At 71.2% G+C, this 115343-nt stretch carries 98 protein-coding genes, 2 pseudogenes and 1 riboswitch (1 of these 101 only partly in view); of the genes and pseudogenes, 70 read left to right on the top strand and 30 right to left on the bottom strand.

Going from position 1 to position 115343, the window contains the following annotated elements:
- From rimM to ACIPSA_RS33880, 16 genes are all read left to right on the top strand, one after another.
- Positions 1 to 458 carry the 3' portion of a ribosome maturation factor RimM gene (gene rimM, locus ACIPSA_RS33955; protein ID WP_402641609.1) on the top strand. The gene continues 103 nt to the left of window position 1, outside the view, so only the last 458 of its 561 coding nucleotides appear in the window; its start codon lies beyond the left edge, outside the window; its stop codon occupies positions 456 to 458.
- Positions 458 to 1291 (top strand): tRNA (guanosine(37)-N1)-methyltransferase TrmD, encoded by an 834-nt coding sequence (gene trmD / locus ACIPSA_RS33950; RefSeq protein ID WP_402641607.1) that lies wholly within the window; start codon positions 458 to 460, stop codon positions 1289 to 1291. The genes rimM and trmD overlap by 1 nt, the downstream gene beginning before the upstream one ends.
- A gap of 135 nt (positions 1292 to 1426) precedes the next feature.
- Complete coding sequence (gene rplS, locus ACIPSA_RS33945; RefSeq protein WP_318201156.1) at positions 1427 to 1777, top strand: 50S ribosomal protein L19; 351 nt, start codon at positions 1427 to 1429, stop codon at positions 1775 to 1777.
- 45 nt (positions 1778 to 1822) lie between these two features.
- Complete coding sequence (gene lepB / locus ACIPSA_RS33940; protein ID WP_402641604.1) at positions 1823 to 2563, top strand: signal peptidase I; 741 nt, start codon at positions 1823 to 1825, stop codon at positions 2561 to 2563.
- Positions 2556 to 3650, top strand: coding sequence for a signal peptidase I (gene lepB / locus ACIPSA_RS33935; RefSeq protein WP_402641603.1), 1095 nt, complete (start codon positions 2556 to 2558; stop codon positions 3648 to 3650). The genes lepB (ACIPSA_RS33940) and lepB (ACIPSA_RS33935) overlap by 8 nt, the downstream gene beginning before the upstream one ends.
- Positions 3541 to 4410, top strand: coding sequence for a signal peptidase I (gene lepB / locus ACIPSA_RS33930; protein ID WP_402641600.1), 870 nt, complete (start codon positions 3541 to 3543; stop codon positions 4408 to 4410). The genes lepB (ACIPSA_RS33935) and lepB (ACIPSA_RS33930) overlap by 110 nt, the downstream gene beginning before the upstream one ends.
- A gap of 239 nt (positions 4411 to 4649) precedes the next feature.
- The gene (locus ACIPSA_RS33925) at positions 4650 to 5057 is read left to right on the top strand and encodes a hypothetical protein (protein WP_402641597.1); all 408 of its coding nucleotides are present in this window, start codon (positions 4650 to 4652) and stop codon (positions 5055 to 5057) included.
- A 173-nt stretch (positions 5058 to 5230) separates the two neighbouring features.
- Positions 5231 to 5638, top strand: a complete 408-nt coding sequence (locus ACIPSA_RS33920; protein ID WP_402641595.1) for a hypothetical protein — start codon at positions 5231 to 5233, stop codon at positions 5636 to 5638.
- Positions 5639 to 5814: 176 nt separating this feature from the next.
- Complete coding sequence (lepB, locus tag ACIPSA_RS33915) at positions 5815 to 6594, top strand: signal peptidase I (RefSeq protein WP_402641593.1); 780 nt, start codon at positions 5815 to 5817, stop codon at positions 6592 to 6594.
- Positions 6584 to 7141, top strand: a complete 558-nt coding sequence (locus ACIPSA_RS33910) for an NUDIX hydrolase (RefSeq protein ID WP_402641590.1) — start codon at positions 6584 to 6586, stop codon at positions 7139 to 7141. Before lepB (ACIPSA_RS33915) ends, ACIPSA_RS33910 begins: the two co-directional genes overlap by 11 nt.
- Before the next feature lie 56 nt (positions 7142 to 7197).
- Positions 7198 to 7506: a DUF2469 domain-containing protein gene (locus ACIPSA_RS33905; protein ID WP_008745401.1), complete on the top strand. Its 309-nt coding sequence runs from the start codon at positions 7198 to 7200 to the stop codon at positions 7504 to 7506.
- A gap of 58 nt (positions 7507 to 7564) precedes the next feature.
- Positions 7565 to 7966, top strand: coding sequence for a YraN family protein (locus ACIPSA_RS33900; protein ID WP_402641587.1), 402 nt, complete (start codon positions 7565 to 7567; stop codon positions 7964 to 7966).
- Positions 7966 to 9591, top strand: coding sequence for a YifB family Mg chelatase-like AAA ATPase (locus ACIPSA_RS33895; RefSeq protein WP_402641584.1), 1626 nt, complete (start codon positions 7966 to 7968; stop codon positions 9589 to 9591). The genes ACIPSA_RS33900 and ACIPSA_RS33895 overlap by 1 nt, the downstream gene beginning before the upstream one ends.
- The gene (gene dprA, locus ACIPSA_RS33890) at positions 9588 to 10748 is read left to right on the top strand and encodes a DNA-processing protein DprA (protein ID WP_402641582.1); all 1161 of its coding nucleotides are present in this window, start codon (positions 9588 to 9590) and stop codon (positions 10746 to 10748) included. The genes ACIPSA_RS33895 and dprA overlap by 4 nt, the downstream gene beginning before the upstream one ends.
- A gap of 255 nt (positions 10749 to 11003) precedes the next feature.
- A complete protein-coding gene (whiG, locus tag ACIPSA_RS33885) occupies positions 11004 to 11846 on the top strand; it encodes an RNA polymerase sigma factor WhiG (protein ID WP_402641581.1) in 843 nt (280 codons plus the stop codon).
- Positions 11847 to 11940: 94 nt separating this feature from the next.
- Positions 11941 to 12498 carry a TetR/AcrR family transcriptional regulator gene (locus ACIPSA_RS33880; protein ID WP_402642053.1) on the top strand — a complete coding sequence of 186 codons (558 nt, stop codon included), beginning with the start codon at positions 11941 to 11943 and terminating at the stop codon, positions 12496 to 12498.
- Positions 12499 to 12504: 6 nt separating this feature from the next.
- Here ACIPSA_RS33880 and ACIPSA_RS33875 read toward each other — a convergent pair whose 3' ends face one another.
- A complete protein-coding gene (locus ACIPSA_RS33875; protein WP_402641578.1) occupies positions 12505 to 13077 on the bottom strand; it encodes a murein hydrolase activator EnvC family protein in 573 nt (190 codons plus the stop codon).
- A gap of 270 nt (positions 13078 to 13347) precedes the next feature.
- Here ACIPSA_RS33875 and rpsB point away from each other — a divergent pair, with 270 nt between their 5' ends.
- From rpsB to ACIPSA_RS33825, 10 genes are all read left to right on the top strand, one after another.
- Complete coding sequence (rpsB, locus tag ACIPSA_RS33870) at positions 13348 to 14283, top strand: 30S ribosomal protein S2 (protein ID WP_402641576.1); 936 nt, start codon at positions 13348 to 13350, stop codon at positions 14281 to 14283.
- A gap of 150 nt (positions 14284 to 14433) precedes the next feature.
- The gene (tsf, locus tag ACIPSA_RS33865; RefSeq protein WP_402641573.1) at positions 14434 to 15270 is read left to right on the top strand and encodes a translation elongation factor Ts; all 837 of its coding nucleotides are present in this window, start codon (positions 14434 to 14436) and stop codon (positions 15268 to 15270) included.
- A 200-nt stretch (positions 15271 to 15470) separates the two neighbouring features.
- On the top strand, positions 15471 to 16229 hold the full coding sequence (gene pyrH / locus ACIPSA_RS33860) for a UMP kinase (RefSeq protein ID WP_402641571.1): 759 nt from the start codon (positions 15471 to 15473) through the stop codon (positions 16227 to 16229).
- 184 nt (positions 16230 to 16413) lie between these two features.
- The gene (gene frr / locus ACIPSA_RS33855; protein WP_067041614.1) at positions 16414 to 16971 is read left to right on the top strand and encodes a ribosome recycling factor; all 558 of its coding nucleotides are present in this window, start codon (positions 16414 to 16416) and stop codon (positions 16969 to 16971) included.
- Positions 16971 to 18134 (top strand): phosphatidate cytidylyltransferase, encoded by a 1164-nt coding sequence (locus ACIPSA_RS33850; protein WP_402641567.1) that lies wholly within the window; start codon positions 16971 to 16973, stop codon positions 18132 to 18134. Before frr ends, ACIPSA_RS33850 begins: the two co-directional genes overlap by 1 nt.
- Before the next feature lie 123 nt (positions 18135 to 18257).
- A complete protein-coding gene (gene rlmN / locus ACIPSA_RS33845) occupies positions 18258 to 19364 on the top strand; it encodes a 23S rRNA (adenine(2503)-C(2))-methyltransferase RlmN (RefSeq protein ID WP_402641565.1) in 1107 nt (368 codons plus the stop codon).
- Between the two features lie 23 nt (positions 19365 to 19387).
- Positions 19388 to 19495: riboswitch (TPP riboswitch) on the top strand.
- Positions 19496 to 19585: 90 nt separating this feature from the next.
- The gene (locus ACIPSA_RS33840) at positions 19586 to 20668 is read left to right on the top strand and encodes a thiamine ABC transporter substrate binding subunit (protein ID WP_402641562.1); all 1083 of its coding nucleotides are present in this window, start codon (positions 19586 to 19588) and stop codon (positions 20666 to 20668) included.
- A 68-nt stretch (positions 20669 to 20736) separates the two neighbouring features.
- Positions 20737 to 22374, top strand: a complete 1638-nt coding sequence (locus tag ACIPSA_RS33835) for an ABC transporter permease (protein WP_402642050.1) — start codon at positions 20737 to 20739, stop codon at positions 22372 to 22374.
- Positions 22374 to 23396 (top strand): ABC transporter ATP-binding protein, encoded by a 1023-nt coding sequence (locus tag ACIPSA_RS33830; RefSeq protein ID WP_402641561.1) that lies wholly within the window; start codon positions 22374 to 22376, stop codon positions 23394 to 23396. Before ACIPSA_RS33835 ends, ACIPSA_RS33830 begins: the two co-directional genes overlap by 1 nt.
- A 25-nt stretch (positions 23397 to 23421) precedes the next feature.
- Entirely contained in the window at positions 23422 to 24213 is a 792-nt protein-coding gene (locus ACIPSA_RS33825; RefSeq protein WP_402641559.1) for a maleylpyruvate isomerase family mycothiol-dependent enzyme, read from the top strand.
- A 63-nt stretch (positions 24214 to 24276) separates the two neighbouring features.
- Here the strand turns inward: ACIPSA_RS33825 and ACIPSA_RS33820 are convergent, their stop codons facing one another.
- The 7 genes from ACIPSA_RS33820 to ACIPSA_RS33790 form a co-directional block, all read right to left on the bottom strand.
- A complete protein-coding gene (locus ACIPSA_RS33820; protein ID WP_402641556.1) occupies positions 24277 to 24975 on the bottom strand; it encodes an LAETG motif-containing sortase-dependent surface protein in 699 nt (232 codons plus the stop codon).
- 161 nt (positions 24976 to 25136) lie between these two features.
- Positions 25137 to 26261, bottom strand: coding sequence for an LOG family protein (locus ACIPSA_RS33815; RefSeq protein WP_402641553.1), 1125 nt, complete (start codon positions 26259 to 26261; stop codon positions 25137 to 25139).
- Positions 26262 to 26307: 46 nt separating this feature from the next.
- Complete coding sequence (locus tag ACIPSA_RS33810; protein WP_402641551.1) at positions 26308 to 26715, bottom strand: VOC family protein; 408 nt, start codon at positions 26713 to 26715, stop codon at positions 26308 to 26310.
- Between the two features lie 98 nt (positions 26716 to 26813).
- Positions 26814 to 28211, bottom strand: a complete 1398-nt coding sequence (locus ACIPSA_RS33805) for a hypothetical protein (protein ID WP_402641549.1) — start codon at positions 28209 to 28211, stop codon at positions 26814 to 26816.
- Positions 28193 to 28933, bottom strand: coding sequence for an ABC transporter ATP-binding protein (locus ACIPSA_RS33800; protein WP_402641547.1), 741 nt, complete (start codon positions 28931 to 28933; stop codon positions 28193 to 28195). The genes ACIPSA_RS33805 and ACIPSA_RS33800 overlap by 19 nt, the downstream gene beginning before the upstream one ends.
- 398 nt (positions 28934 to 29331) lie before the next feature.
- On the bottom strand, positions 29332 to 30696 hold the full coding sequence (locus ACIPSA_RS33795) for an aspartate aminotransferase family protein (protein ID WP_402641544.1): 1365 nt from the start codon (positions 30694 to 30696) through the stop codon (positions 29332 to 29334).
- A gap of 2 nt (positions 30697 to 30698) precedes the next feature.
- Positions 30699 to 31220, bottom strand: a complete 522-nt coding sequence (locus ACIPSA_RS33790; protein ID WP_402641542.1) for an Lrp/AsnC family transcriptional regulator — start codon at positions 31218 to 31220, stop codon at positions 30699 to 30701.
- 169 nt (positions 31221 to 31389) lie between these two features.
- On the opposite strand from ACIPSA_RS33790, the gene ACIPSA_RS33785 reads away from it, so the two are divergent.
- Both ACIPSA_RS33785 and ACIPSA_RS33780 read left to right on the top strand, forming a co-directional pair.
- On the top strand, positions 31390 to 32838 hold the full coding sequence (locus tag ACIPSA_RS33785; protein ID WP_402641539.1) for a gamma-aminobutyraldehyde dehydrogenase: 1449 nt from the start codon (positions 31390 to 31392) through the stop codon (positions 32836 to 32838).
- Positions 32839 to 33057: 219 nt separating this feature from the next.
- Positions 33058 to 34206, top strand: a complete 1149-nt coding sequence (locus ACIPSA_RS33780) for a spermidine/putrescine ABC transporter substrate-binding protein (RefSeq protein WP_402642048.1) — start codon at positions 33058 to 33060, stop codon at positions 34204 to 34206.
- A 35-nt stretch (positions 34207 to 34241) separates the two neighbouring features.
- Here ACIPSA_RS33780 and ACIPSA_RS33775 read toward each other — a convergent pair whose 3' ends face one another.
- Genes ACIPSA_RS33775 through ACIPSA_RS33755 form a run of 5 tightly spaced genes read right to left on the bottom strand, consistent with a single transcriptional unit; the run spans position 34242 to position 39570 of the window.
- Positions 34242 to 35111, bottom strand: coding sequence for a carbohydrate ABC transporter permease (locus tag ACIPSA_RS33775; protein ID WP_402641537.1), 870 nt, complete (start codon positions 35109 to 35111; stop codon positions 34242 to 34244).
- A complete protein-coding gene (locus tag ACIPSA_RS33770) occupies positions 35108 to 36067 on the bottom strand; it encodes a carbohydrate ABC transporter permease (protein ID WP_402641535.1) in 960 nt (319 codons plus the stop codon). Before ACIPSA_RS33770 ends, ACIPSA_RS33775 begins: the two co-directional genes overlap by 4 nt.
- A complete protein-coding gene (locus ACIPSA_RS33765; protein WP_402641532.1) occupies positions 36061 to 37362 on the bottom strand; it encodes an ABC transporter substrate-binding protein in 1302 nt (433 codons plus the stop codon). The genes ACIPSA_RS33770 and ACIPSA_RS33765 overlap by 7 nt, the downstream gene beginning before the upstream one ends.
- Entirely contained in the window at positions 37359 to 38339 is a 981-nt protein-coding gene (locus ACIPSA_RS33760) for a GNAT family N-acetyltransferase (protein ID WP_402641529.1), read from the bottom strand. The genes ACIPSA_RS33765 and ACIPSA_RS33760 overlap by 4 nt, the downstream gene beginning before the upstream one ends.
- Positions 38340 to 38373: 34 nt before the next feature.
- Positions 38374 to 39570, bottom strand: coding sequence for an exo-beta-N-acetylmuramidase NamZ domain-containing protein (locus ACIPSA_RS33755; protein WP_402641527.1), 1197 nt, complete (start codon positions 39568 to 39570; stop codon positions 38374 to 38376).
- Positions 39571 to 39757: 187 nt separating this feature from the next.
- On the opposite strand from ACIPSA_RS33755, the gene ACIPSA_RS33750 reads away from it, so the two are divergent.
- Positions 39758 to 40270, top strand: a complete 513-nt coding sequence (locus ACIPSA_RS33750) for a hypothetical protein (protein WP_402641524.1) — start codon at positions 39758 to 39760, stop codon at positions 40268 to 40270.
- Here the strand turns inward: ACIPSA_RS33750 and ACIPSA_RS33745 are convergent.
- Complete coding sequence (locus ACIPSA_RS33745) at positions 40260 to 41393, bottom strand: serine hydrolase domain-containing protein (RefSeq protein WP_402641521.1); 1134 nt, start codon at positions 41391 to 41393, stop codon at positions 40260 to 40262. The two genes, ACIPSA_RS33750 and ACIPSA_RS33745, sit on opposite strands and share 11 nt — an antisense overlap.
- Positions 41394 to 41666: 273 nt before the next feature.
- Here ACIPSA_RS33745 and ACIPSA_RS33740 point away from each other — a divergent pair, with 273 nt between their 5' ends.
- Entirely contained in the window at positions 41667 to 43337 is a 1671-nt protein-coding gene (locus tag ACIPSA_RS33740) for an RNA polymerase sigma factor (RefSeq protein ID WP_402641519.1), read from the top strand.
- Here the strand turns inward: ACIPSA_RS33740 and ACIPSA_RS33735 are convergent.
- Both ACIPSA_RS33735 and ACIPSA_RS33730 read right to left on the bottom strand, forming a co-directional pair.
- Entirely contained in the window at positions 43282 to 44004 is a 723-nt protein-coding gene (locus ACIPSA_RS33735; protein WP_402641516.1) for a glycerophosphodiester phosphodiesterase, read from the bottom strand. The genes ACIPSA_RS33740 and ACIPSA_RS33735 overlap by 56 nt on opposite strands.
- Positions 44005 to 44047: 43 nt before the next feature.
- Positions 44048 to 45187 (bottom strand): annotated as a pseudogene (locus ACIPSA_RS33730) (adenosine deaminase).
- 57 nt (positions 45188 to 45244) lie between these two features.
- Here ACIPSA_RS33730 and ACIPSA_RS33725 point away from each other — a divergent pair.
- A complete protein-coding gene (locus tag ACIPSA_RS33725) occupies positions 45245 to 46345 on the top strand; it encodes a hypothetical protein (protein ID WP_402641515.1) in 1101 nt (366 codons plus the stop codon).
- A gap of 52 nt (positions 46346 to 46397) precedes the next feature.
- Here ACIPSA_RS33725 and ACIPSA_RS33720 read toward each other — a convergent pair whose 3' ends face one another.
- Positions 46398 to 46958, bottom strand: a complete 561-nt coding sequence (locus tag ACIPSA_RS33720) for an NADAR family protein (protein WP_402641512.1) — start codon at positions 46956 to 46958, stop codon at positions 46398 to 46400.
- Between the two features lie 208 nt (positions 46959 to 47166).
- Here ACIPSA_RS33720 and ACIPSA_RS33715 point away from each other — a divergent pair, with 208 nt between their 5' ends.
- The 7 genes from ACIPSA_RS33715 (at position 47167) to ACIPSA_RS33685 (ending at position 54946) form a co-directional block, all read left to right on the top strand.
- Positions 47167 to 48705, top strand: a complete 1539-nt coding sequence (locus ACIPSA_RS33715) for a gamma-aminobutyraldehyde dehydrogenase (RefSeq protein ID WP_402641510.1) — start codon at positions 47167 to 47169, stop codon at positions 48703 to 48705.
- 80 nt (positions 48706 to 48785) lie between these two features.
- A complete protein-coding gene (locus ACIPSA_RS33710) occupies positions 48786 to 50033 on the top strand; it encodes a spermidine/putrescine ABC transporter substrate-binding protein (RefSeq protein WP_402641508.1) in 1248 nt (415 codons plus the stop codon).
- 5 nt (positions 50034 to 50038) lie between these two features.
- Positions 50039 to 51190 carry an ABC transporter ATP-binding protein gene (locus ACIPSA_RS33705; RefSeq protein ID WP_402642045.1) on the top strand — a complete coding sequence of 384 codons (1152 nt, stop codon included), beginning with the start codon at positions 50039 to 50041 and terminating at the stop codon, positions 51188 to 51190.
- Positions 51191 to 51192: 2 nt separating this feature from the next.
- Positions 51193 to 52122: an ABC transporter permease gene (locus ACIPSA_RS33700; RefSeq protein ID WP_402641505.1), complete on the top strand. Its 930-nt coding sequence runs from the start codon at positions 51193 to 51195 to the stop codon at positions 52120 to 52122.
- Positions 52123 to 52923 (top strand): ABC transporter permease, encoded by an 801-nt coding sequence (locus ACIPSA_RS33695; RefSeq protein ID WP_402641502.1) that lies wholly within the window; start codon positions 52123 to 52125, stop codon positions 52921 to 52923.
- Positions 52924 to 52952: 29 nt separating this feature from the next.
- Complete coding sequence (locus ACIPSA_RS33690) at positions 52953 to 54371, top strand: NAD(P)/FAD-dependent oxidoreductase (protein ID WP_402641500.1); 1419 nt, start codon at positions 52953 to 52955, stop codon at positions 54369 to 54371.
- A 122-nt stretch (positions 54372 to 54493) separates the two neighbouring features.
- The gene (locus ACIPSA_RS33685) at positions 54494 to 54946 is read left to right on the top strand and encodes a hypothetical protein (protein ID WP_402641497.1); all 453 of its coding nucleotides are present in this window, start codon (positions 54494 to 54496) and stop codon (positions 54944 to 54946) included.
- 465 nt (positions 54947 to 55411) lie between these two features.
- On the opposite strand, the gene ACIPSA_RS33680 is transcribed toward ACIPSA_RS33685, so the two are convergent.
- The 4 genes and pseudogenes from ACIPSA_RS33680 to gabT form a co-directional block, all read right to left on the bottom strand.
- On the bottom strand, positions 55412 to 56071 hold the full coding sequence (locus ACIPSA_RS33680; RefSeq protein ID WP_402641496.1) for a phosphatase PAP2 family protein: 660 nt from the start codon (positions 56069 to 56071) through the stop codon (positions 55412 to 55414).
- Positions 56068 to 56901, bottom strand: coding sequence for a serine hydrolase domain-containing protein (locus ACIPSA_RS33675; RefSeq protein ID WP_402641493.1), 834 nt, complete (start codon positions 56899 to 56901; stop codon positions 56068 to 56070). The genes ACIPSA_RS33680 and ACIPSA_RS33675 overlap by 4 nt, the downstream gene beginning before the upstream one ends.
- Positions 56902 to 57057: 156 nt before the next feature.
- Positions 57058 to 57286, bottom strand: a pseudogene (locus ACIPSA_RS33670) (phosphoesterase); the annotation flags it as partial.
- A gap of 192 nt (positions 57287 to 57478) precedes the next feature.
- Positions 57479 to 58813 (bottom strand): 4-aminobutyrate--2-oxoglutarate transaminase, encoded by a 1335-nt coding sequence (gene gabT, locus ACIPSA_RS33665; protein ID WP_402641490.1) that lies wholly within the window; start codon positions 58811 to 58813, stop codon positions 57479 to 57481.
- Positions 58814 to 59063: 250 nt separating this feature from the next.
- Here gabT and ACIPSA_RS33660 point away from each other — a divergent pair, with 250 nt between their 5' ends.
- The 3 genes from ACIPSA_RS33660 (at position 59064) to ACIPSA_RS33650 (ending at position 64953) form a co-directional block, all read left to right on the top strand.
- Positions 59064 to 61442: an ATP/GTP-binding protein gene (locus ACIPSA_RS33660; RefSeq protein ID WP_402641487.1), complete on the top strand. Its 2379-nt coding sequence runs from the start codon at positions 59064 to 59066 to the stop codon at positions 61440 to 61442.
- A gap of 118 nt (positions 61443 to 61560) precedes the next feature.
- Entirely contained in the window at positions 61561 to 63240 is a 1680-nt protein-coding gene (locus tag ACIPSA_RS33655) for a PucR family transcriptional regulator (RefSeq protein ID WP_402641484.1), read from the top strand.
- A 267-nt stretch (positions 63241 to 63507) separates the two neighbouring features.
- A complete protein-coding gene (locus ACIPSA_RS33650) occupies positions 63508 to 64953 on the top strand; it encodes an aldehyde dehydrogenase family protein (RefSeq protein ID WP_402641482.1) in 1446 nt (481 codons plus the stop codon).
- A 163-nt stretch (positions 64954 to 65116) separates the two neighbouring features.
- On the opposite strand, the gene ACIPSA_RS33645 is transcribed toward ACIPSA_RS33650, so the two are convergent.
- Entirely contained in the window at positions 65117 to 67948 is a 2832-nt protein-coding gene (locus tag ACIPSA_RS33645) for a glycoside hydrolase family 3 C-terminal domain-containing protein (protein ID WP_402641479.1), read from the bottom strand.
- Positions 67949 to 68294: 346 nt separating this feature from the next.
- Between ACIPSA_RS33645 and ACIPSA_RS33640 the strand changes: the two genes are divergently transcribed.
- The 7 genes from ACIPSA_RS33640 (at position 68295) to ACIPSA_RS33610 (ending at position 79386) form a co-directional block, all read left to right on the top strand.
- The gene (locus tag ACIPSA_RS33640) at positions 68295 to 69986 is read left to right on the top strand and encodes an extracellular solute-binding protein (RefSeq protein WP_402641476.1); all 1692 of its coding nucleotides are present in this window, start codon (positions 68295 to 68297) and stop codon (positions 69984 to 69986) included.
- Between the two features lie 27 nt (positions 69987 to 70013).
- A complete protein-coding gene (locus ACIPSA_RS33635; RefSeq protein WP_402641473.1) occupies positions 70014 to 71051 on the top strand; it encodes an ABC transporter permease in 1038 nt (345 codons plus the stop codon).
- Entirely contained in the window at positions 71048 to 71986 is a 939-nt protein-coding gene (locus ACIPSA_RS33630; RefSeq protein ID WP_402641472.1) for a carbohydrate ABC transporter permease, read from the top strand. The genes ACIPSA_RS33635 and ACIPSA_RS33630 overlap by 4 nt, the downstream gene beginning before the upstream one ends.
- 287 nt (positions 71987 to 72273) lie before the next feature.
- Positions 72274 to 74466, top strand: coding sequence for a 1,4-beta-glucanase (locus tag ACIPSA_RS33625; protein WP_402641470.1), 2193 nt, complete (start codon positions 72274 to 72276; stop codon positions 74464 to 74466).
- Entirely contained in the window at positions 74463 to 76445 is a 1983-nt protein-coding gene (locus tag ACIPSA_RS33620) for a beta-galactosidase (RefSeq protein WP_402641467.1), read from the top strand. The genes ACIPSA_RS33625 and ACIPSA_RS33620 overlap by 4 nt, the downstream gene beginning before the upstream one ends.
- Positions 76442 to 78637 (top strand): glycosyl hydrolase family 95 catalytic domain-containing protein, encoded by a 2196-nt coding sequence (locus tag ACIPSA_RS33615; RefSeq protein WP_402641464.1) that lies wholly within the window; start codon positions 76442 to 76444, stop codon positions 78635 to 78637. Before ACIPSA_RS33620 ends, ACIPSA_RS33615 begins: the two co-directional genes overlap by 4 nt.
- 35 nt (positions 78638 to 78672) lie before the next feature.
- A complete protein-coding gene (locus tag ACIPSA_RS33610; RefSeq protein ID WP_402641461.1) occupies positions 78673 to 79386 on the top strand; it encodes a hypothetical protein in 714 nt (237 codons plus the stop codon).
- 83 nt (positions 79387 to 79469) lie between these two features.
- Here ACIPSA_RS33610 and ACIPSA_RS33605 read toward each other — a convergent pair whose 3' ends face one another.
- The 3 genes from ACIPSA_RS33605 to ACIPSA_RS33595 all read right to left on the bottom strand — a co-directional run bounded on the left by ACIPSA_RS33605 (position 79470) and on the right by ACIPSA_RS33595 (position 83969).
- The gene (locus ACIPSA_RS33605; protein ID WP_402641458.1) at positions 79470 to 80657 is read right to left on the bottom strand and encodes a sulfotransferase family protein; all 1188 of its coding nucleotides are present in this window, start codon (positions 80655 to 80657) and stop codon (positions 79470 to 79472) included.
- A 133-nt stretch (positions 80658 to 80790) separates the two neighbouring features.
- The gene (locus ACIPSA_RS33600) at positions 80791 to 82842 is read right to left on the bottom strand and encodes a TIM-barrel domain-containing protein (protein WP_402641456.1); all 2052 of its coding nucleotides are present in this window, start codon (positions 82840 to 82842) and stop codon (positions 80791 to 80793) included.
- A 113-nt stretch (positions 82843 to 82955) separates the two neighbouring features.
- A complete protein-coding gene (locus ACIPSA_RS33595) occupies positions 82956 to 83969 on the bottom strand; it encodes a LacI family DNA-binding transcriptional regulator (protein ID WP_402641454.1) in 1014 nt (337 codons plus the stop codon).
- 235 nt (positions 83970 to 84204) lie between these two features.
- Between ACIPSA_RS33595 and ACIPSA_RS33590 the strand changes: the two genes are divergently transcribed.
- Entirely contained in the window at positions 84205 to 85014 is an 810-nt protein-coding gene (locus ACIPSA_RS33590; protein WP_402641451.1) for an endo-1,4-beta-glucanase, read from the top strand.
- Between the two features lie 123 nt (positions 85015 to 85137).
- Positions 85138 to 87069 (top strand): acyl-CoA dehydrogenase family protein, encoded by a 1932-nt coding sequence (locus tag ACIPSA_RS33585; protein ID WP_402641449.1) that lies wholly within the window; start codon positions 85138 to 85140, stop codon positions 87067 to 87069.
- Positions 87070 to 87072: 3 nt separating this feature from the next.
- Here ACIPSA_RS33585 and ACIPSA_RS33580 read toward each other — a convergent pair whose 3' ends face one another.
- A complete protein-coding gene (locus ACIPSA_RS33580; protein ID WP_402641447.1) occupies positions 87073 to 87531 on the bottom strand; it encodes a lamin tail domain-containing protein in 459 nt (152 codons plus the stop codon).
- A gap of 187 nt (positions 87532 to 87718) precedes the next feature.
- On the opposite strand from ACIPSA_RS33580, the gene dxr reads away from it, so the two are divergent.
- The 11 genes from dxr to ACIPSA_RS33525 all read left to right on the top strand — a co-directional run bounded on the left by dxr (position 87719) and on the right by ACIPSA_RS33525 (position 98561).
- Positions 87719 to 88990, top strand: a complete 1272-nt coding sequence (gene dxr, locus ACIPSA_RS33575; RefSeq protein ID WP_402641444.1) for a 1-deoxy-D-xylulose-5-phosphate reductoisomerase — start codon at positions 87719 to 87721, stop codon at positions 88988 to 88990.
- 8 nt (positions 88991 to 88998) lie between these two features.
- Positions 88999 to 90291, top strand: coding sequence for a M50 family metallopeptidase (locus tag ACIPSA_RS33570; RefSeq protein WP_402642042.1), 1293 nt, complete (start codon positions 88999 to 89001; stop codon positions 90289 to 90291).
- Positions 90292 to 90460: 169 nt separating this feature from the next.
- A complete protein-coding gene (gene ispG, locus ACIPSA_RS33565) occupies positions 90461 to 91618 on the top strand; it encodes a flavodoxin-dependent (E)-4-hydroxy-3-methylbut-2-enyl-diphosphate synthase (protein ID WP_402641441.1) in 1158 nt (385 codons plus the stop codon).
- 187 nt (positions 91619 to 91805) lie between these two features.
- The gene (locus ACIPSA_RS33560; RefSeq protein WP_402641438.1) at positions 91806 to 92654 is read left to right on the top strand and encodes a GNAT family N-acetyltransferase; all 849 of its coding nucleotides are present in this window, start codon (positions 91806 to 91808) and stop codon (positions 92652 to 92654) included.
- 73 nt (positions 92655 to 92727) lie between these two features.
- A complete protein-coding gene (locus ACIPSA_RS33555) occupies positions 92728 to 93309 on the top strand; it encodes a GNAT family N-acetyltransferase (protein WP_402641436.1) in 582 nt (193 codons plus the stop codon).
- A gap of 73 nt (positions 93310 to 93382) precedes the next feature.
- On the top strand, positions 93383 to 95086 hold the full coding sequence (locus tag ACIPSA_RS33550; protein ID WP_402641433.1) for a proline--tRNA ligase: 1704 nt from the start codon (positions 93383 to 93385) through the stop codon (positions 95084 to 95086).
- Between the two features lie 124 nt (positions 95087 to 95210).
- Positions 95211 to 95528, top strand: coding sequence for a hypothetical protein (locus ACIPSA_RS33545; protein WP_402641430.1), 318 nt, complete (start codon positions 95211 to 95213; stop codon positions 95526 to 95528).
- Positions 95525 to 96499, top strand: coding sequence for an FAD:protein FMN transferase (locus ACIPSA_RS33540; protein WP_402641427.1), 975 nt, complete (start codon positions 95525 to 95527; stop codon positions 96497 to 96499). Before ACIPSA_RS33545 ends, ACIPSA_RS33540 begins: the two co-directional genes overlap by 4 nt.
- The gene (locus tag ACIPSA_RS33535) at positions 96496 to 97101 is read left to right on the top strand and encodes a ferric reductase-like transmembrane domain-containing protein (RefSeq protein ID WP_402641424.1); all 606 of its coding nucleotides are present in this window, start codon (positions 96496 to 96498) and stop codon (positions 97099 to 97101) included. Before ACIPSA_RS33540 ends, ACIPSA_RS33535 begins: the two co-directional genes overlap by 4 nt.
- Positions 97098 to 98339: an NADH-ubiquinone oxidoreductase-F iron-sulfur binding region domain-containing protein gene (locus ACIPSA_RS33530; protein ID WP_402641422.1), complete on the top strand. Its 1242-nt coding sequence runs from the start codon at positions 97098 to 97100 to the stop codon at positions 98337 to 98339. The genes ACIPSA_RS33535 and ACIPSA_RS33530 overlap by 4 nt, the downstream gene beginning before the upstream one ends.
- Positions 98340 to 98345: 6 nt before the next feature.
- A complete protein-coding gene (locus ACIPSA_RS33525; RefSeq protein WP_402641421.1) occupies positions 98346 to 98561 on the top strand; it encodes a ferredoxin in 216 nt (71 codons plus the stop codon).
- 126 nt (positions 98562 to 98687) lie between these two features.
- On the opposite strand, the gene ACIPSA_RS33520 is transcribed toward ACIPSA_RS33525, so the two are convergent.
- From ACIPSA_RS33520 to ACIPSA_RS33510, 3 genes are read right to left on the bottom strand one after another with little or no spacing between them, the layout of a single operon-like run.
- The gene (locus ACIPSA_RS33520; protein ID WP_402641418.1) at positions 98688 to 99620 is read right to left on the bottom strand and encodes an aminoglycoside phosphotransferase family protein; all 933 of its coding nucleotides are present in this window, start codon (positions 99618 to 99620) and stop codon (positions 98688 to 98690) included.
- A 42-nt stretch (positions 99621 to 99662) separates the two neighbouring features.
- Entirely contained in the window at positions 99663 to 100172 is a 510-nt protein-coding gene (locus ACIPSA_RS33515; protein ID WP_402641416.1) for a ferritin-like domain-containing protein, read from the bottom strand.
- Positions 100169 to 100702, bottom strand: a complete 534-nt coding sequence (locus ACIPSA_RS33510) for a hypothetical protein (protein ID WP_402641414.1) — start codon at positions 100700 to 100702, stop codon at positions 100169 to 100171. The genes ACIPSA_RS33515 and ACIPSA_RS33510 overlap by 4 nt, the downstream gene beginning before the upstream one ends.
- Before the next feature lie 223 nt (positions 100703 to 100925).
- On the opposite strand from ACIPSA_RS33510, the gene rimP reads away from it, so the two are divergent.
- The 9 genes from rimP (at position 100926) to ACIPSA_RS33465 (ending at position 113005) form a co-directional block, all read left to right on the top strand.
- Entirely contained in the window at positions 100926 to 101429 is a 504-nt protein-coding gene (rimP, locus tag ACIPSA_RS33505; protein WP_402641411.1) for a ribosome maturation factor RimP, read from the top strand.
- Positions 101430 to 101431: 2 nt separating this feature from the next.
- The gene (gene nusA / locus ACIPSA_RS33500; protein ID WP_402641408.1) at positions 101432 to 102418 is read left to right on the top strand and encodes a transcription termination factor NusA; all 987 of its coding nucleotides are present in this window, start codon (positions 101432 to 101434) and stop codon (positions 102416 to 102418) included.
- A 101-nt stretch (positions 102419 to 102519) separates the two neighbouring features.
- Positions 102520 to 102816 (top strand): YlxR family protein, encoded by a 297-nt coding sequence (locus tag ACIPSA_RS33495; protein WP_402641406.1) that lies wholly within the window; start codon positions 102520 to 102522, stop codon positions 102814 to 102816.
- A 146-nt stretch (positions 102817 to 102962) separates the two neighbouring features.
- Positions 102963 to 106100: a translation initiation factor IF-2 gene (gene infB, locus ACIPSA_RS33490; protein ID WP_402641403.1), complete on the top strand. Its 3138-nt coding sequence runs from the start codon at positions 102963 to 102965 to the stop codon at positions 106098 to 106100.
- 229 nt (positions 106101 to 106329) lie between these two features.
- The gene (locus ACIPSA_RS33485; protein ID WP_402641400.1) at positions 106330 to 106623 is read left to right on the top strand and encodes a DUF503 domain-containing protein; all 294 of its coding nucleotides are present in this window, start codon (positions 106330 to 106332) and stop codon (positions 106621 to 106623) included.
- Between the two features lie 50 nt (positions 106624 to 106673).
- Positions 106674 to 107135: a 30S ribosome-binding factor RbfA gene (rbfA, locus tag ACIPSA_RS33480; protein WP_402641398.1), complete on the top strand. Its 462-nt coding sequence runs from the start codon at positions 106674 to 106676 to the stop codon at positions 107133 to 107135.
- Positions 107132 to 108037, top strand: coding sequence for a tRNA pseudouridine(55) synthase TruB (gene truB, locus ACIPSA_RS33475; protein WP_402641396.1), 906 nt, complete (start codon positions 107132 to 107134; stop codon positions 108035 to 108037). The genes rbfA and truB overlap by 4 nt, the downstream gene beginning before the upstream one ends.
- Before the next feature lie 266 nt (positions 108038 to 108303).
- The gene (locus ACIPSA_RS33470; protein WP_402641393.1) at positions 108304 to 111930 is read left to right on the top strand and encodes a trypsin-like peptidase domain-containing protein; all 3627 of its coding nucleotides are present in this window, start codon (positions 108304 to 108306) and stop codon (positions 111928 to 111930) included.
- A gap of 127 nt (positions 111931 to 112057) precedes the next feature.
- Complete coding sequence (locus ACIPSA_RS33465; RefSeq protein WP_402641390.1) at positions 112058 to 113005, top strand: bifunctional riboflavin kinase/FAD synthetase; 948 nt, start codon at positions 112058 to 112060, stop codon at positions 113003 to 113005.
- A 75-nt stretch (positions 113006 to 113080) separates the two neighbouring features.
- Here the strand turns inward: ACIPSA_RS33465 and ACIPSA_RS33460 are convergent.
- Positions 113081 to 115343, bottom strand: a 2263-nt coding sequence (locus ACIPSA_RS33460; RefSeq protein ID WP_402641387.1) for an AAA family ATPase, incomplete at its 5' end; no start/stop codon positions are given.

Here is a 115343-nt window from a genome sequence, read left to right as displayed (position 1 = left end):
CCGTACTCACCACCGATCCCGCCTCCACGGGTCCGCTCACCATCGCCACCGGCCGGGTGCACAGCGGCCGGCTGCTCCTGCGCTTCGAGGGCGTCGGCGACCGCACCGGCGCCGAAGCCCTCCGCAACACCCTCCTGATCGCAGAGATCGACCCGGAGGAGCTCCCCGAGGGCGAGGACGAGTACTACGACCACCAGCTCATCGACCTCGACGTGGTGACCGAGGACGGCACGGAGGTCGGCCGGATCACGGAGATCTCGCACCTGCCCTCGCAGGACCTGTTCATCGTGGAGCGCCCGGACGGCACCGAGGTGATGATCCCCTTCGTGGAGGAGATCGTCACGGAGATCGACCTGGAGGAGCAGAAGGCCGTCATCGCGCCTCCGCCGGGCCTGATCGACGACCGGGCCGAGACCGCGTCCTCCCGGGACACGGACACGGCGGGGGAAGAGTCCTGATGCGCCTGGACGTCGTCACGATCTTCCCCGAGTACCTGGAACCGCTGAACGTCTCCCTCGTCGGCAAGGCACGCGCGCGTGGGCAGCTCAACGTGCACCTGCACGACCTGCGCTCGTGGACGTACGACCGTCACCACACGGTCGACGACACGCCGTACGGCGGCGGTCCGGGCATGGTCATGAAGACCGACCCCTGGGGCGACGCCCTGGACTCCGTGCTGGCCGACGGCTACGAGACGGGCTCCCACGCGCCCGCGCTGATCGTCCCGACCCCCAGCGGCCGTCCCTTCACCCAGGAACTCGCCGTCGAGCTCTCCGAGCGCCCCTGGCTGATCTTCACGCCGGCCCGCTACGAGGGCATCGACCGGCGTGTCATGGACGAGTACGCCACCCGGATACCGGTGTACGAGGTGTCCATCGGCGACTATGTCCTCGCCGGAGGCGAGGCGGCCGTTCTGGTGATCACGGAAGCGGTGGCCAGGCTGTTGCCCGGCGTCCTCGGCAACGCCGAGTCGCACCGGGACGACTCCTTCGCCCCCGGCTCGATGGCCAACCTCCTGGAGGGCCCCGTCTACACCAAGCCGCCCGTCTGGCGCGGCCGGGACATCCCGGACGTGCTGCTCAGCGGCCACCACGGGAAGATCTCCCGCTGGCGCCGGGACGAGGCCCTGCGGCGTACGACGGCCAACCGGCCCGACCTCATCGAGCGCTGCGACCCCAAGGCCTTCGACAAGAAGGACCGCGAGATGCTCTCCATCCTGGGCTGGGCCCCGGACCCGGAGGGCACGCCGTACGGCCGATTTTGGCGCAGGCCAGAGGGCGTGGAAGAATAGACCGCTGTTGTGCGTCCGTCCGGTGTGCGCCCCTGCCACAGGGGGAGACGACGTCCGCCCCGACCCGCACGGCAGACCTCATGGAAACCTAGTTCCCGTTGATGACCTGTGGCATCAGCGAAGAAAGCAGACGAAATGTCTCACCTGCTCGACACCGTCGACTCCGCGTCGCTGCGCAGCGACATCCCGGCCTTCCGTCCGGGTGACACCGTCAACGTCCACGTCCGCGTCATCGAGGGCAACCGCTCCCGTGTGCAGCAGTTCAAGGGCGTTGTGATCCGCCGCCAGGGCTCCGGTGTCCGTGAGACCTTCACGGTCCGCAAGGTCTCGTTCTCCGTCGGCGTCGAGCGCACCTTCCCGGTGCACACCCCGATCGTCGAGAAGATCGAGCTCGTCACCCGCGGTGACGTGCGTCGCGCCAAGCTGTACTACCTGCGCGAGCTGCGTGGCAAGGCCGCGAAGATCAAGGAGAAGCGCGACAGCTGAGCGCTTCCCGGAAGTCACAGCAGGGCCGGATAACATCTGGCTCCGATGGACACCGAAGCACAGCCGACGGAACGCGACCGCTCCTCCCGCCCTGGTACGCCGGGTACGGAGGAACGGTCGCGTTTTGCGTTGGTGTCGCGGATCACCGAGTGGCTGCCGGGCAGGTGGATCACCCTCACCCTCTTCGTCTGCCTGCTGTTTTTGCTGCTCCTCAACACATTCGTGGCCCAACCATTCCAGATTCCCAGCGGATCCATGGAACAGGGATTGAGGATCGGAGACCGCGTCCTCGTAAATAAGTTCGCGTACCGTTTCGGTGCCGAGCCGCGGCGCGGCGACGTCGTCGTGTTCGACGGCACCGGGTACTTCGGGGACGCCGACTACATCAAGCGCGTTGTGGGTGTGGGGGGAGACCACGTGGTGTGCTGTGACAAGAAGGGGAGGATCGAAGTGAACGGCCGGTCGGTCGACGAGACGGCGTTCCTCTATCCGGGGGACAGCCCGTCCACCGTCCCCTTCGACATCGTCGTGCCCGACGGCAGACTGTTCGTCCTCGGCGATCACCGCAGCGACTCCAGTGACTCCCGCGACCACCTGGGCTCGCCCGGCGGCGGCATGATCCCCGTCGGGGACGTGATCGGCCGCGCCGACTGGATCGTCTGGCCGGCCGCCCACTGGACGCACCTGCACCGCCCCGCCGCCTACGCGCGCGTGCCGGCCGGCGCAGCCGCAGGGGCGCTGGCCCCGCAGGAGAAGCAGTCGAACGGGGCGGGCGCTCATGGGTAACCGTGGAAAACCGCGGGGTGTGCCCAGCGCCGCCGCGGACGATCTGCTGCCCACCGGGGCCCGGCGTACCTCCAGCCCAGCAGCCGGCGGCCGCTCCCGCGCGGAGCGGCGCAAACTCCAGCGCAAGGTCAAGCGCAAGCGTAGGCGCAGCGCCGTCCGGGAGATACCGCTGCTCATCGGTGTGGCCGTCCTGATAGCCCTCGTACTGAAGACGTTCCTCGTCCAGGCGTTCGTCATTCCGTCGGGCTCCATGGAGCAGACGATCCGGATCGGTGACCGCGTCCTGGTCGACAAGTTCACCCCGTGGTTCGGCTCCGAGCCGCAGCGCGGGGACGTCGTCGTGTTCCACGACCCGGGCGGCTGGCTCAAGGACGAGCAGACCACCACGACCAAGGACGACCCGGTCGTCGTCAAGCAGGTCAAAGAGGGGCTCACGTTCATCGGCCTGCTTCCCTCCGCCAACGAGAAAGACCTCATCAAGAGGGTCATCGGCGTCGGTGGGGACCACGTCAAGTGCTGTGACGCCCAAGGCCGGATGACCGTCAACGGCGTACCCCTGACCGAGGGCGACTACCTGTACCCCGGAAACGCCCCCTCCACCACCTCGTTCGACATCACCGTCCCGAAGGGAAGGCTGTGGGTGATGGGCGACCACAGGGGCAACTCCGCGGACTCCCGTGCCCACCAGAACACCTCGTACGGCGGCACGGTCTCCCTGGACTCGGTGGTGGGCCGGGCCATGGTGATCGGCTGGCCCGTCGGCCATTGGACCAGGCTGGAGGAACCTAAAACCTTTGCAAGCGTGTCGAACTCCGTGTCGGGGTCGACCGCGACTCCCCGGCTGTCGCATAGGGTTGCCTCCGACGATCCGAACGGAACGATCCAACTCCCGACCCCTGCGGAACTCCCGCTCGTTATGGGAGTGGTGGGCCTGCGTCGTGGATGGAGCAGGCGGTGGCACGGAATAAGGAGTTGGCGTGGGGGATGTGGCGGTTGGCGCACGTTCGGGACACGACGGCGAGGAGCACGAGCGCCCCGCGGAAGACAGTGTCCCCACGACGGACGGCGCCATGAGCTCCGCGAATGACCCCGGGGCGGCCGGGGACGGCACGTCCGACGGCGAGCACCGGGCGCGGAACGAGGACGGCGGACAAGGTGGCTCGACCCCCGGCCCCAAGAAGCCCCGCTCCTTCTGGAAGGAGCTGCCGATCCTCATCGGCATCGCGCTGGTGCTGGCGCTGCTGATCAAGACGTTCCTGGTGCAGGCGTTCTCGATCCCGTCCGACTCGATGCAGAACACCCTCCAGCAGGGTGACCGTGTCCTGGTCGACAAGCTGACCCCGTGGTTCGGCTCCGAGCCCGAGCGCGGCGAGGTCGTCGTCTTCCACGACCCCGGCAACTGGCTGAGGGGTGAGCCGACGCCCGAACCGAACGTCGTGCAGAAAGCGCTCAGCTGGATCGGCCTGATGCCGTCGGCGGAGGAGAAGGACCTGATCAAGCGCGTGATCGGGGTCGGTGGAGACACGGTCGAGTGCAAGGGGACCGGCCCGCTGAAGGTCAACGGCAAGGCACTGAACGAGCAGGATTACGTGTACGCCGGCAACACTCCGTGCTCCGACGACGAAGGCGGCGGTCAGTTCAAGGTCAAGGTTCCCAAGGGCTACATCTGGGTCATGGGCGACCACCGACAGGACTCGCGCGACTCGCGCTACAACCAGGACCAGAAGTACCACGGCATGGTTCCGGTCAAGGACGTCATCGGACGCGCCATCGTGAAGGCCTGGCCGATCAACCGCTGGGGCACGCTGCCCGTGCCCGACACCTTCGACCAGGGGCTGAACCCGTAGGGCGCGGCCCGCAGCAGCACGATGGGGCCCTGGAGGCGGACGTGAAGTCCCGCTTCCAGGGCCCCGTTCTGTCTTGACTCAGCCGGCGTCCCCGTGGGCTTCCGGCGTGTGCCCCCACGAAGATGATCAAGGAATCACAGCTTGATCACGTTCGGAATATCGCTTGCCGCGCAAGGTGCGCCCCCCTAGTGTCTGATCTTGTTCAAGCCTTGAACATTTGATTGATTCTTGGGGGCACTATGAGGAAGTTCCGGTTCGCGGGGGCACTGGTCGGTGCGGTCGCCTTGGTGGGGCTCGCCAACTCGCCGGCCCTGGCGGGGACGGACGTGACCGTGTACGGGCCGAGCCTCAAGTCGGGGTGCTCGCACGCTTCGGCCGGGCACTTCGCGTCCTACGGTGAGGTGTTCACCGTGTACGACGAGTGCGCCGATGGCTGGTCCGCGGTCGTGAAGGTGGATGTCGCGCCCTACCAGTCGGGCGGCGGCTACGACTTCGCCATCTGGAACCCCAACGGGCACGACGGCTCCCCGGTGACCAGCAACAGGAGCTACGCCGAAGGCACGGGAGTCTGCCTCCAGGCGGGCTCGGGCGAGTACTCCAGCGGAGAGTGGGGCACCTGGGGCTCCTGGAGCTGCGGCACGGCCTGATCTTCCCCGAGGGGAAGTCGGGCGCCGACGATCGACGCAGGTGGCCGCGTCCAGGGCGGATGACGGCGGCCTGTAGCTGAACGATGGGGTCCCGGGGGCGGACGTGAGGTCTCGCCGCTCCTGGGGCCCCATTGCGTTCGAATGGTGATATTCAGTTGAAGCTTGGGGGCACTGTGAAGAAGTTTCGGTTCGCGGGGGCACTGGTCGGTGCGGTTGCCTTGGTCGGGCTCGCCAACTCGCCGGCCCTGGCGGGGACGGACGTGACCGTGTACGGGCAGACCATCAAGACCGGGTGCGCGCACTCCTCCGCCGGGCACTTCGCGTCCTACGGTGAGGTGTTCACCGTGTACGACGAGTGCACGGACGGCATGGACGCGGTCGTGAAGGTGGATGTCGCGCCGTACCAGTCGGGCGGCGGCTACGACTTCGCCATCTGGAACCCCAACGGGCACGACGGCTCCCCGGTGACCAGCAACAGGAGCTATGCCGAAGGCACGGGAGTCTGCCTCCAGGCGGGCGTGGGTGAGTACCGTAGCGGGGAGTGGGGCAACTGGGGCTCCTGGAGCTGCGGCACGGCCTGAGCTTCCCCTGCGACGCGTACCGTGACCGCGGTGGTCTTCCCGAGATCGAACAGCCCGGGAAGACCACCGCGGTTCTTTCGTGGCGCGAACCGTGGCGCGAACCTCGGGAAGCTTGTGACCCGGCTCGCGAAAGAGGGACTCCCCCGGTCCGGTACCGCCGGGTAGGGTGCGGGTCCATGGGTGGCGAGAGCACGATACGTACGGCCCCGCGCAGCGGCGGCACTGGCACGGCGCAGGTCGGAAGCCGGCTCGGACAGCGCTTGTCCGGACTGGCCGTGGCGCTGGGCCTGGTGCTGTTCCTCGGAGGATTCGCGTGGGCGGCGGTGGTCTACCGGCCGTACACCGTGCCCACCAGCTCGATGACGCCTACGATCGACACCGGCGACCGCGTCCTGGCCCAGCGTGTCGACGGCAACGAGGTGCGCCGCGGTGACGTCGTCGTCTTCCGCGACAAGTCCTGGGTCACCAACGCGAACGTGGTCAAGCGCGTGGTCGCGGTCGGCGGTGACACGGTCGCCTGCTGCACCGACGGCAAGCTGACCGTCAACGGCAAGGAGATCGAGGAGCCGTATCTGCCCAAGGGCAGCCTGGCCGAGATCAAGAACTTCCCTACCGTGAAGGTACCCAAGGGCCGGCTCTTCCTCCTGGGCGACGAACGCCAGGGCTCCCTGGACTCCACCGCCCACCTCACGGACGCGGCCAGCGGCACGGTCTCGCGGAACGCGGTCAGCTCCCGCGTCGACGCCGTCGTATGGCCGATGAAGGGCATGCTGAAGCGCCCCACCGGCTTCGAGACCCTCGGCGTCCTGTCCCAGCCCGGCCCGCTGCGCATCATCTTCTATCTGATCGTCGGCGGCTCGGTCCTCGTCCTCGGCGGTGGCGCGTACGGTCCGATCGCCAAGCGGACGGGCCGCTCCCGTGCCCGCACGCGCACGGAGCCCGCCAGTGCCGGCTGAGGCCACGGACGCGGGCGGCACGGCGCCCGGGGACTCGTACGAGGCCGAATACCCGGACGGTCCGCGCAAGGTCGCCAGGGTGGTCCTGCTCGACCCCGAGAACCGCATCCTGCTCCTGCACGGTCACGAGCCGGACGATCCGGCCGACAACTGGTGGTTCACGCCCGGCGGCGGCCTGGAGGGCGACGAGACCCATGAGCAGGCGGCCCTGCGGGAACTCGCCGAGGAGACCGGCATCACCGAGGTCGAACTCGGCCCGGTGCTGTGGCGGCGCACGTGCTCGTTCCCGTTCGCGGGCCGCCGCTGGGACCAGGACGAGTGGTATTACCTGGCCCGTACGGCCGATACGCCCAACGTGGTGCCCGAGGCCGAGGGGCTGACCGAGCTGGAGCGGCGCAGTGTCGCCGGAGCTCGTTGGTGGACGTGTCGGGAACTGACCCGGGCGCATGAGACGGTGTATCCGACCAGACTCGCCGAGCTGCTGCGGAGGCTGCTCGACGAAGGTCCCCCGGCCAGCCCCGTGACCCTTGACGCGGAAATCGTCTAGGGGCCCGCGGGACTGGCGCACAATGGTGGGATCGCACGGCTGAAGGGGAACATGCCATGAGCGCCGAGGACCTCGAGAAGTACGAGACCGAGATGGAGCTCAAGCTCTACCGGGAGTACCGCGATGTCGTCGGTCTGTTCAAATACGTGATCGAGACCGAGCGGCGCTTCTACCTCACCAACGACTACGAGATGCAGGTGCACTCGGTCCAGGGCGAGGTGTTCTTCGAGGTGTCGATGGCCGACGCCTGGGTCTGGGACATGTACCGACCCGCCCGCTTCGTGAAACAGGTGCGCGTCCTGACGTTCAAGGACGTGAACATTGAGGAGCTGAACAAGACCGACCTGGAGCTTCCAGGCGGGTGACGGAGTTTTCCACAGTCGCCGGGCCGTCCACCAAGATTCACTTCTTGGAGGCGGGTGCGTGACCGTTGGCACCGGAGGTGGTGCCGACATGAACACACGCACTGCACGAGGTGCGCTCGGCAAATACGGCGAGGACCTGGCCGCGCGACGGCTCGCGGAGACCGGAATGACGGTCCTGGAGCGCAACTGGCGCTGCGGCCGGTCCGGCGAGATCGACATCGTCGCCCGCGACGGCGACGCACTGGTCGTCTGTGAGGTGAAGACGCGCCGCGGCGGGGCGTACGAGCATCCGATGGCCGCGGTGACCCCGGAGAAGGCGGCGCGTCTGCGCGACCTGGCAGAACGCTGGATCCAGACGCATGGGGGCGCCCCGCCCGGCGGCGTCCGTATCGACCTCGTCGGCGTCCTCCTGCCCGACCGCGGCGCCCCCGTGGTCGAGCACGCGCGGGGGGTGGCCTGATGGGATTCGCCCGTACGTGCTCGGTGGCGCTGGTGGGCGTCGAGGGCGTGGTGGTCGAGGTCCAGGCGGACCTGGAGCCCGGAGTGGCGGCGTTCACGCTGGTGGGGCTGCCGGACAAGAGCCTGACGGAGAGCCGGGACCGGGTGCGGGCCGCCGTCGTGAACTCGGGCGGCGAATGGCCGCAGAAGAAGCTCACGGTCGGTCTGAGCCCGGCATCCGTGCCGAAGGCCGGCAGCGGGTTCGACCTTGCCGTCGCCTGCGCGGTGCTCGGTGCCGCCGAGCGGATCGACCCCCGGGTGCTCGCCGACATCGTGATGATCGGAGAGCTGGGACTGGACGGCCGGGTGCGCCCGGTCCGGGGCATTCTGCCGGCGGTGCTGGCCGCTGCCGACGCCGGATACGAGCAGGTGGTGGTGCCGGAGTGCGCCGCTGGCGAGGCCTCGCTGGTGCCCGGCGTGTCCGTGCTCGGCGTCCGCAGCCTGCGGCAGCTGATCGCCGTCCTGTCGGACGAGCCGGCGCCCGAGGAGGAGCCGGACGAGCAGGGCCGCCCCGATCCGCTCCTGGCCGGCCTGCGCGTGCCCGGTACCGGAGCGGCCACCGGCATGCACAGCCCGGCCGCGGCGCAGTACGACCAGGGGCACGACCTGGCCGACGTCGTCGGCCAGGTCGCGGCGCGCACAGCGGTGGAGGTGGCCGCCGCGGGCGGCCATCACCTGTTCCTGGAAGGGCCGCCCGGCGCCGGCAAGACCATGCTCGCGGAGCGGCTGCCCCGCGTGCTGCCGAGGCTCATCCGCGAGGAGTCCCTGGAGGTCACGGCGGTGCACTCGGTGGCCGGACTCCTGCCGCCGGGCAAGCCGCTCATCGACGTCGCGCCCTACTGCGCCCCGCACCACTCGGCCACCATGCAGTCGCTCGTCGGCGGCGGACCGGGCGTCGCACGCCCCGGTGCCGTGTCGCTGGCCCACCGGGGAGTGCTCTTCCTCGACGAGGCGCCGGAGTTCCACGGCCACACCCTAGACGCCCTGCGGCAGCCCCTGGAGTCGGGGCACGTCGTGATCGCGCGCAGCGCGGGCGTGGTCCGGTTCCCGGCGAGGTTCCTGATGGTGCTCGCGGCCAACCCGTGCCCCTGCGGCCGGTTCTCGCAGCGGAACGCCCTGTGCGAGTGCCCGCCGTCGGCGATCCGCCGGTACCAGGCACGGCTGACCGGCCCGCTGCTCGACCGGGTGGACCTCCGTGTCGAGGTCGAACCCGTCACACGTGCCGAGCTCACCGAGCCCGGCGCCCGGGGCGAGTCCACCGCGACGGTCGCCGACCGGGTCCGGGCGGCCAGGGAACGGGCGGCCGCACGCCTCGCAGGAACCCCCTGGCGGACCAACAGCGAAGTGCCGGGACGGGAGCTGCGCAGCCGCTGGCACGCGGCGGCCGGCGCGATGAACGAGGTGGAGCGCAGCCTCGAACGAGGCGTCCTGACCGCCCGCGGGCTCGATCGCGTCCTGCGTGTCGCCTGGACGGTGGCGGATCTGGCCGGCCACGACCGGCCCGACGTCACGGACGTCACCCTGGCGCTGCAACTGCGCACCGGAGTTCCGCGGGGCGTGCCCATGGCCATCGGGGCGCCGAGGTGACGGGAGGCGACGATCCCGGTGCCGACCTGCTCTCCCGCGTCTTCCTCACCCGGGTCGTCGAACCCGGCGACGAGACCGCCGGCCGATGGCTGCGGGAGTACGGGGCGCCGGAGGTGGTCCGGCGGTTGCGTGCGGGCGGGGACGTCCTGCCGGGGGTGAGCGGGACGCGGTGGGCGGGGCTGGTGGCGCGGGCCGGGCGGGCCGAGCCGAGGCGGGACCTGGAGGTCGCGCGGGACGCCGGCGTGCGGTTCGTGCGCCCCGGGGACGGCGAGTGGCCGGCCCAGCTGGACGACCTGGGCGACGCCCGGCCCGTCGGACTGTGGCTGCGGGGCAGGCCCAGCCTGCGGATATGGGCGCTCAGATCGGTCGCCGTCGTGGGGGCCAGGGCCTGCACGGAGTACGGCGCCCACATGGCGGGCACGCTCGCCGCGGGACTCGCCGAGCGCGGCTGGGTGGTGGTGTCCGGCGGCGCCTACGGTGTCGACGGTGCCGCCCACCGGGGTGCCCTCGGCGCGGGCGGGGCCACCGTGGCCGTCCTGGCCTGCGGCGTCGACCGGCCCTACCCCCGCGGGCACACCGAGTTGATCGCCAGGATCGCGGAACAGGGCCTGGTGGTCGGGGAGTTGCCGCCCGGTGATCATCCGACACCGAGCCGGTTCGTCCTGCGGAACAGGGTGATCGCGGCGCTCACCCGGGGCACCGTGGTCGTGGAGGCCGCCTACCGCAGCGGCTCGCTGGTCACGGCACGGGCGGCGCAGCGCCTGGGACGGTTCACCATGGGGGTCCCCGGCCCCGCCACCAGCGGGCTCTCCGCTGGCGTGCACGAACTCCTGAGGGGGGAGGCGGTGCTGGTCACCGACGCCGCGGAAGTCGTCGAAATGGTCGGCGACATGGGTGAGCTCGCCCCGGACCGGCGCGGCCCGGTGCTGCCCCGGGACCTGCTGGAACCGGCCGCCAGGCGGGTCCTGGCCGCCCTGCCCGGAAGCCGGGCGGCACCTCCCGGGGAGATCGCGCTCGGTGCGCAGACCACGCCGGACGAGGCGATCGCGAGGCTGTACGAACTCCGATCACTTGGTTACGTCGAACGACACGGCGATGGCTGGAAGTTGACACGCCAGGCGATGATCTCGGTCCGGGACGGTCATGGTCTGTGCTGACCGAGTGTGTTCGGCCGTCCGGGGGAACCCCCGACGCCCTTGGGATTTCCCGGAGTTGACACCTCCACTCGGTCACGCAGAGCGACGCGCGGAGCGCGGTGGAGTGCGCCGGGGAGGGTGCCCGTGCGGGGGTGGTGCCTCGCCGTTCGCACACCGCGACTCCTCAGTCACGCTACGCTCACGACGACCCCGACGCAGACCGCGCCAACTCGACACCAGACCGACAGCTCACTGCAGAACGGCACAAGGCGACGAATGCCCCAGCACACCTCCGGGTCCGACCGGGCGGCGATCCCCCCAGCCGCCCGCGACGGTGGCAGCGTGCGGCCGCCCGCTCCGTCGACGCTCGACGAGCTGTGGCGGTCGTACAAGGCGACGGGGGACGACCGGCTGCGGGAGCAGCTGATCCTGCACTACTCGCCGCTGGTGAAGTACGTGGCGGGGCGGGTGAGCGTCGGCCTGCCGCCGAACGTGGAGCAGGCCGACTTCGTGTCCTCGGGGGTGTTCGGGCTGATCGACGCGATCGAGAAGTTCGACATCGAGCGGGAGATCAAGTTCGAGACGTACGCGATCACCCGGATCCGCGGAGCCATGATCGACGAGCTCCGGGCGCTGGACTGGATCCCCCGGTCCGTGCGGCAGAAGGCACGGAACGTGGAGCGGGCGTACGCGACGCTGGAGGCGCGGCTCAGACGTACCCCGTCGGAGTACGAGGTGGCCGCCGAGCTCGGCATCGAGGTCGACGAACTCCATGCCGTCTTCAGTCAGTTGTCGCTGGCCAACGTGGTCGCCCTGGAGGAGCTGCTGCACGTCGGCGGCGAGGACGGGGACGGCCTGAGCTTCATGGACACGCTGGAGGACACCGCCGCCGACAACCCGGTGGAGGTGGCCGAGGACCGGGAGCTGCGGCGGTTCCTGGCGCGGGCGATCAACACGCTGCCGGAGCGGGAGAAGACCGTCGTCACGCTGTACTACTACGAGGGGCTCACGCTCGCCGAGATCGGGAACGTGCTGGGGGTCACCGAGAGCCGGGTGAGCCAGATCCACACCAAGTCGGTGCTGCAGCTGCGGGCGAAACTGGCGAGCTTCGGCCGGTGAACCGGCGGAAACGCCGTGTGTGGTGCGGAGTGACTCCCGTCCGGGGTGGTGCGTCCGTAAAGTGGTTGACGTGCCAAGGATTCGAGCGGCCTCCGTGGCCGAGCACCGGTCGATGCAGCGAGCCGCCCTGCTGGACGCGGCCCGTTCTCTGCTGTCCGAGGGCGGGACGGAGGCGCTGACCTTCCCGGCCCTCGCCGAGAGGACGGGTCTTGCGCGATCGTCCGTCTACGAGTACTTCCGGTCCCGGGCCGCCGTGGTCGAGGAGCTGTGCGAGGTCGACTTCCCCGTGTGGGCGGCGGAGGTCTCGGCGGCGATGGAGCGGGCGGACACTCCCGAGGGCAAGATCGAGGCGTATGTGCGGCAGCAGCTGGCGCTGGTGGGGGACCGCCGGCACCGGGCCGTCGTGGCGATCTCGGCCAGCGAGCTGGACGCCGGGGCGCGGGAGAAGATCCGGGCCGCGCACGGCGGGCTCGTCACCATGATCGTCGAGGCGCTGGGGGAGATGGGGCACGAGCAGCCGCGGCTGGCGGCGATGCTGCTCCAGGGCGTCGTGGACGCGGCGGTCCGCCGCATCGAGCTGGGTGCGGCCGAAGACCCCGCCGACATCACGGACACGGCTGTGGCGACGGTGCTGCGGGGCGTGCGGGGCTGACCCCGTTCAGGCCGGCAACGGCACCCCCAGTACCGGCAGGAGCCTCGACGGACCCGTGTTCAGCAGCCACGGTGGCAGCAGCGACAGCGGGTCCAGGTAGGTCTCGCCGCTGAGCAGACCCCAGTGCACACAGGCCGCCGCGCAGTGCCACCCCGTCGGCTCGACCGTCCCCACCACCTCGCCCGCCGTCACCTCGTCGCCCTTCTTCACCGACGCCCGCACCGGCTCGTACGTCGTCCGCAGATCCGTGCCGCCGAGCTCGACGGACACCACGCCTCTCCCGGCCACCCGGCCCGCGAAGGACACCCGCCCCGCCGCCACCGAGCGCACCGGTGCCCCGGGCGTCGCGGCCAGGTCCACGCCCCGGTGGCCACGGCCGTAGACCGTCGCCGGGGGCTCCCAGCCCCGTACCACCGCGGGCCGGGTGCCCACCGGCCAGACGCGGCCGATCGCGGGTACCGGCGGCGGCGCGGGAGGCGGCGGCGGGGCGTCCGCCCAGGCGAACGGAGTCAGCACGCCCGCTGCCAGTCCCAGCAGCAGCCCCGCCCACGCACACCCGCTTCGCATCGTTCGTCGCATGTCAGAACCGTCCCGCACCCCCGCCGATCATGGCCGGGATCTGTGGACGACTCCCAGGTTGTGGACAGCGGCGTCACCCGGTGCCCCGCGGGTCCCGTACACTTCTGTTGGCGATCCGGGTCACCGGGTCGACTTCGCACGCCCCGACACCTGGTGATCACACGCCGGTGTCAGCGCCTCTCGGTCCTTCGCGGCAAGGCGCACTCGGGCGTCAGGCGCGGGTGCCGGCCGGTACCCGCGGCACAACCGAGAAACTCAAGGAGAACGGCCATGGCCGTCGTCACGATGCGGGAGCTGCTGGAGAGCGGCGTCCACTTCGGTCACCAGACCCGTCGCTGGAACCCGAAGATGAAGCGCTTCATCTTCACCGAGCGCAACGGCATCTACATCATCGACCTGCTCCAGTCGCTGTCGTACATCGACCGCGCCTACGAGTTCGTCAAGGAGACCGTCGCCCACGGCGGCACGGTCATGTTCGTCGGCACGAAGAAGCAGGCGCAGGAGGCCATCGCCGAGCAGGCCACCCGCGTCGGCATGCCCTACGTCAACCAGCGCTGGCTGGGCGGCATGCTCACCAACTTCTCCACCGTCTACAAGCGTCTGCAGCGCCTCAAGGAGCTCGAGCAGATCGACTTCGAGGACGTCGCCGCGTCCGGTCTGACCAAGAAGGAGCTTCTCGTGCTCTCGCGCGAGAAGGCCAAGCTGGAGAAGACCCTCGGTGGTATCCGCGAGATGCAGAAGGTGCCCAGCGCCGTCTGGATCGTGGACACCAAGAAGGAGCACATCGCGGTCGGCGAGGCCCGGAAGCTCAACATCCCGGTCGTCGCCATCCTTGACACCAACTGCGACCCCGACGAGGTCGACTACAAGATCCCGGGCAACGACGACGCGATCCGCTCCGTCACCCTGCTCACCCGCGTGATCGCCGACGCCGTCGCCGAGGGCCTCATCTCCCGCTCGCGCGTCGCCACCGGTGACAAGGGCGACAAGGGTGCGGGCGAGCCGCTCGCCGCGTGGGAGCGTGACCTGCTCGAGGGTGAGAAGAAGGACGAGGCTCCGGCCGCCGAGGCTCCCGCTGCCGAGGCCCCCGCCGCCGAGGCTGCTGAGGCCCCTGCTGCTGAGGCTCCCGCCGCCGAGGCTGCTGAGGCCCCCGCCGCCGAGGCCCCGGCCGCCGAGGCCCCGGCCGCCGAGGGCGAGCAGGCCTGACTCCGTCAGCGTCAGTGTTGACGGCGGGGGCGGCACTCCGCCCCCGCCGTTCACCCGCGGATCAGCGGCGCGTCGGCAGTCCCGGCCATATGGGAACTGCAGATCCCCTGATCTTCGATCCTCCAGACTTCGAGAAAGATTCACAGACTCATGGCGAACTACACCGCCGCCGACGTCAAGAAGCTTCGTGAGCTCACTGGCGCCGGCATGATGGACTGCAAGAAGGCGCTGGACGAGGCCGAGGGCAACGTCGAGAAGGCCGTCGAGGCGCTGCGCATCAAGGGCCAGAAGGGCGTCGCCAAGCGCGAGGGCCGCTCCGCCGAGAACGGCGCCGTGGTCTCCATCATCGCCGACGACAACTCCTCCGGCGTTCTCGTCGAGCTGAAGTGCGAGACGGACTTCGTCGCCAAGGGCGAGAAGTTCCAGGCCGCGGCCAACGCCATCGCCGAGCACGTCGCCAAGACCGCTCCGGCCGACCTGGAGGCCCTGCTCGCCTCCGAGATCGAGCCCGGCAAGACCGTCCAGGCGTTCGTGGACGAGGCCAACGCCAACCTGGGCGAGAAGATCGTCCTGGACCGCTTCGCGCAGTTCGCCGACGGTTTCGTGGCCGCGTACATGCACCGCACGATGCCCGACCTGCCCCCGCAGATCGGTGTCCTCGTCGAACTCGACAAGCCGAACGCCGAGGTCGCCAAGGGCGTCGCGCAGCACATCGCCGCCTTCGCGCCGAAGTACCTCGCCCAGGAGGACGTCCCGGCCGAGGTCGTCGAGTCCGAGCGCCGCATCGCCGAGGAGACCACCCGCGCCGAGGGCAAGCCCGAGGCCGCGATCGCCAAGATCGTCGAGGGTCGTCTCAACGGCTTCTTCAAGGACGCCACGCTGCTCGGCCAGCCGTACGCGCTCGACAACAAGAAGTCGGTCCAGAAGGTCCTGGACGAGGCCGGTGTCACCCTGAAGCGCTTCACGCGCATCAAGGTCGGCATCTGAGTCCGTACCGCGATCGACGGGCGACCCCGATAGGGTCGACAGCAGTCGGCCGTTCCGTTCGCGTATGCCGCCCCGCACACGCGCGTGACGGACGACAGCAGATCTGACGAGGAGGCCATTGCCGCGCATGGGAGCGAAAAACGACCCCATCGGCAATGGCCTTCTTCGTATGTGCAATACGTGAAAGAGGCGGGATCTCGATGACCACCAAGGCCCAGAAGAGCGACGACGGCAAAGTACGCGGCCGGTTTCTGCTGAAGCTGTCCGGAGAGGCCTTCTCCGGAGGCGGGGGCCTGGGCGTCGACCCCGACGTGGTGCACAAGATCGCCCGCGAGATCGCGGCCGTCGTGCGCGACGGGGCGGAGATCGCGGTCGTCATTGGCGGCGGCAACTTCTTCCGCGGCGCCGAACTCCAGCAGCGCGGCATGGACCGCGCCCGCTCCGACTACATGGGAATGCTCGGCACCGTGATGAACTGCCTCGCCCTCCAGGACTTCCTGGAGAAGGAGGGCATCGACAGCCGGGTGCAGACCGCCATCACCATGGGCCAGGTCGCCGAGCCGTACATCCCGCTGCGCGCCGTGCGCCACCTGGAGAAGGGCCGCGTGGTCATCTTCGGCGCCGGTATGGGCATGCCGTACTTCTCCACCGACACCACCGCCGCCCAGCGCGCCCTGGAGATCGACGCCGAGGCGCTGCTGATGGGCAAGAACGGGGTGGACGGGGTCTACGACTCCGACCCCAAGACCAACCCGGACGCCGTCAAGTTCGACTCCCTCGGCTACGGCGAGGTCATCACGCGCGACCTCAAGGTCGCCGACGCCACCGCCATCACGCTGTGCCGCGACAACAAGCTGCCGATCCTCGTGTTCGAGCTTCTGGCGGAGGGCAATATCGCGCGGGCCGTCAAGGGTGAGAAGATCGGCACGCTTGTGGGTGAGCAGGGTAGCCGGGACTGACCGGTAAACCCGCTTCCTCCACCGGGCGCCACCTGTCCGGGGGACGGGTGGGACGGACCCTGACCGGGGGATGGACAATGGTCTGCCGGTCGGGAACCGTGCAGGAAGAAGACGCGACGCAGCCGGCCGCCGCCACCGCCAAGGAACCGCAGCCGGGCCTACTCAAGACACGCAGGAGCAAGTGGTGATCGAAGAGACCCTCCTCGAAGCCGAGGAGAAGATGGAGAAGGCCGTCGTGGTCGCCAAGGAGGACTTCGCCGCGATCCGCACCGGCCGTGCGCACCCGGCGATGTTCAACAAGATCGTCGCCGACTACTACGGCGCGCCGACGCCGATCAACCAGCTGGCTTCGTTCTCCGTGCCGGAGCCGCGCATGGCGGTCGTGACCCCGTTCGACAAGAGCGCCCTGCGCAACATCGAGCAGGCGATCCGCGACTCCGACCTGGGCGTCAACCCGAGCAACGACGGCAACATCATTCGCGTGGTGTTCCCCGAGCTCACCGAGGAGCGCCGCCGCGACTACATCAAGGTCGCCAAGGGCAAGGCCGAGGACGCGCGCGTGTCCATCCGCTCCGTGCGCCGCAAGGCCAAGGACGCCATCGACAAGTTGATCAAGGACGGCGAGGTCGGCGAGGACGAGGGCCGCCGTGCTGAGAAGGAGCTCGACGACACCACCGCGAAGTACGTCGCCCAGGTGGACGAGCTCCTGAAGCACAAGGAAGCGGAACTGCTCGAGGTCTGATGAACGATTCTTCCTGGGGAGCGCCGCCGCAGACCGGGTACTGGGAGCCCACTGACCAGGGGCTTGGCCACGGACATGGCTACGGACATGTCCACGGCCATGCCCAGGGAGCTGCCCCGGCGGGTCCCGCGTACGATGCGCATGACGCGCAGCACACTCGCCCCATGCCCATCGTGCCCGACGACGTACCCGCGTACGGCGGAGACCAGGATGAGGACCGGGGGGCCGCTCGGCTGAGCGGTCCCTTGTTCCGAGACGAGACCCCGACGGCGCAGCCGCACCCGGCGGCGCCGCAGAATCCGGAGCCCATGCCCGACGCCCCACAGCCGGCGCCCGCACCGCAGAAGAAGAGTGCGGGCCGCGACCTCGGCGCGGCCATAGGCGTCGGCATCGGACTCGGTGTGGTGATCGTCGCCTCACTGTTCATCGTCAAGGCCGTGTTCGTGGGCGTCGTGGCGGTCGCCGTCGTGGTGGGCCTGTGGGAGCTGACCAGCCGTCTCCAGGAGCGCAAGGACATCAAGGCGCCCCTGGTCCCGCTGGCGCTCGGCGGCGCGGCGATGGTCGTCGCCGGATACGCCCGGGGCGTCGAGGGTGCCTGGGTGGCCATGGCGCTGACCGCGCTCGCGGTACTGGTCTGGCGCATGACGGAGCCGCCGGACGGTTACCTCAAGGACGTCACGGCCGGTGTCTTCGCGGCGTTCTACGTGCCGTTCCTGGCCACGTTCGTCTCACTGATGCTGACGGCGGACGACGGTCCGTTCCGCGTCCTGACCTATCTGCTCCTGGCGGTCGTCAGCGACACCGGCGCGTACGCCGTCGGCTGGCGCTTCGGCAAGAACAAGCTCGCCCCGCGCATCAGTCCCGGCAAGACCCGCGAGGGCCTGTTCGGCGCGGTCGCGTTCGCGATGGTCGCCGGCGCCCTGTGCATGCAGTTCCTGATCGACGGCGGCAGCTGGTGGCAGGGCCTCGTCCTCGGCTTCGCGGTCGCGGTCAGCGCCACGCTCGGTGACCTCGGCGAGTCCATGATCAAGCGGGACCTGGGCATCAAGGACATGGGCACCTTGCTCCCCGGTCACGGAGGCATCATGGACCGGCTGGACTCACTGCTGCCGACGGCACCGGTGGTGTGGCTGCTGCTGGTGCTGTTCGTCGGATCGGCCTGAGAGCACGACTCCACGGCAAGGACGAGCCCCCGCCCCTTTCAGGCGGGGGCTCCTCGCATTCCGGGACACCCGGGCAGACGGATCTGCGGGTCACCCAATTGGATCTGCGACACTGGTACAGCCATGCCTAAGCCCGGAGAACTCACTTTCGTCGCCCCCCGCGGAGCCAAGTTGCCGCCGCGGCACCTCGCCGACCTCTCGCCCGCCGAGCGCAAGGAAGCCGTTGCCGCGATCGGCGAGAAGCCGTTTCGCGCCAAGCAGCTCTCGCAGCACTACTTCGCGCGGTACGCGCACGACCCGGCCGAGTGGACCGACATCCCGGCCGGTTCGCGCGCCAAGCTGCAGGAGGCGCTGCTTCCCGAGCTGATGACGGTCGTGCGGCACCTGTCGACCGACCAGGGGACCACCCGCAAGACGCTGTGGCGGCTGTTCGACGGGACGCTCGTCGAGTCGGTGCTGATGCGTTACCCGGACCGGGTGACGATGTGCATCAGCTCGCAGGCCGGGTGCGGGATGAACTGCCCGTTCTGTGCGACCGGCCAGGCGGGGCTGGACCGGAACCTGTCGACCGCCGAGATCGTGCACCAGATCGTGGACGGGATGCGGGCACTGCGGGACGGTGAGGTGCCCGGCGGTCCGGCCCGGCTGTCCAACATCGTGTTCATGGGCATGGGCGAGCCGCTCGCCAACTACAAGCGGGTCGTGGCGGCCGTCCGGGCGCTCACCGATCCGGAGCCGGACGGGCTCGGGCTGTCGCAGCGCGGCATCACCGTGTCGACGGTCGGGCTCGTCCCGGCGATCCACCGGTTCTCCGACGAGGGCTTCAAGTGCCGGCTGGCGATCTCCCTGCACGCTCCCGACGACGAGCTGCGCGACACCCTCGTCCCCGTGAACACCCGCTGGAAGGTGCGCGAGGTGCTCGACGCCGGGTTCGAGTACGCCGCGAAGTCCGGGCGTCGGCTGTCCATCGAGTACGCGCTGATCCGGGACATCAACGACCAGGCCTGGCGCGGCGACCGGCTCGGGCGGCTGCTCAAGGGCAAGCCCGTGCACGTCAATCTGATCCCGCTGAACCCGACGCCGGGCTCCAAGTGGACCGCCTCCCGGCCGGAGGACGAGAAGGCGTTCGTCGAGGCCATCGCGGCGCACGGGGTGCCGGTCACCATCCGGGACACCCGTGGTCAGGAGATCGACGGTGCCTGTGGTCAGCTCGCGGCCACCGAGCGGTAGTCTGACCCGGTCAGTACATCTTCATATTCCGACAGGGGAGCGCCACAGCGCTGAGAGTGCGGCAACCTGGCCGCAGACCCTCTGAACCTCGCCCAGGTCATTCTGGGTAGGAAGTTCGGTCATTACTCAAGCTGTTGCGCCCTGCCCGGGCACCGGTGGAGTCCTCCACGGGTCCCGGGCAGGGCCGCGTCTCTTCCTGGTCAACCCCAGGAGGAAATCCAGTGCACAACAAGACCTTCGTGGCCGTCGCCGCCGGGCTCGGCCTCCTCACGCTGTCCTCGCTGACGGCGTGCGGGTCGTCCGACGGCAAGGGGACGGCGGACTCCAAGACCGTCACCCTCGTCAGCCATGACTCGTGGGCCGTCTCGAAGAACGTGCTCAAGGACTTCGAGAAGCAGTCCGGCTACAAGGTCAAGGTCCTTCCCGACGGCGATGCGGGCCAGGCCGTCAACAAGGCGATCCTGACCAAGGACAACCCGCAGGGCGACGTCTTCTTCGGCGTCGACAACACCCTGCTGTCCCGCGCCCTCGACAACGGGCTGTTCCAGCCGTACGAGGCCAAGGGATCCGACCTGGTCCTGCCCCGGTACCGGGTCGACCAGGCCAAGCACCGCGTCACGCCGATCGACTCCGGCGACATCTGCGTCAACTACGACAAGGCGTACTTCAGCAAGCACAGGCTGACCCCGCCGCAGTCCTTCGACGACCTGGTCAAGCCCGAGTACAAGAACCTCCTCGTCACCGAGAACGCGTCCACGTCCTCGCCGGGGCTCGGCTTCCTGCTCGGCAGCGCCGCCAAGTACGGCGACGGGGGCTGGCAGGACTACTGGAAGAAGCTGAAGGCCAACGGCGTCAAGGTCGTCGACGGCTGGGAGCAGGCGTACAACGACGAGTTCTCCGGGTCTGCCGGCGGAAAGAAGGCGCACGGCGACCGGCCGCTCGTCGTGTCGTACGCCTCCTCCCCGCCCGCCGAGGTCATCTACGCGAAGCCGAGGCCCAGCACCGCCCCGACCGGAGTGTCGGACGGCACCTGCTTCCGTCAGACCGAGTACGCGGGGCTGCTGAGCAACGCGGGGAACACCAAGGGCGGCAAGGCGCTCATCGACTTCCTGGTCTCCAGGGAGTTCCAGGAGGACATGCCGCTCAACATGTTCGTCTACCCGGTGGTGCAGGGCGCGAAGGCGCCCGCCGAGTTCACGAAGTACGGCCCGGCCGCCAAGGACCCCGAGACCATGGCACCCGACAAGATCGCCGCCAACCGCGACCAGTGGGTCAAGTCGTGGACGTCGCTGGTACTGAAGTAGCCGAAGCGGCCCCCCGCAAGGGCGCCGTCCGTAAGGGCGGCAGGGGGAACGCGGCGCGGCTCGGGCTGATGGCCGGGCCGGTCGCGTTCTTCGCGCTGTTCTTCGCGTACCCCGTCACCGCGATCGTCGCCCGCGGACTGAAGGTCGACGGAGCCTGGCGGTTCGGGCGGATCGTGGACGTCGTCACGCAGTCCGACATCCGGCACGTTGTGTGGTTCACCACCTGGCAGGCGCTCGCCTCCACCGCGCTCACCCTGCTGGTGGCGCTGCCCGCCGCGTATGTCTTCGCGCGCCTCGACTTCCCGGGCAAGCAGGTCCTGCGGGCCGTCGTCACCGTTCCGTTCGTGCTGCCCACCGTCGTCGTGGGTACGGCGTTCCTCGCGCTGGTCGGCCGGGGCGGGCTGCTCGACGACCTGTGGGGCGTACGGCTGGACACGACCGTGTGGGCGATCCTGCTGGCGCACGTCTTCTTCAACTACGCGGTCGTCGTACGGACGGTCGGCGGCCTGTGGTCACAGCTCGACCCGCGTCAGGAGGAGGCCGCGCGCATGCTGGGCGCCTCGCCGCTGACGGCCTGGCGCAAGGTCACCCTCCCGGCGCTGGCCCCCGCCGTGGCCGCCGCCGCGCTGATGGTGTTCCTGTTCACCTTCACCTCCTTCGGTGTGGTGCAGATCCTCGGCGGCCCCACCTTCTCCACTCTCGAAGTGGAGATCTACCGGCAGACCTCCGAGATCTTCGACCTGTCCACGGCCGCGGTCCTCACGATCGTCCAGTTCGTCGCGGTGGGCGCGATCCTCGCCGTGCACGCCTGGACGGTACGGCGCCGGGAGACCGCGTTGCGGCTGGTGGACGCGTCGGTGACGGCACGCCGGCCGCGCGGGACGGGGCAGTGGGCGCTGCTGGCCGGTGTCCTCGCCACCGTCGCCGTACTCCTCGTCCTGCCGCTCGCCGTGCTGGTGCGGCGCTCGCTGGACGCCCCCGGCCTCGGCTACTACCGGGCACTGACCCGCGAGGACGGCGGTACGTTCCTGGTGGCGCCGATCGCCGCGATCGCGAACTCGCTCCAGTACGCCGTCGTCGCCACCGTCATCGCCGTACTGATCGGCGCTCTCGCCGCCGCCGCGCTCGCCCGCCTCCCCCATTCTCGGCTTCGCTCGAACGGGGGCACCCCCATCGCGGACCGGATCGTCCGCGGGTTCGACGCGCTGCTGATGCTGCCGCTGGGCGTGTCCGCGGTGACCGTCGGCTTCGGTTTCCTCATCGCGCTCGACAAGCCGCCGTTGGACCTGCGGCAGTCCTGGATCCTCGTACCGCTGGCACAGGCGCTGGTCGGCGTGCCCTTCGTCGTGCGGACCATGCTGCCCGTGCTGCGGGCGGTGGACGGGCGGCTTCGGGAGGCGGCGGCCGTGCTCGGGGCGTCGCCGTTGCGGGTGTGGCGGGAGGTCGATCTGCCGATGGTGCGGCGGGCGCTGCTGGTCGCGGCCGGGTTCGCCTTCGCCGTGTCGCTGGGGGAGTTCGGTGCGACCGTGTTCATCGCGCGGCCCGACAACCCGACGCTGCCCGTCGCGGTGGCTCGGCTCCTCGGACGGCCCGGTGACCTCAACTACGGGCAGGCGATGGCCCTGTCGACGATTCTGATGGTGGTGTGCGCGGTGGCGCTGCTGGTCCTGGAGCGACTGCGGACCGACCGGACGGGGGAGTTCTGATGCTGCTGAGCCTCGATGCCGCGACCGTGCGCTTCGGCGGGCGGGCCGTGCTCGACGCCGTGGACCTCGCTGTCGCCGAGCACGAGATCGTGTGTGTGCTCGGGCCCAGCGGCAGCGGCAAGTCGACCCTGCTGCGGGTGGTGGCCGGGCTCCAGCCGCTGGACTCCGGGCGGGTCTCGCTCGACGGGCGGGACCAGGCGGGCGTGCCCGCGCACAGGCGCGGGGTCGGGCTGATGTTCCAGGACCATCAGCTGTTCCCGCAGCGGGACGTGGGCGGCAACGTGGCGTTCGGGCCGCGGATGCGTGGGGCGTCCAAGGGGCAGCAGGAGGCCGAGGTGCGGGAGTTGCTGGACCTCGTCGGGCTTCCCGGCGCGGCGCGCCGGGCCGTGGCCGGACTCTCCGGCGGTGAGCAGCAGCGCGTGGCGCTGGCCCGGGCCCTCGCGCCCCGGCCCCGGCTGCTGATGCTGGACGAGCCGCTCGGTCAGCTGGACCGCTCGCTGCGGGAACGGCTGGTCGTGGAACTGCGGGAGTTGTTCGGCCGGTTGGGTACCACCGTGCTGGCCGTGACGCACGACCAGGGCGAGGCCTTCGCGCTCGCCGACCGGGTCGTGGTGATGCGGGACGGGCGGATCGCCCAGTCCGGGACGCCCCTCGATGTCTGGCAGCGCCCGGCGGACGAGTTCGTGGCCCGCTTCCTGGGCTTCGACAACGTGGTGCCGGCGACGGTCGCGGGGGCGGTCGCGGTCACGCCGTGGGGCAAGCTCCCGGTGCCCGAGGACGTGCCGCAGGGGACACGGTCGCTGCTGGTACGGCCCGCCGGGGTGCGGCTCGTGGCGGCCGACGGGGGCCTGCGCTGCACGGTGACCGCCCGCACCTTCAAGGGCACCCACGTCTCCGTCCACCTCCGGCCCGTGGACGGCGGCCCGCGTCTGGAGTCGGCGTGCGGGATGCGGGAGGCGCCGGAGGCCGGGCAGGAGGTCGGGGTGGAGTTCGACCCGGCCGAAATCGTCGTGCTCGGCTGATCGTCCCGGCCCTAGGGTGAGGGCCATGACGCGACTCGCACATGACCGTTACTGCGACGAAATCGCCCTTCAGGTAACGCAGTTGAGGTCCGTGGTGACCTCCGGCGCCGACCTCGCCGTGACTGTGCCGACCTGTCCGGACTGGTCGCTGGAGCAGCTCGTCCGGCACGAGGGCGGAGCCCTGCGCTGGGTGAACGCCCTCGTCGGCAGCCGTGCGGAGAAGAACATTCCGTACGAGGAGATCCCGCTCGCCGGTGGCCCCGAGAAGCACGGCGACCCCGCCGCCCTGGACGCCTGGCTCGCCGAGACCGGTGAACTGGTCGTCGCCACCCTGCGGGAGGCCGGACCGGACACCGCGGTGTGGGGCTGGCTCGGGGACCTCAGCTCCGGCTTCTGGGCTCGCCGAATGACGCACGAGATCACCATCCATCGCGCGGACGCCACCCTGGCCGCCGGGCTGCCCTACGAGGTCGCGGCCGACGTGGCCGCCGACGCGCTCGACGAGTGGCTGGAGATCGCCCAGTGGGCCCAGCGCAGGGGACAGGAGCCGGAACTGCAGGCCGGTCCCGCCCGCAGCATCCACCTCCACGCCACGGACACCGCCCCCGGACTGAACGCCGAATGGATCGTCGAGTTCGGTGAGGGCGGTGTCGGCTGGCGCCGCGGACACGAGAAGGCGACGGTCGCGCTGCGCGGGCCGCTCACCCCGGTCCTGCTCGCCTTCTACCGCCGCCTTCCGCTGGCCAGCCCGGAGCTGGAGATCCTCGGCGACCGGAAGGTGCTGGAGTTCTGGCTGGAGCGGGCGACGTTCGGCTGAACGGCCGTGGCCCGTCCCCCAGGGATACGGGGACGGGCCACGACGATGTACGGAAGTGAGGCGTCAGCTGCCGCTCTTCGCCCCACGACGGCGCATGCCGAAGAACACGGCACCGCCACCGACGACGACCAGGGCGCCCGCGATGCCGGCGATCAGGCCGGTGTTGGAGTTCGCACCGGTCTCGGCGAGGTTCGAGGTACCGGCAGCCGGGGACGGCGCGTTGCTCGACGTGTCCGCCGGGGCGGTGCTGGTGCTCTCCGACGCCGACGGGGTCGGGGTGTCGGACTCGGCCGGGGTGCTCGCGGACTCCGACGGCGACGGGGTGGCCGACGGGGTCGGGGTCGGGGTCGGGCTGTCCTCGGTCTTGCAGGCCTTGGACGGGGTGGTCAGGTTCGGGGTGATGTCCTTGTCGACCTGGTTGCCGGCCTTGACGTGGACGCGGTACGTCGCGTTCGGCTTCCAGTCCTCGGAGAAGGAGACCGTGGTGCCTTCCTTGGATCCCTTGATGTTCTCCGGCTTGCCGACCTGCTTCGCGTCGGCGCCGTTGTTCTCCAGGAACACCGTGATGATGGCGGGAGTGCCGGAGGCGTCCTTGTCGGTGACGACGATGACGCCCTTGGAACCGTCGCAGGAGGCTTCGGCGGAGAACTCACTGATGTCGCACGCGAGCGCGCTGTTGGCGACACCCAGCACGAGCGCGGCGGAAGCGGAGGCGACACCCAGGATGCGCACGGAACGTGCGCTGCGGCGAGTTATGGACACGTTTGTCCTTTACATATTGCACAACTGCGGGGGGCTGAGGGGCAGATGAGGCCCTGGTGAGAGGTGAGACCCGCCCGCCCCAGGAGACTCACAGGTTTATAAGCGCTCCATAAGCAGTGTCAACGCATATGCCGCCCGCAGCCGTTGACTTTGCCTTCTTGTTAGGTGCCGAGACGTTTCAACGCCTCCGGAGCCTCCTCGATCCGGTCAACCAGGGCTATTCGGGCCTCCATCGACCGCTCCTTGGCGAGCGCCCGCAGCAACGGCCAGGTCGGCAGCCGCTCCGTCCAGTGCTCCCGGTTCACGAGCACCATCGGAGTGGGCTCGCCCCGCGACTCGTAGTAGTTCGGGGTGGCGTTGTCGAATATCTCCTGTACGGTCCCGGCGGCACCCGGCAGGAACACCACGCCCGCGGTGGAGCGGGCCAGCAGGCCGTCCTCGCGGGTTGCGTTGGCGAAGTACTTGGCGATGTGCGAGGCGAAGGCGTTCGGCGGCTCGTGGCCGTAGAACCAGGTGGGGATGCCCACGGACGTGCCGCCGCCCGGCCAGCGGCCGCGCACCTCGAAGGCGGCGCGGGCCCAGTCGGTGACGGACGGCCGGAACGACGGTGCCTTGGCGACGAGCCGGAGCGCCTCGGTCAGCATCCCGTTGTCGAAGGGGGCGGCGTACGCGCCCAGGTTCGCCGCTTCCATGGCGCCCGGTCCGCCGCCGGTGGCCACCGTGAGACCGGCGCGCGCCAACTCGCGGCCCAGGCGCGCGGCACCCGCGTAGTCCTCAGTCCCGCGCTCCATGGCGTGCCCGCCCATGACGCCCACCACCCGAGCGCCCACGAGGAGTTCGTCGAGCGCGTCCGACACGGCGTCGTCATGGACCGCGCGCAGCATGGAGGCGAACACGTCACCGTCGGACTTGGTCTGCTGGAACCAGGCGTACGCGCGCGCGTCCGGCGTCGCCTCGTACCCCTCGCCGAGCGCGTCGAACAGTTCGTCGGGGGAGTAGACGAACCCCCGGTACGGGTCGAAGGGCAGACCCGGCACGGGCGGGAACACCAGTGCCCCGGCGGCACGCACCTTGGCGGCGGCCTCGGGGTCCATCGGGCAGCCGAGGAAGACGGCACCGGCGGAGTCGACGGAGAGCAACGCACTTGTACGGTCCGTCAGATCGACGGCCTGGACGCGGAATCGAGCGAGTGAGCCTTGCTCGGCGACGACCTCGTCGAACTCGGCGAGCGACTCGATCTCGCGGTCGTGGGCGGCTCGGTTGGGCTGGGCGGGTGTCGGATGCACCCGCCCATGCTGGCACAGGAGTTCGGCCCGGCGGACCGGTGGGCGGTCAGCCCTGGACGGCCGCCGGGTCCATCCACATGACCTCCCAGGTGTGGCCGTCGAGGTCGTCGAAGGCACGGCCGTACATGAAGCCGTGGTCCTGCGTCTCGCCACTCGCCGTGCCGCCGGCCGCGATCGCCTTGTCAACCAGCTCGTCCACCTTCGCGCGGCTCTCGGCGCTCAGACACACCAGCACCTCACTGGACTTCGCCGAGTCGACGATCTCCTTCTTCGTGAAGTTGGCGTAGTGCGACCTGCTGAGGAGCATCGCGACGATGGTGTCGCTGATCACGACGGAGGCGCAGTCGTCGGTGCTGAACTGCGGGTTGATCGTGTAGCCGAGCTCCGTGAAGAACTTCTTCGACGCCTCGACGTCGTTGGTGGCCAGGTTCACGAAGATCATCTGCTGGTACATGACGGGTCTCTCCCTCTGGGTTCGTGCTGTTCGGTGGGGTAGACCGGAGGGCGCCGGGAAACTCATCGGCGGCCGGGAAACTCTTTTCGCGCGGGTTCTCACGAGGCCAGCGGAAGGGCGGCGAGGTCCGCGATCACCAGGCTGAGCGGACCGAAGAGGGCGCACAGGGCACCCGCGCGCAGGGCGGCGGCGCTGCGCAGCATCGACGCGGGGGCGCCGAGGCGGAGCAGCGCGGCGGTGGTGTCGGCGCGGGCCTGCCTGGCCTCCACGGCCGCCGTGAGCAGGGTGGCCAGCGCACAGCCGCTGACCACGAGCGTGCCGAGGGTGGCCAGCGGCCCGAGGGACGGCACGGTGCCGCCGCCGTACAGCGCGCTCATCGCGTACACGCCCGACACGACCGCGCAGACCACGCCCAGGGGGCGGCCGATACGGGTGGCCTCCGCCATGAGCACACGGCCGGCGAGGAGCCGGAGCGCACCCGGGCGCACCGCTTGCAGCAGGCGGCCGCAGAGATGGGCGAGGCCCGGGCCGGCCAGGATCAGGCCCAGGGCCGTCAGTACCCAGCCGGCCAGCACTCCGGTGCTGCCGCCGGCGGTACCACCGGGGAGGGCGGCGCTGCCGGTGCCGGTGGCGGACCGACTCGCGTACGCCTCCACGGCGAGGCCGGCGGCCAGGACCGCGATGCCCCAGGGGAGGCCGGACGGGGCGTCCTGCGGGTCGGGAGCGCCGTCGGCGGGGCCGAGGCCGTCGGCGGGGTCGAGGCCGTCGGCCCGGTCCGGGGCGTCCGGGGCCGGTGCCCCGGGGTCGGTCTCGTGGTCCGGGGCGGGCGTGGTGCCGCCCTTGTCCCTGTGGGGCGCGTCGTCCGCCGCCGTCCGCGGTCGCGTGCCGAAGCGCCCGTACGTCTCCCGCGATCCCCCGTGGCCGCCCGCCCCGCCCCGGCGGAACGGCCGCCGCGTGCCGTCGGCCTTGGTGCGGGGGTCACGGGGCCGCAGCGTGAGGGCCACCGACGCCGACGCGGCCGCCGGTACCAGGGTGAGGAGGGTGAGCGCGGCCGGCAGCGGGAGGGGCTGGTCCGCCGCCAGGAACTCCGCTGCCGCGCCGTCGAAGGGCATGCCCGTGAGGTCGCCGCGCAGGTGGAGGAAGAACAGCAGCGCCAGCATCGAGCCCAGCGCGCAGGACAGGGCCGTCGTGAGTGCCGAGATCGCCATCAGGCGGGCCGGGCCCAGGCCGAGGGCCGAGAGGCCGGTCCGGGGCCTCGTGCCGGGGTCGGTGCGGGCGACGGCGACCGCGAAGTACACCGTGGCGGCCAGCGGCACCGCGCACCAGGCCAGACGGAGGGCCGAGTCGCCGGGGTCGCCTGGTTCGGCGGCATGGCCCATCGCGTGGCCGAGCGCGGACAGGAGCAGGAAGCCCGTGCCCGCGGCGGCCGTTGCCACGAGGAGGCGGCGCAGGTGGACCGCGGGGTGGGCGACTCGGGTCAGACGGAGAGCGAGCACGCGGCCCGGCCTTCCGTCTCGGGCGCCGGAGGCAGGTGCACGGTGTGCACGCGCCGTCCGTCCAGCAGCGACACCGTGCGGTCGGCGAGAGCCGCGGTGTCGGGGTCGTGCGTGGCCAGCACCACCGTGATGCCGTGCGAGCGGGCCGCCGTCGTCAGCGTGCGCAGCACGTGGGCCCGGTCGGCGCGGTGCAGGGGAGCCGTCGGCTCGTCGGCGAACAGGACCGTCGGGGCGGGGGCCAGGGCCCGGGCGATCGAGACACGCTGGCGTTCGGCCTGCAGCAGCTCGTGCGGGCGTCTGCGGGACTTGTCGCCGATGTCGAGGCGCTCAAGCCACTCCAGGGCGGCGGTCTTGGCGCGGCGGCGGCCGACGCCGCGCAGCATCAGGGGAAGGGCCGCGTTCTCCCAGGCGGACAGCTCGGGGACGAGCAGCGGCGCCGGGTCGATCCAGCCGAAGCGGTCCCGGCGCAGCCGTTCCCGGCCGACGGGGCCCATGGTGTGCACGGGCACGCTGTTGAACCACACCTCGCCGCGCTGCGCCCGCAGCAGGCCGGACAGACAGCGCAGCAGGGTCGTCTTGCCGCTGCCGCGGGGGCCGCTGACGGCGAGGATCTCGCCCTCCCGCACGCCGAGCGAGACACCGGCCAGCGCGGGCGAGCCGTCCTGGTGCCTGAAGTGCAGGGCGCGTGCCCAGAGCACGTCGTTGTCCGGCGGGGCCTCCATGGGCGTACACCTCGGTTCAGTTCGGAATTGCCGTGCCGCGTCCCCCGTACGGGCGAACGAGCGCAGAGACCCCTGGTCACGGTCTCGCTCCCGCGTAGGGTGCGTCACGGACAGCCCGTCGCGAGAACCAAGCACGTGCTGCCTCCTAGGCGCTCTTGCCGCCCGGGCTGGTCTCGACCCGGCTGGTGCTGATCGCGTCAGATTCCGTCGCTCGTCGAGCGATGGTGCAGCGTGAGCCGGGAAGCCCCGTCGGCCGACGAGGGGGCGGAGTCAATGGCACGCTAGGCAGGCCGCAGACGGATGCCGTACAGCACGCGGCCCCGGGACGCCCTTTCTCACTCGAATGGGCGGCACCGGGGCCGTTGTTGATCATTCCAGAGGAAGATCGCCAAGCATGATCAGAGCTTGGTCCACGCCTCCGTCAGGGTCGCGCGCAGGATCTGCTCGATCTCGTCGAACGTGTCCTGGTTGGAGATCAGCGGCGGGGCGAGCTGGACGACCGGGTCGCCGCGGTCGTCGGCACGGCAGTACAGGCCGTTCTCGAACAGCGCCTTGGAGAGGAAGCCGTACAGGACGCGCTCGGTCTCCTCCTCGTTGAAGGACTCCTTGGTGTGCTTGTCCTTCACCAGCTCGATGCCGTAGAAGAAGCCGTTGCCGCGGACGTCGCCGACGATCGGCAGGTCGTGCAGCTTCTGCAGGGTCTGCAGGAAGGCGCCCTCGTTGTCCAGGACGTGCTGGTTGAGGCCCTCGCGCTCGAACAGGTCCAGGTTCGCCAGGCCCACGGCCGCGGACACGGGGTGGCCGCCGAAGGTGTAGCCGTGCAGGAAGGTGTTGTCGCCCTTGTAGAACGGCTCGGCGATGCGGTCGGAGACGACACAGGCGCCGATCGGGGAGTAGCCCGAGGTCATGCCCTTGGCGCAGGTGATCATGTCCGGGACGTAGCCGAACTTGTCACAGGCGAACATCGTGCCCAGGCGGCCGAAGGCGCAGATGACCTCGTCCGAGACGAGCAGCACGTCGTACTTGTCGCAGATCTCGCGGACCCGCTGGAAGTAGCCGGGCGGGGGCGGGAAGCAGCCGCCGGCGTTCTGGACGGGCTCCAGGAAGACCGCGGCGACGGTGTCCGGGCCCTCGAAGAGGATCTCCTGCTCGATCTGGTCGGCGGCCCAGCGGCCGAAGGCCTCGGGGTCGTCGCCGAAGATCGGGGCGCGGTAGATGTTGGTGTTCGGGACCTTGTGCGCGCCCGGCACCAGCGGCTCGAAGGGGGCCTTCAGGCCCGGCAGGCCGGTGATGGACAGGGCGCCCTGCGGGGTGCCGTGGTAGGCGACCGCGCGGGAGATGACCTTGTACTTGGTCGGCTTGCCGGTGAGCTTGAAGTACTGCTTGGCGAGCTTCCAGGCGGTCTCGACCGCCTCGCCGCCGCCGGTGGTGAAGAAGACCTTGTTCAGGTCGCCCGGGGCGTAGTCGGCGATGCGCTCGGCCAGCTCCACGGCCTTCGGGTGGGCGTAGGACCACACCGGGAAGAACGCCAGCTCCTGGGCCTGCTTGAAGGCGGTCTCGGCGAGCTCCGTGCGGCCGTGACCGGCCTGGACCACGAACAGACCCGCGAGACCGTCCAGGTAGCGCTTGCCCTTGTCGTCGTAGATGTAGGTGCCCTCGCCCCGGACGATGGTCGGGACGGGGGAGTGCTCGTACGAGGACATGCGGGTGAAGTGCATCCACAGGTGGTCGTACGCGGTGCGGCTGAGGTCCTTCTGGGTCACGGTTATCGGGTTCCCCACATGTAGGTCTGCTTCTTGAGCTTGAGGTAGACGAAGCTCTCGGTGGAGCGCACGCCGGGCATGGCCCGGATGCGTTTGTTGATGACGTCCAGCAGGTGGTCGTCGTCCTCGCAGACGATCTCGGCGAGGATGTCGAACGAGCCCGCGGTCATCACCACGTACTCGACTTCCGACATGGCGGTCAGCGCGTCAGCGATCGACTCGACATCGCCCTCGACGTTGATGCCCACCATCGCCTGCCGCCGGAAGCCCACGGTGAGCGGGTCCGTGACGGCGACGATCTGCATCACGCCCTGGTCCAGCAGCTTCTGGACGCGCTGGCGCACGGCCGCCTCGGAGAGGCCCACGGCCTTGCCGATCGCGGCGTACGGCCGGCGGCCGTCCTCCTGGAGCTGCTGGATGATGGCGAGGGAGACGGCGTCCAGCTGGGGACTGTTGCCGTTCCTGGACTCGCGGGACGAGTCCCTCTGGTCTGCGCTTCGACTGGCCACGACCTCACTGTGCACGACGTCTCGACAGTTCCGCAAGGCTCCACCGATGAAATTCGTTGTCTACGTCAGTGAGACCTGCGGATTTCGCAGCAGTGATGCGACTGGGGGTGTTGAAAACGTCAGCCGCCCGATTAGGGTGGGTGTCTCAGTGATTGGACAGTACGGACCTGACAGGAGGCCGGCAGTGAGCACCGAGCTGCGTGGGCTGCGCACACTACGGAACTACATTGACGGTGAGTTCCGGGACGCCGCCGACGGACGGACCACCGAGGTGGTCAACCCCGCGACGGGCGAGGCGTACGCGACCGCGCCGCTGTCCGGGCAGGCGGACGTGGACGCCGCGATGGCGGCCGCCGCCGCGGCCTTCCCGGCCTGGCGCGACACGACCCCGTCCGAGCGGCAGAAGTACCTCCTGAAGATCGCGGACGCGTTCGAGGAGCGTGCCGAGGAACTGATCGCGGCCGAGGTGGAGAACACGGGCAAGCCGACCGGGCTGACCCGCTCCGAGGAGATCCCGCCGATGATCGACCAGATCCGCTTCTTCGCGGGCGCCGCCCGCATGCTGGAGGGGCGGAGCGCCGGCGAGTACATGGAGGGGATGACCTCCATCGTCCGTCGCGAGCCGGTCGGCGTCTGCGCCCAGGTCGCGCCGTGGAACTACCCGATGATGATGGCCGTGTGGAAGTTCGCCCCGGCGATCGCCGCGGGCAACACGGTCGTCCTGAAGCCCTCGGACACGACCCCCGCCTCCACTGTCCTGATCGCCGACATCATCGGCTCGGTGCTGCCCAAGGGCGTCTTCAACGTCATCACCGGCGACCGTGACACCGGCCGCCTGATGGTCGAGCACCCGACCCCGGCGATGGCCTCCATCACCGGTTCGGTCCGCGCCGGCATGTCGGTCGCCGAGTCCGCGTCCAAGGACCTCAAGCGCGTCCACCTGGAGCTGGGCGGCAAGGCGCCGGTCGTGGTCTTCGAGGACACCGACATCGCCAAGGCCGTCGAGGACATCTCCGTGGCGGGCTTCTTCAACGCGGGCCAGGACTGCACGGCCGCCACCCGCGTCCTGGTCCACGAGTCCATCCACGACGAGTTCGTCGCCGCGCTCGCCAAGGCCGCCGCCGAGACCAAGACCGGGCAGCCGGACGACGAGGACGTGCTCTTCGGCCCGCTGAACAACCCCAACCAGCTCAAGCAGGTCTCCGGCTTCATCGAGCGCCTCCCCGCCCACGCCAAGGTCGAGACGGGCGGCCACCAGGTCGGCGAGAAGGGTTACTTCTACGCCCCGACCGTCGTCTCCGGCCTGAAGCAGGACGACGAGATCGTCCAGAACGAGGTCTTCGGCCCGGTCATCACCGTCCAGTCCTTCACCGACGAGGACCAGGCCGTCGAGTGGGCCAACGGCGTCGAGTACGCCCTCGCCTCCTCCGTCTGGACCAAGGACCACGGCCGTGCCATGCGCATGTCCAAGAAGCTCGACTTCGGCTGCGTGTGGATCAACACCCACATCCCGCTGGTCGCCGAGATGCCGCACGGCGGCTTCAAGAAGTCCGGCTACGGCAAGGACCTGTCGGCGTACGGCTTCGACGACTACACGCGCATCAAGCACGTCATGACGTCGCTGGACAGCTGACGCACCGAACGCGCGGCCCCCGGACGGGACACCTCCCCGCCCGGGGGCCGCTCCGCCTGCCGCGCCTGTCGCGCCGGCACTGCCGGCACTGATCGACAAGGTGTCCGGTCCCACCCGATGGGCTCGACGCAGCGTCGATTGTCCCTGTGCGGTGCGTCGAGGCATGCTGCATTGGTGCCCCGGTCATCCTCGCTTCCGCGTCCCGTCTCCCGCCGTTCCCTGTTGCGCGCGCTCGGCGGCGCCGCCGCGCTCGGCGCGCTGGCCGGCTGCGGGGTCCCCGCCGCGTACGTCAAGCCCGGCGACCGCACCGTGGCCGACCTGTCCGCCCGCGAAAGAACGCTGACCTGGGCGAACTGGCCGCTCTACATCGACACCGACGACGACGACCCGAACAAGCGGCCCACGCTGGACGCCTTCGAGAAGCGCACGGGGATCTCCGTCGACTACGTCGAGGAGATCAACGACAACGACGAGTTCTTCGGCAAGATCAGCCCCGCGCTGATGAACCACCAGTCGACCGGCCGCGACCTGATCGTCATCAGCGACTGGATGTGCGCCCGGTTCGTGCGCCTGGGCTGGGTCGAGCGGATGGACCGCGCCCGGCAGCCCGACGTGGCGAAGTACCTGGACCCGCTCCTGCGCTCACCCGCCTTCGACCCCGGCCGCATGTACACGGTGCCGTGGCAGTCGGGCATCACCGGCATCGCCTACAACCGCCGCAAGCTGGGCCGCGAGATACGCCATGTCTCCGACCTCTGGGCGAGCGACCTCAAGGGCCGGGTGACCCTCCTGTCCGGCCTGGACGAGGCGTTCGCGCTGCTGATGCAGGGCAACGGCGTGGACATCACCAAGTGGACGGCCGACGACTTCCACAAGATCTGCGACCAGGTGGAGAAGGAGGTCCAGCGGGGCCAGATACGCCGCTTCACCGGCAACGACTACACCAAGGACCTGGTCAGCGGCGACGTCCTGGCCTGCCAGGCGTACTCCGGCGACGTCATCCAGCTCCAGGCCGACAACCCCGACATCCGCTTCGTCGTCCCCGAGGAGGGTGCCGAGCTCTGGTCGGACTCCCTGATGATCCCCAACCGTGCCCGTCACAAGGCCAACGCCGAGCGCCTCGTCGACTACTACTACGAGCCCGAGGTCGCCGCGGAACTCGCCGCCTGGGTGAACTACGTCTGCCCCGTCCCGGCGGCCAAGGACGTCCTGGCCGCCTCCAAGGACAAGGACACGGCCGCCCTCGCCGACAACCCCCTGATCTTCCCGGACTCCGGCATGCGCAAGCGGCTGGCCATCGCGCGGGACATCACGTCGACGGAGCGGGTGGACTTCGCGAAGCGGTGGAACAGGATCGTGGGGCTGTAGGCCGCACCTCCGCCCGATGCCGCCGAGCACGACACCTACTTGAGGCCGCTGAGCATGACGCCGCGGATGTAGTACTTCTGCAGCAGCAGGAAGAGGATCAGGACCGGCAGGACGCTCAGGACGAGGCCGGCCATGACGATGGGCATCGTGCGGGTCGGGTCGACGTAGTCCTGCAGGAGCTGGATGCCGACGGGCAGGGTCATCACGTCCGGGTTGGCGGTCGAGACGAGCAGCGCCCAGATGTACTCGTTCCACGCGTCGACGAAGGTCAGCAGCCCGAGCGTCACCACGACCGGTTTGGTCTGCGGCACCACGATCCGCCACCACACGGCGAACTCGCCGGCCCCGTCGATGCGCGCGGCCTCCAGGACCTCGTCCGGGATCGAGACCATGAACTGGCGCGTCAGGAAGATCCCGAAGCCGTTGACCAGGAACGGCATGGCGAGCGCCGCGATGCTGACGGTCAGGCCCGCGCCGCCGCGCCCGAGCAGGTCGTTGCCGCCTGCCAGCGGCCAGTGCACCAGGATCAGGAAGTGCGGGATGAAGAAGAGGAACGGCGGGAACATCATCGTCGACAGCACCAGGCGGAAGATGAAGTTCCGCCCGGGGAAGCGGAGTTTGGCGAGCGCGTAGCCGGCGAGTGACGACGTGAGCAGCACCGATCCGGTGATCACGGCGGTGGCGACGACGCTGTTGCGGAAGAGCACCGGAAGATCGAGCTGGCCGATCGCCGCCCGGTAGTTGGACAGGTCGAACGCCTTGGGCAGGAACCGGTACGGCAGTGTGCCGGACTCGCCGGGCCCCTTGAAGGACGTCATCACCATGTCGAGGAACGGCACCACCGTGAGCACGGCGCCGGTCACGACCACCAGATACGACAGCCACGGGAAACGGCGGCGGTTCATGCGTCCTCCCCCTTGCGCCGGAAGATCCACAACTGCGCCAGGGTGACCACGAGGACCACCACGAACAGCACGAAGGCGGCGGCGCTCGCGGTGCCCCAGTCGCCGTACGAGAAGGCCTGCCGGTACATCTCCAGCGCGGCCACATTGGTCGCGTCACCCGGTCCGCCCTTGGTCATCACGATGATCAGCGCGAACGACTGCAGACCGGTGAGGAACTGGGTGATGCACACGAACAGCAGGGACGGCCGCAGCAGCGGCAGTGTGATCCTCCAGAAGACGGTGACCGGCCCGGCGCCGTCGAGCGCGGCGGCCTCGTAGTACGACTCGGGAACGGACTTCAGTCCGGCGGTCAGGACGAGGATCGCCGAGCCGACCGAGGCCCAGGCCTGGACGACCACGACCGAGGGCAGCGCGGTGTCCGGGTCCTGCAGGAACGCCACCGAGCCGAGTCCGAGGGCGTTGAGGACGCCGTTGACCAGCCCGCCCGGCTCGTACATGTACTTCCACACGTTGCCGACGGCGACGACGGTCGTGACGATCGGCAGGAAGTACAGGGTGCGCCACAGCCCCTGGAACCGCAGCCTGTCGATGCAGGTGGCGACGAGCACGGAGCCGGCGAGCGCCAGGGCCACGGTGCCCAGGGCGAACAGCAGCGTGTTGGTGAGGATCGGCGCCAGGAACGTCGATCCGTCCGCGAAGAGGCCGGCGAAGTTGTCCAGGCCGACCGGCTCGATGTCGCCGAGGTCGAACCCGGCCCAGCGGGACATCGACAGCAGCAGCGCGAAGCCGAGCGGAAGGATCAGGAAGACCGCGAAGAAGAGCAGCGTCGGCGCCAGGAAGAGATAGGCGACGACGGCCTGGTGGCGCCGTCGCCGATCGCGGCTGCCGACGCGGGCGGCGGGGCTGTCGTGTGCCGCCCGCTCGGCCGCCTCCGGTGCCAGGGTGGCGTTCACCATGAGCGCGACACCTCCTGATCGACCTGACGGCGGATGGTGCGCAGTGCCTCGTCGACCGACTGCTGGCCCGTCCACAAGGCCTCGATGTTCTTGCGCAGCAGCGACTTGGCCTGCTGCGCGCCCGGCACGTTCGGCTCCGGCACCGCGTACGCCAGCGCGTCCAGGAACGGGCGCAGGTTCGGATCGCCGCCCTCGCCGAGGAGCGTCCGCATGTCGTCGGCGCGGCCGGTCAGGGAGCCGACCGACACCTGCAGGGCACTCATCCGGGTCGCACCACTCACCTTCTCGGTGTTGAGCCAGCGCAGGAACTCCCAGGCCTCGCGCGGGCGTTCGCTGGCCGTGTTGACCCCGAGCATGAAGCCGGTGGAGAGGGTGGCGCGCCGGCCGTCCGCCTCGGGGACGGGCACCGGCGCCACGCCGACATCGCGGTAGCCCTTGCCCATCAGGGCCTTCAGGTTCGCGGTCCACCAGCCGGCGCTGATCACCATGGCCACCTGCCCGGACGCGAACGCCTGGTAGACGTTGACGCCGGGGGCGCTGGCGCCCTTGGCGACGAGGCGGTGCTCCAGATCGAACACCGCCCGGCCGACCGGCGAGTCGATGGCGGTGCTCCTGCCGTCCGCCGCGACGAACCGTCCGCCGGCGGCGTTGAGCAGCGCGAGGGTCTGGCCGACGGTGGTGGAGTCGTCGAAGGTCGACAGCCCGAACCCCTGGACCAGCGTGTTGCCGTAACCGTCCCGCGTGGCGGTGCGGCAGGCCGTCTCCTCCAGCTCCCGCCAGGTACGCGGAGGGCCGTCGACGCCGGCCTCGCGCAGCAGCCGCTTGTTGTAGTAAAGGGCGTAGGTCTGCACCTCGGTGGGATAGCCGTAGACCTCGCCTCCCACCGACGAGGAGCCGACCGCGGCCGCGCCGTAGCCGCGCCTGATCTCCTCGGCGTGCCCGGACGGAGCGGGCCGCAGGACGCCGGCCCGGACGAGCTGGCCGTTCCACAGGCAGTACGGGTGGAGGATGTCGGCGCCCTGGCCCGCGGCCTGCCGGACCATGAACGTGGTCAGCAGGTCCGTGAACTCGACGGCCTTCGTCCGCACCTTGACCCGGTCGTGCGTGGCGTTCCACTCGTCGACCGGGCCTTGCAGTGCCTGCTTGAGCTCCCCGCTCGCGTAGTGGGAGAGCAGGGTGAGGACGATCGGATCCCCGGGACGCCCGGTGCCCCGGTGCGGCGCGGCACATCCGGAGGCGAGCAGCGCCGAGGGGAGCGCGAGCGCGAAGTGACGGCGGCTCAGTGACGGTGTCACCGTGCGGCCTCCCGGCGCAGCACGCGGAACACCCGGGTCGTGGTGAAGCCGGTCTTGCGGTAGAGGTGGCCCGCCGGGGACCGCTCGCCGGTCCACAGGAACCACGCGGAGTGCGCACGCAGGGCCCGCATCCGCTCCAGGATCAGGTGGAGGAGGACTTCGCCGAGTCCGGTGCCGCGCATCTCCTCCAGCACCCCGATGGGGCCGAACCTCTCGTCCACCGAGTCGAACGCGCCGTGCATCGCCCAGCCGACCATGCGGCCCGCGGGGTCCCGGACGGCGACGATCCGGTCGAGCGGTGTGCCCGCGACCAGACACGCCCGGATGGTGCACGCCCAGTCCGGTCCGAAGTGGCCCCCGGCGAGCGCGAGGAGATCGACCAGGTCGTCGTCGGACGGGGTGATGAACCGGTAGCCCCGCGTGGTCAGTTCGTCCAGGCGGCGGGCGACTTCGTCGGGGCAGCGGTAGCCGACCAGGCCGCGGTCCATCGCCGCAGCCTCGTACAGCGTGCGAAATCCCAGGGAGTCGAGCAGCCCCGCCGCCTCCGGGTACGCCTCGGCGTCGAGGCCCGGGAAGACGTAGTTCGGGGTGTACGAGGAGAAGTCCACCCGGGTACGGCCGTGGCCGTGCAGCCAGTCGAGGGCGTCGGTCAGCAGCCGGCGGCCGAGACCCCGCCCGCGGGCGGCCGGGTCGACGAAGAAGAACGGGATCCAGCCCTGCTCCGGCTCCAGGTCGGTGCCGGCCATCGGCGTCAGACGGCGCACCGCATAGGCGGCGCCGACGACTTGGTCGCCGTCGACGGCGACCCGCAGCCCTTCCGGGTCGAAGTTGGGGTCGAGCAGCACCAGGGAGCGGAAGCGGTCCGCAGTGATGGGGTCGGCGGGTGCGCTCCGGCGCCACGCCTCCACCACCCGCGAGCCGTCGCCCGCGCGGAAGCCACGGATTCCCGGACGGGATGTCGTCGTGCGGTCGGTCATCGACGGGGTTGTCCTTCCGGGCGTACGGCAGGTCTCAGGCATAGAGCAGCACGTCGTCACCGGCCCACCGGCCGGGTGGGGCCGGGGGATCGCACAGCGGCAGCGGGTCGTCGCCCGCGTCGAGGGCGCGCCGCAACCGGTCGGAGCCCCACAGCAGGTCGATGAAGTGACGGTGGCCGGTCCCCTCCACGCCGCCGTCCGCGGTGCGCCAGGCGAAGTCGTCCGGGTACAGCCGCCGCAGCGTGGCGAGCATGGCGACGGCGGTGCGTACGGGAGCGAACGCCTCGCGGTCGGTGATGTGGAGCTGGACCCCGCGCAGCGGCCGTCCGGCGTGTTTGTGGAAGGTCGGTACGTACCGCAGATCACGGAAGTGGACTCCGGGCAGGGTGAGCTCGGCGAGCGAGGGCGCGAACCGCGCGTCGATGTACGGGGCCCCGACGATCTCGAAGGGCTGCGTGGTGCCACGGCCCTCCGAGAGATTCGTCCCCTCGAACAGGCAGGTGCCGGGATAGACGGTGGCGGTGGCGGGCGTCGGGATGTTCGGCGAGGGCGCGACCCACGGCAGGCCGGTGGCCTCCGCGTCCGTGGCGCGCCGCCAGCCGACCGCCTCGATGACCGTCAGGTGGGAGGCAGTGCCCGCCGCTTGGGGTACGGCCGAGGCGTTGAGATGCCGGGCGAGTTCCCCGCAGGTGAGGCCGTGCCGGACGGGTATCGGGGCGCGCCCGACGAAGCTGGCCCACGCCGGGTCGAGCAGCGGGCCCTCGCTGACCAGCCCACCGAGGGGATTCGGCCGGTCCGCGACCACGAAGCGTACGCCTGTACGGGCTGCCGAGACCATCAGGTCGAACATGGTCGACACGTAGGTGTAGAACCTGGCCCCGATGTCCTGCAGGTCGTACACCAGGGCGTCGACGCCGCTGTCGATCAGCAGTTTGTCGAGTCGCTCGCCGCCGCACCGGTACGTGTCGTGAACCGGCAGGCCGGTGTCGGAGTCCGCCCGAGCGGCCTCGCTCTCGCCTGCCTGGCCGGTCCCGTGCAGCCCGTGCTCGGGACCGAACAGGGCGACCAGTCGCGCGCCGGCCTCGATCAGCGCGGGCGCGGCCGGGCGCAGGTCGGGGAGGACGCCGGTGTGGTTGGTCACCAGTCCGAGTCGGCCGGGCCCGGCAAGTCCGGGTGACGCGTGCAGTCGTGCGATCCCGGTCGTCACCGCGACGCGGTCGTCCGTGCCCATCCTTTGCCCCCGTCTGCCGGTGACATCTCGAAGCGGTGGGCGGAAATTTAGTTGTATGTCCAAGAATTACGCAATGATTCACCGCCATTCGTGCACGCCTCGCACCCCGGGTGGGCTACGGCTTCGCCCGGACCAGCTCGGCCGACAGTGTTTTGAACGTGTTCAATTCCAGGCGTACGCTTCACCCATGAGCGACAGAGCCGCCCTGCTCAAGGGCATCCGCGTCTGGCTGGTCTCCTTCGTCGTGTGTCTGGTGCTCAGTGGCGCCACCGCCTTTCCGCTGGTGCACGAACTGCGCTGGACGGAGGACGTGTTGCGGTCCCTGTCCGTGCCGGAGCACCTGCCGGGGCTGATGGACTGGATCTCGCGGGTGCGGCGCGGGCTGGACGCCGTCGACGCCGAGTACCCGTTCGTGCTGTACGGCACCGACTGGCTGGCGTTCGCGCATCTCGTCATCGCGGTCGCCTTCCTCGGGCCGTACCGCGATCCGGTCCGCAACATCTGGGTCGTCGAGTTCGGGATGATCGCCTGTGCCGGGATCATCCCGCTCGCCCTGATCTGCGGGCCGGTCCGCGGAATCCCCTTCTGGTGGAGCCTGGTCGACATGTCGTTCGGGGTGTTCGGGGTCCTCCCGCTGTACGTCGTACGGAAGAAGATCAAGCGACTGGAGGTGCTGGACGGGAGGTTCGTCAGCGGTTGAACGCGGGGTAGGCGAAGCGCTGGGCGACGGCCTGGCCGTCGCCCTTCGCGTCGGTCGAGTTGACCGAATAGACCAGAGTGCGGGAGAGGTCGGGGGTGGCGGCGATCACCGTGGCATAGCCGGGCCGTGAGCCCGTCTTGCCCCAGATCACCCGGCCGTTCAGCTCGAACCGCTCCAGCGCCGCGCCGTACCGCGCACCGGGTACGTCGGGAAGCGTGAACATCTCCTTCAGCTGCGGCTGGGGCACCACCCGGCCGCGGAACAGCCCCACCAGCAGCCGCTCCAGGTCGGCGGTCGTGGAGATCATGTCGCCCGCCGCCCGGCGGTCGGACATGTTCCAGTCGGTCACGTCCACCAACTTGTCGCCGATCCAGTCGTATCCACGATTGTGCGGTCCGTGGACGCGGGGGTCGGCACCGACGGGGAATGAGCTGTTCCGCATGCCGAGCGGCCGGAAGATCCGCACCGCGGCCTGGTGCGCGTACGAGTCGCCGGTCACCTTCTCGATGAGCATGCCGAGCACGGTGTAGTGGATGTTCCCGTAGTCCTGGTGGGTGCCCGGCTCGTACGCCGGCCCCTGGGCGACGGACTCCGCCACGACCTGCTGGGGCGTCAGGGTCTCGAAGCGGTGCGCGTACCCCTCCTCCACCGTGTCACCCAACGACGCGCCCGGCTGCAGGCCGCTGGTGTAGTTCAGCAGCTCCCTCACGGTGATGGGCCTGAAGTCCTCGGTGAGCAGGCCCGGCAGATACTGCTGCACGGTGCCGTCCAGGTCGATGCGGCCCTCGGCGGCCAGCTGCAGCACCATCGCCGCGGTGACCACCTTTGTCACCGAACCGGCGCGGAAGCGCCCGTTCTCCAGCGCCGCTGCCCCGGTCCGGACGTCGCGTACCCCGGCCGTGCCGCGCCATGTCCCCTTGCCGCCGACGCGGATTACCGCGGCGGTGGCGTCGTGGTCGGGGAGTCCGGCGATCGCGGCGGCGAGGGCCTCGGCGTCCGGGCCGGACTCGGCGCGCACGGAGGCCGTCGCCGGGGAGGCGAAGGCGGGAGCGGCCAGCGGGCCGGCCACGAGGGCCAGGACGACGGAGGCGGCAAGGACGGTGGTGCGGCTGCGAGCGTGCATCTGTTCACTCCTGAGGAGAGGGGCGTCCGATTCGTGATCATCCTGCGGCGGCCAGCCGCGGTCCGGATCGTCGGTGAGGAGGGTGTCCGTCCCTGGCTCGACCCTCATCAAGTCGCCCGTGAGACAGGGGAGTTGTCCGGGATGGCCCCTACGGGCCCGGGGACCGGGCGGGCGGACGCCGAAAAAAGTGTTATCCCGGAACCCTTCGCTCCGTCTCCGCACTGTGATCCCCGACATTGCCAACGGCGCGCCCCCGGCTGAGAAGGTGCGGGCATGAGGACGGATGTGCACGGGCGGCAGTGGCGCTCCACCATCGCGGCCGCGCAGGCGGGCGACCGGCGGGCGCTGGACGAACTGGTGGAGGGCTGGCTGCCCCTGGTGTACAACGTCGTCGGCCGCGCCCTGAACGGTCACGCCGACGTGGACGACGTCGTCCAGGAGACCATGCTGCGCGCCGTCGGCAACCTCGGCACGCTCCGCGACCCGGACAGCTTCCGGTCCTGGCTGATGGCGATCGCGATGCGGCAGATACGGGAGCGGGCGCGCCGCAGGACGTCGCAGCCGCTGGACGAGAGCATGCCGCAAGGCGCCGCCGACTTCGCCGAACTCACCGTCCTGCGGCTGCAGTTGGAGGGGCAGCGGCGTGAGGTCGCGGAGGCGGTGCGCTGGCTGGACGCCGAGGACCGGCAGTTGCTGTCGCTGTGGTGGCTGGAGGTCGCGGGCGAACTGACCCGGCGTGAACTGGCGGCGGCCGTCGGCATCAGCCGGCAGCACGCCGCCGTGCGCGTCCAGCGGATGAAGGAGCGGCTGGCGACCTCGCGCGGCATCGTGCGCGCACTGGACGGGGCGTGCCCGGAGCTGCGGGAGCTGACCTCCCGCTGGAACGGGCGGCCCGACTCGGTCTGGCGCAAGCGGCTCGCCCGGCACATCAGGGGCTGCGGCTACTGCGGCGACACACGCGAGTCCGTCGTACCGGCGGAGCGGCTCCTGGCCGGCATCGCCCTCGTGCCGGTCCCGGCGGGGTTCACGCTGTCCCTCGCCCTCGGCGGCAAGACGGCGGTGGCGGCGACGTCGGCCGGCTGGTCCGCGAAGGTCCTGGGCGTGCTCACCAAGCCCGCCGTGGCGGTGACGGCGGGCGCGACGATCGCCGCGGGCGGCGTCTACGTCGTCGTGCAGACGCCGGACGACCCGCCTCCCCACACCGCCACCGCGCCCACCGCCGCCGCGAGCACGCACATCGCGCCGTCTCCTCCCGCCGCGCCCTCGTCCTCACCCGCACGCTCTCCCTCACCGTCGGTGACACAGGAGAAGGCCGCGCCGTACGGCAGTGTCGTCGACGCCGTCGACCGCGCCCCGGACCTGGACACGCCGCCCGCCGCCCTGCCGCACCGCCCCGGGACCGGCATCACCAGCACCGGCGGCGCGCACGCCACCATGAACCACCGCGGGGACGGCGTGACGCTCAGCGGCGAGGGCTACGTCCTCGTCCGCTGGCAGATCTCGCCGCAGTACCGGGCGGGCAGCCTGGTCATGCCGAGCTGGACCCGCTTGCGGGGCAAGCTCTTCCATGTGGCCTCGGGCGGCGGCCGCCGCATGGACGACCCCGTCAGCACCACCGACAGCTCCGCCACCGGCATGGGCAGCTCGGCCACCGGCTACGCGGTCCTGCCGTCCGGCACCCAGCAGATGTGGCAGAACGAGTACTTCTACGTCGACGGCAGCGTCACCCTCACCGTGAACGAGCGGGGCGCCGACTACGGCCTGAACGTCTTCCCCACGACCTGGGACGCGGTGGAGAAGGACGTCACGACCGGTCCCGGCCAGGGCGTGAAGCGCTACGGCCTGGTCCGTGACACCGGCAAGGACGACACACCCGTCCCGCAGTACGTCACGCGCGCGACCCCGGCCGACCCGGCGACGGTGGCTCAGCGCTCACGCGTGTAGCGCACAGGACGTCGACGCGGTTCGTGGTGATCGAGTCGACGCCCAGGTCGATCAGGCGGCGCATGGACCGGCGGGTGTCGGGGGTCCAGACGGAGAGCAGACAGCCGTCGCGGTGGACGCGGGCGGCCAGGTCGTGGTCGACCAGGGAGAAACGGTAGTTGAGCCAGCGCGGGCGCACCGCGTTCAGCAGGGCCGGGCGCGGGGGAGCGAGCGTCGTCCAGGTCAGGGCGATCTCGGCGGAGGGGTCGGCGGCGCGGAGGGAGAGCATGGCGGGGGCGGCCGCGCAGTAGTAGACGCGGTCCCGCGCGTCGCACTGGCGGATCACGTCCACGATCCTCGCGGCGGCGCGGCGGTCGACCCGGCCCGGCAGGTCGACCATCACCCGCTCGCCGTCCGTCGCGGCCAGCGCATCCGCCAGCGTCGGCACCCCGCCCGCCGTGAGCCCGCGCACCTCGTCCGCGGACAGCGACTTCAGCGGCCGGTCGTGTCCCCACAGCCGCTTCAGCGTCTCGTCATGGAGCAGCACGGGTACGTCGTCGCGGGTGAGCCGTACGTCGAACTCGACCGCGTCCGCGCCCCGCTGGAGCGCGGAACGCAGCGAGTCGGTCGTGTTCTCACGGAAGCGGTACGGGTCGCCGCGGTGCGCGACGGCGGTCACGGTCTGCATGGGCCCATTGTGGAGGGTCCGTGGGCCCGTCCGCGGCGCGGGCTCAGGGCGCGAGCCACGCCGAGGTGTAGCTGTCGATCTCCTGCGCGATCCGGGCCTTGCCCGGCGCGTCCAGGAAGGAGGCCTCGACCGCGTTCTTCGCCAGGTCGGCGAGGCCCCGCTCGTCGAGGCCGAGCAGCCGGGCGGCCACCGCGTACTCGCTGTTCAGGTCGGTGCCGAACATCGGCGGGTCGTCGGAGTTGATCGTGACCAGGACCCCGGCCTTCACGAACTCCTTGATCGGGTGCTCGTCGAGGGTGCGGACCGCGCGGGTGGCGATGTTGGAGGTCGGGCAGACCTCCAGCGCGATGCGGTGTTCGGCGAGGTGGGCGAGTAGCTTCGGGTCCTGGGCCGAGCTGGTGCCGTGGCCGATGCGCTCGGCGCGCAGATCGGTGAGGGCGTCCCAGACCGTCTCGGGGCCGGTCGTCTCGCCGGCGTGCGGCACGGACCGCAGCCCGGCGGCGATGGCGCGGTCGAAGTACGGCTTGAACTGCGGCCGGGGCACGCCGATCTCGGGCCCGCCGAGCCCGAACGACACCAGCCCTTCGGGGCGGACCCGGTCGTCCGTGGCCAGCCGTGCCGTCTCCTCGGCGGACTCCAGGCCCGCCTCGCCGGGGATGTCGAAGCACCACCGCAGCACGGTCCCGAACTCGGCCTCGGCCGCCTTCCGGGCGTCCTCGATCGCGTCCATGAAGGCGCGCTCGTCGATGCCTCGCCGGGTCGAGGAGAACGGGGTGATCGTGAGCTCGGCGTAGCGCACCTGCTGCCGGGCCAGGTCGCGGGCCACCTCGTACGTGAGCAGCCGGACGTCCTCCGGGGTGCGGACGAGGTCGACGACGGACAGATACACCTCGATGAAGTGGGCGAAGTCCGTGAAGGTGAAGTAGTCGGCCAGGGCCTCGGGGTCGGTGGGGACCTTGGAGTCGGGGTGGCGGGCGGCCAGTTCCGAGACGATGCGGGGGGAGGCGGAGCCGACGTGGTGGACGTGCAGTTCGGCCTTGGGCAGTCCGGCGATGAAGGCGTGCAGGTCGCGGGCGGCGGTGTCGGTCAAGGGTTCCTCCCCGGGAACGGCGCCCTCGGACCGTGGTCCGGGCGCGGGTGATCGGCTGATCGGTGAGTCGGGATCATCGTAGGCCCGGTCCATGGCGGGCAGGTCCGCGCCGTAGCATGACGGGACATACACGAGAGGGGATCCTGCGCAATGGCCGACGAGGCGCCGCAGTCACCGGAGAACGCCGCCGAGAGCCGGCCGACTCCACGCGACGACGCCTCGTACGACGGAGGGTCCCCGAACCCCTGGGCGCCGCCCGCCGACCGGGCACCGGCTGACACGGTCCCGTCGCCCGGCTCGCCCGTGTGGGGCGCGGCCCCCAAGGTGCCCCTGGACAAACCCGCGAGCGGGGCCGGGACCGGTGACCCGGTGCCACCGGTGCCCCGGGCCGACGCCAACCCGTGGGCGGCCCCGGCCGACGACTCTGCGGCGGCGGGCTCCGGCGACACGGCCGGGCCGCCCGTGTGGGGCGCGGCCCCCAAGGTGCCCCTGGACAAACCCGCGAGCGGGGCCGGGGACCCGGTGCCTCCGGCCGTGCCCCGGGCCGATGCCAACCCCTGGGCAGCCCCGGCCGACGGCTCCCCGGCGTCCGGCTCCGGCGCCCGTGACACCGTGTTCTCCGGCGGGACCGGAACCACGCCCCCGGTCTCCGTTCACGACCGGCAGACGGTCACCTCCGTCCCGAACGACCCCGCGCCCCCGGCCTGGGGCGGGCCCTTCGCCCCACCGACGCCGCCGGTTCCGAGCCCGTTCGCCCCGCCGGCTCCCGCGTCCCCCCTCCCCGGAAACCCGTTCGCCCCGCCCGCCGGGGCAGGCCCTTATCCCCAGGGCGCCCCCGTCCCGCCGCCCCCCATAGCCCCCGACGGCCCGGGGCAGGTGCCGTACGGCTACCCGGGCGGGCCCGCCGGGTACGGCTACCCGGCGCCGCCGGGATACGGCGGTCCCGGTCCGGTGGCGCACGGCGCCCCGGCGGGGTACTACGGGTGGCCCGGCACGCAGCCCATGCCGAGCAACGGCATGGGCACGGCCGGACTGGTGCTGGGCATCCTGGCGGCCATCTGCTTCTGCGCGTGGCCGCTGGCCCTCGTGCTGGGCGCGCTGGGCGTGATCTTCGGCGCGATCGGCCGCGGCAAGGCCCGCCGCGGCGAGGCCACGAACCCGGGCCAGTCCCTGGCCGGCATCATCTGCGGCTCCGTGGGCATCGTCCTCGCGCTGGTGATGGTCGCGTTGGAGATCGCGAACGTCACCTGACGCCGACACGAGAGTCCCCGCGCCCCCGGACGGCCGCCGCACAGCCCCGGCCTCAGGCGCCGCCGGCGATCCTCTCCCGCGCCTCCATCAACGCGAACCCCAGCAGGTTCGGCCCCCGCCACCGCTCCGGGTGCTGCGCCGCCTCGTCGTCCGCCGCGAGCCCGATGCCCCACACGCGGTCGACGGGGCTCGCCTCGACCAGGACGCGGTCGCCTGTGTTCAGCAGGAACTCGCGCAGCCCGGCGTGCGCGGTGAACTTGTGGACGCTGCCCTCCACGACGATCCGGAAGCGCTCCCGCTCCCATATCGCCTCGTCGAAGTCGCGCACCAGCCGCCCGGCCTTCTTGGCCTGGGAGGGATGGCCGGCCGCCAGAACCCGGCGCTCGGCCTCCGGGTCCCCGAAGAGGCGTGCCTTGCCCGCCATCATCCAGTGCTCGGCCGTCGCGAATTCGACTCCGTCCACCACGAACGGTGACGGCCACCACTGACTCAGGCAGCTCGCCCCGATCCGCCCGTCCGGTCGCGGCCGGTGTCCCCAGAAGTGCAGATACTTGACGCGCGACCCCGCGCGGACCTCCCTGATCAGGGACTCAAGACAGTCGATCTTCCCCATGCACGCGAGTCTGGCACGCACCACTGACACTCCGTCCCCCCTTTTCCTGGCGGACTCGACACCTGGTCGACAGATTCCGTCGCGTAACCAAAAGGCAACAACGGAATCACTTGTTGCACTCCCCTTGCTCTGTCAGGATCGGCACTCAAATCGAGCTGGAGCTACGCCACCCGTCCCCCGGGACGGGGCGACGGCGGAGGAGAGCGACATGGACATCCCGGGCACTGCCACCCCGGACCGATTCCCGGCGCAGGAGCGCCTCGCGGACGGCGCGCAGTTCATCGCCGGACGTCTCACCAAGGGCACGTCCGGCCGCCACCACGCCGTGGTCGACCCCGCCACCGGCGAGGCCGTCTACACCTACGAGCTGGCCGGGACGGACGACGTCGACGCCGCCGTCGCCGCCGCCCGGGACGCCTTTCCGGGCTGGGCCGGCACCACCCCGGGCGAGCGCTCCGACGCGATGCACCGCTTCGCCGCCGTGCTCGCCGACCGCGCCGAGGAATTCGCCCGCGCCGAGTCCCTGCAGTGCGGCAAGCCGCTCAAGCTGACCCGGGAGTTCGACGTCCCGGGGACGATCGACAACACCGCCTTCTTCGCGGGCGCGGCCCGTCATCTGCAGGGTCAGTCCGCCGGCGAGTACTCGGGCGACCACACGTCGTACATCCGCCGTGAGCCCATCGGGGTCGTCGGCTCCATCGCACCCTGGAACTACCCCCTCCAGATGGCCGCCTGGAAGATCCTCCCGGCGATCGCCGCGGGCAACACCATCGTGCTCAAGCCCGCCGAGCTCACCCCGCTGACCTCGCTGCTCTTCGCCCAGGCCGCCACGGACGCCGGGATCCCCGACGGCGTCATCAACATCGTCACCGGCACGGGCAGGGAGGCCGGTGAGCACCTCGTCGGTCACCCCGACGTGGCCATGACCTCCTTCACCGGCTCCACCGCCGTCGGCAAGCGCGTTGCCGAGATCGCCACCGCCACCGTCAAGCGCATCCACCTGGAGCTCGGCGGCAAGGCACCGTTCGTGGTCTTCGACGACGCGGACCTGGAGGCGGCGGTCAACGGCGCGGTCGCCGGCGCGCTCATCAACACCGGGCAGGACTGCACGGCCGCCACGCGCGCGTACGTGCAGCGGCCGCTCTACGAGGCGTTCGTCGAGCGGACCGCCGCCCTGATGGAGACCGTCCGGCTCGGGGACCCCTTCGCCCACGGCACCGACCTCGGCCCGCTGATCTCGCACGCCCAGCGCGACCGGGTCGCCGCCTTCGTCGACCGGGCACGTGCCTACGCGCGTGTGCTGGCCGGCGGCGAGGCTCCGCAGGGGGAGCTCAAGGACGGCGCGTACTATCGGCCCACCCTCGTCGCCGACGCGCCCCAGGACAGCGAGATCGTCCAGTCCGAGATCTTCGGGCCGGTGCTGGTCGTTCTGCCGTTCGACAGTGATGATGAGGGAATCCGGCTGGCCAACGACACCCCGTACGGCCTGGCCGCCTCCGCGTGGAGCCGGGACGTCTACCGGGCGAACCGCGCCACCCGCGAGATCAAGGCGGGGTGTGTGTGGGTCAACGACCACATCCCGATCATCAGCGAGATGCCGCACGGAGGCTATAAGCAGTCCGGCTTCGGCAAGGACATGTCCACGTACTCGTTCGAGGAGTACACGCAGGTAAAGCACGTCATGTTCGACAATATGGCGGTGGTTCGCAAGGACTGGCACCGCACGATCTTCGGGGACCGGCTGTAGACAATTTCCGGCTACCGCCGGGTGAGACAACAGGCCGCCTGACCCGCGGCCGCCCATCCTCCCGAAAGGGCACCACGCGCATGGAGCAGTACGAGCCCGACCGCCTGACCCCGGCCCAAGTGGCCGCCATGCGGCGCAGCTTCCGCAACGGCAGGGCAGCCATGACCCGACGGTCGCTGCTGCGCGCCTCCGCGGGCGGCGCGCTCGCGGTGGGCGGACTCGGGGCGCTGAGCGCCTGCGGGATCCCCGCGGCCGGCAGGACGCAGGGCGGTACGTCCGCCGAGGATCACTCGAAGCAGGAGAAGGTCGTCAACTTCTCCAACTGGACCGAGTACATCGACCTCGACGACAGCGGCAAGCACCACCCGACGCTGGAGACGTTCGCCAAGCGGACCGGCATCCAGGTCAAGTACACCGAGGACATCAACGACAACAACGAGTTCTTCGCCAAGATCAAGCCGCAGCTCGCCGCGGGCCAGGACACCGGCCGCGACATCGTGGTCCTCACCGACTGGCTGGCCGCCCGGATGATCCGCCTGGGCTGGGTGCAGAAACTCGACCCGTCCAACCTGCCGCACGCCTACACCAACCTGTCGGCGCAGTTCCGCAACCCGGACTGGGACCCGGGCCGCGCCTACTCGTACCCGTGGCAGGGCATCTCGACCGTCATCGCCTACAACAAGAAGGCGCTCGACGGCATCGAGGTGAAGTCCATCTCGGACCTGCTCGACAACCCCAAGCTCAAGGGCCGCGTCGGCTTCCTGTCCGAGATGCGCGACAGCATCGGCATGACGCTGCTCGACATGGGCAAGGACCCGGCGAACTTCACCGACGACGACTTCGACGCGGTGACAGCCCGGCTGCAGAAGGCCGTCGACAAGGGCCAGATCCGCCGCTTCACCGGCAACGACTACACGTCCGACCTGACCAAGGGCGACTTCGCGGCCTGTGTCGCCTGGGCCGGTGACGTCGTCCAGCTCAAGGCGGACAGCCCGGACGTCGACTTCGTCATCCCCGACAGCGGCTACATGACGTCGAGCGACAACATGCTGATCCCCAACAGGGCGCGCCACAAGACGAACGCCGAGCGGCTCATCGACTTCTACTACGAGCCCCAGCAGGCCGCCGCGCTCGCCGCCTACATCAACTACGTGAGCCCGGTCGACGGCGTGAAGCCCTACCTGGCGAAGATCGACAAGAACGCGGCGAACAACCCGCTGATCGTTCCCGACAAGGCCATGCAGGCCAAGTCCCATGCCTTCCGCTCGCTGAGCCAGAAGGAAGAGACGGCCTACGAAGAGAAGTTCGCGAAGCTCACAGGGGCGTGACGATGATGACGACAGACACCAGCGGCGACGTCCGCCTCACCGGGATCAGCAAGACCTACGGCTCCTTCACCGCCGTACACCCGCTCGACCTGACCGTGCCGCAGGGCTCCTTCTTCGCCCTGCTCGGCGCCTCGGGCTGCGGCAAGACCACCACCCTGCGCATGATCGCCGGTCTGGAGGAACCTTCCGCCGGCACCGTGCACCTCGGCGACCAGGAGGTGACGCACCTGCCGCCGTACAAGCGGCCGGTGAACACCGTCTTCCAGTCGTACGCCCTCTTCCCGCACCTGGACATCTTCGAGAACGTCGCCTTCGGCCTGCGCCGGCGCGGGATCAAGAGCGTCAAGAAGCAGGTCGAGGAGATGCTCGACCTCGTCCAGCTCGGCGAGCAGGCGCGCAAGAAACCGCACCAGCTCTCCGGCGGCCAGCAGCAGCGCGTCGCGGTCGCCCGCGCGCTGATCAACCACCCCAAGGTGCTGCTCCTGGACGAGCCCCTCGGCGCCCTCGACCTCAAGCTGCGCCGCCAGATGCAGCTGGAGCTCAAGCGCATCCAGACCGAGGTCGGCATCACCTTCATCCACGTCACGCACGACCAGGAGGAGGCCATGACCATGGCCGACACGGTCGCCGTGATGAACGCGGGCCGGGTCGAACAGCTCGGCTCGCCCGCCGACCTGTACGAGAACCCGCAGACCACGTTCGTCGCCAACTTCCTCGGCACCTCCAACCTCATCGAGGCCGAGGTCGACACCAAGAGCGGCGAGGACATCGTCCTGAAGGCGGGCGGCGGCAAGCTGGTGCTGCCCGTGGCGCGGTGTTCCGCCCCGACGCGGACCGGCGGCAAGGTGCTCGTCGGCATCCGCCCGGAGAAGATCTCCCTCACGCACGCCGACGACGGGGGCTCGATCCCCGAGGGCCGCAACCGCATCACCGGCAAGATCGTCGACTCCAGCTTCATCGGCGTCTCCACGCAGTACGTCATCGACAGCCCGGTCTGCCCCGAGTTCGAGGTCTACGCCCAGAACATCGACCGCGACGCCCGCCTGGTGCCCGGCGCCGAGGTCGTCCTGCACTGGAACCCGGCCCACACCTTCGGTCTCGACGCCGCCCAGGACATCGACGCGGGCGTGGAGAGCGTCGAGGAAGAGGCCGCGTAGACATGTCGACGCTCACCGAGGCGCCCCCGCCTCTCGCCCCCACCGCGCCGGAGAACAAGCCCCCGCGCAAGCGCGGCCGCTGGACCCCCTACTGGCTGCTGCTGCCCGGCATGCTCTGGCTGATCGTCTTCTTCGCGCTGCCGATGATCTACCAGGCCTCCACGTCCGTGCAGACGGGCTCCCTGGAGGAGGGCTACAAGGTCACCTGGCACTTCGCGACCTACTGGGACGCGCTGACCGAGTACTGGCCGCAGTTCCTGCGCTCGGTCTTCTACGCCGCCGCCGCGACCGGGCTGTGCCTGCTGCTCGGGTACCCGCTGGCGTACCTGATCGCCTTCCGCGCGGGCCGCTGGCGGAACCTGATCATGATCCTGGTGATCGCCCCGTTCTTCACCAGCTTCCTGATCCGCACCCTGGCCTGGAAGACGATCCTCGCGGACAACGGCCCGGTCGTGCACACCCTGAACTCGCTGCACATCCTGGACCTCACCAACTGGCTCGGCTGGACCGCGGGCGACCGTGTCCTGGCGACTCCGCTCGCCGTGGTGTGCGGACTGACGTACAACTTCCTGCCGTTCATGATCCTGCCGCTCTACACCTCGCTGGAGCGCATCGACGGCCGGCTGCACGAGGCCGCGGGCGACCTGTACGCGAAGCCCTGGACGACCTTCCGCAAGGTCACCTTCCCGCTGTCGATGCCGGGCGTCGTCTCCGGCACGCTGCTCACGTTCATCCCCGCGGCCGGCGACTACGTCAACGCGGAACTCCTCGGCTCCACCGACACCCGGATGATCGGCAACGTCATCCAGACGCAGTTCCTGCGCATTCTGGACTACCCGACGGCCGCCGCCCTCTCCTTCATCCTCATGGCCGCGATTCTCCTCATGGTCACGATCTACATTCGCCGGTCCGGGACGGAGGATCTGGTCTAAATGCCCTTCGTCAACTGGCTCAAGCGCCGTCTCGTCGTCATCGCGGGACTGCTGACCCTCGCCTATCTGCTGCTGCCCAACGTCATCGTCACGGTGTTCTCCTTCAACAAACCGAAGGGGCGCTTCAACTACGAGTGGCAGCAGTTCTCCACGGACGCCTGGAAGGACCCGTGCGGCGTCGCCGACATGTGCGGCTCGCTGTCCCTCAGCCTCCAGATCGCCGTGTGGGCGACGATCGGCGCCACGGTCCTCGGCACGATGATCGCCTTCGCGCTGGTCCGCTACCGCTTCCGCGCACGCGGCGCAGTGAACTCGCTGATCTTCCTGCCCATGGCCATGCCCGAGGTCGTCATGGCCGCCTCGCTGCTCACCCTGTTCCTCAACATGGGTGCCCAGCTGGGCTTCTGGACGATCCTGATCGCGCACATCATGTTCTGCCTCAGCTTCGTCGTCACCGCGGTCAAGGCGCGCGTGATGTCGATGGACCCGCGACTGGAGCAGGCGGCCCAGGACCTCTACGCCGGCCCGGCGCAGACGTTCCTCCGCGTCACCCTGCCCATCGCGGCCCCCGGAATCGCCGCGGGCGCGCTGCTCTCCTTCGCGCTCTCCTTCGACGATTTCATCATCACCAATTTCAACGCGGGCTCGACCGTCACCTTCCCCATGTTCGTGTGGGGCTCGGCGCAGCGCGGAACGCCGGTCCAGATCAATGTCATCGGCACGGCCATGTTCCTGGTCGCCGTCCTGTTCGTCCTGGCCTCGATGGTCATCACGAATCGCCGCAACAAGCAAAAGGCATAACCGAAAAAACCCTGTGGGGAGTTGAAATCATGGCCCCAAGCGCCATGACCCGTTGGATCACATCTCTTTCCGAAGCACAGCCGGTCCCGTACTGGCTCGAAGACCCCGGCAAGCCCCACCCCGAGCCCGCCCTCACCGGCACCGAGACCTGCGACCTGCTGGTCGTCGGCGGCGGCTACAGCGGACTGTGGACCGCGCTCAACGCCAAGGAGCGCGACCCACAGCGTGACGTGGTGCTGCTGGAAGGCCGTGAGGTGGGCTGGGCCGCCTCGGGCCGCAACGGCGGCTTCTGCGCCGCCTCCCTCACGCACGGACTGCCCAACGGCCTCGCCCGCTGGCCGGACGAGATCCACAAGCTCCAGGAGCTGGGCGAGCGCAACCTCGACGAGATCGAGGAGGCGGTCGCCCGCCACTCCCTGGACTGCGACTTCGAGCGCACCGGCGAGATCGACGTCGCCACCGAGACGTACCAGGCGTGGGAGCTGCGCGACTGGCACCGGCAGATGCAGGAGAAGGGCCTGGCCGAGGGCATCGAGTTCCTGGACGCCGACGCCGTGCGCGAGCAGGTGAACTCGCCCACCTTCGAGGCGGGCCTGTGGGACCGCCGGGGCGTGGCCATGCTCAACCCGGCCAAGCTCGCCTGGGGCCTGAAGCGCGCCTGCCTCCGGCTGGGCGTGCGCGTCTTCGAGCACACGCCGGCCCTGGACCTGAAGCCCTACGGCGCCGGCATGGCCGTACGCACCCCGTACGGCGCGGTCCGCGCCCGCCGGGTCGCGCTCGGCACGAACATCTTCCCGAGCCTGCTCAAGCGGGTCCGGGCGTACACCGTCCCGGTCTACGACTACGCCCTGATGACCGAGCCGCTGACCGCCGGCCAACTGGCGTCGATCGGCTGGAAAGGCCGCCAGGGCCTCGGCGACAGCGCCAACCAGTTCCACTACTTCCGGCTGTCGGCCGACAACCGGATCCTGTGGGGCGGTTACGACGCGATCTACCCGTACGGCGGCCGGGTGCGCGCCGAGTACGACGACCGCCCGGAGACGTACGCCAAGCTCGCCGGGCACTTCTTCAACTGCTTCCCGCAGCTGGAGGGCGTCCGCTTCACGCACGCGTGGGGCGGCGCGATCGACACCTGCTCACGCTTCTCGGCGTTCTTCGGCACCGCCCACCACGGCAAGGTGGCGTACGCGGCCGGCTACACCGGCCTCGGTGTCGGCGCCACCCGGTTCGGCGCCGACGTGATGCTGGACCTGCTGGACGGTGAGGACACCGAGCGCACCCGCCTTGGGATGGTCCGCAAGAAGCCGCTGCCCTTCCCGCCCGAGCCCTTCGCCTGGACCGGCATCGCCCTCACCAAGTGGTCGCTGGCCCGCGCGGACGCGCACGGCGGGCGGCGCAACCTGTGGTTGAAGACGATGGACCGGCTGGGGCTGGGCTTCGACAGCTGAGCCCTGCCGGGAGAGGGTTCCGGTTCACTCCAAGGAGGGACCGGAACCCGCGTAATGCCTGCTGGGGACCTCCCTCTCTCCTGTGACGCGACCGCGTCGACGGGAGAAAGGGAGGTCTTTTCATGGCTGGAACGAAGACGGCGGTCGAATGGCTGGCATCGGTCGCACCGGATCCCGAGACCTGCCGCTGGGAGTGGGAGCGCAACCCCCAAGGCGTCGCGCTGCTGCCCGCCGGCAAGGCGTGGGACGTGCTCATCCTGCCGGCCGGGCTCGGCCGTCCCACGCTCGACGTACTCACCCGCATAGTCGACCGGCCCGGTCCGGTGCTCGTCGACTCCGGAGGTGAACGGATGGGCTTCTTCGTGCCGCCGGGCACGGCCGCGCGCTGGCTCGGCACGGGCATCCGTACGGTCGGGCCGGGCACCTGGATCGTCGTGCCGTACCCGGGCCGGTCGTCCGGCGGGGTCCGCTGGCTGGTCCCGCCGGACGGCTCCGGCACGCTCAACGATCCGGCGCTGCTGGAACTGGTGATGCACGAGGCGGCGGCCGGGCTGGCCACGGAGGGGGAGGGTTAGGGCCTGTCCGGCGGATCATGCCGCAGACGCGGGGCCTGGCACGCCCATCTGCGGCGTTGTCGTCGGTTGCCGACTCTCCCACGCTCGGCTGCGCTCGCGCGGGGGGACCCCCATCGCGTCGACGCCCTCCTCCGCCTTGCAGCTGGACGCACCAGGCCCCGCTCACCTGGGTTGATGAGGCGCCGCTGCTTTCCTGCGACCTGATCCGCCGGACAGGCTCTAGCGGGCGCGGGGGCCTCCTCCGCCGGAGGTCTTGACAACGGGGTTGGCCTGGACCAAGTCGAGCGCGCTCCACTCCTCCCGTTCCCCCAGATCTGATGCTGGGTCTGACGCGATCCGCAAGGGCCTCCGGGCCAACGGCTGGGGCGGCACGGCGAGCAGTGGTACCACCGTCAACTCGCCCGGGCGCGGCGGCGTTTCGGCGCTCCGGCCAGACCGCCCTGCGCGGCCTGATGACGTGGTCGGTCAACTGGGGCCGGTACTCGAACCGGGAGTTCCGGAAGAACTTCGACGCGTACTTCGGCTGAGGAACACCCACAGCGCGCAGAGGAGCACGGCGCTCATGCACCAACTGGCCAGGACGTCCAGGGGCCAGTGGTAGCCGCGCCGGACCAGCCCGAAGCCGACGCCGAGGTTGACCACGGCGCACAGGGCCACCAGCAGGCGCCGGGCGAGCGCTGTGACGAGCCAGGGGAGGAGGATCAGGGTCGCCGCGCCGTACGCGACAGCCGCGGTGGCCGTATGGCCGGACGGGTAGAAGCCGACCGCGGAGGGCATGACCGGGGTTCCCGGACGGTCGGTCCAGTCCTTCAACGGCACGACGAACGCCGGGACCAGGGCCATCAGGACGGCGGCGGCGAGCGGTGGCAGCCACCAACGGTCGGCGCCGCCGCGGCGGCCCAGCCGCAGGACGAGACCTATGACGACCGCGAGCACCGGAACCGCCACCTGTACGTTGCCCAGGTCGGAGAGGGCTCCGGAGAACCGGTCGGGATGGACGAGGGCGCGGCTCAGCCGCTCGTCCACGCGCACGAGCGGGCCGTCGGCCACGACCTGCCAGGTGATCAGCACGAAGAGCAGGGCCGGCACGACGGACACGGGCCACAGCTTGTCAGGAGTCCTCATCGGCTCTGCCGGGCCCCCTGGAGAACCTTGATGCCCGTCCGGTCGGTGTCGTCCGGATCGCCGTTGAGACGGTGGACCAGTACCCAGCGGCCGTCCTCCGTCGCCCCGGCGAAGACCGACGCGTCGCGTGTGGCCCCGTTGTGCCAGCGCAGCGGCCCGGCCGTCTGCCAGGTCGGGGCGGGGTCTCCCAGCCGGCGCTCCACGAGCAGGCGCACGAGCAGTTCGGCCGCCGCGCGCGGAGTGGCCCACAGGCCGCCGGCCGGCAGGATCGGGCCCCCCATCGTCCACGGCCGGCGGGCTCTGCCGAACAGGCCCGGCGCCGGCAGCCGCCGGGCGGGATCGGGATCGGCGGTCACCTCGGTCACGTCCAGCGGCCTGAGCACATGTGCGCCGACCAGTTCCTCGTACGTCGTGCCGGACGCGGCGGCAAGCGCCGCGCCGAGAACGGCATAGCCGAGGTTGGAGTACTCCTCCTCCTGCCCCGCCGGACGTGTCGCGATCGAGTCCAGCCGGCTCAGCACGTCGCGCAACGCGCGCTCGTCGAACGGCACATACGGGTCCCGGCCGGCGACGTGGGGCGGCAGCCGGGGAAGGCCGGAGGTGTGGTCCGCCAGGTGCCGCAGGGTGATCCCGGTTCCGGGGGCCGCGGGCAGCCAGCGTTCCACGGGGTCGTCGAGGGTGAGGGCACCGGCTGCCGCCAGGCGTACGAGCGCGGTGCCGGTGAGGACCTTGGTGAGGGACCCGATCTGCACGAAGCGGTCGACGGCATGGCCGTCGCTGACGTTCGCAGGCTCGGAGTCACTGAGGACACAGGTCGGAGTACGGCGCATGGTCACCAGTGTGGGAGACGGAGGCCGGCCGCCGCGGAACAGGGGGCCTTCCGGCCTTGATTTGTCCGAAGTCCCCGTTCACGTCCGGCAACTCGGCGACTACGGTGGCCATCGCCATGACGGCGCTCGCACGCCGGTGCTCGGCCGACACCTCGACAAAAAGGAGGTCGGCCGCCCCGGAACAGGGGGGGTTGTTCCGAAGCGGCCGTCCGGATCGGAACGCCGCGCGCCCCGGGGGGTTTGGGGCGGGCGACCGTCCGATCGGTGAGGAGATTCCGGAGCCGGAAGCCCCGGTTGTGTGCGCGAGGGCACGACCAGGTCGAAGCTGGGGAGGCCCCGGCCTGATGCCGCCCACAGTCCCCTGTGGGCGGGGTGTATCTCTCATCTGGAGAAGAACCTACGGCAGGGGATGGCTCCAAGACAGACGGAATCGCGTCCCGTCATCCACCCCGCACACCTTCTTCACACGGCCTGACGCTCGCCGCCCCAGCCCCGGAACCAAGGTCCGGGAAGGGGCGGGGGCGGCTGGGGTCCGTGCGCCGGGAATCCTGTGCGTGAGCTGGGATTCCGCTGTGTCTCAGATGCGCGCGAACGCCTGCTCGATGATGTCGAGGCCCTCGTTCAGCAGGTCCTCGCCGATCACCAGCGGGGGCAGGAAGCGCAGCACGTTGCCGTAGGTGCCACAGGTCAGGACCAGTAGGCCCTCCTGGTGGCAGGCCTTGGCCAGGGCGGCGGTGGCCTCCGCGTTCGGCTCCTTGGTCGTACGGTCCTTGACGAGCTCGATGGCGATCATGGCACCGCGGCCGCGGACGTCGCCGATGATGTCGAACTTCTCGGCCATGGCGGTGAGGCGCGCCTTCATGATCGCCTCGATGTTCTTCGCCTTGGCGTTGAGGTCGAGCTCCTTCATGGTCTCGATGGCACCGAGCGCACCGGCGCAGGCGACCGGGTTGCCGCCGTAGGTGCCGCCGAGGCCGCCGGCGTGGGCGGCGTCCATGATCTCGGCGCGGCCGGTGACGGCGGCGAGCGGCAGACCGCCCGCGATGCCCTTCGCCGTCGTGATCAGGTCGGGGACGATGCCCTCGTCCTCGCACGCGAACCACTGACCGGTGCGGCAGAAGCCGGACTGGATCTCGTCCGCGACGAAGACGATGCCGTTGTCCGCGGCGAACTGGCGGATCGCCGGGAGGAAGCCCTTGGCCGGCTCGATGAAGCCGCCCTCGCCGAGCACCGGCTCGATGATGATCGCGGCCACGTTGTCGGCGCCGACCTGCTTGGTGATCTGGTCGATGGCCTGGGCGGCGGCCTCGGGGCCGGCGTTCTCCGGACCGGTGAGCCAGCGGTAGGCGTAGGCGACCGGGACGCGGTAGACCTCGGGGGCGAAGGGACCGAAGCCGTGCTTGTACGGCATGTTCTTGGCGGTGAGCGCCATCGTCAGGTTGGTCCGGCCGTGGTAGCCGTGGTCGAACACGACGACGGCCTGGCGCTTGGTGTACGCACGCGCGATCTTGACGGCGTTCTCGACGGCCTCGGCGCCGGAGTTGAACAGCGCGGACTTCTTGGCGTGGTCACCCGGGGTGAGCTCGGCGAGGGCCTCGGCGACCTCCACGTAGCCCTCGTACGGGGTGACCATGAAACAGGTGTGGGTGAAGTCGGCCAGCTGGGCGCTCGCGCGGCGTACGACGGCCTCGGCGGAGGCGCCGACCGAGGTCACGGCGATGCCGGAGCCGAAGTCGATCAGACGGTTGCCGTCGACGTCCTCGATGATGCCGCCGCCCGCGCGCGTGGTGAACACGGGCAGCACGGAGCCGACGCCCTGCGCGACCGCGGCGATGCGGCGGGCCTGCAGTTCCTGCGACTTCGGGCCGGGGATGGCGGTGACGACGCTGCGCTCCTGCGGAAGTGCGCTCATGGGGGGGCTCCCGGGGGTATTACGGACTCTTGTCTTCTTTTCTCGCAGGCTAGGACCGGGAATGGAAGGTCGGCATGCTCCATGTGGGCGTTGTCAGGACGTGCGGTTGTCCGCGGTGGACATAGCGCGGTGACCGGGCGGCCGGGCGCCGGTCCGCCCTCTCGGCCGCGTAAACGGTGAACTCCCCTTGCGGGGGCGTTAGATTGACTCGCTGATGGTGCACGGAACGGCTGGTCAGGGGGCAAGGGCGATGGACAGCGAGGGGACGCAGGACGCGCGGGGCACGCATGCGAATCCCGTACCGCGTCCGGCGGGGCCGCCGAAGGTGCCGGCGATGCCGGCGCACGCGCCGCAGCAGGCCCGGTCGGTGGTCGCCGACTGGCTCGACGAGCCTCGCCCGGATGCCCGACCAGGTATCTGGCGCTGCGGGTATCGCCTGCCCAAGGCCGTACGGGCCCACGGGAGACTCTCGCCGGTCACCATCATCGGCATGGCCGTTCCCGCGGTCATAGGGATGCTCTTGTGGTCCTTCTGGACCCGGGGCGTCATTCCGTACCAGTGGACGCTCCTGCGGCTCTTCACCCCTGACGACTGGTGGTGGGGCGGCACGCTGGTGGCCCCTACGGACAAGGGACGCGGTCGAGACGCCCTGGTGGCCTACAACGGCATCTTCTTCGTCCTGCTCGTTTACGGCATGAGCCGGCTCGGCGGATGGCCACAGGCCTTCCGTTACTTCCTTGAGCGCAAGCGGCAGCCCGCACGTGCCCTGCTGGCACTTCTGGGCGCCCTCTTGACACTCAGCCTCGTCTTCCCGGGCGCGTTCCCCCTGGTCGGCTGGGACCCTGTTCCGATTGTCGACCCGATCTTCTCTCTCGCTTTCGCCGTTTCGGGCAGCACCAGCCTCTTCACCTCGGTGCTGTTCGTCTACGGCGTCTACACCGCCTTGGTCCTGCTCTTCACCTGGCCCTTCGCCCGGGTCGGCGGCTGGTGGCCGCTGGCCCGGACCTGGCTCGCCGCCCGGAACCGCGAGGCTCAGGAGCGGACCCCCGAGGCCGTGGCGAAGCTGCCACGGGCGCGCTGGCCCGAACTGCGCGAGTGCGGGCAGCACGAAGCCGCGGACATCCTTACCGCCGAGGTGCTCGCCGGCCGTATGAACGACGTGGACTGCGCCCGGGTCGAGCACGCCTGGAAGCAGGCCAGGAGCCAGGCGCGGCTCGCGGCCTTCACCGACGCCGTGCGACGCCAGGGCGCCGCCGCGCTCACCCACCCCTCCGGCGCCCGTGACCTGCCCGGCCGCAGCGCCCGGCACGACCTGCTCGCGGGGCAGGTGCGCATCGGGCGGTGGGCGACCGGGGACCGCACGCCGCTCGCCTACGGCGGGGTGGGCGCGGCCCTCGGGCCCCAGACGCTCGGTACGTCGCTTCTCGTCGTGGGGCCGTCGGGATCCGGCAAGACCCGGCACGTGATCGCCCCCGTGGTCGAGGACCTCGCCCTCCAGGCGCTGACCGGCCGTTGCGCCGTCGTCGCCGTCTGCGCCGCGGGCACGGCGCTCGGCCCGGACTCGGCGTTCGACGTGGTGGTGCGTATCGGCGACCCCGGGTCCGTCCACGACCTGGATCCGTACGCCGAGTCCGACGACCCCGACGAGGCGGCCGCCTACCTCGCCGAGGCGCTGGCGGGCGACCTCGACACCGTGGGCGCCCAGCGGGCCGCGACGGCCCTCGCCCAGCTGCTCGGCCCGTACCGGGCGGCGTACGGCGCGTTCCCGTCCCTGCCCGTCCTGCGGGATCTCCTGGAGTCGGAGCCCGCGGCGCTGGCGGCCCTGCGCGAGGCCCTCATGGACGAGCGGCACGTCGCAATGCGCCGGGAGCTCGACGCCAGGGTCCGGCAGACCGGCACCCCCGGCGACCCCGCCCCGGCCCTCGCCGACCGGCTCGCCCTGCTGGACCGGCCCGCCTTCGCCGACTTCTTCGGCGCGGGCGACGACACGATCCGCCCGTTCTCGCTGCGTGCGGTGGCCCACCACCCCCTGCGCGTCCGTATCGACCTCCCCGAGCACGGGCACGAGGAGCTGTCCCGGCTGATCACGCGGCTCGTCCTGGCCCAGTTCGCCTCGGTCGCCCGCGACGGCGACCGGGCCCACTTCGCCTGTCTCGTCCTCGACGACGCCACCGGCACGGTCACCGCCGAGTCCGTGCGGCGGATCCAGCGGCTGCGCTCCCGGAACGCGGGCGTGGTGCTCGCCCTGCGGACCGTCGCCGATGTCCCCGAAGCCCTGCACGGCCCGTTGTACGGAGCCGTCGGCTGCCGTATGGCGCTGTCCGGGGTGAACACCTGGGACGGCAGCCGCTTCGCGGACGCCTGGGGCACGGAGTGGGTGGAGACCCGGGACGTGGCCCACCACACCGTCTTCGCCGACCAGCCGATGACCCGTGCCCTGCACGCCCTGCGCAAGCTGGTGACCGGCAAGGCGGTGACCACGGAGGCCGTGACCGTCCGGCAGGTCGAGCGGGAGCGGTGGTCCGCGTCCGAGCTGGCGCACGGGGTGCCGCCGGGGCACGCGGTGCTGTCGCTCACCGACGTGAAGGGCGAGCACGCACCGCCGCTGCTGGTGGACCTCCGGGGCTGAGTCCCTTACATCAGGTCACCGGGCGACCATACGGTGAGGCAGAATCGGCATAGGCTGTTCGTACGAAGCGGCCAAAAGATCGCCATGATCACCCGATCTCCCCAGACCTGAAGGCCTCATGCCCCCGACGCTCGCCTCGCTCGTCCACCACTCCGCGCTCAAGCTGACCGTGCGCGCGGGCGAGGACCGCCTGGACGTGCCCGTTCGCTGGGCGCACGTGAGCGAGCTGGCCGACCCCGTGCCCTACATGGAGGGCGGGGAACTGCTGCTGATCACCGCGCTGAAACTGGACGCGGAGGACCCCGAGGTGATGCGGCGGTATGTGAAGCGGCTGGTCGGCGCGGGAGTCGTCGGGCTCGGTTTCGCCGTCGGGGTCAACTACGACGAGATCCCCAAGGCCCTCGTCGACGCGGCCGAACAGGAGGGTCTGCCCCTCCTGGAGGTGCCGCGCCGCACCCCCTTCCTCGCCATCAGCAAGGCCGTGTCCGCCGCGATCGCCGCCGACCAGTACCGGGCGGTGACGGCCGGGTTCGCCGCGCAGCGGGAGCTGACCAGACAGGCACTGAACGCCGGCCCGGAGGGGCTGCTCGCCGCCCTCGCCGCGCAGGTCGACGGATGGGCCGCCCTGTACGACGCCTCGGGTGCCCTCGTCGCGACCGCGCCGGAGTGGGCGGGGCGGCGGGCGGCACGGATCACCGCGGACGTGGAGCGGCTGCGGGAGCGGCCCGCGCCGGCCTCGTCGGTGGTCGGCGGCCCGGACACCGAGGACCGCGTCGAGCTGCACTCCCTGGGCACCGGGAGGCGCCCGCGGGCCGCGCTCGCCGTGGGCACCGCCGCCGCCCCCGGCACCGCCGAGCGGTACGCCGTCCACTCCGCCATCGCCCTGCTCACCCTCACCACGGAAAGGTCCAGCTCGCTGCAGGCGGCCGAGCAGCGGATCGGTGCGGCCGTGCTGCGCATGCTGCTCGCCGGGCAGCCGGACCACGCCCGGGCCGTCGCCGGGGACCTGTACGGCGGGCTCCTCGACGCGCCCTTCCGGATGATCGTCGCCGAGTCGGTGTCGGTGTCGCCGTCGGCCGCGCGGGCGCACGCCGACGCGCACGCCCACGCGGGTGTGCCGGTGCCGGTGGCCAAGCCCAGCCCGTCGGCCGCGCTGGCCGCCGCCGACGCGGGCGGCGACCCGCTGGGCGGGCTCGCAGAGACAGTCGAGGCCGCCGCCGCGCGCTCCGGGGAGGCCGTGCTGGTCGTTCCCGAGGGGGAGCGACTGGTCGTCCTGGCCGCGGACGGGGGCGCGGCGGTCGCCGCCTGCGCGGAGTACGCGGCGGCGCTGGAGGCGGCGCGGGCCGTACCGGAGCAGGCGGCCCAGGACGAGGACGAGCTGGTCGTGGGGCTGTCGGCGCCGGCCGGGCCGATCGCCGCGGCCGCCGCGTACAAGCAGGCCGAACAGGCGCTGTCGGTGGCCCGGCGGCGGGGGCGGGTGCTCGTGGAGCACGAGCAATTGGCGGCGGGGTCCGTGCTGCCGCTGCTGGCCGACGACGCGGTCAAGGCGTTCGCGGACGGACTGCTGCGCCCCCTGTACGAACACGACGCGACCGGCCGCGGGGACCTTGTGGCCTCCCTGCGCGCCTGGCTCTCCCGGCACGGACAGTGGGACGCGGCCGCGGCCGACCTCGGCGTGCACCGGCACACCCTCCGGTACCGGATGCGGAGGGTCGAGGAGATCCTCGGGCGTTCCCTGGACGATCCGGACGTGCGGATGGAGCTGTGGCTCGCTTTGAAGGCGACCACGCCGGACTAGCCGTACCAGGGGGCTCCGCCCCCTGGACCCCCGGCCTATGCCCACCCACCACCCGACTCGGTTGTCTGAAAGGCGAGCCAAAACAGCCCGTCCGGCGCTTGAGGACGAGGCCGTCCACGCGGCCCCAGCCCCCCCACCACGCCATTCCGGCACATCCCCACTCCCCACCAGTACGACTCGGACAAGCGACCCCCGCCCACCCCCGTCCTACCGTGGGACACGAAAGAACACGCACACCCCCAACGCGGAAAGGCCGGGACTCGCACAATGACTTCCACCCACGCCTTCTGGCTCGCCGGCCGCCAGGTCATCGGCGAGGACACCTTCGACGTCACCTCCCCGTGGGACGGGCGGCTGGTCGGCAAGGTCAGCGTGCCGACGGATGCCCAGGTCGAGGAGGCCGTGGCCGCCGCGTACGCCGTGCGGGACGAGTTCGCCGCCACGCCGGCCCATGTGCGCGCCGCCGCCCTGGACCACGTCAGCAAGCGCCTGGCCGAGCGCACCGAGGAGATCGCCCAGCTGATCTCCGCCGAGAACGGCAAGCCGATCAAGTGGGCGCGCGGCGAGGTCGGCCGTGCCGTGTCCGTGTTCCGGTTCGCGGCCGAGGAGGCCCGCCGGTTCAACAGCGGCGAGGCCCAGCGGCTGGACACCGACCTCGGCGGCCAGGGGCGCCTCGCGCTCACCCGCCGCTTCCCCAAGGGTGTCGTCCTCGGTATCGCGCCGTTCAACTTCCCGCTGAACCTGTGCGCCCACAAGATCGCCCCGGCCATCGCCGCCGGCGCCCCGATCATCCTCAAGCCGGCGCCCGCCACCCCGCTCTCCGGCCTGATCATCGGCGACCTGCTCGCCGAGACCGACCTGCCCGCCGGTTCGTGGTCGGTTCTCCCGGTCGCCAACGACAAGATGCCCGCCCTCGTCCAGGACGAGCGCCTGCCGGTCATCTCCTTCACCGGCTCCGACAAGGTCGGGTACGCGATCATGGACTCGGTGCCGCGCAAGCACCTCACCCTGGAGCTGGGCGGCAACGGCGCGGCCGTCGTCCTCGGTGACTTCGCGAGCGACGCGGACCTGGACTGGGCCGCGACCCGCATCGCGACCTTCTCCAACTACCAGGGCGGCCAGTCCTGCATCTCCGTGCAGCGCGTGATCGCGGACGCCTCCGTGTACGACCGTCTGCTGCCGCGCATCGTCGCCGCCGTCGAGGCCCAGGCCACCGGCGACCCCTCCGACGACAAGACCGACGTCGGCCCGCTGGTCAGCGAGGCCGCCGCCGAGCGCGTCGAGGCGTGGGTCAAGGAGGCCGTCGAGGCCGGCGCCACCCTGCTCACCGGCGGCGACCGCGACGGCGCCTCCTACGCGCCGACCGTCCTCACCGACGTGCCGGCCGACACCACCATCGCCTGCGAGGAGGTCTTCGGACCGGTCCTCACCGTGCAGAAGGTGGACGGCGAGGCCGAGGCCTTCGCGGCCGTCAACTCCTCCAAGTACGGCCTCCAGGCGGGCGTGTTCACCCACGACCTCCAGGTCGCCTTCCGCGCCCACCGCGCGCTGGAGGTCGGCGGTGTGGTCATCGGCGACGTGCCGTCCTACCGCGCGGACCAGATGCCGTACGGCGGTGCCAAGCAGTCCGGCGTCGGCCGTGAGGGCGTGAAGTTCGCGATGGACGACTACACCTACGAGCGCGTGCTGGTCCTCACCGGACTCGCCCTCTGACCTGCCACGGACAGGTAGGGAGCGAACGGCCGCAGCCCGCTGTGCGGGGGCTGCGGCCGTTTCCGTGTCCCGGGCACCGCCGTCCATCCAGGGTTCCGAAAGGGCCCGGCACCGATGTCTTCCGGTGCCGGGCCCCTTCTCTGTGCCGGTCTCCTCCGGACCCTCAACCGGAGAAGCCGACGTGCGCGAGCCGCACCGGCCCGCGCAGTCTGAGGTGCACGTCGTGCACGCCCTCGGCGACGATCCCGGCGCCGAGCGTCCGGTAGACGTACGGGCCGGGCGTGCCCGGCCTCAGCACGGCCAGCGCCGGGCCGCCGTCCAGGGACAGCTCGACCACGCCCTCGCCCGCCAGCCGAGCGGTCACCTCGGTCACGCCGCCGCCGAAGTCGCAGTCCCGGTAGACGAGTTCGCCGGAGCCGCCGTCCACCGGGGTCACCGCGTCCCCCGACACCTTCGTACGGTCCACTAGGGCGATGCCGGACTGCTCGTCGAAGCCGGCCGCGTCCAGGCCGCGTCCGAGGACCGCGCGCGGCACCGCCGGCTCCCCGTCGAGGGACACGGTCGTACGCAGCCGGACGTCCTCGCTGGAGGCGCCGACCAGAAGGTCGTACGGCCCCCGCTCCAGGCGCCACCGGTCCTGTGCCACATCCCAGAACTCGAAGGCGGACAGGGGGACTTGGCAGGTCAGCTCGGTCCGGACACCCGGGGCCAGCGTCATCCGCCGGTGCGCGGCCAGCTCGCGGCGCGGACGCACGGCCGAGGGCTCCACGGCACGGGTGTAGATCTGGACGACCTCGTCGGCCGTGACGTCGCCCGTGTTGGTGACCGTGAAGGACACCTGGACGGAGCCGTCCTCGACGCGGGCCGACAGGTCGGCGTACGAGAACGAGGCGTACGACAGGCCGTGGCCGAACGGGAAGAGCGGGGTGCCCTCGAAGTACAGGTACGTCTGGCGGGCGCCGATGACGTCGTAGTCGAGCAGGTCGGGCAGATCGGCGTCGGCCGCGTACCAGGTCTGCGGGAGGCGGCCCGCGGGGGAGACGTCACCCGCCAGCACCCGGGCCAGCGCGGTGCCCGCGGCCTGGCCGCCGTGCGCGGTCCACAGCACGGCGGGCAGCCGCACGACGTCCACCGCGTACGGGTACGCCGAGACCAGGACCAGCGCCGTGCGGGGGTTCGCGGCGCGGGCGGCGCGCAGCAGCCGCTCCTGCTGGGCGGGCAGGTTCAGGCTCGTACGGTCCTCGGTCTCGCGGCCGTTGATGTGCGGGTCGTTGCCCGCGACCACCAGGACGACGTCGGCCTGGGCGGCGACCCGGGCCACGGCCTCCTCGCCGCGCTCGGTCACGACGAGTTCGAAGATCTCCGGATTCTCCTCGGCAACCTTCACGCCGTCGGCGGCGACAGAGACATGGCGACCCGTACCGATGTGCCGCAGGAGGTGACCGCTGTCGTGGGGTTCCAGGCGGAAGGTCTCCTGGACGACCCAGCCGCCGGGCTGGTCCGCGGAGGCGCGCACATGTCCGTCCTCGGCGACCGAGAGGTAGCGGCCGTCGGGGGCGCGGAGTGTGAGGACGCCCTCGCCCCAGTCGACGAGCGCGAGTTCGGTGCCGGTGGCGTCCGTGGTGAGCGGGGGCAGGTCGGTGCGGCCGGAGAGCAGGGCGGGATCGAGGGCGCCCTCGGCCCCGCGCACCGCGTCGGGCGCCTCGGGGGCGGCCGGCACATGGAGGAACGCGCCGGTGGACGTGCGCAGCCGGACCCGGTCCACGCCCTCCGCGAACTCCACGCGCTCCGCGCCGAACCGCTCGTAGAGCCCCTCCAGCGGAGTGGACCGGTGCAGGAGCGTGCCGCTGTACCAGTCGAGTTTGCACTCGTCGGCGAGCAGGCCGACGACCGCGATGCGGGTGTCGTGCGCGAGGGGCAGCAGACCGTCGTTCCTCAGCAGGACCACCGCCTGCTCGGCGGCCTCCCGGGCGAGCGCGCGGTGCGCCGGGGTGTCGAACTCGCCGGTGCCCGCGTGGGGGTCGTAGTGCGGGTCGAACTCGCCGAGCCGGAAGCGGACCGAGAGCTGGCGGCGCACCGCCGTGTCGATGTCCGACTCCGTCAACAGCCCCTGTTCCAGGGCTCCTCGGATCCGCGCGGTGATCTTGGAGCTGTCCGTGCCGTGGTCGGTGAAGCTGTCGACGCCGGCCAGGACGGCGGCCGCCGTCGCCTGCTCATGGGTGTCGAAGTAGTGCTCGGAGTCGACCAGGTTGGAGGGTGCGCCCGCGTCCGAGCAGACCAGGAGGTCCTCGTCGGTCCAGGCGCGCAGGTGCTCCCGCAGATACGGGGAGACGTGGTTGGGGCGGCCGTTGACCAGGTTGTATGCGGGCATCACACCGGCCACCGCGCCGGCCTCCACCGTCTCCTTGAAGGCGCGCAGATCGTACTCGTGCAGCACGCGCGGGCGCACCGAGGAGGACGTGACGTCCCGGCCGGTCTCGTTGTTGTGCGCCAGCCAGTGCTTGAGGACGGGTGCGGTGCGCCAGTACGTCGGATGGTCGCCGCGCAGACCGTGTGTGTACGCGGTGGCGATCGCCGAGGTCAGCTTCGGGTCCTCCGAGTAGCCCTCCTCGTTGCGGCCCCACAGCGGGTGGCGCAGCAGGTTGACCGTCGGGGACCAGACGTTGAGGCCGACGCGGTCGTCGTGGGCGCGCATCGCGCGGACCTCCTTGGACACCGCCTCGCCCACGCGCCGTACGAGGCCGGTGTTCCAGGTCGCGCCGAGGCCCACCGCCTGCGGGAAGATGGTGGCCGGGCCCATCCAGGCCACGCCGTGCAGCGCCTCCTGGCCGGTGCGGAACGCGGCGATGCCGAGCCGCTCGACGGCGGGAGCGAACTGGTGCAGGAAGGAGGCCTTCTCGTCCAGGGTGAGCCGCGCCAGCAGGTCGTCGATGCGCTTCGCGAACGGCAGCTGCGGATCACGGAAAGGCGGCGTAGGCGGCGTTTGTGCGGTCAAGTGTGGTTCCCCCAGCGATGGAGCGGTGAGGCGCTTTCGAAGCGCTTCGATGCTCATTCGACAACAGGGGAAGTGTCAAGACACCCTGACCGAAATTTCAAGCAGCACATGAGAAGAGGTCGGCCCGGACGCCTCGGAGGAATCTTGGAAGCGACCCTTGTGCGCCCCCGGGTGTTCACTTAACCTCGCAGCAACATCGAAGCGCTTCGACTACGGGTTTGCGGCCGGGAGGCATGCATTCCGTGCCATGGGTCGGATGACCGCTTCAGCTCAGCCAGTTCCACTCGAGACACCGCAGCCGACGGCCACCGCCGGGTGTCCTGGTGCGCCACGAAGGGTTGACGCAATGACGCCGAACGCCGCTTCCGCCCCCTCCGGGCCGAGCCGGAGAAGTTTCCTCGCCTCCACGGCAGTCGCCACCGCAGCGGTGGCGGGCGGGATGCCGCTGCTTGCCGCATGCGGGGGGTCGGACAGCGGGTCGGGAGGGGGCTCCTCCTCGGGCAAGGACGCGAAGAAGCTGCTGCCGTCCTACGTCGCCAACAACGTGGTGACCCCGGACATCCCGTCGAAGAACGGCTCCTCGATCGGCTTCACCAGCAAGCTCGACCTGGCGACCCTGAAGACCTCCGTCCCGAAGAAGCTCGGCAAGGGCGGCAAGGTCACCGTCATGGCCCCGTTCTGGGGCTCCCCGCCGAAGCAGGACAACGCCTACTACAAGGCGATGAACGACATGATCGGCGTCGACGTCGAGTGGCAGAACCAGGACGGCAACACCTACGACCAGAAGCTGGGCGCGGTCCTCGCCTCCAGCGAGGTACCGGACGTGGTGGTCGTCCCGAACTGGAACATGGGCGGCAAGATACCCACCGCCATCATCAGCAAGTTCGCCGACCTCGGCCCCTACCTGTCGGGCGACAAGGTCAAGGACTACCCGAACCTCGCCGCCATCCCGACCGACGCCTGGCGGCGCTGCATCTTCGGCGGCAAGCTGCGCGGCCTGCCGATGCCGGCCTCGTACGTGACCAACATCGTGCCCTTCTACCGCAAGGACATCTTCGACAAGAAGGGGTACGAGGTCCCGCGCTCGGCGGACGAGTTCCTCGCCCTGGCCAAGGAGATCACCAACGCCAAGGCCAAGCGCTGGGCCTGCATGGACATGAAGTGGACCGCCTGGCAGATGTTCAGCGTGCTCTCCGGCAGCGAGAAGCCGCTCGGCTGGAACCTCGTCGACGGCAAGCTGATCAACCGCATCGAGACCCAGGAATACCTCGAAGCGCTGGAGTGGACCCGCAAGCTCTTCGCCGCCGGGGTCGTCCACCCCGACTCCATGCTGGGCAAGAACGCCCCCGACGCGGGCCCCAAGTTCGCGGCCGGCGAGTTCCTGATCTACCCCAACGACATCAGCCAGTGGTGGAGCCGCACCGCCGAACAGGCCACCCAGAACCCGGACTACAAGATCTGGGGCATGGACGTCTACGCCCACGACGGCGGCAACCCGCAGGTCTGGGCCGAACAGCCCGCCGGCATCTTCGCCTTCATCAACAAGAAGGCCTCGGAGTCCGTGATCCACGACGTGCTGGCCGTCGCCAACACCACCGCCGCGCCGTACGGCACCAAGGAGTACATGGCCACCAACTACGGCGTGGAGGGCACCCACTACACCGTCAAGAACGGTGTGCCCACCAAGACCACCCAGGGCAACAACGAGGTCATCAACGCCTACGTCATGGTCGCCAGCCCCGCCTCCACCATCGCCCACCCCGACTTCCCCGAGGTCTCCAAGGCTCAGGTGGAGTGGCAGCAGCGGATGGGCTCCTTCACCAAGAAGTCCAGCTTCTTCGGCCAGATGATCACCGAGCCGTCCCGCTACACCAACCTCATGAACGACTTCGAGCAGCTCGAAGACGACATCACCCGCGGCCGCAAGAAGATCAGCGACATGCAGCAGGCCGTCTCCGACTGGAAGAGCAAGGGCGGCGACAAGCTGCGCGACTGGTACCAGAAGCTGCTCGACGACAACGGTTCGTCCGCGAGCTGACCAGGCACCGAGGCAAGGAGAACGGCCGTGTCCCACAGCACGGTGCCTCGCAGCAGGGCCGAGGCAGACGACAGAGCGGGGAGGACTCCGGTGGCGTCCGACGGCACCACCGGAACCCGGAAGAAGGGGAGCACCGGCAAGCTGAGCCTGCGCCTCAGATTCAGACGCGACCGCGCACTGATCCTGATGACGCTGCCGGCGGTCCTGCTGCTCCTGGTCTTCAACTACCTGCCGATCCTCGGCAACATCGTCGCCTTCCAGGACTACGACCCGTACGTCAGCGACAACGGCATCGTCTCCATGCTGCACAGCGCCTGGGTGGGCGTGGAGAACTTCCAGCAGATCTTCGCGGACTCGGCGTTCTGGAACGCGGTGAAGAACACCCTGGTGCTGTTCTTCCTGCAACTCGTGCTGTTCTTCCCGATCCCGATCGCGCTCGCACTGCTCATCAACAGCGTGATCCGGCCCCGGGTGCGGGCGCTCGCGCAGGCCGTCCTGTACCTCCCGCACTTCTTCTCATGGGTGCTGGTCATCTCCGTCTTCCAGCAGATCTTCGGCGGCGCGGGCCTGCTGTCGCAGCTGCTGCGGCAACACGGCTACGACGGCATCAACATCATGTCCGACCCGTCGACCTTCAAGTTCCTGGTCACGGCGGAGAGCGTCTGGAAGGACGCGGGCTGGGGGATCATCGTCTTCCTGGCGGCACTGGCGTCCGTGAGCCCGGACCTCTACGAGGCGGCGGCGATGGACGGAGCGGGCCGCTGGCGCCGCATGTGGCACGTCACGCTCCCTGCCCTGCGCCCGGTGATCGCCCTGCTGCTGGTGCTCCGGGTCGGCGACGCCCTGACCGTCGGCTTCGAACAGATCCTCCTCCAACGTGACGCCGTCGGCCCCGGGGCCTCGGAGGTCCTCGACACCTTCGTCTGGTGGAACGGCGTCCGCAACCAGGACTTCGGCTACGCGGCCGCCGCCGGCCTCATCAAGGGCGTGGTCAGCATCGGCCTGGTCCTCGCCGCGAACAAGGTGGCCCATCTCATGGGCGAGCAGGGGGTGTACAAGAAATGACCGCCGTCATCGACGAGCCGCCCGTACGGGAACCGTCCCGGTGGGCCGCCCCGCCCCGCCCGGTCTGGGAGGAGGCGCCGAGCAAGTCCGGAGTGGCCGGCAAGGGACTCGTCCTCGCCCTGGCCTGCCTGGGCATCCTCTTCCCGCTGTGGATCATCGTCGTCACCAGCCTCTCCTCGCGGAAGACGATCGACCGGGCCGGTGGCCTGGTGATGGTGCCCAAGGGCATCACCTTCGTCGCCTACAAGGAACTGCTGAGCGGTGGCCAGGTCACCCGGGCCACGATCATCAGCATCGCGATCGCCCTGGTCGGCACGCTCTTCTCGATGGCCGTCTCGGTCCTGTGCGCCTACGGCCTCTCGCGCATCGGCACGCTCGGCCACCGCTGGTTCCTGATGCTGCTGCTCGCGACGATGTTCTTCAGCGCGGGCCTGATCCCGACGTACCTCCTGGTCCAGTCCCTGGGCCTCACCGACAGCTATCTCGCCCTGATCCTGCCGAGCGCGGTGAGCGTCTTCAACATCCTCGTCCTGCGCGGGTTCTTCATGGGCATCTCGCAGGAGCTCATCGACAGCGCGCGCATCGACGGCGCGGGCGATTTCCGGATCCTGTGGCAGATCGTCATGCCGCTGTCGCGTGCGGTCCTCGCGGTCATCACGCTGTTCTACGCGGTCGGGTACTGGAGCGCCTGGTTCAACGCCTCCCTGTACCTGAACAACCAGGACATGATGCCGCTGCAGAACGTCATGATCCAGCTCGTCCAGAAGCAGGAGGCCCCGGTGGGCCTGGGGCAGGCCATCAAGACCGGCCAGCTTTCCGGCCTCGCCGTCCAGATGGCCGTCATGGTCATGGCCCTCCTCCCGGTCGCCGTCCTGTCGCCCTTCGTCCAGAAGCACTTCAAGAAGGGCATGCTGACCGGCGCGGTGAAGGGCTGAAGCCCGAGCGGCGGGCCGCGCCGTAGGGGTGGCGGCCGTGTGACGTCCGACGGCCGGTTGTGGCTGGTCGCGCAGTTCCCCGTGCCCCTGGGGAGTTGCCCCGACGCGGGCAGCCGGCCCCGCAAGCCGCGGGCATGCGTGCCTCCCCCCCCAGAGGGGGGACCCCCAGGGCGGCACGGGTGGGCGCGGCGGTACCCCGTAGCGCCGGGTCGCGCCCCCACCCCTAGCACCAATCCACCGCATCGAAGAAGCCCAGGTCCACGAACCCCACCCCCGCGAGGTACCTCATGCACGCGTCCCGCCGCACCGTCCTCGCAGGGACGGCAGCCGCCGCGCTCACCGCCCTGCCTGCGGTGCAGAACCGAGCTCACGCAGCGGAAGGCAACAACACGGCCCCGCCGGACTACCGCTGGCGCAACGCGGTGATCGGCGGCACCGGATTCGTCACCGGCCTCCTCTTCCACCCCTCCGTACGCGGCCTCGCCTACGCCCGTACCGACATCGGCGGCGCCTACCGCTGGGACGACCGCACCGCCCGCTGGACCCCGCTGACCGACCACCTCGGCTGGGACGACTGGAACCTCCTCGGTGTCGAGGCCCTCGCCGTCGACCCGGCGCACCCCGACCGGATCTACCTCGCTCTCGGCACCTACGCCCAGTCCTGGGCCGGCAACGGAGCCGTGCTGCGCTCGGCGGACCGGGGCGCCACCTGGTCCCGCACCGACCTCGCCGTGAAGCTCGGCGCCAACGAGGACGGCCGGGGCACGGGTGAGCGGCTGCTCGTCGACCCCCGGGACAGCGACACCCTCGGGCTGGGAACCAGACACGACGGCCTCCTCAAGTCGACCGACCGGGGCGTCACCTGGGCAGCCGTCAGCGACTTCCCGGCCACCCCGAGCGCGAGCGGCCAGGGCGTCACCCTGCTGGTTGCGGCGGGGCGCGCGGTGTACGCCGGCTGGGGCGACGCGGACGGGTCCGCCCCGAACCTGTTCCGCACCACCGACGGCACCACCTGGGAAGCCGTGCCCGGGCAGTCCTCCGGCACCGCTGCCAAGGTGCCGATCCGCGCCGCCCACGACTGCCACACCCGCGAGCTGTACGTGACGTACGCCAACGCCCCCGGTCCCAACGGTCAGTCCGACGGCAGTGTGTACAAGCTGGCCACGGCGAGCGGCACGTGGACCGACGTGACCCCGGTCCGGCCCGGCGGCACCGACACCTTCGGCTACGGCGGCGTCGCCGTCGACGCCCGCCGCCCCGGGACCGTCGTCGTCTCCACCAACAACCGCTGGACGGCGGTGGACACCCTGTACCGGACATCCGACGGCGGCCGCACCTGGACGTCCCTCAAGGACTCCGCCGGGATCGACGTTTCCGAGACTCCCTTCCTCAAGTGGGGCGACGACCGGCCGAAGTTCGGCTGGTGGATCCAGGCCGTCGCCGTCGACCCGTACGACTCCCGGAACGTCCTCCACGGCACCGGCGCGACGGTCTACGGCACCCGGGACCTCAAGCACTGGGCCCCGCGGATCCGCGGCCTGGAGGAGACGTCCGTGGTCCAGCTGGTCTCGCCCCCAGCCGGGGAGGCGCACCTGCTGAGCGGCTCGCGGGACATCGGCGTCGTGTACCACGAGCGGCTCACCGCGTCTCCGTCGCGCGGCATGGCGACGAACCCCGTGTTCGGGTCGGCGACGGGACTCGCTCAGGCCGCGCGCAGGCCGTCGTACGTCGTCCGTGCGGGGTGGGGTGACCACGGCAACGGGGCCCGCTCCGACGACGGCGGCCGGACCTGGGCGCCCTTCGCGGCCCAGCCCGCCATCGCCAAGGACGCTCCGGGGCCGATCGCCACCAACACCGACGGCAGTGTGCTGCTGTGGTCCTTCGTGCACTGGGACGGTACGAAGTACGCGGCCCACCGCTCCACGGACAACGGCACGACCTGGTCCGAGGTCTCCTCCTTCCCGAAGGGCGCCGCGCCGGTCGCCGACCCGGCCGACCCGACGCTCTTCTACGCGTACGACTCCGACACAGGAACGCTACTCGCCAGCACTGACAGTGGCCTCTCGTTCACAGCGCGTGCGACCGGGCTGCCCTCCGGCGACAGCCAGTTCAAGCTGGTCGCGGCGCCGGACAGATCCGGCGACCTGTGGCTGAGCACCAAGTGGAACGGGCTGTACCGGTCCACCGACGGGGGTGTGCGCTTCTCCAAGGTCGCCAGCTGCTGGGCCTCCTACACCCTCGGCTTCGGCAAGGCGGCCGACGGCGCCGGCTACCCGGCGGTCTACCAGGTCGGCTCCACCGAGGCGGTCACCGCCGTCTACCGCTCCGACGACGAGGCGAGGACCTGGGTGCGGATCAACGACGACCGGCACCAGTGGGGCTGGACCGGCGAGATCATCGTCGGCGACCCGCGCGTGTACGGCCGGGTCTACCTCGCCACCAACGGACGGGGCATCCAGTACGGGGAGCCCGTCCGATGACCCGGCGCACAGGACCCGGCCTCGGCGACGCCACCCGCGGCCGCATCCTCTTCGGCGGCGACTACAACCCGGAGCAGTGGCCCGAGGAGACCTGGCACGAGGACGTCCGGCTCATGCGGGACGCCGGCGTCAACTCCGTCACCCTCGGCGTCTTCTCCTGGGCGAAGCTCGAACCCCGCCCGGGCGCCAGGGAGTTCGGCTGGCTCGACACGCTGATGGACCTGATGCACGACAACGGCATCGGCGTCGTCCTCGCCACCCCCACCTCCTCACCCCCGCCCTGGCTGGGCCGGCTCCACCCGGACACCCTGCCCCGCGACGCCGACGGCCGCATCGAGTGGTGGGGCGGCCGCCAGCACTTCTCGCACTCCAGCGCCACCTACCGCCGCCACGCCGCCGCCATCACCGAGGACCTGGCCGCCCGCTACGGCGGCCACCCCGCCCTCACGATGTGGCACATCAACAACGAGTACTGCACCTTCGACCACGGCGACGAGGCCGCCGCCGCCTTCCGCCGCTGGCTGCGCGCGAGGTACGGCACCCTCGACGCCCTCAACACCGCCTGGGGCACCGCCTTCTGGGGCCAGGGATACGACACCTGGGACGGCATCCTGCCCCCGCGCCGCGTCCACTACCTGAAGAACCCCGCCCAGGTGCTGGACTTCCGCCGCTTCACCTCCGACATGCTGCTGGAGTGCTACGCCGCCGAGCGCGACATCGTCGCCCGGCACACCCCGCACATCCCGGTCACCACCAACTTCATGCCGCTGTGGACCGGCCAGGACGCCTGGCGCTGGGCCGAGGAGGAGGACGTCGTCTCGGTCGACCTCTACCCCGACCCGCGCGACCCCCTCGGCCCGCAGCACGGCGCGCTCGTCCAGGACCTCACCCGCTCCCAGGCCCGCGGCCCCTGGATGCTCATGGAACAGGCGGCCGGACCCGTCAACTGGCGGGGCGTGAACCACCCCAAGCCCCGTGGCCTCAACCGCCTCTGGTCCCTCCAGGCCGTGGCCCGCGGCGCCGACGCCGTCTGCTACTTCCAGTGGCGCCAGTCCCGGCAGGGCGCGGAGAAGTTCCACTCCGCGATGGTCTCTCACGCGGGGGAGCGGGGCCGTACGTACCAGGAGGTCAGGCGGCTGGGCGCGGACCTCGCCAGGATCGGCGGCGAGGTGACGGGAGGCCGCGTCAAGGCCGACATCGCCGTCCTCCACGACTGGCACGCCTGGTGGGCCGGCGCCCAGGAGGGCCGTCCCTCCACCGAGGCCGACCACGCGGCCGTCCTGCACGCCTGGCACCGTGCCCTGTGGGAGTCCCACCTCACCACCGACTTCGCCCACCCCGAGCACGACCTGTCCGGCTACCGGCTCGTCGTCGTCCCGCAGCTCTACCTCCTCACCGACGCGGCGACCGAGAACCTCCTCGCGTACGTCCGCGGCGGGGGAACCCTGGTCTGTGGCTTCCTGACCGGTGTCGCCGACGAGGACGACCGGGTGCGGCCCGGCGGCATGGACGCCCGGCTGCGCGAGCTGTTCGGCATCCGCACGCTGCACGAATGGTGGCCGCTGGACCCGGGGGAGACCGTCGAGTGCGACGGCTTCCGCGGGACGCTGTGGTCGGAGGAGATCGAGGCCGGAACCGGTGCCGTCGAGACGATCACCTACAAGGGCGGGGAACTCGACGGGCTGCCCGCCGTCCTGCGCAGGGGCCGCGCCTGGTACGTCTCCACACTTCCCGAGCCGGAGGCACTGCGCGGCCTGCTCGGCCGGATCGCCGCGGAGGCGGGCGCACGGCCCGTGCTCGACGGCCTGCCCGCGACGGTCGAGGCCGTCCGCCGCGGCGAGCTGCTGTTCCTCCTCAACCACGGCCGCGAGCCGGTCACGGTCGACGTGCCCGGCACCCACCACGACCTGCTCACCGGAACGACGGTCGCGGACGAGGCCGCCCTCGGCCGGTACAGCGTGATGGTCCTGAAGCCATGACGACAACTCCTGTTCACGGCACCTGGGAACCCCTCCCCGCCGCCCGCTGGGAGGACGCCTTCCTGAGCGGCAACGGCCACCATGGCGTCCTCGTGTTCGGGGATCCGGACGACGACCGTGTCATCGTCACCCACCACACCCTCGTACGCCCCAACGGCGGCGAGCACGCCCGCCCCCCGCAGCTGGCGGCCGGACTACCCGCCCTGCAGGACCGGTTGCTCGCCGGTGACCTCACCGCCGCGGAAGGCTTCACGGACGGCCGCCCGTTGCAGTGGGTGCAGCCCTTCCATCCCGCCTTCCGGATACGGCTGCGGAGACCGGCCGAAGACGGGCACGCATACCGCCGGACCGTCGACTTCAGCACCGGCGAGGTGACCGCCGAGCGCGCCGACCGGCGCAGCCGCGTCTTCGTCTCCCGCGCCGACGACGTGATCGTCCAGCACGTCACGGCACCGGGTCCCACCCTCGACATCGCCCTCGACCACCGGCTGCCGAACGCTCCCGCCGGGCTGGGCGTCGGCCACGGCTCGCTGCTCACCCCCGAGGGCGCCGCGCTGAGCCTGCGCGCCCGCTACCCGGACAGCGACCGCGGGTACACCGGCACGACCCTGGTCGCGGTGACCGGCGGCGCGACGACCCTCACCCCACCGGGCGTGCGCGTCGAGGGTGCCGAGTCCGTCCTGCTCCTCACCCGCGTGCGGCGTCACACCGGTGAGCTCGACGTCGCCGAGGAGACGCGGGCGCTGCGCGAACTTGTGGCAGGGCGGTCGTACGACGCACTTCTCGACCGGCACCTCGCCCTCCACCGCACCGCCTACGACCGCGTCACCCTCGACCTCGCCGCCGATCCCGCCGACCGCGCCCTGCCCGGCAGCGAGCTGCTCGGGCGTCCGCGCAGCGCGGCCCTCCTGGAGCGGCTCTTCGCGGCCGGCCGCTACCACCTGCTGTCCGCCAGCGGCCTGTTGCCGCCCCGCCTCACCGGTCTGTGGACCGGCGACTGGAACACCGCCTGGTCCGGCGCCTTCACCACCGATGCCAACCTCAACCTCCAGACCGCCTCCGCCGCTGCCGCCGGGCTCCCCGAAGTCACCGAGGCCCAGGCATCCCTGATCCACAGTCAGCTGTCCGACTGGCGCGACAACGCCCGAGCGGTCTTCGGCGCACGGGGAGTCGTCGCGCCCCCGCACACCGACGGCGAGTCCGGGCACACGTACCACTTCAGCCGCGAATACCCCCTTCATCTGTGGACCGCGGGCGCCGACTGGCTGCTCAAGCCGCTCGTCGACCACGACGAGACCCGGGGCGCACGCGACCCGCGCACCGCCGCCGCCCTCGCCGAGGTCGCCCTCTTCTACGAGGACTTCCTCACCCGCACCGACGAGGACGGCCATGTGGTCGTCGTCCCCTCGTACTCGCCGGAGAACCGCCCCGCGAACGCCAGTTGGGGTGCCGTCAACGCGGCCATGGACCTGTCGGCCGCCCGGCACGCCCTGCTGACCGCGGCCGACTACCACCCGGGACCCGGCGCGGACCGCCGGCGCGCCCTCGCCGACCGCCTCCCGCCCCACCGGATCAACGCCGACGGCGCCCTGGCCGAATGGGCCTGGCCGGGCCTGGACGACACCTACGACCACCGTCACCTCAGCCACCTCTACGGCGTCTGGCCCCTCGACGAGATCAACCCGTACGACACCCCGGACCTCGCCAAGGCCGCCCATCGCGCCCTCGAACTGCGCGGCGCGGAGAACGACTCGGCCCACGGCCACCTGCACCACGCCCTGATCGCGGCCCGGCTCCGGGACGCCGACCGGATCGCCGACGCGCTCGCCCAGGTCCTGGAGGGCGACTTCTTCCACGCCTCCCTGATGAGCGCGCACTACCCCGGCCGCGACGTCTACAACGCGGACGCCGCGCACACCCTCCCCGCCGTGCTGATCGAGATGCTCGTGCAGTCCACCCCGGACCGGCTCGTCCTGCTGCCCGCGCTGCCGAGGTCGTACCCGGCGGGCGAACTCCGGGGCGTACGGACGCGGTTCGGAGCGGAGGTCGACATCGCCTGGACCCCCCACGGCGCGCGAGCCGTCCTGCGGCCGCGCCGCACCCACCGCGTCGAACTGCGGACTTCCTCCGGCGCACAGCCGCTCGACCTCGTCGCCGGAGAAGACCGCGTCCTCACCCTGGGGGCGCGGTAACCCGGGAAATTCCCCCCACCCATGGAAGGGACGCCATGGCAACAAGCGCTCTGAACAGGATCACCAAGGCCCTGCTCGCCCCCGCCCTCGCGCTCGGCGTCACCGTCGGACTCGCCTCCGCCCCCGCCTCGGCCGCCGTCTGGAGCTCCTGCGACCAGTGGGGCAACACGACCCTGAACGGCTACACCCTCTACAACAACATCTGGGGCTCCGGCGCCGGCAGCCAGTGCGTCTGGGCCAACTCCGGCACCAACTGGGGTGTCTGGGCCAACCACCCCGACACCGGCGGCATCAAGTCCTACCCCAACGCCAAGAAGGTGATCAACAAGTCGATCACCTCCCTCTCCTCGCTCACCAGCAGCTACAACGTCACGGTCCCGTCGTCCGGCTCGTACAACACGTCGTACGACATCTGGGACACCAATTACGACTACGAGATCATGCTCTGGGTCAACAAGACCGGGGCCGTCGGTCCGCTCGGCACCTCGCAGGGCACGCTGACGCTCGGCGGTTCGACCTGGACCGTCTACAAGGGCAACAACACCGCGAACGACGTCTTCTCGTTCGTCCGCACGTCCAACTCGACCTCGGGCACCGTCAACATCCTGCCGATCCTGAAGTGGATCAAGGACACCAAGGGCTGGTTCGGCAACGTGACCATCGGGGACCTGCAGTTCGGCTTCGAGATCACGTCCTCGTCCGGCGGCCTGGACTTCGTCACCAACAGCGAGAGCGTCACCAGCGGCTGACGTCGGCGGCCAGCCGATCGAGCGGGCCGGCCCGGAACGTCCGCGGGGCCGGCCCGGAACGTCCGCGGGGCCGGCCCGTGCGGTCACGTCCGGTCGACCTCGGCGCGCAGGGCGTTGTAGTCCGTGAAGGCGGCATCGACATCGGCCCGGGTCAGGCCGTAGCGGGCCAGGTCGTACAGGTGCGGGCGGTTGCCCCTGGGCCGGGCGGCGGCCTCGGGGAGACGGGCCGCGTCGGCGTCGGTCCAGGGTGCGCCGACGGCCGCGTAGAGCTTCGGGGCGCCCGCGGCGGGGTCGGCGCCGAGCCAGGAGTAGGGCACGTCCACCAGGGCCTCCCGGGGGACGGCCGCACGGGCCGCGAGGCCTCGGGCGGCGGAGCGGCTCAGCAGCTCCAGCCAGGTGGCGCCGATCCAGTGCGGGTCGAGGGGCCGGGTGCTGACGGCCATGCCGTGCTCGACCAGGCTGCAGAACGAGGCCACGACGGTCGCCGGGTCGCGGTGCGTCCACACGATGGTGGCGTCCGGGAAGACGGCGCGCAGCGCGTCCAGGTTCTCCAGGTGCAGCGGGGACTTCAGCACCCAGCGGCGGCGGGGGCGGCCGTACTGGAGCACCTGGTACACCTGCTTGAGGTGGCGGTAGTCGGGGACAAAGTCCCGTGCGTCGTGCCAGGCCAGGTACTCCGGGATGCGAGCCTGGGACAAGGGCATCACCGTGTGCGGAAGCCCGAAGGTGCACTCCTCGGGGCCCTCGGGCCGCAGGGCGTGGATGTCGCGGAAGCGCGGGCTGAACAGGTCGATGGAGCCGACCAGCCGGCGCGCGGCCGTGATCGCCTTCTCCCTTTCGGCGGGTCCGGGTTCGAGTCCGGGGGTGAGTAACTCCCACAGCAGCGGGCAGCGGTGCTCCTGCGACAGGGACAGCACGCCGTGGGTGAGCGTGGTGGCGGTGCGGGGCAGGCCCACCACGAACACCGGTCTGTCCACCGGCTCCTCCGCGATCTCCGGGCGCTCGGCGATCAGGCGCCGGATCCGGGCCCGGTTGGCGAGATGCCGGCCGACATGCCCCCGTGCGGAGAGCCAGCCGACCGGGGTGAGGTTCTCGGCACCGGCCCAACATCGCAGCAGGAACCGGAAGTCGTCGGCGAACCGCTGGTCGACCTCCGCCTGCCCCGCCTCGGCGAGCAGACGGTCGAAGACCAGGTCGGGCCTTCGGCGGGAGCGGAAGCCGGGCCGGAGCAGCAGGTTGGCCAGGGTGAGGGGGAGGGGCCCTGAGGACACGGCAGCGGAGTCCTTTCGCGGGGGGACGGGGAGAGGGAACCTACTCCGCGCACCTGTCACGACTGCCCCTCGATACCGGCCAGTTGAGAGATTTACATGTCGGTAACCGGCACCCCGTCGCCCCCGCGCACGGCTACTGTGCGACCGGCAGCCTCGCCCCGTCCCGCAGGAACAGCGGGATCCGGTCCAGTGGGGCGTCGACCGTCACCGCCGTACCGCCCTCGTAGGTCTCACCGGTCCACGCGTCCGTCCACCACGCCCCCGCCGGGAGGTACGCGGTGCGGACCGTGGCGCCCGCCGTCAGCACCGGGGCGACGAGCAGGTCGCGGCCGAAGAGGTAGGAGTCGTCGACCGACCAGGACGCGGGGTCCTCGGGAAACTCCAGGAACAGCGGCCGCATCACCGGCAGGCCCTCCTCGTGGGCCTCCCGCATGACCTTCAGGACGTACGGCCTGAGGCGCTCGCGCAGCCGCAGGTACCGCTCCAGGATCGCGCCGGCCTCCTCGCCGTACGACCAGACCTCGTTGGGGCCGCCGGTCATGTCCGGGCCCAGCGGCATGCCCGGGTCGCGGAACCCGTGCAGGCGCATCAGCGGGGACAGCGCGCCGAACTGGAACCAGCGCACCATCACCTCACGGTAGGCCGGGTCCTCCGGGTCGCCGCCGTGGAAGCCGCCGATGTCCGTGTTCCACCAGGGGATGCCGGACAGGGCCGTGTTGAGGCCGGCCGCGATCTGACGGCGCAGGGTCGCGAAGTCGGTGCCGATGTCACCGGACCACAGGGCGGCGCCGTGGCGCTGACTGCCCGCCCAGGCCGAGCGGTTGAGGGTGATCACCTCGCTCTCGCCGGCCGCGCGCAGGCCCTCGTCGAAGGCGCGGGCGTTCTCACGCGGGTAGAGGTTGCCGACCTCCAGGCCGGGACCCGCCCAGTAGCGCAGGTTCTCCTGGAAGCCGGGCTTCAGCTCGGGTTCGCAGGCGTCCAGCCAGAAGGCCGCGATGCCGTACGGGTCCAGGTAGTTCTCCTTGATCCGGGACCAGAGGAAGTCGCGGGCGTCCGGGTTCGTCGCGTCGTAGAAGGCCACCTGGACGGTCGAGGAGACCTCCTTGTCCGGCCAGTCGGCGTGCGCCATCGGGCCGTACTGCGTGCCGATGAAGTAGCCGCGCTGCTCCATGACCGGGTGGTTCTCGGACAGCGGGGACACCGACGGCCAGACGCTCACCACCAGCTTGACGCCCAGCTCCGTCAGCTCCCGTACCATCGCCGCCGGGTCCGGCCACTCCTTCGGGTCGAACTTCCACTCGCCCAGGTGGGTCCAGTGGAAGAAGTCGCAGACGATGGCGGAGAGGGGCAGCCCGCGGCGCTTGTACTCCCGTGCGACGGCAAGGAGTTCGTCCTGGGTGCGGTAGCGCAGCTTGCACTGCCAGAAGCCCGCCGCCCACTCCGGCAGCATCGGCGTGCGGCCGGTCACCGAGCTGTAGTGGCGCTGGCCGTCGGCCGGAGTGCCCGCGGTGATCCAGTAGTCGATCTGCCGGGCCGAGTCCGCCACCCACCGGGTACCGTTGCCGGCCAGCTCCACCCGGCCGATCGCCGGGTTGTTCCACAGCAGGGTGTAGCCGCGGCTGGAGCAGAGGACCGGGATGCCGACCTCGGCGTTGCGCTGGACCAGGTCCAGGACCAGGCCCTTCTGGTCCAGGCGGCCGTGCTGGTGCTGGCCCAGGCCGAACAGCTTCTCGTTCTCGTAGGCGGCGAAGCGCTGCTCCAGGCGGTGGTGTCCGTTGCCGACCGCCGTGTAGAGGCGGGAGCCCGGCCACCAGAAGTGGGCGCGCTCCTCGGCCAGCAGCTCGCCTCCGTCGGCGGTGCGCAGGAAGCGGATCAGGCCCTCGGCGTTCATCTCCACGGTCAGCGCGCCGACCGTCAGTCGTCCCTCTCCGTCACCGGTCCTGATGGTGCTCGCGGTGGCCGGCCGCTCGTCGAGCAGGGCACCGGGCAGACCGTCCAGGACCGGGCCGCCGAGCCGGGCCCGCACCCGGACCGCGTCGGGACCCCACGGCTCGACGCGCACGGTCTCCTGGCGGCCGCTCCACTCCAGGGCACCGTCGCGTTCGCGGAACGTGCCGACGGTGGGGGAGGACTGCGCGAGGCTGACCGCGCCCGACTGGGTCTGGATTTCGGCAGGCTGATTCACGAGGAGTGCTCCTGGGGGAGTGCAGACATGGGGGTGCCCCGGAGGGGCGACGCGTGGGACTCCGGTGGGTGGCGCTCGGGACTCGGGTGGGTGGCGCTCGGGACTCGGGTGGGTCAGGACGCGGTGGGAGCCGGCCCCGAGCTCGCCCGTACCGTCAGCTCGGGCGCGATCAGCACGACTTCGTCGGTTCCGCGGCCGTCGAGCTTGGCCACGAGGTGTTCCACGGCGTACCGGCCCATCTCCTGCGCGGGGATGGCGACCGACGTCAGCCGCACCGACGCCTGGACGGCGACCTGCTCCGGGCAGACCGCGACCACGGACACGTCCTCGGGCACGGCCCGGCCCTGCTGGCGCAGCAGGGCGAGCAGCGGCTCGACGGCGGACTCGTTCTGCACGACGAACCCGGTGGTGCCCGGGCGCTCGTCGAAGATCCGGGCGAGGGTGACGGCCATCGCGTCGTACCCGCCCTCGCACGGGCGGTGCAGCACCCGCAGGCCCAGCTCCCGCGCGCGGGAGCGGAGTCCGTCGAGGGTGCGCTCGGCGAAGCCGGTGTGCCGTTCGTAGACCGCGGGCGCCTCCCCGATGACAGCGATGTCACGGTGACCGAGCTTCGCGAGGTGCTCGACGCACAGGGCGCCCGTCGCCCCGAAGTCGAGGTCGACGCAGGTCAGGCCGGTGGTGTCGGCGGGCAGGCCGATGAGGACGGACGGCTGGTCCGCGCCCCGCAGCAGTGGCAGCCGCTCGTCCTTCAGCTCGACGTCCATCAGGATCATCGCGTCGGCGAGCCCGCTGCCGGTGACCCGGCGCACCGCGTCGGGACCCTCCTCACCGGTGAGCAGCAGGACGTCGTACCCGTGCGTGCGTGCCGTGGTGGCCACCGCGATGGCGATCTCCATCATCACGGGTACGTACATGTCGGTCCGCAGCGGGACCATCAGCGCGATGATGTTCGACCGGCTGCTGGCCAGGGCGCGGGCGCCCGCGTTCGGGTGGTATCCGAGCTCCCGGATGCTCTGCTCGACCCGCTGCCGGGTGGTGGCGGAGATGGACCGCTTGCCGCTGAGGACATAGCTCACCGTGCTCGCCGAGACTCCGGCGTGCTGGGCGACCTCGGCGAGGGTGACCATCCAGCTCTCCAAGATTTGTGAAGCGCTTCGACAGTGCGCATTGCTGACAAGGGCGAGTGAGGGTGTATCGACAGTAGCTTTCGGTGCGGGTGGGTGTCCATAGGCTGTCGAAGCGCTTCGACACCTTTTCCGAAGCCGGTCGGGCGGCGAGAAGGCGGTGGGAGTACGGCAACCTTTCGGCCGGGTGGCGACCACAGGGAGGCGGTACACGAACCGTCCCTCGGAAGGACCCCCGATGCAACACCGCAGACCGCGCCTGTCCAAGAAGGCGAAGACGCTCGTCGCCGCCTCCGTCGCCCTGGCGGCCGCCGCGGGCGTCACCGTGGCGCAGGCCGGCGAGTCGAGCAAGAAGTGTACGGCCTTCGACACCATCACGCTCGGCAAGTACTACGTGAACAACAATCTGTGGGGCCAGGACAAGGGCACCGGCACCCAGTGCGTCTGGGACAACTCCCGGAGCGGCTCGACGATCTCCTGGGGCACGAACTACACCTGGGCGAACAACAGCAAGGGCACCGACTCCGACGTGAAGTCGTACGCCAGTACGGTCCTCGGCTGGCACTGGGGCTGGAAGGTCGACAAGGCGAGCACCGGGCTGCCGATCCGGGTCGGCGACCGCAAGAAGGTCACCGCCAAGTGGAGCTTCTCGGTCAGTTCGAACCCCGGCACCATGAACGTGTCGTACGACCTGTGGCTGCACGCCAAGAGCACCGCGGACTGGCAGGACCAGCCCACTGACGAGGTCATGATCTGGCTCGACCGCCAGGGCGGCGCCGGCCCGCTGGGCACCAAGTACGGCAGCGTCAGCCTGGACGGGTCCATGTGGGACATCTACCGGGGCGACATCGGCTGGAACGTCTACTCCTTCGTCCGGCGCACCAACACCACCAGCGCCACGCTGAACCTCGACGACTTCACCCAGGCACTCGTTCGGCGCAAGCTGCTGAGCAACGACAAGTTCGTCTCCGGCATCGAGTCCGGAAGCGAGGTGTTCAAGGGCTCCGGGCGGCTTGACACGAAGTCGTACTCCGTCGACATCGGCTGATACACACGCCGATCGGACGCGCGAGGACTGGTGGGGGCGGCCGGTTTCGGGTACCAACGATCCAGTAGCACTGGTCGGTAGCGAACGGTCCCCTGCATCCCTATTCGCGGCGAGGTGAGCCTCATGTCCGCCCCCACCACCAAACCAACGGTCACCGAGCGTGAGGCCCGCCAGGTCGCGGAGGCCGCGCGGGAACAGGACTGGCGCAAGCCCAGCTTCGCCAAGGAACTGTTTCTCGGCCGCTTCCGGCTGGACCTCATCCACCCCCATCCGCTCCCGGCGGACGAGGACGTGCAGCGCGGCGAGGAGTTCCTCGCCAAGCTGCGCGACTTCTGCGAGACGCGGATCGACTCGGCCCGCATCGAGCGCGAGGCGCGGATCCCGGACGAGGTCATCGACGGGCTCAAGGAGCTCGGCGCCCTCGGCATGAAGATCGACACCAAGTACGGCGGCCTCGGCCTCACCCAGGTGTACTACAACAAGGCGCTCACGCTGGTCGGCTCGGCCAGCCCCGCGGTCGGCGTGCTGCTCTCGGCACACCAGTCGATCGGCGTACCGCAGCCGCTGAAACTGTTCGGCACGCAGGAGCAGAAGGACACCTTCCTGCCGCGCTGCGCCCGCACCGACATCAGCGCCTTCCTGCTCACCGAGCCCGATGTCGGCTCCGACCCGGCCCGCCTCGCCACGACCGCGGTGCCGGACGGGGGCGACTACGTCCTCGACGGGGTGAAGCTGTGGACCACCAACGGCGTGGTCGCCGATCTGCTGGTGGTCATGGCCCGGGTGCCGAAGAGCGAGGACCACAAGGGCGGCATCACGGCCTTCATCGTGGAGACCAACTCGCCCGGCATCACCGTGGAGAACCGCAACGCCTTCATGGGGCTGCGCGGCATCGAGAACGGCGTCACCCGCTTCCACCAGGTCCGCGTGCCCGCCGCCAACCGCGTCGGGCCGGAGGGCGCGGGCCTGAAGATCGCGCTGACCACGCTGAACACCGGGCGTCTCTCCCTGCCCGCATCGTGCGTCGCCGCCGGCAAGTGGAGTCTGAAGATCGCCCGGGAGTGGTCCGCGGCGCGCGAGCAGTGGGGCAAGCCGATCGCCCGGCACGAGGCGGTCGGGTCGAAGATCTCCTTCATCGCGGCCACCACCTTCGCCCTGGAGGCCGTGAGCGAGCTGTCGTCGCAGATGGCCGACGAGAACCGCAACGACATCCGCATCGAGGGCGCGCTCGCCAAGCTGTACGCCTCCGAGATGGGCTGGCTGATGGCGGACGAGCTGGTGCAGATCCGCGGCGGCCGCGGCTTCGAGACGGCGGAGTCGCTCGCGGCCCGCGGCGAGCGGGCGGTCCCCGCCGAGCAGATGCTGCGCGACCTGCGCATCAACCGCATCTTCGAGGGCTCCACCGAGATCATGCACCTGCTGATCGCGCGCGAGGCCGTCGACGCCCACCTCTCGGTCGCCGGCGACCTCATCGACCCCGAGAAATCCCTGTCGGACAAGGCGAAGGCCGGCGCGAACGCGGGCGTGTTCTACGCCAAGTGGCTGCCGAAGCTGGTCGCCGGACCCGGACAGCTCCCCTCCTCCTACAGCGAGTTCAAACACGGGGCGGACCTCTCCCCGCACCTGCGCTACGTCGAGCGGCACGCCCGCAAGCTCGCCCGGTCCACCTTCTACGCCATGTCCCGCTGGCAGGGCCGGATGGAGACCAAGCAGGTCTTCCTGGGCCGGATCGTGGACATCGGCGCGGAGCTGTTCGCGATGAGCGCGGCCTGCGTCCGGGCCGAGCACCTGCGCAGCCGGGGCGACCACGGCCGGGAGGCCTACCAGCTAGCCGACGTCTTCTGCCGCCAGGCCCGCATCCGCGTCGAGGAGCTCTTCCAACGGCTGTGGAGCAACACCGACGACCTCGACGGCAGGGTGGTCAAGGGGGTCCTCGGCGGAGCCTACGAGTGGCTGGAGCAGGGGATCGTCGACCCGTCGGGCGAGGGCCCCTGGATCGCCGACGCGGCCCCGGGCCCCAGCCGCCGGGAGAACGTGCACCGTCCCATCAGGTGACGGTCAGCACCACTTGTCGCTCGGGTCCCGCGTCGTCCAGGAGCAGGAGTCGACCTTGGTGCCACTCGCCTTGGTCAGCGTCGCCGTGTCGCTGGTGTTGTTCCACACGTAGGCGCGGCGGCCCTGGTACTTGTTCGACGCGGTGTCCGTGCCCCTGCCCGTGTGCACCTTCATCGTCTTGCCCGCGCCGATCTTGACGTTCGGGAAGACGTACTTGTGGTTGGAGGCGTCCTTCAGGATCCAGCCGCCCAGCGAGATCGCCGAGCCGCTGGTGTTCTTGATCTGCACCCACTCGCCGTTCAGGCTCGCGTTGGAGCGGTCGTCCGAGCCGGGGCTGTCGAACCAGACGTGGTAGATCGTCACGCCGCCGGCGGCCTCGGCCGGGGTGCTGAGCAGGGTGCCGGTGAGCAGCGCGGCACCCGCGAGGGCGGGCAGGGCAGTACGTATGCGCAGAGCACGCATGGAGAAATCCCCCCAAGGATGTCGTCCGCGGCCGGTGGTGTATCGGCCAGGACTGAAGTGTTATCACACGATCTTCACTGCAAGTTCACAAGGGGGATTTCGCCCCATTCGGCAACGAGACCTGATAAGGCACCCGCCCGAGGGACGCGCTGTCCTGCCGGACGCCGGTTGCGGCAACAATGGAGGGATGACCGACAGTCCCGCCAGTCCGGCACCCCTCGCCGACCCGCACCTCGTCTACGACCCCTTGGCCGGAGACGGCCCCAAGGACGTGGTGATCCTCGGCTCCACGGGGTCCATCGGCACCCAGGCCATCGACCTCGTGCTGCGCAACCCCGACCGCTTCCGGGTCACCGCCCTCTCCGCCAACGGCGGACGGGTCGCCCTCCTCGCGGAGCAGGCGTACCGGCTGCGGGCGCGGACCGTCGCGGTCGCCCGCGAGGACGTAGTACCGGCACTGCGCGAGGCGCTCGCCGCGCAGTACGGCGCCGGGGAGCCGCTTCCCGAGATCCTCGCCGGACCGGACGCGGCCACCCAGGCCGCCGCCTCCGACTGCCACACGGTCCTCAACGGCATCACCGGCTCCATCGGCCTCGCCCCGACCCTCGCCGCCCTGGAGGCGGGCCGCACCCTCGCGCTCGCCAACAAGGAGTCGCTCATCGTCGGCGGCCCGCTGGTCAAGGCGCTCGCCAAGCCCGGCCAGATCATCCCGGTCGACTCCGAGCACGCCGCGCTCTTCCAGGCGCTGGCCGCCGGCACGCGCGCGGACGTGCGCAAGCTGGTCGTCACCGCCTCCGGCGGCCCGTTCCGCGGCCGTACGAAGGAGGAGCTGTCCCAGGTGACGGTCGAGGACGCCCTCGCGCACCCCACCTGGGCGATGGGCCCGGTCATCACGATCAACTCCGCGACCCTCGTCAACAAGGGCCTGGAGGTCATCGAGGCACACCTGCTGTACGACATTCCCTTCGATCGCATTGAGGTCGTCGTGCACCCGCAGTCGTATGTGCACTCGATGGTTGAGTTCACCGACGGATCCACACTCGCCCAGGCGACGCCCCCCGACATGCGTGGGCCGATCGCCATCGGTCTGGGCTGGCCCGAACGCGTCCCGGACGCGGCGCCCGCCTTCGACTGGAGCAAGGCGTCGACCTGGGAGTTCTTCCCGCTCGACAACGAGGCCTTCCCGTCGGTGAACCTCGCCCGGCACGTCGGAGAGCTCGCGGGCACCGCACCGGCGGTGTTCAATGCGGCCAACGAGGAGTGCGTCGAGGCCTTCCGTGGCGGTGCCCTGCCCTTCAACGGGATCATGGAGACCGTCACACGGGTGGTCGAGGAGCACGGCACGCCTCGTACGGGAACCTCGCTCACCGTGTCGGACGTCCTCGAAGCGGAGACCTGGGCACGGGCCCGGGCCCGGGAACTGACAGCGCACACGGCGACCGCGGAGGCGCGTGCATGACAGCCTTGATGATGATCCTCGGCATAGTCGTCTTCGTGATCGGCCTGCTGGTGTCGATCGCCTGGCACGAGCTGGGGCATCTGTCCACCGCCAAGCTCTTCGGCATCCGCGTGCCGCAGTACATGGTCGGCTTCGGCCCGACCATCTGGTCGCGGAAGAAGGGCGAGACGGAGTACGGGATCAAGGCGATCCCGGCCGGCGGCTACATCCGCATGATCGGCATGTTCCCGCCGGGCGAGGACGGGCGGATCACCGCGCGCTCCACCTCGCCCTGGCGCAGCATGATCGAGGACGCCCGCTCGGCGGCCTTCGAGGAGCTCAAGCCCGGCGACGAGACCCGCCTCTTCTACACGCGCGCCCCGTGGAAGCGGGTCATCGTGATGTTCGCAGGCCCCTTCATGAACCTGATCCTGGCGGTCGCGCTGTTCCTCACGGTCCTCATGGGCTTCGGCATCTCCCAGCAGACGACGACCGTCAGCTCGGTCTCCAAGTGCGTGATCGCGCAGAGCGAGAACCGTGACACCTGCAAGAACTCCGATGAGGCCTCCCCGGCCGCGGCCGCGGGCCTGAAGGCGGGCGACAAGATCGTCTCCTTCGACGGGACGAGGACCGACAGCTGGAACCAGCTCTCCGACCTGATCCGCGCCACGCCGGGCAAGGAAGTGCCGATCGTCGTCGAGCGCAAGGGCCAGGAAGTGACCCTGCACGCGAAGATCGCCACCAACCAGGTCGCCAAGAAGGACTCCAGCGGCCAGATCGTCCAGGGCAAGTACGTCACAGCCGGCTTCCTCGGCTTCAGCGCCGCCACCGGCATCGTCCGCCAGGACTTCGGCGAGTCCCTGACCTGGATGGGCGACCGGCTCGGCGAGGCCGTCGACTCCATCGCGAGCCTCCCCGGCAAGATCCCCGCCCTGTGGAACGCGGCCTTCGACGGCGCCCCCCGCCAGCCCGACTCCCCGATGGGCGTGGTCGGCGCGGCCCGCGTCGGCGGTGAGATCTTCACGCTCGACATCCCGCCGACCCAGCAGCTGGCCATGGCGCTGATGCTGGTCGCCGGCTTCAACCTGTCCCTGTTCCTCTTCAACATGCTCCCGCTGCTCCCGCTCGACGGCGGGCACATCGCGGGCGCCCTGTGGGAGTCGCTGCGCCGCCGGCTGGCGAAGGTGCTGCGCCGCCCGGACCCCGGTCCGTTCGACGTGGCGAAGCTGATGCCGGTGGCCTATGTGGTGGCCGGGATCTTCATCTGTTTCACCTTGCTCGTCCTGGTCGCAGATGTCGTCAACCCGGTGAAAATCTCCTAGCCACACGGCATTCACGGCGGCCCGGAACGCTTTGTTCCGGGCCGCCTTCCATTGAGTGGGTTTACCGGGTGGGGTGTGCTCGGGCCTTGGCCAGTGCCGTAATCTCGAAGCCTGGAGCCCGCCGGTCACGGGACCGGACCTTGATCCACGACTTGGGGTTGCACAGCAGATGACTGCGATTTCTCTCGGCATGCCGTCCGTTCCGACCAAGCTCGCCGAGCGCCGCAAGAGCCGGCAGATCATGGTGGGATCCGTGGCGGTCGGCGGAGACGCCCCGGTGTCGGTGCAGTCGATGACGACGACCCGTACGTCGGACATCGGCGCCACGCTGCAGCAGATCGCCGAGCTGACCGCCTCCGGCTGCCAGATCGTCCGCGTCGCCTGCCCGACGCAGGACGATGCCGACGCGCTGGCCACCATCGCCCGCAAGTCGCAGATCCCGGTGATCGCGGACATCCACTTCCAGCCGAAGTACGTGTTCGCGGCGATCGAGGCGGGCTGCGCGGCCGTCCGCGTCAACCCCGGCAACATCAAGCAGTTCGACGACAAGGTCAAGGAGATCGCCAAGGCGGCGAAGGACCACGGCACCCCGATCCGCATCGGCGTGAACGCGGGCTCCCTCGACCGCCGGCTGCTCCAGAAGTACGGCAAGGCCACCCCCGAGGCCCTGGTCGAGTCGGCCCTGTGGGAGGCGTCCCTCTTCGAGGAGCACGACTTCCGGGAGATCAAGATCTCCGTCAAGCACAACGACCCGGTCGTGATGATCGAGGCGTACCGGCAGCTCGCCGCCCAGTGCGACTACCCGCTCCACCTCGGTGTGACCGAGGCCGGCCCGGCGTTCCAGGGCACGATCAAGTCGGCGGTCGCCTTCGGCGCCCTGCTCTCCCAGGGCATCGGCGACACGATCCGCGTCTCCCTCTCCGCGCCTCCCGTGGAGGAGGTCAAGGTCGGCAACCAGATCCTGGAGTCCCTGAACCTCAAGCAGCGCGGCCTGGAGATCGTCTCCTGCCCGTCCTGCGGCCGCGCCCAGGTCGACGTCTACAAGCTGGCCGAGGAGGTCACGGCAGGCCTCACCGGCATGGAGGTCCCGCTCCGCGTCGCCGTCATGGGCTGCGTCGTCAACGGCCCCGGCGAGGCCCGCGAGGCCGACCTCGGCGTCGCCTCCGGCAACGGCAAGGGCCAGATCTTCGTGAAGGGCGAGGTCATCAAGACCGTCCCCGAGTCCAAGATCGTGGAGACCCTCATCGAGGAGGCCATGAAGCTCGCGGAGCAGATGGAGGCGGATGGCATCGCCTCGGGCGAGCCGTCGGTGTCGGTGGCGGGCTGAGCTTCGCACGGGCGGGCCCGCGCCCCGAGCGGGCCCGCGCCCCAAAGGGGCGCGGGGAACTGCGCGACCAGCCACAGACGGCCGGCAGCCGCCAGCAAACCGAAACCTCCCGAGCTCGAAAGCGCACCGCCAAGGCAGCGCAGCTATAGTGCGGAGATCAGCAGAACCCCAGGGTGAGGCCCCGCACGTGTTGACCCAGACCACCTCACGGGTGCTCGAACCGAGTGACCTGGACGCCGCGCTCGCGGTCCTCGACCGCGAGCCCGTCGTGAATGCCTTCGTGACGTCCCGGGTACAGGTCGCCGGCCTGGACCCGTGGCGGCTCGGCGGCGAGATGTGGGGCTGGTACGAGGACGGCATGCTGACGTCCCTGTGCTACGCGGGCGCCAACCTCGTCCCCATCTGTGCCACCCCGAGGGCCGTACGCGCCTTCGCGGACCGCGCGCGCAGGGCCGGCCGCCGCTGCTCCTCCATCGTCGGCCCCGCCGAGCCCACCGCCCAGCTGTGGCGGCTCCTCGAACCGCACTGGGGTCCGGCCCGGGAGGTCCGCGCCCACCAGCCGCTCATGGTCACCGACCACATGCCCGCCGGCATAGCCCCGGATCCCTACGTCCGCCGCATCGGCAAGGACGAGATGGAGGCGATCATGCCGGCGTGCGTGGCGATGTTCACCGAGGAGGTCGGCGTCTCCCCGCTGGCCGGCGACGGCGGGCTGCTCTACCAGGCGCGGGTCGCCGAACTGGTCGGCTCCGGCCGCTCCTTCGCCCGCCTCGACGAGCACGGCAAGGTCGTCTTCAAGGCGGAGATCGGCGCGGCGACCGCCCACGCCTGCCAGATCCAGGGCGTGTGGGTGGCCCCGGAGTACCGGGGGAGGGGGCTCGCGGCGCCCGGCATGGCGGCGGTGCTGCGGTACGCGCTGGCGGACGTGGCGCCGGTCGTGAGCCTGTACGTCAACGACTTCAACACGGCGGCCAGGCGGACATACCGCACCGTGGGCTTCCAGGAGGTCGGCGCGTTCATGAGCATCCTGTTCTGATCCCGGACATCGTGTTCCGGCCGCGCACCGCAGTGCTGTTCTGAGCCTGGTGCGAGCCCTGTAGTCTCCGGGCATGCTGCGCTTTCCCGGTCACGGTCACCGCCACCCCGACGACATCGTGATCGGCCCGCTCGACCTGTCGGCCCGCGTCGACGAGGCCCTCACCGTGCAGGCAGTCGCCTTCGGTCTCGGCGCCGACGAGGTCGCCGTACGCCGCCAGATCGTGCTGCGCCACATGACCTTCCCAGGAGCCCGCGCCCTGGGTGCCACCACCGCCGACGGCAGCCTGGCCGGCTTCGTGTACGGCATGCCCAACGACCGCAGCCACTGGTGGTCCACCGTCGTCGAGCCCTACCTGCGCGCCCAGGGCCGCGACGAGTGGCTCGACGACTCCTTCGTGATCACCGAGCTGCACGTCCACCCGCGCTACCAGAACCGTGGCATCGGCCGCGCCCTGATCACCACCATCACCGACGGCGCCACCGAACCCCGCTCGATCCTCTCCGCCATCGACACCGACAGCCCCGCCCGCGGCCTGTACCACTCCCTCGGCTACCAGGACCTGGCCCGCCAGGTCCTCTTCCCCAGCGCCCCCAAGCCGTACGCCGTCATGGGCGCCTCTCTCCCGCTGCGCCGCCGCCAGGACATGCATTAACCGATTTCCACCCGCACAGCAAGCCCGGCTAACCTCCTAGCCATCACCCTTTCCCGGCAGGAGTACGAGAACCATGGCGAACGCACCGGTCCAGCGCATGTCCCAGTTGATGGCGAAGACGCTGCGCGACGACCCGGCGGACGCCGAGGTCCTCAGCCACAAGCTCCTCGTCCGCGCGGGCTACGTCCGCCGCACCGCCGCCGGCATCTGGAGCTGGCTGCCGCTCGGCAAGAAGGTCCTCTCCAACGTGGAGCGCATCGTCCGTGAGGAGATGGACGCCATCGGCGCCCAGGAGGTGTCGCTCCCCGCCCTGCTGCCCCGTGAGCCGTACGAGGCGACCGGCCGCTGGGACGAGTACGGCCAGGAGCTGTTCCGGCTCAAGGACCGCAAGGGCGGCGACTACCTCCTCGGCCCGACCCACGAGGAGATCTTCACCCTGCTGGTGAAGGACCAGGCGTCCTCCTACAAGGACCTGCCGGTGATCCTCTACCAGATCCAGACGAAGTTCCGTGACGAGGCCCGCCCCCGGGCCGGCATCCTGCGCGGCCGTGAGTTCCTGATGAAGGACTCGTACTCCTTCGACACCGAGGACGAGGGCCTGGCCCAGTCCTACGCCCTGCACCGCCAGGCCTACCAGCGGGTCTTCGAGCGCCTCGGCCTCGACTACCGCATCTGCGCCGCCACCGCCGGCGCCATGGGCGGCTCCAAGTCCGAGGAGTTCCTGGCCCCGGCCGAGGCCGGCGAGGACACCTTCGCCGACTGCCCGAACTGCGACTTCGCGGCCAACACCGAGGCGATCACCTATGAGCTCAAGCCGGTGGACGGGTCCGACGTGCCCGCCGCCGAGGAGATCCCGACCCCGGACACCCCGACCATCGAGACCCTCGCCGCCCATCTCGGCGTCCCGGCCTCCGCCACCCTGAAGAACCTCCTCGTCAAGGTCGACGGCGAGGTCGTCGCCGTGGGCGTGCCCGGTGACCGCGAGGTCGACATGGGCAAGGTCGAGGCACACTTCGCCCCGGCGGTCGTCGAGATGGTGACCGAGGCCGACTTCGCGGACCGCGCGGACCTGGTCCGCGGCTACGTCGGTCCGCAGGGCCTGGAGAAGGTCAAGTACATCGCCGACCCGCGCGTGGCCCCCGGCACCTCCTGGATCACCGGTGCCAACAAGGCGGGCACGCACGCGAAGAACGTCGTCGCGGGCCGTGACTTCGAGGTCGACACGTACGTCGACGTCGTGGTGGTGCAGGACGGCGACCCGTGCCCGAAGTGCGGCACCGGTCTCAAGCTCGACCGCGCCATCGAGATCGGCCACATCTTCCAGCTCGGCCGCAAGTACACCGACGCCCTCAAGCTCGACGTCCTCGGCCAGAACGGCAAGCCGGTCCGCGTGACCATGGGCTCCTACGGCATCGGTGTCTCCCGCGCGGTCGCCGCCATCGCCGAGCAGAGCGCCGACGAGCACGGCCTGGTGTGGCCCAAGGAGGTCGCCCCGGCCGACGTGCACGTCGTTGCCGCCGGCAAGGCCCTGCAGACGGAGCTCGCCCTCGACGTCTCCGAGAAGCTGCGGGCGGCCGGGCTGCGCGTCCTGGTCGACGACCGGGCCGGCGTCTCCCCGGGCGTGAAGTTCACGGACGCCGAGCTCATCGGCGTACCGCAGATCCTGGTGGCCGGCCGTCGCTCCGCCGAGGGCGTCCTGGAGCTCAAGGACCGCAAGACCGGTGAGCGCGAGGAGCTGACCGTGGACGAGGCGATCGCCCGCCTCACGGCGCAGTAAAGCAACCAGTAAAGAAACTCCTCAGAAAGCTCTCCGGAGGCCTTCAGGCACCTCACAGCTTTCTCTCAGGCCGTTCCCCGACCGTAGGACGCGTGACACAGCGTCACCAGGGAGGGGAACGGCCATGACAAGCAGGGAACGAGGAGCCGCGGCCGCGGTTCGCAGAGGGGCCCGGCGCACGGCGGCGACGGCGGCGGCGGTCACACTGGCGGCCGCCGCCGGGATGTTCGCGCTGATCGGCACGATGCACACGGACACCGAGTCCTCCGCCTCGACCGCGAGCACCAGTACCAGCAGCACCAGCAGCAGCGGGGCCGACAGCAGCTCCGGTTCGGCCGGCGGCACGGACACCGGCACCTCGTCGTCCTCCGGCCTGCAGTCGTCCTCCGGCGGCCTGACCTCCGGCAGCGGCTCCGCCGACGCCACCTCGGGGGCGTCGTGACGACCACCCCCACCACACCGCGTACGACAGCGGCCACCGAGTGGCGGGCCCTCGGCACCCGCGTCCGCCTGGTCGTCACCGACCCGGCCCTGCTCGACTCCTGCAACCTGCTCCTCGCCCGGCACCTCGCCGAGGTCGACGCCGCCTGCAGCCGCTTCCGCGCCGACTCCGAACTGACCGCCCTCGACGCCACGAACGGCCGCCCGGTCCGGGTCAGCCCGCTGCTCGCGGAGGCACTCGCCGTCGCCCTGCGCGCGGCCGGGGCCACCGACGGCGCCGTGGACCCCACGGTCGGCTCGGCGATGGACGCGATCGGCTACGACCGCGACTTCACCCTCGTCCGGGAGGACGACCGCCCGGTGTCGCTGCGGGTGCGCCGGGCCCCCGGATGGCGGAGGGTACGGCTCGACCGCGCGACCGGAACGGTCACCGTCCCGCAGGGCGTCCGCCTCGACCTGGGCGCCACGGCCAAGGCCTGGGCCGCCGACCGGGCCGCCGCCGTGCTGGCGCGCGCCGCCGACTGCGGGATCCTGGTCAGCCTCGGCGGCGACACGGCCGTCGCGGGGGAGCCCCCGGCCGACGGCTGGCAGATCCGCGTCCAGGACGTCACCGGCCCGGTAGAGGAGACGCCCGCACGGGGCCCGTACACCACCGTCGGACTGCGCGACGGCGGTCTGGCCACCTCCGGCACCGGCGCCCGCCGTTGGCGGCGCGGCGGCCACGACCTCCACCACATCGTCGACCCGCGTACCGGCCTGCCCGTCCGCTCCCCCTGGCGCACGGTCTCCGTCGCCGCCGCCACCTGCGCCGACGCCAACGCGGCCAGCACGGCGGCGCTGGTCAAGGGCGTGGGCGCGGAGCGCTGGCTGACCCGGCTGGGGCTGCCCGCGAGGCTGGTGGCGCAGAACGGCACGGTCGTCACCACACCGGGCTGGCCCACCGGCACCGCGGGCCTGGAGGCCGCCGCATGAGCTCCGAGACCCTCTGGTACGCCAACCGCGCCACCGGCGCCGTCTGCCTGGCCCTGTTCACGGTGGTCGTCCTGCTCGGCGTCGCCGTACGACTGCGCGGCAGGATCCCCGGCCTGCCCCGCTTCGGCACCGTCTCGCTGCACCGCACCCTGTCCCTCTCCGCCACCGCCTTCCTTGCCCTGCACATCGCCGTGGCGGTCGTGGACAGTTATGTGCACATCACCGTCCTCGACGTCCTCGTCCCCTTCGTCTCCGACTACCAGCCCCTCTGGCTGGGGCTCGGCACGGTCGCCCTCGACCTGATGCTCGCGGTCCTGGTCACGAGCCTGCTCCGGGACCGGCTCGGGCACCGGACCTGGCGAGCCGTGCACCGGCTGGCATACGCCTGCTGGCCGCTCGCCCTGATCCACGGCATCGGCATCGGCACGGACACCGGTACCGACTGGATGACCTGGCTGACCGTCTCCTGCGTGACCGCCGCGGTCGCCGCCCTCGGACTCCGCCTGGCCCACGCCGTCCGCGCCTCCCGCCACACACCCGCCGCTCTCCTCCACGCCGGCGAACGCACCCGCGAACGGACCATCGAAGGGGCCCGCTCATGACCGCGACCTTCACCCCTGCCTTCACCCCTGCCTTTCCCCAGGTCTTCATGTCGCCGCGTCTGCTCGCCCCCGGCGGCACCCCGGCCGACCACACCACGCACGAACAGCGCAACGGGCCGCTCGCGTACGGCAATCCCGCCGGGCTCCTGCGCACGGTCGCCGAGTCCGGCCTCACCGGGCGCGGCGGAGCCGCCTTCCCGACGTACCGCAAACTCGTCGCGGTCGCCGACGCCGGCCGCCGTGCCGAGCGCGCCCCCGTCGTCGTCGCGAACGGAGCGGAGGGCGAGCCCGCGTGCCGCAAGGACCGGACGCTGCTGCGGCTGTCGCCCCATCTCGTCCTGGACGGGCTGCAGTTGGCGGCCGAGGCGGTCGGCGCGGGGGAGGCGTATCTCGCGGTGGAGGACGGCGCCTCCTACCTGGAGTCGGCGCTCGCCCAGCGGCGCGACCCGCTGCGGGTGAAGGTCGTACGGCTGCCCGGGCGGTTCCTGGCCGGACAGGCCTCCGCCCTCGCCCGGTACGTCTCCGGCGGCGCCGCGTTGCCCACCCACCAGAACCCGCCGGTCCGGGAACGCGGGGTGCGCCGGGCGCCGACCCTGGTCCAGAACGTCGAGACGCTGGCCCACCTGGCGCTGATCGCCCGCTACGGCGCCGACTGGTTCCGCTCCGCCGGGACCCCGGCGGAGCCGGGCAGCACGCTGTGCACGGTGCACGCGCCCGGCGGTGAAGTCCGGGTCGTGGAGGCGCCGTTCGGCATGCGGATCGGCCGGCTGGTACCCGTGCGGGGCACGGGAGCCGTGCTGGTCGGCGGCTACCACGGCACCTGGATCCCGGCCGCGGAGGCGGCGCAACTCCCGCTGAGCACGGCGAACCTGGGCGCCGGTGTCCTCGCGGCCCTCCCCGCCGACCGCTGCGGCCTCGCCGAAACCGCCCGCGTCCTGCGCTACCTGGCGCTGGAGTCGGCCGGCCAGTGCGGCCCCTGCCTCAACGGCCTGCCCCGCATCGCCACCGCCTTCCGGACCCTTGCCCGCCCCGGCCCCCAGGGCACCGCCCGCGAGGACGTCGCCCGCTGGGCGGGTCTGGTCGAGGGCCGCGGTGCCTGCCACCACCCCGACGGCACGGTCCGCCTGGTCCGCAGCGCCCTCACCACGTTCGCGGGCGAACTCGACGCCCACGCCCACGGGGTGTGCACCGCGACCGACCACACCCCTCTGCTGCCCGTACCCGACGAGCGGAGCTGACCCCTCATGTCCCAGGACCAGCGCATCGACATCGACTGGACCGCCTGCCAGGGCCACGGCCTGTGCGCCGAACTGCTCCCCGAGCACATCACCCTCGACGAGTGGGGCTACCCGCTGGCCAACGGCACTCCGGTCCCTGTCCGCGCCGTCAAGCGCGCCCGCAGAGCAGCAGCCGACTGTCCCGTGCTCGCCCTCAGACTGACGGCAGACGCGGCGCCCTGAAGGGGCGCGGGGCTGTATCACCGTGCGGCTCCGCCGCGCGGGCGCGACCAGCCACGACGCGCCCGCGATCACAGGACGACGCGCACCGGACGACGCGCACCCCGGACCCGACCTCCCCGAACCGCCCTAAAGCCACCCGGCGAACTCCAGCAACAGCTCCGCATCCTTCGGCCGCCCCACCCGGAGGGCCCGCATCCCGGACTCCACCGCCCGGAACAGGGTCCAGCCCCGCAACCGGTCCTGGTCCACGTCCAGCGACTCGGCGAGCCGTTTCACCCGCCGGCGGGTCGTCGCCGCTCCCGACGGCGAGGCGATCAGGTCCTCCACCCGGTCGCGCACCAGCCGTGCCAGGTCGAAGGCGCACTCGCCGACCACCGGGTCCGGGCCCACCGCCAGCCACGGCGACCGCTCGCCGGCGAGCACCTTGCTCTGCCGGAACGTGCCGTGCAGCAGCCGGTGCTCGGGCGGCGCGGCCAGCAGTTCCTCGCGGGCCGCGAGTGCCGCTTCGACCAGCGGCACGGCCTCGGGATCGGCCAGGGCACCCGCCCGCATCGCTGCCGCCTGCCGGCCGGTCCGCTCGGCCACGGTCTCGAAGGAATGAGCGGCGTCGGCGTCACCGGCACCGTGATCGGGCGGCTCCACCCACAACCGCCGCAGCGTCCCCGCCGCCTCCAGCAGCGCCTTTGCTTCCGGCAGCGAGCGCAGCGACACGTCCGGGTGCAGCCGTTCGAGCAGCAGCACGCCCTCACCGGCCTCCCCGGCCAGGGGCTCCAGCAGTTGTACGGCGCCCAGGCCGTCCCAGTGCGCGAGCGCCGCCCGTTCGCTCTCCGGCCGGGCCCGGGGCGGCGCCAGCTTCAGTACGGCCGGGGTTCCGTCGGGCCGCCGCACCAGCACGACCAGGCTGCTGCGCCCGCCCGGCACCTGGACCCGCTCGACGGTCAACTCGCGTAGCGCGACGGCCTGCTGGGCCGCCTCCGGCAGCCTCTCCAGCCAGTCGTCACCCTGGGGCGCCGTCTCACCGAGCGCCCTCACCAGGCGCTGCGGCGGTTCGAAAGCCATACGCGAGTCGTTCCCTTCCTGCTGTACGGGACGGCGTACGGATCACGCCGTTGCTGTCGCCGAGGCCGAGGGCGCAGCCGTACCGGCCGCCTCCTCCGCCCGCTCGGCGAGACCAGGGAAGGCTACGCTCTCCCCGCGCCAGCGCACCGCGCGCACCGCGGCTTCGCGCAGCGCCGCGGCGGCCGCGCCACGCCGTTCGCCGGTGGCCGCCCGCACCAGGTCGGAGTACACGTCGGCCACCCGGTCCTCCAGCCGGGCGGCGAGCCGGACCGCGGCCGCGGAGTCCGATACCGGGAACGGCAGCGCGTACGCGGCGTTCGCGGCGACGGGCTCGCCGCCCAGGTCGCGCACCTCGCGCACCAGCGCGTCCCGCCGGGCGCGGTGCGCGTCGTAGGCCGACCGTGCCTGAGTCAGCCGGGCCTCGCCGATCCGACCGCCGACGACTCCGTAGCCGTACACCGCCGCGTGCTCGGCGGCCAGGGCCGCCTGCAGGGCCTTCAGCCGGCCGTTCTTGTCCTTCTCGTCCCTCTTGTCCTTGCTCTCGCCGCTCACTTGCCGCCCTCCGTCAGCAGATACGCGTGCGCCGCCCCGGCCGCCGCCACCGAGGCCAGCAGCCGTGCCAGCTCGCCCGGGACGTCCAGGAGGTCCTTGCTCCGCCGGTCGGCCAGGGACCGCTCGGCGGCGGCGAGGCCGGCCAGGGCGTCCTTCTCGTCGGCCGGGACGGACGGGGAGGCGGACGGGGAGGCCGAGGCGGAGGCGGAAGTCCTGGGCGACCGCGACGGGGTGGGCGTACCGTCCGCGAACACCCTTGCGTGCGCCGCGACCTCGGCCCGCAGAGGCCGCAGCCGCTCCGCGAGCGCCGGATGCGCGGCGATCACGGCGTCGTACTGCTCCACGAGCCCCAGGCTGTCCCGCGCCGCACGCGCGCGTGCCCGCTCGGTGACCGACGGGCCGCCTGCCGTACCGCTGTCAGGGTCGGCGCCCGGGGAACAGCCCACGAGCAGGGCGGCCCCCGCGGCCGAGGCGAGCAGGAATCTTCTGCGCGGCCCCGAGGGGGTGCGCGACGGTGGGGGGAACGGCACGGCAGACGTCCTCGGGGAACTCGTACGAAGAAAGGGGCGGGCACGCCAGTGATCACGGTACCTGCGCACCTGGCAGGCACCAGTCATCGGCACCCGTGACCGGCACCGGTCCACCGGCACCCGTCGGCCGCCGGTGGACGGCAACACTCCCCGCGACCGGATACCCTTTGACCAGACACGCGACCCATCCCACAACAGCACACGCGGCCGAGGAGTCACCCGGATGAGCACCACCCAGAGCGAGAGGCTGCGGGAACTGCTGGAACCGCTCGTCACCTCACAGGGCCTGGATCTCGAAGAGATCGCCGTGGACTCCGTCGGACGCAAGCGAGTGCTGCGCGTCGTCGTCGACTCCGACACCGGTGCGGACCTGGACCAGATCGCCGATGTGAGCCGCGCGCTCTCGGCGAAGCTGGACGAGACGGAAGCGATGGGCGAGGGCGCGTACGACCTGGAGGTCGGAACCCCGGGCGCGGAGCGCCTTCTCACGGAGCACCGGCACTATGTGCGCGCCGTCGACCGGCTGGTCAAGTTCCAGTTGGCCGAGGGCGGCGAACTGGTCGCCAGGATCCTGAAGGTCGACGACGAGGGCCTCGACGTGGAAGTGCCCGGAGTGAAGGGCCGCAAGGCCACCGCCCGCAGACTCGGCTTCCCCGACATCGACAAGGCGCGCGTCCAGGTCGAGTTCAACCGCAAGGACAGGAACGAGAAGGAAGAGGAGGCGTAGCCGTGGACATCGACATGAGTGCCCTGCGGGGCTTGGTACGGGAGAAGGAGATCTCCTTCGACCTGCTGGTCGAGGCGATCGAGTCGGCCCTCCTCATCGCCTACCACCGCACCGAGGGAAGCCGCCGACACGCGCGCGTGGAGCTCAACCGGGAGACCGGGCATGTGACCGTGTGGGCGAAGGAGGACCCCGAGGACCTCGAAGAGGGCCAGGAGCCCCGCGAGTTCGACGACACCCCGTCCGGCTTCGGCCGTATCGCCGCCACCACCGCCAAGCAGGTGATCCTGCAGCGGCTGCGCGACGCCGAGGACGACGCGACGCTCGGCGAGTACGCCGGCCGCGAGGGCGACATCGTCACCGGTGTGGTCCAGCAGGGCCGCGACCCCAAGAACGTGCTCGTCGACATCGGCAAGCTGGAGGCCATCCTGCCGGTGCAGGAGCAGGTGCCGGGTGAGACGTACTCGCACGGCCTGCGGCTGCGCTCGTACGTCGTTCGGGTGGCGAAGGGTGTCCGCGGTCCCTCGGTCACGCTTTCGCGTACCCACCCCAATCTGGTGAAGAAGCTCTTCGCCCTGGAGGTGCCGGAGATCGCCGACGGGTCCGTCGAGATCGCCGCCATCGCCCGCGAGGCCGGCCACCGCACCAAGATCGCCGTCCGGTCCACCCGATCGGGTCTGAACGCCAAGGGCGCCTGCATCGGCCCCATGGGCGGCCGGGTCCGCAACGTGATGGGCGAGCTGAACGGCGAGAAGATCGACATCGTCGACTGGTCGGACGACCCGGCCGAGATGGTGGCGAACGCGCTGTCGCCCGCGCGGGTCTCCAAGGTCGAGGTCGTGGACCTGGCGTCCCGGTCCGCCCGGGTCACCGTGCCGGACTACCAGCTGTCGCTGGCGATCGGCAAGGAAGGCCAGAACGCCCGGCTCGCGGCCCGGCTCACCGGATGGCGGATCGACATCCGTCCGGACACCGAGCAGCCGGGGGAATAGATCTCGGCCTGTAGTGGCTTAGATCCCGTCAGTTATATCGCGGCAAGCGTTCGAGTCCTTACCCGAAAGGGTGAGGTCGCCGCGGGGAGGTAGACTTAGCTGTGTCTGGCCGGATGCACGCCGGAGCATGCCCTGAACGCACCTGTGTGGGGTGCCGGGAGCGGTCGGCCAAGACGGAGCTGCTGCGCATCGTGGCGATCGAGGACGCCTGTGTCCCCGATCCTCGCGGTACGCTGCCCGGCCGGGGTGCCTACGTGCACCCTGCCCTGGTCTGTCTCGACCAGGCGGTACGCCGCCGGGCGTTCACGAGGGCGCTGCGCGCCCCCGGAGCGCTCGACACAAAGGCGTTGCGCCAGTACGTCGAGCAGGTGACAGTTGCCGAGCAGGCAACGCCGTAAGAAGCGTCGCGCGGAACGGCCGCGCGGCTCTGGTACCCCGCGAGTTGGAAGTAGGTCGAGATTGCGATGAGCACTCGATGAGCACGCGATGAGTACGCCCATGAAGTAGCGACGGTCCGGACGCACCCGGACCTAAAAGGAGCGAAGTGGCTAAGGTCCGGGTATACGAACTCGCCAAGGAGTTCGGGGTTGAGAGCAAGGTCGTCATGGCCAAGCTCCAGGAACTCGGTGAATTCGTCCGATCGGCATCCTCGACGATCGAGGCGCCCGTAGTACGCAAACTGACAGACGCCTTCCAGGGCGGTGGCTCCGGCAGGTCCGCCGGTAAGCCCGCCCCGCGCAAGGCTGCCCCCAGGCCCGCCGCGCCCTCTCCGGCGCAGGCGGCACGTCCGGCTGCTCCCAAGCCGGGCGCCCCCAAGCCTCCCGTGGCTCCGCAGCCCGTGGCCCCGCAGCCTGCGGCCCCGCAGCCCGTGGCTCAGCAGCCCGCGGCCCCCGCGGCTCCGGCTCCGGTCACCCCCGCGCCGGCCGCTTCCGGCCCGCGTCCGGTGCCGGGTCCCAAGCCCGCGCCGCGTCCGGCTCCGGCCGCGCCCGAGTTCACGGCCCCGCCGTCGGCTCCGGCTCCGGCCCCCGCCGCCGCGCAGGGTCCGCGCCCCGGTGCCCGTCCGGGCCCCGGCGCCCCGAAGCCCGGTGGCCGTCCGGAGCGTCCCGGCCAGGGCCAGGCCCGTCCGGGCCAGGGTGGTCCGCGTGCCGGTGGCCAGGCCCCGCGTCCGGGTGCCCGTCCGGCCGGTCCGCGTCCGGGTAACAACCCCTTCACGTCCGGTGGCTCCACCGGCATGGCGCGCCCGCAGTCGCCCCGTCCGCAGGGCGGTCCGCGTCCGGGCGGCCACGGCGGCCCCGGCGGTCCCGGTGCCCCCGGCGCCGGTCCCCGTCCGCAGGCGCCCGGCGCCCAGGGCGGCGGTCCGCGTCCGCAGGGTCCGGGCGGTCCCCGTCCGTCCCCGTCCGGCATGCCCCGCCCGCAGGGCGGTCCGCGTCCCGGCGGCGGTCCCGGTGGTCCGCGTCCGAACCCCGGCATGATGCCGCAGCGTCCCGCTGCCGGCCCGCGTCCCGGCGGTGGCCCCGGCGGCCGCGGTCCGGGCGGTGCGGGTCGTCCCGGTGGCGGCGGTGCCCGTCCCGGTGGCGGCGGCTTCGCCGGCCGTCCCGGTGGCGCCGGTGGCGGTGCCCGTCCGGGTGGCGGCGGCTTCGCCGGTCGTCCCGGTGGCCCCGGTGCGGGTGCCGGTGGTGGCGGCGGCTTCGGTGGTGGCGGCGGTGGCCGTCCCGGCTTCGGCGGTCGTCCGGGTGGTCCCGGTGGCCGTGGTGGCACGCAGGGCGCCTTCGGCCGTCCCGGCGGTCCCGCGCGTCGTGGCCGCAAGTCGAAGCGGCAGAGGCGCCAGGAGTACGAGGCCATGCAGGCCCCGTCGGTCGGCGGCGTGATGCTGCCTCGCGGCGGCGGCGAGACCATTCGCCTGTCGCGCGGTGCGTCGCTCACCGACTTCGCGGAGAAGATCAACGCCAACCCGGCGTCGCTCGTCGCGGTCATGATGAACCTCGGCGAGATGGTCACCGCGACGCAGTCCGTCTCGGACGAGACCCTCCAGCTCCTCGCGGGCGAGATGAACTACCAGGTTCAGATCGTCAGCCCGGAGGAGGAGGACCGCGAGCTGCTGGAGTCCTTCGACATCGAGTTCGGCGAGGACGAGGGCGGCGAGGAGGACCTGGTGGTCCGTCCGCCGGTCGTCACCGTCATGGGTCACGTCGACCACGGAAAGACCCGACTGCTCGACGCCATCCGCAAGACGAACGTCATCGCGGGCGAGGCCGGCGGCATCACCCAGCACATCGGTGCCTACCAGGTCTCGACCGAGGTCAACGCCGAAGAGCGCAAGATCACCTTCATCGACACCCCGGGTCACGAGGCGTTCACCGCCATGCGTGCCCGTGGTGCGAAGTCGACCGACATCGCGATCCTGGTCGTCGCGGCCAACGACGGCGTCATGCCGCAGACGGTCGAGGCGCTCAACCACGCCAAGGCGGCCGACGTCCCGATCGTCGTCGCGGTCAACAAGATCGACGTCGAGGGTGCCGACCCGACCAAGGTGCGCGGTCAGCTGACCGAGTACGGCCTGGTGGCCGAGGAGTACGGCGGCGACACGATGTTCGTCGACATCTCCGCCAAGCAGGGTCTGCACATCGACAGCCTCCTCGAGGCCGTCGTCCTCACCGCGGACGCCTCGCTCGACCTGCGGGCCAACCCGGCCCAGGACGCGCAGGGCATCTCGATCGAGTCCCGTCTCGACCGCGGCCGCGGTGCCGTGGCGACGGTCCTCGTCCAGCGAGGCACGCTGCGGGTCGGCGACACGATGGTCGTGGGCGATGCCTACGGCCGAGTCCGCGCCATGCTCGACGACAACGGCAACAACGTCGCCGAGGCGGGCCCGTCGACGCCGGTCCAGGTCCTGGGCCTGACCAACGTCCCGGGTGCGGGCGACAACTTCCTGGTGGTCGACGAGGACCGTACGGCCCGTCAGATCGCCGAGAAGCGCGCCGCCCGTGAGCGCAACGCCGCGTTCGCCAAGCGCACGCGCCGTGTCTCCCTCGAGGACCTGGACAAGGTGCTCAAGGCCGGCGAGGTCCAGCAGCTCAACCTGATCATCAAGGGTGACGCTTCTGGTTCCGTCGAGGCGCTCGAGTCGTCCCTGCTCCAGCTGGACGTCGGCGAAGAGGTCGACATCCGTGTCCTGCACCGCGGCGTCGGTGCGGTCACGGAGTCGGACATCGACCTGGCGATGGGCTCGGACGCCATCGTGATCGGCTTCAACGTCCGTGCGGCAGGCCGCGCGGCGCAGATGGCCGAACGCGAGGGCGTGGACGTCCGCTACTACTCGGTCATCTACCAGGCGATCGAGGAGATCGAGGCGGCCCTCAAGGGCATGCTCAAGCCGGAGTTCGAGGAGGTCGAGCTCGGTACGGCGGAGATCCGCGAGGTCTTCAAGTCGTCCAAGCTGGGCAACATCGCGGGTGTCCTCATCCGCTCGGGCGAGGTCAAGCGCAACACCAAGGCGCGCCTCATCCGTGACGGCAAGGTCATCGCGGAGAGCCTCACCATCTCCGGTCTGCGTCGCTTCAAGGACGACGTCACCGAGATCCGCGAAGGCTTCGAGGGTGGTATCAACCTCGGAAACTTCAACGACATCAAGGTCGACGACGTCATCGCGACGTACGAGATGCGCGAGAAGCCGCGGGTGTAACCTCCCACGGTTCCCACAGCTGGCCGACGGAACATGCTTCCGTCGGCCAGTTGGCCGTGTCCGGGCTCCCACGCCGGTGTCTAGGGGCCCGCAGGGGCGGGGGTGTCGCACGGTCCACGGAGCGTAATATCCGTCGATCGGCCCCCACCCTTCGTTGTACCGTTCTGATGTCCCCGCCCGGACCAGGGCAGGGCCATCGATCCCGTACCGGCGGGTGAACCGGTTACACATGTACGTGGGGACTCTGTCCTTCGACCTCCTCCTCGGCGACGTACGGTCGCTGAAGGAGAAGCGCTCCGTCGTCCGCCCGATCGTCGCCGAGCTCCAGCGGAAGTACGCCGTGAGCGCGGCCGAGGTGGACCACATGGACCTCCACCGGCGGGCCGTCATCGGCCTCGCCATGGTCTCCGGCGACGCGGCGCACATCAGCGACGTGCTGGACCGGTGCGAACGGCTGGTCGCCGGCCGCCCCGAGGTGGAACTGCTGTCCGTGAGACGGCGGTTCCACGGCGACGACGACTAGATCACAGAACACCAAAGAACGTAGAAGAAGAAAGAACGGGAGACGGACCAGTGGCCGACAACGCGCGGGCGAAAAGGCTGGCGGACCTCATCCGAGAGGTGGTGGCCCAGAAGCTGCAGCGCGGGATCAAGGACCCGCGGCTCGGCTCGCACGTCACCATCACGGACACCCGGGTCACCGGGGACCTGCGGGAGGCGACCGTCTTTTACACCGTCTACGGTGACGAAGAGGAGCGGACGGCCGCGGCCGCCGGTCTGGAGAGCGCCAAGGGCATCCTGCGCTCCGAGGTCGGGCGGGCGGCCGGAGTGAAGTTCACGCCGACCCTCGCCTTCGTCGCGGACGCCCTTCCGGACACCGCCCGGAACATCGAGGACCTCCTCGACAAGGCGCGAGCCTCCGACGAGAAGGTGCGCGAGGCGTCCGCGGGCGCCGCGTTCGCCGGTGACGCCGACCCGTACAGGAAGCCGGGCTCCGAGGACGAGGCCGAAGAGACGGACGACGCCGCAGAATGACCAGCAAGCCCACCCCGCCCGACGGCCTTGTCATTGTCGACAAGCCGTCGGGCTTCACCTCGCACGACGTCGTCGCCAAGATGCGGGGCATCGCCAGGACCCGCCGAGTAGGCCACGCGGGCACCCTCGACCCCATGGCGACGGGCGTCCTCGTCCTCGGAATCGAGAAGGCGACAAAGCTCCTCGGGCACCTCGCCCTCACCGAGAAGGAGTACCTCGGCACCGTCCGTCTCGGCCAGAACACGGTCACCGACGACGCCGAGGGCGACATCACCTCGTCCACCGACGCCTCCCACGTCACCCGTGAGGCCGTCGACGCGGGCATCGCCAAGCTGACCGGCCGCATCATGCAGGTGCCGTCCAAGGTCAGCGCCATCAAGATCGACGGCGTGCGCTCGTACAAGCGGGCGCGGGAGGGCGAGGACTTCGAGATCCCCGCACGACCCGTCACCGTCTCCTCCTTCGCCGTGTACGACGTCCGGGACGCCGTCGCCGAGGACGGCACCCCCGTGCTCGACCTGGTGGTCTCGGTGGTCTGCTCCTCCGGCACCTACATCCGGGCCCTCGCCCGGGACCTGGGCGCCGGCCTCGGTGTGGGCGGACACCTCACCGCGCTGCGCCGGACCCGCGTCGGACCGTACAAGCTGGACTCGGCACGGACCCTCGACCAGCTCCAGCAGGAACTGACGATCATGCCGATCGCGGAGGCGGCCGCGGCCGCGTTCCCGCGCTGGGACGTGGACACCAGGCGGGCCCGGCTGCTCGCCAACGGTGTACGGCTGGAGATGCCCGACGAGTACACCGGCGCCGGCCCCGTGGCCGTCTTCGACCCCGAGGGCCGCCTTCTCGGGCTCGTCGAGGAGCAGAAGGGCAAGGCGAAGAGCCTGGCCGTGTTCGGCTGACCCGGCCGGGTCAGGAGCCGCGGGTTTCTGCCCGTGGAGCGGCGACCACGGGGTACCTCCACTGTCGCCGCTCCACGGTCCCCCCTCGGTTCCCCCACCCCTAGGGTGTATCCAGCCGGCCTCGCCTATTCACCCGACCGAGCAGGCGCTCGGAGTGAACCGGGGGAGCGGAAGGGGGCGCTTTCACCGCGAGATCTGTCCCGCTGATCATTCCGTGCCTACCGTCGAAGATCAGCGCACGGATGTATGAGCGGGGAGGTTCGACCATGGCGGTACGGAGCCCGCGGACCGGGGCTGTCCGCCGGTCTGCGGACGGTGCGCGGGAGGCGACGGACGGCCCGAGCGGCCGGATCGATCGGATCGATCGGATTGATCAGACCGATGGGATTGATCGGACCGATGGGACCGATCGGGCTCCGGACGACCGCCTGGTACAGATCCGCGACCTGGCCGGCCGCCCGCGCGGTACCGGATTCCTGGCCGACCACCACGGCACGGTCGTCACCAGCCACGAGGCGGTCGACGGCCTGTCCCGGCTCGTCCTGCGCGCCGCCGGCGAGCGCACCTGCGTCGTCGGCGCCGACGCCGTCACCCCGCTGCCCGCCCTCGACCTGGCCCTCGTCCGTACGGAGGGCCTCGGCGTGGCCCCGCTCCCGGTCACCGTGCGGGAGCGGATCGCCAGCGGCACGTACGTGCGGATCGCCGCCGGCCGCTGGCGCGAAGCGAGGGTGCTCGGCGCGACACAGGTGACGTACACGGCCACGGACAGCTTCCATCTCCTCGGCGACGCACTGGAGTTGGCGATCGGCACCGCGGGACGGGACGCGCTCCGGCTGGGCGGCGGGGCGGTCGGGGGACCGGTGCTCGACGCCCAGACGGGAGCCGTGCTCGGCGTGCTCGGCACGGCGCTCCACTCGGGCCCGTGCGACGCCGGCTTCGCGGCGCCGCTGCGCTCCCAGGCTCTCGGCCCCGCCCGCGCCGGGGGGACCTCCGTCGCGTACGGCCCGCTCGCCGAGCTGCTCGCCCGCAACGCGGAGACCGTGCCCGCCTATGGTTCCGACCTCAATCTGGCCGGGGTACTGGAGCTCACGGCCACGTCGGTGGGCCAGGACGGCCCGCCAGGGGCCCTCGCCGGTCACGTCGGCCCGGTCGGCGCCGCAGGGCTCGGCCCGGTGGAGCCGGTCGAACGGGCCGAGGCGGCACGGCAGTTGGCCGCCTTCGCCGTCGGCGGTTGCACCGTGCTCGGCCTCGTCGGCGCCCCGGGCAGCGGCCGTACGACGGAACTCGCGGCCCTCGCCGCCCGCCGCAACCGTGGTACGGAACCGTCCCCCACGCTGTGGCTGCGCGGCGCCGACCTGAAGGACGCGGACGCCTCGGTGGCCGACGCGGCGCGCCGGGCCCTTGAACGGGCGGCCCGAATTGTCGCCGCCTCCCGGTCCCTCCTCCCCGACGACCTCGGCGACCTCACCCCGGAGCGCCTCGCCCGCCTCGCCGCGCGGGTCGGCCGGCCCCTCCTGATCCTCCTGGACGGCCCCGAGGAGATGCCGCCCGCCCTCGCCCACCGCCTGCGCGAGTGGACCGAGGGGACAGCGGCGTGGCTGCGCGCGACCGGGGCGCGGCTGGTGATCGCGTGCCGGGAGGAGTACTGGGAGGGCACCGGAGCCGCGTTCCCTCGGGAGCTGCTGCACGCGCACGCCCCGGCCGACGCCCCGCACCCGCTGCCGTCCTGCGTCCGTCTGGCCGACCTCACCCCCGACGAGGCCCGCCGGGCCCGCTCCCGCTACGCCGTCCCCGACGGCACCCTCGCCGACCGCGAGGCCCGCCACCCGCTCACCCTCCGGCTCCTCTCGGAGGTCCGCGCCGCGCTCCCGGACGCCCCCGCCGCCGGCCTCGACCGCCACGAGGTCTTCTCCGCCCACCTCGACCTGATGTGCCTGCGCATCGCGGTCCGGCTCGCCGCCGAGAACGGCCTGCGCGGTACGGCCGTACGCCGCCTCGCGGCCCGGGTCTCCGGTCAGATCCACGAGGCCGCCCGGCGCATCCTGAGCCCAGGGCGGGGCGAGCTGGACCGGGAGTCCTTCGAGGCGGTGTTCCCCCGGGGACCCGCCCCGGCCCGGCTGGGCGGAGGCTCCGGCTGGGCGTCCGCCGTCCTCACCGAGGGGCTCCTGGTTCCGGCCGGCGGCGGCTACCGCTTCGCCCACGAAGAGCTCGCCGACTGGATCCAGGGCATGCACCTCGACCTGGACGAGGCTCTGCGCGCCCTGGTCCACCGCCGCGGCGTCCCGCGTGGGGCCCAGCCGCTTCCCGTGCCGCACCACCGCGTCGGCCCCGTCGTCCAGGCCCTGCTCCTGCTCGCCCGCCAGCACGGCGCCCGCCAACTCACCCTCCGCTTGGAGGAGTTGATCCACGCCCTGGACTCGGATCCGGCCTCCTGGTGGGCCGCCCGCCTGCTCGCCCAGGCCCTGCTGGGCGTGCCCGACGCGAAGCCGTACACCGACGTGCTGCGCCTGCTGGCCGACCGGATCGTCGCCTGGCGCCGCCGGCAGCGCCCCGTACCGACCGAGTTCGGCCCCTCCTTCTGGACAGCCCTGCCCCTCCCGGACCCCGAGCGCCTCGACCTGCTGCGCCGGCTGGTCCTGGCCGACGAGGCCCCGCCGGAGGGCGGAGGGACCGGCGAGGACGCGGCCGCCCGTTACCTCGACGCCGTGGCCCGCCTTCTCGCCGCCGACCCCACGGCCGTACAGCCGCACCTGACCCGCTGGTTCGACGACGAGCGGCCGCTGCCCGCGACCCCGTACGCCACCGTGGCCACGGCCGCGCAGGCGTTGCTGCACACCCACCGGCACGGGGCCCTGGACGAGCTCACCGAGGTGCTCGTGGACAGCGCCCACCGTCGGGCCGACGAACTGCTCGCCGTGCTCGCCGAGGACGAGACGCCCGCCGTCTGCCGTGCGGTCGACCGATGGGCGCACGACGGACGGCCCGCCCGGCGGGTCGCCGCGGTGGCGTACGGGCTGCGCGCCGCACCCCACGTCCGCACCGAGGCCGACCGCGAGCTGCTGCGCTACGCCGCCCTCGCCCTGCTCGCCCGCCCCGCCGACAGCAGCCTGCACGGCGGCGCCCTCGCCCTCCTGGTACGGGACCCGCACACACGAGCCCGCCACCTCCCGCAGGCCCTGCGGCACTTCGCGTCCGGCGACCCGCAGATCCCGCCGAGCGCCCTCGTCCCGGCCCTGGCCACGCATCCGGACCAGGTCCTCGACGCGTTCCGGGCCCGGGTGCGCGTCGGACCTGACGCGGGGGAGGCGCTGCGCACCCTCGCCGACGTCACCACGCCCACGCTCGCCCGCCGGGTCGCCGCGCTCGTCCGCGAGGCCGTCGAGCTGCGACCGGAGGCCGCGGGGCACGTGGCGGCGTACGTCGAACGCGGCCTCGACCGGGGCCCCGCCGTCCGCGCCGTGCTCCTGCCACTGGTCACCGGCCTCCTGGAGAGCGGTCCGGAGCGGGTGCGGGCGGCCCTGGCGGCCGTACTCGGCGCTCCCGGCAGCCCCGCCTCCCGCCCCCTGCGGCGGGAACTCCTGGAGTTCCTGCTGGCCCACGAGCGCGACCCCGCCGTCCTGGACGCCCTGCTGCACGCGGTCGCGTACGGCGGCGACAAGGACGACGAAGCCCTCTGCGATCTCGTCCACCGCACCGGCCTCCTCCTCGTCCGCACCCCGGACGGCGCGATCCGCTTCGACCGCGGCCTGGTCGACCTGGGCCGCCATGTCCCCGGTTTCGCGGCGCTGGTGGCCCGCCGGCTCACCGACACACCGCAGGAGTGGGCCGCGATGGTGGGACCGAGCACACGGCGCATGATCGGGAACCTGGCGGGCGTACGGGCCCCCGCCTGACCCCCGCTCCGTACGTGCGCCCGGTCACAGCCCCCATGCCGATGCCGGACGGAGGCACAGGGCATGGCACCCTTAGACCTGCGTAAGAGGTCGGTAGACACGGACACGGGTTCGAGGAGCGGTCACAGTGCAGCGCTGGCGTGGCTTGGAGGACATCCCCCAGGACTGGGGGCGCAGCGTCGTCACCATCGGTTCCTACGACGGAGTCCACCGCGGCCACCAGCTGATCATCAAGCACGCCGTGGACCGCGCCCGTGAGCTGGGCGTCCCCTCCGTCGTCGTCACCTTCGACCCGCACCCCAGCGAGGTCGTCCGCCCCGGCAGCCACCCGCCGCTGCTCGCTCCGCACCACCGGCGCGCGGAGCTGATGGGCGAGCTGGGCGTGGACGCGGTGCTCATCCTCCCCTTCACCACCGAGTTCTCGAAGCTCACCCCCGCCGACTTCGTCGTCAAGGTCCTGGTCGACAAGCTGCACGCCAAGGCGGTCGTCGAGGGCCCGAACTTCCGCTTCGGGCACAAGGCCGCGGGGAACGTCGAGTTCCTCGTCGAACAGGGCGAGGTCTACGACTTCGAGGTCGAGGTCGTCGACCTTTATGTGAGCGGCGCGGCGGGCGGCGGCGAGCCCTTCTCCTCGACCCTCACCCGGCGCCTGGTCGCCGAGGGCGACGTCGAGGGTGCCCGCGAGATCCTGGGCCGCCCGCACCGCGTGGAGGGCGTGGTCGTCCGCGGCGCCCAGCGCGGCCGCGATCTGGGCTTCCCGACGGCCAACGTCGAGACACTGCCGCACACCGCGATCCCCGCCGACGGCGTCTACGCCGGCTACCTCCACGTCGACGGCGAGGCGATGCCGGCCGCGATCTCCGTCGGCACGAACCCGCAGTTCAACGGCACCGAGCGCACGGTGGAGGCGTACGCCATCGACCGTGTGGGACTGGACCTGTACGGCCTGCACGTCGCCGTCGACTTCCTGTCCTACGTCCGGGGCCAGGCGAAGTTCGACTCCCTGGAGGCCCTGCTGGAGCAGATGGCCGAGGACGTGAAGCGCTGCCGGGAGCTGATCGCGGCGGACGCGTAGGCGCGCGACGACAAACGGCGTCACACAAGGGCGGCCGGTGCCTTCGAGGCACCGGCCGCCCTTTGCTCTGCCGCCCTACTGCTGGGGCGGGGCCTGCGGCGGGTACGGCTGACCCGTCTGACCAGGCTGCGGATACGGCTGCCCCTGCTGCGGCGGGTACGGCTGTCCGGGCGCCGGCGCCGGCGCCTGCGGGTAGGGGTAGGGCTGGGCCGGCGGCTGGGGCTGCTGCGGCGGATACGGCTGCGCCGGTGGCTGCGCCGGTGGCTGCGCCGGTGGCTGCCCCTGCTGCGGCGGGTACGGCTGGCCCGGGGCCTGTGGGTACGGCTGGCCCGGGACCGGCTGGCCGGGAAGGGGCTGGCCCGGCAGCGGCGGGGCGGCCACCGGCGGCGGGTTGCCGTCGTTGGTCCACAGCCCGTGCGCCTGCTGGTGCCGTACGAAGTCCTCGGCGACCATGGCCGCGAGGTTGAAGTACGCCTCCCGCACCTTCGGCCGCATCATGTCCAGGTCGACCTCGGCACCGGCCGAGAGGTGCTCGTCGAAGGGCACGACCACGACACCGCGGCACCGCGTCTCGAAGTGGCTGACGATGTCGTCCACCTTGATCATCTTGCCGGTCTCGCGCACACCGGAGATGACGGTGATGGACCTCGACACGAGGTCGGCGTACCCGTGCGCGGACAGCCAGTCCAGCGTTGTGCTGGCGCTGCTCGCGCCGTCCACGGACGGCGTGGAGATGATGATCAGCTGGTCGGCCAGATCGAGCACTCCACGCATCGCGCTGTAGAGCAGCCCGGTGCCCGAGTCGGTGAGGATGACCGGGTACTGCCTGCCCAGCACGTCGATGGCGCGCCGGTAGTCCTCGTCGTTGAAGGTCGTGGACACGGCCGGGTCGACGTCGTTGGCGATGATCTCCAGGCCGGAGGGGGCCTGGGAGGTGAACCGCCGGATGTCCATGTACGAGTTGAGGTACGGGATCGCCTGGACGAGGTCACGGATGGTGGCCCCGGTCTCGCGGCGCACGCGGCGGCCGAGCGTACCGGCGTCCGGGTTGGCGTCGATGGCGAGGATCTTGTCCTGGCGCTCGGTGGCGAGCGTGGAGCCGAGGGCGGTGGTGGTCGTGGTCTTGCCCACGCCGCCCTTGAGGCTGATGACCGCGATCCGGTAGCAGGACAGCACGGGCGTCCGGATCAGGTCGAGCTTGCGCTGCCGCTCGGCCTCCTCCTTCTTCCCACCGATCTTGAACCGGCTCGGCGCCGCCGCGGGCCGTCCGCTCTTCGCCTTCTGCTTCTTGTTGTTCAGCAGCCGGTCGGACGACAGCTCCACGGCCGCGGTGTAACCGAGCGGCGCGGCCCCCGGGTTGGTCGGCTGCCGCTGATCGTGCCGGATGGGCTGCGGCCAGGCGGCCCCGGCACGGGGGTCGACCGGCTGCTGCGGCATCTGGGGAGCCTGGGGGGCCTGCGGCGCCTGTCCAGGCTGCGGCGCCTGCGGCACCTGTCCGGGGAAGCCCTGCGGGCCTTCGGGCTGCGGCTGTCCGGGCATGCCTGGCTGGGCGGGCGGCTGCGGGAAGCCGTAGCCGCCGGGCGGGGTGGGCGCGTTGGGGGTGGCTGTGGGCTGCGGGAAGCCGTAACCGGTGGGCTGATCCGGGGCCTGGGGGGCGGGGGCGGGGGAAGCGGCTGGGCTCTGCGGGTCCTGCGCGCTGGGGGCTGTGGGGGCCGGGGCGCCCGGGTGGGGCAAGCCGTAGCCGTCCGGTGCCGGCGGGGTGGGGGCGTTGGGGGCGTCCGCCGCGGGCTGGGGGAAGCCGTAACCGGCAGGCTGACCCGGGGCCTGGGCATCGGCGGCCGGGGGAGCGACCGGGCTCTGCGGGGGCTGCACGCCGGGGGCAGCGGGGGCCTGGGCACCCGACTGCGGGAAGCCGTAGCCGCCGGGCACCGGCGGGGTGGGAGCACCGGAGTGCGGGAAGCCGTAGCCGGCCTGGGGCGTGGGTGGCTGAGGTGTGGCGTCGGTCGGTTGTGGTGCCGGGGGTTGTGGGGCCTGGGCGCCGGGGTGCGGGAAGCCGTAGCCGCTCTGGGGGCCGGGCGCGGGGGGTGCCGGCGGTGCCGGAGGCTGCTGCGGCGCCGGGGTGCCGGGGGCGTACGGCTGGCCGGGCTGTGGGAAGCCGTAGCCGGCCTGGGGGTTGGGCGGTTGCGGAGCTGGGTTGCCGGGGTGCGGGAAGCCGTAACCGGCCTGGGGCGCCGGTGCTTGGGGTGTGGCGTCGGTCGGTTGTGGTGCCGGGGGTTGTGGGGCCTGGGCGCCGGGGTGCGGGAAGCCGTAGCCGCTCTGGGGGCCGGGCGCGGGGGGT

Source organism: Streptomyces sp. NPDC086549, assembly GCF_044746205.1.
GTDB lineage: Bacteria > Actinomycetota > Actinomycetes > Streptomycetales > Streptomycetaceae > Streptomyces.
Note: the sequence above shows the minus strand (reverse complement) of the source record. Positions and strands in the feature narration are given on the sequence as shown.

Bases quoted from the DNA above. Each gene is read 5' to 3' on its own strand.
- ACIPSA_RS33740 (WP_402641519.1), top strand. From the start codon at position 41,667: ATGAGGACGGATGTGCACGGGCGGCAGTGGCGCTCCACCATCGCGGCC.
- lepB (WP_402641593.1), top strand. From the start codon at position 5,815: ATGGGTGGCGAGAGCACGATACGTACGGCCCCGCGCAGCGGCGGCACT.
- ACIPSA_RS33550 (WP_402641433.1), top strand. From the start codon at position 93,383: ATGGCGAACGCACCGGTCCAGCGCATGTCCCAGTTGATGGCGAAGACG.
- ACIPSA_RS33555 (WP_402641436.1), top strand. From the start codon at position 92,728: ATGCTGCGCTTTCCCGGTCACGGTCACCGCCACCCCGACGACATCGTG.
- rimP (WP_402641411.1), top strand. From the start codon at position 100,926: ATGAGCACCACCCAGAGCGAGAGGCTGCGGGAACTGCTGGAACCGCTC.
- pyrH (WP_402641571.1), top strand. From the start codon at position 15,471: ATGACCACCAAGGCCCAGAAGAGCGACGACGGCAAAGTACGCGGCCGG.
- ACIPSA_RS33725 (WP_402641515.1), top strand. From the start codon at position 45,245: ATGGCCGACGAGGCGCCGCAGTCACCGGAGAACGCCGCCGAGAGCCGG.
- ACIPSA_RS33680 (WP_402641496.1), bottom strand. From the start codon at position 56,071: ATGAGGACTCCTGACAAGCTGTGGCCCGTGTCCGTCGTGCCGGCCCTG.
- tsf (WP_402641573.1), top strand. From the start codon at position 14,434: ATGGCGAACTACACCGCCGCCGACGTCAAGAAGCTTCGTGAGCTCACT.
- lepB (WP_402641603.1), top strand. From the start codon at position 2,556: ATGGGTAACCGTGGAAAACCGCGGGGTGTGCCCAGCGCCGCCGCGGAC.
- ACIPSA_RS33755 (WP_402641527.1), bottom strand. From the start codon at position 39,570: ATGGGCACGGACGACCGCGTCGCGGTGACGACCGGGATCGCACGACTG.
- ACIPSA_RS33895 (WP_402641584.1), top strand. From the start codon at position 7,966: ATGGGATTCGCCCGTACGTGCTCGGTGGCGCTGGTGGGCGTCGAGGGC.
- whiG (WP_402641581.1), top strand. From the start codon at position 11,004: ATGCCCCAGCACACCTCCGGGTCCGACCGGGCGGCGATCCCCCCAGCC.
- ACIPSA_RS33830 (WP_402641561.1), top strand. From the start codon at position 22,374: ATGCTGCTGAGCCTCGATGCCGCGACCGTGCGCTTCGGCGGGCGGGCC.
- ACIPSA_RS33660 (WP_402641487.1), top strand. From the start codon at position 59,064: ATGGACAGCGAGGGGACGCAGGACGCGCGGGGCACGCATGCGAATCCC.
- ACIPSA_RS33700 (WP_402641505.1), top strand. From the start codon at position 51,193: ATGTCGACGCTCACCGAGGCGCCCCCGCCTCTCGCCCCCACCGCGCCG.
- ACIPSA_RS33710 (WP_402641508.1), top strand. From the start codon at position 48,786: ATGGAGCAGTACGAGCCCGACCGCCTGACCCCGGCCCAAGTGGCCGCC.
- ACIPSA_RS33925 (WP_402641597.1), top strand. From the start codon at position 4,650: ATGAGGAAGTTCCGGTTCGCGGGGGCACTGGTCGGTGCGGTCGCCTTG.
- ACIPSA_RS33470 (WP_402641393.1), top strand. From the start codon at position 108,304: ATGGCGGTACGGAGCCCGCGGACCGGGGCTGTCCGCCGGTCTGCGGAC.
- ACIPSA_RS33775 (WP_402641537.1), bottom strand. From the start codon at position 35,111: ATGAACCGCCGCCGTTTCCCGTGGCTGTCGTATCTGGTGGTCGTGACC.
- ACIPSA_RS33810 (WP_402641551.1), bottom strand. From the start codon at position 26,715: ATGTACCAGCAGATGATCTTCGTGAACCTGGCCACCAACGACGTCGAG.
- truB (WP_402641396.1), top strand. From the start codon at position 107,132: ATGACCAGCAAGCCCACCCCGCCCGACGGCCTTGTCATTGTCGACAAG.
- rlmN (WP_402641565.1), top strand. From the start codon at position 18,258: ATGCCTAAGCCCGGAGAACTCACTTTCGTCGCCCCCCGCGGAGCCAAG.
- rpsB (WP_402641576.1), top strand. From the start codon at position 13,348: ATGGCCGTCGTCACGATGCGGGAGCTGCTGGAGAGCGGCGTCCACTTC.
- ACIPSA_RS33690 (WP_402641500.1), top strand. From the start codon at position 52,953: ATGGCCCCAAGCGCCATGACCCGTTGGATCACATCTCTTTCCGAAGCA.
- ACIPSA_RS33650 (WP_402641482.1), top strand. From the start codon at position 63,508: ATGACTTCCACCCACGCCTTCTGGCTCGCCGGCCGCCAGGTCATCGGC.
- ACIPSA_RS33675 (WP_402641493.1), bottom strand. From the start codon at position 56,901: ATGCGCCGTACTCCGACCTGTGTCCTCAGTGACTCCGAGCCTGCGAAC.
- ACIPSA_RS33800 (WP_402641547.1), bottom strand. From the start codon at position 28,933: ATGGAGGCCCCGCCGGACAACGACGTGCTCTGGGCACGCGCCCTGCAC.
- ACIPSA_RS33625 (WP_402641470.1), top strand. From the start codon at position 72,274: ATGCACGCGTCCCGCCGCACCGTCCTCGCAGGGACGGCAGCCGCCGCG.
- ACIPSA_RS33720 (WP_402641512.1), bottom strand. From the start codon at position 46,958: ATGGGGAAGATCGACTGTCTTGAGTCCCTGATCAGGGAGGTCCGCGCG.
- ACIPSA_RS33750 (WP_402641524.1), top strand. From the start codon at position 39,758: ATGAGCGACAGAGCCGCCCTGCTCAAGGGCATCCGCGTCTGGCTGGTC.
- ACIPSA_RS33595 (WP_402641454.1), bottom strand. From the start codon at position 83,969: ATGGTCACCCTCGCCGAGGTCGCCCAGCACGCCGGAGTCTCGGCGAGC.
- ACIPSA_RS33485 (WP_402641400.1), top strand. From the start codon at position 106,330: ATGTACGTGGGGACTCTGTCCTTCGACCTCCTCCTCGGCGACGTACGG.
- ACIPSA_RS33545 (WP_402641430.1), top strand. From the start codon at position 95,211: ATGACAAGCAGGGAACGAGGAGCCGCGGCCGCGGTTCGCAGAGGGGCC.
- lepB (WP_402641604.1), top strand. From the start codon at position 1,823: ATGGACACCGAAGCACAGCCGACGGAACGCGACCGCTCCTCCCGCCCT.
- ACIPSA_RS33715 (WP_402641510.1), top strand. From the start codon at position 47,167: ATGGACATCCCGGGCACTGCCACCCCGGACCGATTCCCGGCGCAGGAG.
- ACIPSA_RS33620 (WP_402641467.1), top strand. From the start codon at position 74,463: ATGACCCGGCGCACAGGACCCGGCCTCGGCGACGCCACCCGCGGCCGC.
- ACIPSA_RS33825 (WP_402641559.1), top strand. From the start codon at position 23,422: ATGACGCGACTCGCACATGACCGTTACTGCGACGAAATCGCCCTTCAG.
- ACIPSA_RS33685 (WP_402641497.1), top strand. From the start codon at position 54,494: ATGGCTGGAACGAAGACGGCGGTCGAATGGCTGGCATCGGTCGCACCG.
- ACIPSA_RS33735 (WP_402641516.1), bottom strand. From the start codon at position 44,004: ATGCAGACCGTGACCGCCGTCGCGCACCGCGGCGACCCGTACCGCTTC.
- ACIPSA_RS33585 (WP_402641449.1), top strand. From the start codon at position 85,138: ATGTCCGCCCCCACCACCAAACCAACGGTCACCGAGCGTGAGGCCCGC.
- rplS (WP_318201156.1), top strand. From the start codon at position 1,427: ATGTCTCACCTGCTCGACACCGTCGACTCCGCGTCGCTGCGCAGCGAC.
- ACIPSA_RS33535 (WP_402641424.1), top strand. From the start codon at position 96,496: ATGAGCTCCGAGACCCTCTGGTACGCCAACCGCGCCACCGGCGCCGTC.
- ACIPSA_RS33570 (WP_402642042.1), top strand. From the start codon at position 88,999: ATGATGATCCTCGGCATAGTCGTCTTCGTGATCGGCCTGCTGGTGTCG.
- ACIPSA_RS33630 (WP_402641472.1), top strand. From the start codon at position 71,048: ATGACCGCCGTCATCGACGAGCCGCCCGTACGGGAACCGTCCCGGTGG.
- ACIPSA_RS33525 (WP_402641421.1), top strand. From the start codon at position 98,346: ATGTCCCAGGACCAGCGCATCGACATCGACTGGACCGCCTGCCAGGGC.
- ACIPSA_RS33760 (WP_402641529.1), bottom strand. From the start codon at position 38,339: ATGACCGACCGCACGACGACATCCCGTCCGGGAATCCGTGGCTTCCGC.
- ACIPSA_RS33615 (WP_402641464.1), top strand. From the start codon at position 76,442: ATGACGACAACTCCTGTTCACGGCACCTGGGAACCCCTCCCCGCCGCC.
- ACIPSA_RS33905 (WP_008745401.1), top strand. From the start codon at position 7,198: ATGAGCGCCGAGGACCTCGAGAAGTACGAGACCGAGATGGAGCTCAAG.
- gabT (WP_402641490.1), bottom strand. From the start codon at position 58,813: ATGAGCGCACTTCCGCAGGAGCGCAGCGTCGTCACCGCCATCCCCGGC.
- ispG (WP_402641441.1), top strand. From the start codon at position 90,461: ATGACTGCGATTTCTCTCGGCATGCCGTCCGTTCCGACCAAGCTCGCC.
- ACIPSA_RS33530 (WP_402641422.1), top strand. From the start codon at position 97,098: ATGACCGCGACCTTCACCCCTGCCTTCACCCCTGCCTTTCCCCAGGTC.
- ACIPSA_RS33705 (WP_402642045.1), top strand. From the start codon at position 50,039: ATGACGACAGACACCAGCGGCGACGTCCGCCTCACCGGGATCAGCAAG.
- ACIPSA_RS33770 (WP_402641535.1), bottom strand. From the start codon at position 36,067: ATGGTGAACGCCACCCTGGCACCGGAGGCGGCCGAGCGGGCGGCACAC.
- ACIPSA_RS33520 (WP_402641418.1), bottom strand. From the start codon at position 99,620: ATGGCTTTCGAACCGCCGCAGCGCCTGGTGAGGGCGCTCGGTGAGACG.
- ACIPSA_RS33745 (WP_402641521.1), bottom strand. From the start codon at position 41,393: ATGCACGCTCGCAGCCGCACCACCGTCCTTGCCGCCTCCGTCGTCCTG.
- ACIPSA_RS33610 (WP_402641461.1), top strand. From the start codon at position 78,673: ATGGCAACAAGCGCTCTGAACAGGATCACCAAGGCCCTGCTCGCCCCC.
- ACIPSA_RS33640 (WP_402641476.1), top strand. From the start codon at position 68,295: ATGACGCCGAACGCCGCTTCCGCCCCCTCCGGGCCGAGCCGGAGAAGT.
- ACIPSA_RS33655 (WP_402641484.1), top strand. From the start codon at position 61,561: ATGCCCCCGACGCTCGCCTCGCTCGTCCACCACTCCGCGCTCAAGCTG.
- ACIPSA_RS33590 (WP_402641451.1), top strand. From the start codon at position 84,205: ATGCAACACCGCAGACCGCGCCTGTCCAAGAAGGCGAAGACGCTCGTC.
- dxr (WP_402641444.1), top strand. From the start codon at position 87,719: ATGACCGACAGTCCCGCCAGTCCGGCACCCCTCGCCGACCCGCACCTC.
- ACIPSA_RS33580 (WP_402641447.1), bottom strand. From the start codon at position 87,531: ATGCGTGCTCTGCGCATACGTACTGCCCTGCCCGCCCTCGCGGGTGCC.
- ACIPSA_RS33850 (WP_402641567.1), top strand. From the start codon at position 16,971: ATGAACGATTCTTCCTGGGGAGCGCCGCCGCAGACCGGGTACTGGGAG.
- trmD (WP_402641607.1), top strand. From the start codon at position 458: ATGCGCCTGGACGTCGTCACGATCTTCCCCGAGTACCTGGAACCGCTG.
- ACIPSA_RS33695 (WP_402641502.1), top strand. From the start codon at position 52,123: ATGCCCTTCGTCAACTGGCTCAAGCGCCGTCTCGTCGTCATCGCGGGA.
- ACIPSA_RS33835 (WP_402642050.1), top strand. From the start codon at position 20,737: ATGGCCGGGCCGGTCGCGTTCTTCGCGCTGTTCTTCGCGTACCCCGTC.
- ACIPSA_RS33875 (WP_402641578.1), bottom strand. From the start codon at position 13,077: ATGCGACGAACGATGCGAAGCGGGTGTGCGTGGGCGGGGCTGCTGCTG.